The organism is Erwinia sp. V90_4 (assembly GCF_029967685.1).
In the GTDB taxonomy this organism is placed as follows: Bacteria; Pseudomonadota; Gammaproteobacteria; order Enterobacterales; family Enterobacteriaceae; genus Erwinia; species Erwinia aphidicola.
Genome location: NZ_JASCAQ010000054.1, coordinates 57672 through 166614, shown reverse-complemented (window position 1 = coordinate 166614; position 108943 = coordinate 57672). Strand labels below are relative to the sequence as shown.

At 56.2% G+C, this 108943-nt stretch carries 89 protein-coding genes and 7 pseudogenes (1 of these 96 running past the window's edge); 49 read left to right on the top strand and 47 right to left on the bottom strand.

Going from position 1 to position 108943, the window contains the following annotated elements; translation table 11 throughout:
• Nucleotides 1-201: 201 nt before the first annotated feature.
• On the bottom strand, nt 202-1125 hold the full coding sequence (locus QLG07_RS15775) for a LysR family transcriptional regulator (RefSeq protein WP_048916038.1): 924 nt from the start codon (nt 1123-1125) through the stop codon (nt 202-204).
• A gap of 159 nt (nt 1126-1284) precedes the next feature.
• On the opposite strand from QLG07_RS15775, the gene QLG07_RS15770 reads away from it, so the two are divergent.
• Together QLG07_RS15770 and QLG07_RS15765 are read left to right on the top strand one after the other, a co-directional pair.
• Nucleotides 1285-2709 carry a M20 family metallopeptidase gene (locus QLG07_RS15770; protein ID WP_282469626.1) on the top strand — a complete coding sequence of 475 codons (1425 nt, stop codon included), beginning with the start codon at nt 1285-1287 and terminating at the stop codon, nt 2707-2709.
• Entirely contained in the window at nt 2706-3977 is a 1272-nt protein-coding gene (locus QLG07_RS15765) for an MFS transporter (RefSeq protein WP_048916040.1), read from the top strand. Before QLG07_RS15770 ends, QLG07_RS15765 begins: the two co-directional genes overlap by 4 nt.
• Before the next feature lie 93 nt (nt 3978-4070).
• Here QLG07_RS15765 and QLG07_RS15760 read toward each other — a convergent pair whose 3' ends face one another.
• Nucleotides 4071-5111 (bottom strand): acyltransferase, encoded by a 1041-nt coding sequence (locus QLG07_RS15760; protein WP_187496991.1) that lies wholly within the window; start codon nt 5109-5111, stop codon nt 4071-4073.
• Nucleotides 5112-5567: 456 nt separating this feature from the next.
• Nucleotides 5568-7460 (bottom strand): aliphatic sulfonate ABC transporter substrate-binding protein, encoded by a 1893-nt coding sequence (locus QLG07_RS15755; protein ID WP_282469625.1) that lies wholly within the window; start codon nt 7458-7460, stop codon nt 5568-5570.
• Between the two features lie 271 nt (nt 7461-7731).
• Between QLG07_RS15755 and ssuD the strand changes: the two genes are divergently transcribed.
• The 9 genes from ssuD (at nt 7732) to QLG07_RS15710 (ending at nt 18301) form a co-directional block, all read left to right on the top strand.
• Nucleotides 7732-8910 carry an FMNH2-dependent alkanesulfonate monooxygenase gene (ssuD, locus tag QLG07_RS15750; protein ID WP_133623685.1) on the top strand — a complete coding sequence of 393 codons (1179 nt, stop codon included), beginning with the start codon at nt 7732-7734 and terminating at the stop codon, nt 8908-8910.
• Between the two features lie 13 nt (nt 8911-8923).
• The gene (gene sfnG / locus QLG07_RS15745; protein ID WP_133623684.1) at nt 8924-10018 is read left to right on the top strand and encodes a dimethylsulfone monooxygenase SfnG; all 1095 of its coding nucleotides are present in this window, start codon (nt 8924-8926) and stop codon (nt 10016-10018) included.
• The gene (locus tag QLG07_RS15740; RefSeq protein WP_282469624.1) at nt 10011-11393 is read left to right on the top strand and encodes an FAD-dependent oxidoreductase; all 1383 of its coding nucleotides are present in this window, start codon (nt 10011-10013) and stop codon (nt 11391-11393) included. The genes sfnG and QLG07_RS15740 overlap by 8 nt, the downstream gene beginning before the upstream one ends.
• Nucleotides 11394-11480: 87 nt before the next feature.
• Entirely contained in the window at nt 11481-12890 is a 1410-nt protein-coding gene (locus QLG07_RS15735) for an LLM class flavin-dependent oxidoreductase (protein ID WP_282469623.1), read from the top strand.
• Nucleotides 12887-13900, top strand: coding sequence for a methionine ABC transporter ATP-binding protein (locus tag QLG07_RS15730; protein WP_282469622.1), 1014 nt, complete (start codon nt 12887-12889; stop codon nt 13898-13900). The genes QLG07_RS15735 and QLG07_RS15730 overlap by 4 nt, the downstream gene beginning before the upstream one ends.
• Nucleotides 13897-14601 (top strand): methionine ABC transporter permease, encoded by a 705-nt coding sequence (locus tag QLG07_RS15725; protein ID WP_133623680.1) that lies wholly within the window; start codon nt 13897-13899, stop codon nt 14599-14601. Before QLG07_RS15730 ends, QLG07_RS15725 begins: the two co-directional genes overlap by 4 nt.
• Nucleotides 14598-15473, top strand: coding sequence for a MetQ/NlpA family ABC transporter substrate-binding protein (locus QLG07_RS15720; RefSeq protein WP_282469621.1), 876 nt, complete (start codon nt 14598-14600; stop codon nt 15471-15473). The genes QLG07_RS15725 and QLG07_RS15720 overlap by 4 nt, the downstream gene beginning before the upstream one ends.
• 166 nt (nt 15474-15639) lie before the next feature.
• A complete protein-coding gene (locus tag QLG07_RS15715) occupies nt 15640-17103 on the top strand; it encodes an MFS transporter (protein ID WP_191149404.1) in 1464 nt (487 codons plus the stop codon).
• On the top strand, nt 17096-18301 hold the full coding sequence (locus tag QLG07_RS15710; RefSeq protein WP_282469620.1) for an acyl-CoA dehydrogenase family protein: 1206 nt from the start codon (nt 17096-17098) through the stop codon (nt 18299-18301). The genes QLG07_RS15715 and QLG07_RS15710 overlap by 8 nt, the downstream gene beginning before the upstream one ends.
• Before the next feature lie 70 nt (nt 18302-18371).
• On the opposite strand, the gene QLG07_RS15705 is transcribed toward QLG07_RS15710, so the two are convergent.
• A complete protein-coding gene (locus tag QLG07_RS15705; RefSeq protein WP_282469632.1) occupies nt 18372-19283 on the bottom strand; it encodes a sulfonate ABC transporter substrate-binding protein in 912 nt (303 codons plus the stop codon).
• Nucleotides 19284-19519: 236 nt separating this feature from the next.
• Nucleotides 19520-20959 (bottom strand): aldehyde dehydrogenase, encoded by a 1440-nt coding sequence (aldA, locus tag QLG07_RS15700; protein WP_187498277.1) that lies wholly within the window; start codon nt 20957-20959, stop codon nt 19520-19522.
• Nucleotides 20960-21340: 381 nt separating this feature from the next.
• Here aldA and rhaT point away from each other — a divergent pair, with 381 nt between their 5' ends.
• On the top strand, nt 21341-22375 hold the full coding sequence (rhaT, locus tag QLG07_RS15695) for an L-rhamnose/proton symporter RhaT (RefSeq protein ID WP_099754576.1): 1035 nt from the start codon (nt 21341-21343) through the stop codon (nt 22373-22375).
• Between the two features lie 34 nt (nt 22376-22409).
• On the opposite strand, the gene rhaR is transcribed toward rhaT, so the two are convergent.
• A complete protein-coding gene (rhaR, locus tag QLG07_RS15690; protein WP_282469619.1) occupies nt 22410-23279 on the bottom strand; it encodes an HTH-type transcriptional activator RhaR in 870 nt (289 codons plus the stop codon).
• 11 nt (nt 23280-23290) lie between these two features.
• On the bottom strand, nt 23291-24115 hold the full coding sequence (rhaS, locus tag QLG07_RS15685; protein WP_099754574.1) for an HTH-type transcriptional activator RhaS: 825 nt from the start codon (nt 24113-24115) through the stop codon (nt 23291-23293).
• A 304-nt stretch (nt 24116-24419) separates the two neighbouring features.
• Here rhaS and rhaB point away from each other — a divergent pair, with 304 nt between their 5' ends.
• Genes rhaB through rhaM form a run of 4 tightly spaced genes read left to right on the top strand, consistent with a single transcriptional unit; the run spans nt 24420 to nt 28302 of the window.
• Complete coding sequence (gene rhaB / locus QLG07_RS15680) at nt 24420-25892, top strand: rhamnulokinase (RefSeq protein ID WP_282469618.1); 1473 nt, start codon at nt 24420-24422, stop codon at nt 25890-25892.
• Nucleotides 25889-27145 (top strand): L-rhamnose isomerase, encoded by a 1257-nt coding sequence (locus QLG07_RS15675; protein WP_282469617.1) that lies wholly within the window; start codon nt 25889-25891, stop codon nt 27143-27145. Before rhaB ends, QLG07_RS15675 begins: the two co-directional genes overlap by 4 nt.
• A gap of 10 nt (nt 27146-27155) precedes the next feature.
• Nucleotides 27156-27998, top strand: coding sequence for a rhamnulose-1-phosphate aldolase (rhaD, locus tag QLG07_RS15670; RefSeq protein WP_099754572.1), 843 nt, complete (start codon nt 27156-27158; stop codon nt 27996-27998).
• The gene (gene rhaM / locus QLG07_RS15665; RefSeq protein ID WP_048918449.1) at nt 27988-28302 is read left to right on the top strand and encodes an L-rhamnose mutarotase; all 315 of its coding nucleotides are present in this window, start codon (nt 27988-27990) and stop codon (nt 28300-28302) included. Before rhaD ends, rhaM begins: the two co-directional genes overlap by 11 nt.
• A 78-nt stretch (nt 28303-28380) precedes the next feature.
• Here rhaM and QLG07_RS15660 read toward each other — a convergent pair whose 3' ends face one another.
• Nucleotides 28381-29565, bottom strand: coding sequence for a sugar transporter (locus QLG07_RS15660; protein WP_048916043.1), 1185 nt, complete (start codon nt 29563-29565; stop codon nt 28381-28383).
• A 244-nt stretch (nt 29566-29809) separates the two neighbouring features.
• On the opposite strand from QLG07_RS15660, the gene glsB reads away from it, so the two are divergent.
• The 3 genes from glsB to QLG07_RS15645 all read left to right on the top strand — a co-directional run bounded on the left by glsB (nt 29810) and on the right by QLG07_RS15645 (nt 31204).
• Entirely contained in the window at nt 29810-30736 is a 927-nt protein-coding gene (glsB, locus tag QLG07_RS15655; RefSeq protein ID WP_048916044.1) for a glutaminase B, read from the top strand.
• Nucleotides 30737-30911: 175 nt separating this feature from the next.
• Nucleotides 30912-31088 (top strand): hypothetical protein, encoded by a 177-nt coding sequence (locus tag QLG07_RS15650; protein ID WP_166643179.1) that lies wholly within the window; start codon nt 30912-30914, stop codon nt 31086-31088.
• Nucleotides 31082-31204: a hypothetical protein gene (locus QLG07_RS15645; protein ID WP_263575952.1), complete on the top strand. Its 123-nt coding sequence runs from the start codon at nt 31082-31084 to the stop codon at nt 31202-31204. Before QLG07_RS15650 ends, QLG07_RS15645 begins: the two co-directional genes overlap by 7 nt.
• A 42-nt stretch (nt 31205-31246) precedes the next feature.
• Here QLG07_RS15645 and QLG07_RS15640 read toward each other — a convergent pair whose 3' ends face one another.
• Entirely contained in the window at nt 31247-32569 is a 1323-nt protein-coding gene (locus QLG07_RS15640; RefSeq protein WP_282469616.1) for an MFS transporter, read from the bottom strand.
• 126 nt (nt 32570-32695) lie between these two features.
• On the opposite strand from QLG07_RS15640, the pseudogene QLG07_RS15635 reads away from it, so the two are divergent.
• From QLG07_RS15635 to QLG07_RS15615, 4 genes and pseudogenes are all read left to right on the top strand, one after another.
• A pseudogene (locus tag QLG07_RS15635) lies at nt 32696-33155 on the top strand (hypothetical protein).
• A 61-nt stretch (nt 33156-33216) separates the two neighbouring features.
• Nucleotides 33217-34095: an NAD(P)-dependent oxidoreductase gene (locus QLG07_RS15625; protein WP_282469613.1), complete on the top strand. Its 879-nt coding sequence runs from the start codon at nt 33217-33219 to the stop codon at nt 34093-34095.
• A gap of 211 nt (nt 34096-34306) precedes the next feature.
• Nucleotides 34307-34768 (top strand): Rrf2 family transcriptional regulator, encoded by a 462-nt coding sequence (locus QLG07_RS15620; protein WP_048916048.1) that lies wholly within the window; start codon nt 34307-34309, stop codon nt 34766-34768.
• Nucleotides 34769-35019: 251 nt separating this feature from the next.
• Nucleotides 35020-35361 (top strand): helix-turn-helix domain-containing protein, encoded by a 342-nt coding sequence (locus QLG07_RS15615; protein WP_048916049.1) that lies wholly within the window; start codon nt 35020-35022, stop codon nt 35359-35361.
• Between the two features lie 39 nt (nt 35362-35400).
• Here the strand turns inward: QLG07_RS15615 and QLG07_RS15610 are convergent.
• Nucleotides 35401-35562: pseudogene (locus QLG07_RS15610) on the bottom strand (ABC transporter permease); the annotation flags it as partial.
• On the opposite strand from QLG07_RS15610, the pseudogene QLG07_RS15605 reads away from it, so the two are divergent.
• The 6 genes and pseudogenes from QLG07_RS15605 to QLG07_RS15580 all read left to right on the top strand — a co-directional run.
• Nucleotides 35558-36052: pseudogene (locus QLG07_RS15605) on the top strand (2OG-Fe(II) oxygenase family protein); the annotation flags it as partial. The pseudogenes QLG07_RS15610 and QLG07_RS15605 overlap by 5 nt on opposite strands.
• 87 nt (nt 36053-36139) lie before the next feature.
• Nucleotides 36140-37159 carry an AI-2E family transporter gene (locus tag QLG07_RS15600; protein WP_048916051.1) on the top strand — a complete coding sequence of 340 codons (1020 nt, stop codon included), beginning with the start codon at nt 36140-36142 and terminating at the stop codon, nt 37157-37159.
• Nucleotides 37160-37207: 48 nt separating this feature from the next.
• Nucleotides 37208-38173, top strand: coding sequence for an AEC family transporter (locus QLG07_RS15595; RefSeq protein WP_099754735.1), 966 nt, complete (start codon nt 37208-37210; stop codon nt 38171-38173).
• A gap of 121 nt (nt 38174-38294) precedes the next feature.
• Nucleotides 38295-39212 (top strand): sugar ABC transporter substrate-binding protein, encoded by a 918-nt coding sequence (locus QLG07_RS15590; RefSeq protein ID WP_282469612.1) that lies wholly within the window; start codon nt 38295-38297, stop codon nt 39210-39212.
• A gap of 96 nt (nt 39213-39308) precedes the next feature.
• On the top strand, nt 39309-39770 hold the full coding sequence (locus QLG07_RS15585) for a ribonuclease domain-containing protein (protein WP_282469611.1): 462 nt from the start codon (nt 39309-39311) through the stop codon (nt 39768-39770).
• Nucleotide 39771: 1 nt separating this feature from the next.
• A complete protein-coding gene (locus QLG07_RS15580; RefSeq protein WP_048916055.1) occupies nt 39772-40038 on the top strand; it encodes a barstar family protein in 267 nt (88 codons plus the stop codon).
• A 48-nt stretch (nt 40039-40086) separates the two neighbouring features.
• Here the strand turns inward: QLG07_RS15580 and QLG07_RS15575 are convergent, their stop codons facing one another.
• The 4 genes from QLG07_RS15575 to QLG07_RS15560 form a co-directional block, all read right to left on the bottom strand.
• Complete coding sequence (locus QLG07_RS15575) at nt 40087-42477, bottom strand: virulence factor SrfC family protein (RefSeq protein ID WP_282469610.1); 2391 nt, start codon at nt 42475-42477, stop codon at nt 40087-40089.
• Entirely contained in the window at nt 42474-45458 is a 2985-nt protein-coding gene (locus QLG07_RS15570) for a virulence factor SrfB (protein ID WP_099754739.1), read from the bottom strand. Before QLG07_RS15570 ends, QLG07_RS15575 begins: the two co-directional genes overlap by 4 nt.
• Before the next feature lie 2 nt (nt 45459-45460).
• Entirely contained in the window at nt 45461-46840 is a 1380-nt protein-coding gene (locus tag QLG07_RS15565; RefSeq protein ID WP_282469609.1) for an SrfA family protein, read from the bottom strand.
• 226 nt (nt 46841-47066) lie between these two features.
• Nucleotides 47067-47693: a Vat family streptogramin A O-acetyltransferase gene (locus QLG07_RS15560; RefSeq protein WP_282469608.1), complete on the bottom strand. Its 627-nt coding sequence runs from the start codon at nt 47691-47693 to the stop codon at nt 47067-47069.
• A 448-nt stretch (nt 47694-48141) separates the two neighbouring features.
• Between QLG07_RS15560 and QLG07_RS15555 the strand changes: the two are divergent.
• A pseudogene (locus QLG07_RS15555) lies at nt 48142-48495 on the top strand (hypothetical protein); the annotation flags it as partial.
• A 73-nt stretch (nt 48496-48568) separates the two neighbouring features.
• On the opposite strand, the gene mqo reads toward QLG07_RS15555, so the two are convergent.
• On the bottom strand, nt 48569-50221 hold the full coding sequence (gene mqo / locus QLG07_RS15550; RefSeq protein WP_187497255.1) for a malate dehydrogenase (quinone): 1653 nt from the start codon (nt 50219-50221) through the stop codon (nt 48569-48571).
• 590 nt (nt 50222-50811) lie between these two features.
• On the opposite strand from mqo, the gene QLG07_RS15545 reads away from it, so the two are divergent.
• The 3 genes from QLG07_RS15545 (at nt 50812) to QLG07_RS15535 (ending at nt 52122) form a co-directional block, all read left to right on the top strand.
• On the top strand, nt 50812-51009 hold the full coding sequence (locus tag QLG07_RS15545; RefSeq protein WP_282469607.1) for a hypothetical protein: 198 nt from the start codon (nt 50812-50814) through the stop codon (nt 51007-51009).
• Nucleotides 50993-51679, top strand: coding sequence for a hypothetical protein (locus tag QLG07_RS15540; RefSeq protein WP_282469606.1), 687 nt, complete (start codon nt 50993-50995; stop codon nt 51677-51679). Before QLG07_RS15545 ends, QLG07_RS15540 begins: the two co-directional genes overlap by 17 nt.
• 167 nt (nt 51680-51846) lie before the next feature.
• On the top strand, nt 51847-52122 hold the full coding sequence (locus QLG07_RS15535) for a YdgH/BhsA/McbA-like domain containing protein (RefSeq protein ID WP_191149414.1): 276 nt from the start codon (nt 51847-51849) through the stop codon (nt 52120-52122).
• 99 nt (nt 52123-52221) lie between these two features.
• Here the strand turns inward: QLG07_RS15535 and ampC are convergent, their stop codons facing one another.
• A complete protein-coding gene (gene ampC / locus QLG07_RS15530; RefSeq protein ID WP_282469605.1) occupies nt 52222-53370 on the bottom strand; it encodes a class C beta-lactamase in 1149 nt (382 codons plus the stop codon).
• A gap of 135 nt (nt 53371-53505) precedes the next feature.
• On the opposite strand from ampC, the gene ampR reads away from it, so the two are divergent.
• Nucleotides 53506-54429 (top strand): LysR family transcriptional regulator AmpR, encoded by a 924-nt coding sequence (gene ampR / locus QLG07_RS15525; RefSeq protein ID WP_048914693.1) that lies wholly within the window; start codon nt 53506-53508, stop codon nt 54427-54429.
• Nucleotides 54430-54588: 159 nt separating this feature from the next.
• Here the strand turns inward: ampR and QLG07_RS15520 are convergent, their stop codons facing one another.
• The gene (locus tag QLG07_RS15520) at nt 54589-55389 is read right to left on the bottom strand and encodes an SDR family oxidoreductase (RefSeq protein ID WP_048914692.1); all 801 of its coding nucleotides are present in this window, start codon (nt 55387-55389) and stop codon (nt 54589-54591) included.
• A 96-nt stretch (nt 55390-55485) separates the two neighbouring features.
• On the opposite strand from QLG07_RS15520, the gene QLG07_RS15515 reads away from it, so the two are divergent.
• A complete protein-coding gene (locus QLG07_RS15515; protein ID WP_282469604.1) occupies nt 55486-55911 on the top strand; it encodes a GFA family protein in 426 nt (141 codons plus the stop codon).
• Here QLG07_RS15515 and QLG07_RS15510 read toward each other — a convergent pair.
• The 3 genes from QLG07_RS15510 to QLG07_RS15500 all read right to left on the bottom strand — a co-directional run bounded on the left by QLG07_RS15510 (nt 55878) and on the right by QLG07_RS15500 (nt 65045).
• The gene (locus tag QLG07_RS15510) at nt 55878-64472 is read right to left on the bottom strand and encodes a glucoamylase family protein (RefSeq protein ID WP_282469603.1); all 8595 of its coding nucleotides are present in this window, start codon (nt 64470-64472) and stop codon (nt 55878-55880) included. The two genes, QLG07_RS15515 and QLG07_RS15510, sit on opposite strands and share 34 nt — an antisense overlap.
• A gap of 123 nt (nt 64473-64595) precedes the next feature.
• Nucleotides 64596-64760, bottom strand: a complete 165-nt coding sequence (locus tag QLG07_RS15505) for a YnfU family zinc-binding protein (RefSeq protein WP_222941354.1) — start codon at nt 64758-64760, stop codon at nt 64596-64598.
• 21 nt (nt 64761-64781) lie between these two features.
• A complete protein-coding gene (locus QLG07_RS15500) occupies nt 64782-65045 on the bottom strand; it encodes a hypothetical protein (RefSeq protein WP_282469602.1) in 264 nt (87 codons plus the stop codon).
• 265 nt (nt 65046-65310) lie between these two features.
• On the opposite strand from QLG07_RS15500, the gene QLG07_RS15495 reads away from it, so the two are divergent.
• Entirely contained in the window at nt 65311-66288 is a 978-nt protein-coding gene (locus QLG07_RS15495) for a UV damage endonuclease UvsE (RefSeq protein WP_282469601.1), read from the top strand.
• A gap of 48 nt (nt 66289-66336) precedes the next feature.
• Here QLG07_RS15495 and QLG07_RS15490 read toward each other — a convergent pair whose 3' ends face one another.
• From QLG07_RS15490 to QLG07_RS15465, 6 genes are read right to left on the bottom strand one after another with little or no spacing between them, the layout of a single operon-like run.
• Nucleotides 66337-66588: a flavin reductase gene (locus QLG07_RS15490; RefSeq protein ID WP_282469600.1), complete on the bottom strand. Its 252-nt coding sequence runs from the start codon at nt 66586-66588 to the stop codon at nt 66337-66339.
• 1 nt (nt 66589) lies between these two features.
• A complete protein-coding gene (locus tag QLG07_RS15485) occupies nt 66590-68014 on the bottom strand; it encodes a Xaa-Pro peptidase family protein (protein ID WP_282469599.1) in 1425 nt (474 codons plus the stop codon).
• A 29-nt stretch (nt 68015-68043) separates the two neighbouring features.
• Nucleotides 68044-68874: an ABC transporter permease gene (locus QLG07_RS15480; protein WP_282469598.1), complete on the bottom strand. Its 831-nt coding sequence runs from the start codon at nt 68872-68874 to the stop codon at nt 68044-68046.
• On the bottom strand, nt 68861-69688 hold the full coding sequence (locus QLG07_RS15475) for an ABC transporter permease (protein ID WP_282469597.1): 828 nt from the start codon (nt 69686-69688) through the stop codon (nt 68861-68863). Before QLG07_RS15475 ends, QLG07_RS15480 begins: the two co-directional genes overlap by 14 nt.
• Nucleotides 69689-69696: 8 nt before the next feature.
• A complete protein-coding gene (locus QLG07_RS15470; protein WP_282469596.1) occupies nt 69697-70746 on the bottom strand; it encodes an extracellular solute-binding protein in 1050 nt (349 codons plus the stop codon).
• 5 nt (nt 70747-70751) lie between these two features.
• Entirely contained in the window at nt 70752-71876 is a 1125-nt protein-coding gene (locus QLG07_RS15465) for an ABC transporter ATP-binding protein (RefSeq protein WP_282469595.1), read from the bottom strand.
• Nucleotides 71877-72443: 567 nt separating this feature from the next.
• Between QLG07_RS15465 and QLG07_RS15460 the strand changes: the two genes are divergently transcribed.
• Both QLG07_RS15460 and QLG07_RS15455 read left to right on the top strand, forming a co-directional pair.
• Nucleotides 72444-73547, top strand: coding sequence for a sugar phosphate isomerase/epimerase family protein (locus QLG07_RS15460; protein WP_191149424.1), 1104 nt, complete (start codon nt 72444-72446; stop codon nt 73545-73547).
• Nucleotides 73548-73662: 115 nt separating this feature from the next.
• Entirely contained in the window at nt 73663-74400 is a 738-nt protein-coding gene (locus QLG07_RS15455; protein WP_282469594.1) for a GntR family transcriptional regulator, read from the top strand.
• Here QLG07_RS15455 and QLG07_RS15450 read toward each other — a convergent pair.
• On the bottom strand, nt 74377-75597 hold the full coding sequence (locus tag QLG07_RS15450) for an MFS transporter (RefSeq protein ID WP_099753812.1): 1221 nt from the start codon (nt 75595-75597) through the stop codon (nt 74377-74379). The two genes, QLG07_RS15455 and QLG07_RS15450, sit on opposite strands and share 24 nt — an antisense overlap.
• 556 nt (nt 75598-76153) lie before the next feature.
• On the opposite strand from QLG07_RS15450, the gene QLG07_RS15445 reads away from it, so the two are divergent.
• Nucleotides 76154-77362: a diguanylate phosphodiesterase gene (locus tag QLG07_RS15445; protein ID WP_282469593.1), complete on the top strand. Its 1209-nt coding sequence runs from the start codon at nt 76154-76156 to the stop codon at nt 77360-77362.
• 441 nt (nt 77363-77803) lie between these two features.
• On the top strand, nt 77804-78277 hold the full coding sequence (locus tag QLG07_RS15440; protein WP_187498970.1) for a ferritin-like domain-containing protein: 474 nt from the start codon (nt 77804-77806) through the stop codon (nt 78275-78277).
• An 80-nt stretch (nt 78278-78357) separates the two neighbouring features.
• Here the strand turns inward: QLG07_RS15440 and QLG07_RS15435 are convergent, their stop codons facing one another.
• The 5 genes from QLG07_RS15435 to QLG07_RS15415 form a co-directional block, all read right to left on the bottom strand.
• Nucleotides 78358-78768 (bottom strand): ASCH domain-containing protein, encoded by a 411-nt coding sequence (locus QLG07_RS15435; RefSeq protein WP_282469592.1) that lies wholly within the window; start codon nt 78766-78768, stop codon nt 78358-78360.
• 26 nt (nt 78769-78794) lie between these two features.
• On the bottom strand, nt 78795-79910 hold the full coding sequence (locus QLG07_RS15430; RefSeq protein WP_048917964.1) for a metallophosphoesterase: 1116 nt from the start codon (nt 79908-79910) through the stop codon (nt 78795-78797).
• Between the two features lie 145 nt (nt 79911-80055).
• A complete protein-coding gene (arsC, locus tag QLG07_RS15425; RefSeq protein ID WP_282469591.1) occupies nt 80056-80481 on the bottom strand; it encodes a glutaredoxin-dependent arsenate reductase in 426 nt (141 codons plus the stop codon).
• Between the two features lie 59 nt (nt 80482-80540).
• A complete protein-coding gene (locus QLG07_RS15420; protein ID WP_282469590.1) occupies nt 80541-81827 on the bottom strand; it encodes an arsenic transporter in 1287 nt (428 codons plus the stop codon).
• A 45-nt stretch (nt 81828-81872) separates the two neighbouring features.
• Nucleotides 81873-82193: a metalloregulator ArsR/SmtB family transcription factor gene (locus tag QLG07_RS15415; RefSeq protein ID WP_191149428.1), complete on the bottom strand. Its 321-nt coding sequence runs from the start codon at nt 82191-82193 to the stop codon at nt 81873-81875.
• 378 nt (nt 82194-82571) lie between these two features.
• Between QLG07_RS15415 and QLG07_RS15410 the strand changes: the two genes are divergently transcribed.
• A complete protein-coding gene (locus QLG07_RS15410) occupies nt 82572-83081 on the top strand; it encodes a GNAT family N-acetyltransferase (protein ID WP_282469589.1) in 510 nt (169 codons plus the stop codon).
• A 155-nt stretch (nt 83082-83236) separates the two neighbouring features.
• On the opposite strand, the gene QLG07_RS15405 is transcribed toward QLG07_RS15410, so the two are convergent.
• On the bottom strand, nt 83237-84673 hold the full coding sequence (locus QLG07_RS15405; protein WP_099753808.1) for a glycoside hydrolase family 32 protein: 1437 nt from the start codon (nt 84671-84673) through the stop codon (nt 83237-83239).
• An 18-nt stretch (nt 84674-84691) separates the two neighbouring features.
• Entirely contained in the window at nt 84692-85930 is a 1239-nt protein-coding gene (locus QLG07_RS15400; RefSeq protein WP_282469588.1) for an MFS transporter, read from the bottom strand.
• Between the two features lie 265 nt (nt 85931-86195).
• On the opposite strand from QLG07_RS15400, the gene QLG07_RS15395 reads away from it, so the two are divergent.
• The gene (locus QLG07_RS15395) at nt 86196-87203 is read left to right on the top strand and encodes a LacI family DNA-binding transcriptional regulator (protein ID WP_282469587.1); all 1008 of its coding nucleotides are present in this window, start codon (nt 86196-86198) and stop codon (nt 87201-87203) included.
• On the opposite strand, the pseudogene QLG07_RS15390 reads toward QLG07_RS15395, so the two are convergent.
• Together QLG07_RS15390 and QLG07_RS15385 are read right to left on the bottom strand one after the other, a co-directional pair.
• Nucleotides 87161-87304: pseudogene (locus QLG07_RS15390) on the bottom strand (ISNCY family transposase); the annotation flags it as partial. The gene QLG07_RS15395 and the pseudogene QLG07_RS15390 overlap by 43 nt on opposite strands.
• Nucleotides 87305-87469: 165 nt before the next feature.
• Nucleotides 87470-88096, bottom strand: coding sequence for an ISNCY family transposase (locus QLG07_RS15385; protein WP_282469631.1), 627 nt, complete (start codon nt 88094-88096; stop codon nt 87470-87472).
• 125 nt (nt 88097-88221) lie between these two features.
• Between QLG07_RS15385 and QLG07_RS15380 the strand changes: the two genes are divergently transcribed.
• From QLG07_RS15380 to QLG07_RS15370, 3 genes and pseudogenes are all read left to right on the top strand, one after another.
• A complete protein-coding gene (locus QLG07_RS15380; RefSeq protein WP_282469586.1) occupies nt 88222-89754 on the top strand; it encodes an IS3 family transposase in 1533 nt (510 codons plus the stop codon).
• A 407-nt stretch (nt 89755-90161) separates the two neighbouring features.
• A pseudogene (locus QLG07_RS15375) lies at nt 90162-90404 on the top strand (hypothetical protein); the annotation flags it as partial.
• Nucleotides 90405-90409: 5 nt separating this feature from the next.
• Nucleotides 90410-90643, top strand: a pseudogene (locus tag QLG07_RS15370) (hypothetical protein); the annotation flags it as partial.
• A 177-nt stretch (nt 90644-90820) separates the two neighbouring features.
• On the opposite strand, the gene QLG07_RS15365 reads toward QLG07_RS15370, so the two are convergent.
• From QLG07_RS15365 to QLG07_RS15355, 3 genes are read right to left on the bottom strand one after another with little or no spacing between them, the layout of a single operon-like run.
• Nucleotides 90821-92011: a hypothetical protein gene (locus tag QLG07_RS15365; RefSeq protein ID WP_282469585.1), complete on the bottom strand. Its 1191-nt coding sequence runs from the start codon at nt 92009-92011 to the stop codon at nt 90821-90823.
• A complete protein-coding gene (locus QLG07_RS15360) occupies nt 92008-92469 on the bottom strand; it encodes a hypothetical protein (protein ID WP_282469584.1) in 462 nt (153 codons plus the stop codon). Before QLG07_RS15360 ends, QLG07_RS15365 begins: the two co-directional genes overlap by 4 nt.
• Nucleotides 92447-95824: a hypothetical protein gene (locus QLG07_RS15355; protein WP_282469583.1), complete on the bottom strand. Its 3378-nt coding sequence runs from the start codon at nt 95822-95824 to the stop codon at nt 92447-92449. Before QLG07_RS15355 ends, QLG07_RS15360 begins: the two co-directional genes overlap by 23 nt.
• A 631-nt stretch (nt 95825-96455) precedes the next feature.
• Here QLG07_RS15355 and QLG07_RS15350 point away from each other — a divergent pair.
• Entirely contained in the window at nt 96456-96902 is a 447-nt protein-coding gene (locus QLG07_RS15350) for a VOC family protein (protein WP_048917967.1), read from the top strand.
• Here the strand turns inward: QLG07_RS15350 and QLG07_RS15345 are convergent.
• From QLG07_RS15345 to QLG07_RS15315, 7 genes are all read right to left on the bottom strand, one after another.
• Nucleotides 96899-97393 (bottom strand): GNAT family N-acetyltransferase, encoded by a 495-nt coding sequence (locus QLG07_RS15345; protein WP_099753806.1) that lies wholly within the window; start codon nt 97391-97393, stop codon nt 96899-96901. The two genes, QLG07_RS15350 and QLG07_RS15345, sit on opposite strands and share 4 nt — an antisense overlap.
• A gap of 238 nt (nt 97394-97631) precedes the next feature.
• Entirely contained in the window at nt 97632-98282 is a 651-nt protein-coding gene (locus tag QLG07_RS15340) for a methionine ABC transporter permease (protein WP_048917969.1), read from the bottom strand.
• Complete coding sequence (locus QLG07_RS15335) at nt 98266-99336, bottom strand: ATP-binding cassette domain-containing protein (protein ID WP_282469630.1); 1071 nt, start codon at nt 99334-99336, stop codon at nt 98266-98268. The genes QLG07_RS15340 and QLG07_RS15335 overlap by 17 nt, the downstream gene beginning before the upstream one ends.
• Nucleotides 99337-99347: 11 nt before the next feature.
• Nucleotides 99348-100142, bottom strand: a complete 795-nt coding sequence (locus tag QLG07_RS15330) for a MetQ/NlpA family ABC transporter substrate-binding protein (RefSeq protein ID WP_062818536.1) — start codon at nt 100140-100142, stop codon at nt 99348-99350.
• A gap of 27 nt (nt 100143-100169) precedes the next feature.
• Nucleotides 100170-101516, bottom strand: coding sequence for an LLM class flavin-dependent oxidoreductase (locus QLG07_RS15325; protein ID WP_282469582.1), 1347 nt, complete (start codon nt 101514-101516; stop codon nt 100170-100172).
• Nucleotides 101513-102721: an SfnB family sulfur acquisition oxidoreductase gene (locus tag QLG07_RS15320; RefSeq protein WP_133623629.1), complete on the bottom strand. Its 1209-nt coding sequence runs from the start codon at nt 102719-102721 to the stop codon at nt 101513-101515. Before QLG07_RS15320 ends, QLG07_RS15325 begins: the two co-directional genes overlap by 4 nt.
• Before the next feature lie 10 nt (nt 102722-102731).
• A complete protein-coding gene (locus QLG07_RS15315; RefSeq protein ID WP_282469581.1) occupies nt 102732-103961 on the bottom strand; it encodes an SfnB family sulfur acquisition oxidoreductase in 1230 nt (409 codons plus the stop codon).
• Between the two features lie 411 nt (nt 103962-104372).
• On the opposite strand from QLG07_RS15315, the gene QLG07_RS15310 reads away from it, so the two are divergent.
• The 3 genes from QLG07_RS15310 (at nt 104373) to QLG07_RS15300 (ending at nt 107551) form a co-directional block, all read left to right on the top strand.
• Nucleotides 104373-105344 (top strand): helix-turn-helix domain-containing protein, encoded by a 972-nt coding sequence (locus QLG07_RS15310; RefSeq protein ID WP_187499092.1) that lies wholly within the window; start codon nt 104373-104375, stop codon nt 105342-105344.
• A gap of 77 nt (nt 105345-105421) precedes the next feature.
• Nucleotides 105422-106432, top strand: a complete 1011-nt coding sequence (gene gap / locus QLG07_RS15305) for a type I glyceraldehyde-3-phosphate dehydrogenase (RefSeq protein WP_191149434.1) — start codon at nt 105422-105424, stop codon at nt 106430-106432.
• A 102-nt stretch (nt 106433-106534) separates the two neighbouring features.
• Nucleotides 106535-107551: a lipoate--protein ligase A gene (locus QLG07_RS15300; RefSeq protein WP_282469580.1), complete on the top strand. Its 1017-nt coding sequence runs from the start codon at nt 106535-106537 to the stop codon at nt 107549-107551.
• 66 nt (nt 107552-107617) lie between these two features.
• Here QLG07_RS15300 and uca read toward each other — a convergent pair whose 3' ends face one another.
• Nucleotides 107618-108943 carry the 3' portion of an urea carboxylase gene (gene uca, locus QLG07_RS15295; protein ID WP_282469579.1) on the bottom strand. 2286 nt of this gene lie beyond the right edge of the window, so the window shows 1326 of its 3612 coding nt (coding positions 2287-3612); the start codon falls outside the window, past its right edge — the gene reads right to left on this strand; its stop codon occupies nt 107618-107620.

The following is a 108943-nucleotide window of genomic DNA, read 5'->3' as shown; positions in this document are numbered from 1 at the left end:
GGGCTGATTGCAGCAGGCCCACGGCCAGGGATGGCCGTGAGCCAGGCTACAGGGACGTATTCATGCCGGTGCGGAAAGCAGCCCTCCCTCCTGAAACCGTGCACCTCTCATCCCGCGATAAAATCTAGATCAATTTTTCTGGGGATCCCTCAGGAGGCGACCTTGTTTTTCGCTCGCCCCGCCAACGGCACTGCACCCATATCACAGACCAAACTGCGCTCTGATCTCCATATCCTGCTGCTTTAACTCCATTCGCACAAAATCCACAAACAGCGACAGCGCTGCCGACGGCTGGCGCCCAATTGCCGTCTGCATCTGCAGCGAACGCTGGCTCAACTGGTCCGGTCCCACCGATTTCAGCACCAGCCCGTGCTCCAGCGCCTGATACATCACGGTGAAGTGGCTACTGATGGTGATCGCCTGCGGTGTATGTAGCAGGAAGGTGTAAAGCGAGCTGAAGTTATTGCAGGTCAGTACCGGCTCGATAAAGGTGCCGCTCATACGGCAGGAGAGGTCGAACAGCTGGCGCACGGTGAAGTTGGCATTGGGCAGCGCCAGCGGGTACGCCAGCAGGTCACTCAGCTTCACCTCCTGCTGCGCCAGCGGGTGGCTGCTATGCAGCACCAGCAGAACCGGAGCAGGCCAGGATGCCGCCACCTCGACACCGCGCTCCGGGTGCAGGCTGAACTGGAACGCCACGTCACACTCGCCGCGCCGCAGGATCTCCGCCACTTCCAGCGAGCTGGCTACCGTGAGCTGGAAACTGACCCCGGGGTGCAGCAGGCGAAACTGGGTAAACAGCATTGGCAGCAGGCTGAAAGCCATTCCGTCGGTACAGGCTACCCGCAGCGCAGTGCGCCTGACGGCTTTTAGCCCTTTAATCTCTGCAATCGCGTGCTCCATATCCATCATGCTTTTTCGCACGTGGTTTTCGAAAATTTGCCCGGCATCGTTCAGCACCATGCCGCGCGCGTGGCGCTCAAACAGCGGGGCGCCAACGCGCTCTTCCAGCCGCTGGATCTGGCGGCTGATCGCCGATACCGCCACAAACAGCTGCTGGCTGGCGGCGCTGAGTGAGCCGCAGTTCACCACCGCCAGAAAATAGCGGATTTCACTGCTGTGCATGGTAGTGCCTCCTGCTGGTGCATGTGCTTTTAAGGTGCAGCGCAGCGTTGCTTTAAAAGCAAAGCCCGTTTGATATTTTGATGATTGTAGCAAAGCCCGATTGTCGCTTAAAACTAAATGGCAAACACAAAAAATAAACAGATAAAACGGACAACTATCATGACAGGTGAACAGGCAGTCGCGCAGGCTACGGCGTATTTTGACAGTGGGGAATTTAAAACGGTGCTGGCACGGCGCGTGGCGCTGCGCAGTGAAAGCCAGCGCGACGACCGTGATGCGCTGATCCAGAGCTATCTTGATGATGAGATGGTCCCCGCCATGCAGACGCTGGGCTTCAGCACGCAGCAGCTGGCGAACCCGCAGGCGCCGCAGCGCCCCTTCCTGCTGGCGACCCGCATTGAAGACCCGCAGCTGCCCACGCTGCTGTGCTACGGCCACGGCGATGTGGTGTTTGGTGACGATGAAAACTGGCGCAGTGGGCTGAATCCGTGGCAGCTGCTGGAAGAGGGCGACCGCTGGTACGGGCGCGGCAGCGCCGACAACAAAGGGCAACACTCGGTGAACATTGCCGCGCTGGAGCAGGTAGTAGCCGCGCGCGGCGGTCGTCTTGGCTTTAACTGCAAGTTTCTGTTTGAGATGGGGGAAGAGATCAGCTCTCCGGGCCTGAAGGAAGTGTGTCAGCGCCATGCCGACCTGATGAAAGCCGATATCTTTATCGCCTCCGATGGCCCGCGCCTCAGCGCGGAGCGGCCAACGCTATTCCTCGGTTCGCGCGGTGCGGTGAACTTCCGCCTCAGCATCCACGCGCGCGATCGTGATTATCACTCCGGCAACTGGGGCGGTCTGTTGAGCAACCCGGGTACCCAACTGGCCAACGCGCTGGCCTGCCTGGTTAATCAGCACGGCCAGCTGCAGGTTGCCGCCCTCAAGCCGCCAGCGATTAGCGCCGCAGTAAAAGCGATCCTCAGCGATATTGATGTCGGCGAAGGCGACGGCCCGGCCATCGATCCCCGCTGGGGCGAATCCGGCCTGACGCCAACCGAGCGCCTGTACGGCTGGAACACGCTTGAAGTGCTCTCTTTCCTCACCGGCAACCCGGCGCGGCCGATGAACGCCATTCCCGGCAGCGCGACGGCGGTCTGCCAGCTGCGTTTTGTCGTCGATACCGACTGGGAAAATATCGCCAGCCACCTGCGCACACATCTGGATGCGCACGGCTTCCAGCAGGTTGAGGTCGAGGTGCTGCGCGGCTCTCCGGCCACGCGCCTTGACCCGACCGATCCGCTGGTAGGCTGGGCGCTCGGAGTGATGGCGCAGACCAGCGGTAAAAAACCGGCGCTGCTGCCCAACCTCGGTGGTTCACTGCCGAATGATGTCTTTGCGCAGACGCTCGGCCTGCCGACGCTGTGGGTGCCGCACTCTTATCCCGCCTGCGGTCAGCACGCGGTGGATGAACATATGCTGAAATCGATCGCCCGCGAGGGGTTACAGATGATGACGCGCTTATTCTGGGATTTAGGCGAGCAGGGCAGCGATCTGCTGGCGCGCCATCGTGCGCACCGTGCACAGGGGGCAGGCCAGTGAGCAGCTTAGTTCAGCCTCAGGCGGCGGCGCAGCCGAACCTGTATAAAACGCTGTTCGCGACCTGCGTCGGCAATGCGCTGGAGTGGTTTGATATTGCGGTGTACGGCTTTTTCGCCAGCTATATCGCCCACGCGTTTTTCCCCACTGAAGATCCGTCAGTCTCCATGCTGCTGACTTTCGGCAGCTTTGGCGTATCGTTTCTGATCCGTCCGCTGGGGGCAATTGTTCTCGGTGCCTATGCAGACCGCGTCGGGCGTAAAAAAGCGCTGCTGATGTCGATCATGTTGATGATGGTCGGTGGGTTAATCATCACTGTGATGCCGTCTTATCAGAGCATTGGCCTGCTGGCACCGCTGATGATTTTGCTGGCGCGCCTGATTCAGGGCTTCTCGGCGGGCGGCGAATTCGGCAGTTCTACCGCCTTTCTGGTGGAGCACTTTCCCGAGCGTCGCGCCTTTATCGCCAGCTGGCAGTTTGCTACCCAGGGGGCAAGTACGCTGATGGCCTCGGCGTTTGGCTTAGGGCTGACCTCGTGGCTGACTGAAACGCAGATTCAGGACTGGGGGTGGCGCATTCCGTTTGCTTTCGGCCTGATTATCGGCCCGGTTGGCCTGTATATTCGCCGCCACGTGCATGAGCCGGCCAGCTTTGTCGCGCAGGAGAAGTCCCACGCGCCACTGAAAGACCTGATGAGCCGCCAGAAAACGCTGCTGCTGCTGGCAATGGGGCTGATGGTGATCTCCACCGGGGTCAACTATATGCTTAACTATGTGCCGACGTATGCCACCAAAACGCTGCATCTGCCGGGTTCTGCGGCCTTTACCGCAACGCTGGTTGCCGGAATTATTCTGACGGTGGTGACCCCGCTGATGGGGCTGTGGGCGGAGAAAGTCGGGCGCGTGCCGCTGATGTGGGGGTCATTAATCCTGCTGGCGCTGACCATCTATCCGGCTTTCCGCATGGTGGTGAATAACACCACGCCGACCACCTTGATCCTGCTGGTTGGCTGGATGGCGCTGCTGAAATCGGTCTACTTCTCTACCGTGCCGTCGATGATGGCCGATCTGTTCCCGATTACCACCCGCGCCAGCGGCATGGCAATCAGCTATAACGTGGCGGTCACGGTGTTCGGAGGTTTTGCGCCGCTGATCTGTACGCTGTTGATCAGCGCAACCGGCAGCAGCCTGGCGCCGAGCTACTATCTGATCCTGCTGGCGTTATTCAGCGCGGTAGCGTTGGTCAACAGCCAGCGCCGGGTAGGGCGCTAAAACAGCAGGGGCGACTAAAATGCTCGCCCCTGTCACAAACCCTAAACCTGTAGGGGTTGACCCTTTTTTTCGGTCAACCCACATTGCAGATACCTAGGAGGTTTTCACTCTGAACACCATGGTGGCGCGCTTCTCAATCAGCCAGTAGATCATATAACCTACCACCGCTGAGGCCACGCTGAGGATCACCATCGCCAGATACATCGTGGCGGTGCTGGCCGCGGGCATAAACACATGCAGTACCTTCTCCAGCGCCCCCATAAACAGACGGTGGCACAGATAGATAGAGTACGAAGCCAGACCCACGGCACTCACCACTTTGGTCATGGTGGTTTGGCGAACCGCATTAAACTCCAGTCCGGTCAGCAGGAAGAAGCTCAGCGTCAGCACCAGCAGCTGAAGCACGCCCTGCAGCCACAACGTAGAGAAAGTCAGCAGGGCGACAATCAGCACCAGCGACAGCGCGCTATGGGCATAACGCTCCGGCATGCGCTTTTGCAGCATAAAGCACACAATCCCGCTCAGGAAATAGAGCATGATATCGTTGGTATAAAACAGGAAGTAGCTCTGTTGAGAACTGCCCAAATATCCCATCAGCATCAATACAGCAATGGAGACAAAAATAAAGATCAGGCCGCTACTGCGACGGAATAATAGCCCGATGGCAAACACCAGATAAAACAGCATTTCGTAGCACAGCGTCCAGCCAACGGATAATACCGGCGTGAGCGTATCGAGTTCTTTAATGTAAACCGAAGGAATAAATAACAGAGAAAGAATATCATCCAGCGGCGTTAACACAGTTGATGGGAACCAGCCGGGATTAATTACCCATGCGATAATCGTCAGCAGAGTAAACAGATAATACATCGGCAGAATACGCACCAGCCTTTTCTTGACAAACATCGCCATCTTACCGCGGCCAAAGTCCTCCCAGTGCACGCACGCCATCAGGTAGCCGCTGATCATAAAGAACAGCAGTACGCCAAGCTTGCCTACCGCGCCGCCATAGCCAAACAGCCCGGAAAAATAGCCCGGACTTAATTTGGCCGCAAAGCTTTCTGCATGACAGACGACCACCAGCATACAAGCCACGGCCCGTAGATAAGTAATCGACAGGATATTAGTTTTCACAGCCATTCCCCCTTGGGATTTAATCCCCCCTGCATAAATGATGCAAGGGGGATTAAAGTAACGATAGAAAAAAATAAAGAAGAAAATCGAAAGGGTATTAATATTTTCAGGTCTTATAAGGAAATAATTTCCCTGGTGTTGTAATCGCTCGTACGACAGTTAGCGTGCTGTTGTGTAGTGTCTTGCGACGATGAAACATTACCCAATATTGAGGTAAACACCTAACATAAATTAATCAATTCTTCATCTTTAGGAATTTCCTTTTTTTGTAAAAATAATAACATTAGCGTAGCTGACGCGATGTTCAGTTAAACTTAATAAACGATAAAGCGCTAACCGGCGTTTACGCCAGGGAATCTGTGGTCTCTTCATTTAGCGGCATGAAAATTTGATTAGCGCGGCAGGAGTGGCAGTTCCAGAAATGTTAGCAAAGCGTCAGCAAACGTAAAGGTTATATTAATCCTGCCACACGGCATCACGCACATTGATAGCGCGCGGCAGTAATCCCAGCGCATAGAAGCGGTCGGCAATGGTTTGCTGCGCACGGATCACGCTCAGGTCCATGCGCTGCGTCTGGTGGCTGCGGCGCAGCAGAGCGTGCGACAGCGCCTCAGGTTCCAGCCCCAGTTCGGCGGCCAGCAGGGCGGTGGCCTCTGCGTGGTTAGCATCAATGAAGCGCCCGGTCTGCTCCAGCGCCCGTATCACGCTGTGCAGCAGGTCCGCCGAGTGTGCGGCAAAGTCACGATGCGCGAGGTAAAACTGATGATTACTCACCCGGCCGCACCCGTCAGCAATCACTCTTAAGCAACCGCTCTGCTCGGCGTCGCTCAGCAGCGGATCCCACATCATCCAGGCATCGACCGCGTGATAATCGCTGGGCGTCAGCGGATATTTTGGCGGTGCATAGAGTACCCGCACGTCGTTCAGCGTCATTCCGGCTTCATCCAGCATCTGCACCAGCAGATAGTGCACGTTAGATCCCTTATTCACTGCGATACGTTTGCCGCGCAGGTCGGCAAGCGTTTGAATCGGGCTGTCCTGCGCCACCAGCAGCGCCACGCTCTGAGGCGCGGCGGGTTCCCAGGCAACGTACAGCAGGGGATTGTTCTCGGCCTGGGCAAAGACCGGCGGCACTTCCCCGGTGGTGCCGAAATCAATCTCACGGCTGCTGAGTGCGTGCAGCAGCTGTGGTCCGGCGGGGAACTCGCTCCACAGCACGCTGATGCCCGTTCCGGCAAAGCTTGCCTCCAGGCTCTGCCGCGCTTTAAGAATGCCGAGGTTGCCAAATTTCTGGTAGCCGATGCGCAGTTCGCGATCGCCCGCAGGGCGCCGGGCACTCTGGCGCGCATCGCCGCTCGCCAGACTGCGGCGCGCCTTGATCAGCCCAAGATGGCCGAGATGAGTGCGCAGCGTATTGCGGCTGACGCCCAGCAGCGTGGCGGCCTGGAGCTGATTTTCGCCGCTCAGCTCAAAAGCATTGCGCACTAAAGCGTCGATCACCCGCTGGTAGATTGGCCCGCTCTCCTGCTGCAGCTGCTGGCGCAGAAACTGGTCCAGCGCCTGCTCACCCGCCGCGAAAGCTGGCCCTGGCGCGACCGGGTTGAGGCGCAGCTGCTGCGGAGCGATCAGCGGCTCGCGGCTCAGCAGCACCGCGTTGTGCAGGGTATTTTCCAGCTCACGCACGTTGCCCGGCCACGCATACTCCATCAGCGCCGCAAGGCTGTCATCGGTTAAACGCAGCTGCGGGCGCCCCAGGCGGCGGGCGTACAGCGTGAGAAAATGCTCGGCCAGCAGCGGGATATCTTCGCGGCGCTGGCGCAGCGGCGGCAGGGTGACCGCCGCCACATTGAGGCGATAAAACAGATCTTCGCGAAAGCGGCGTTCACGGATTGCCACCGCGAGATCCACGTGGGTGGCAGCGATCACTCGTACGTTGACCTTTACCGGGCGGCGCGACCCGACTCGCGTCACTTCGCGCTCCTGCAGCACGCGCAGCAGCTTAACCTGCAGCGGCAGGCTCAGCTCGCCGATCTCATCCAGCAGCAGCGTGCCGCCCTCCGCCGCTTCAAACCAGCCCTGATGGCGTTCACCCGCGCCGGTAAACGCGCCTTTCTCATGGCCGAACAGCTCGGATTCCGCCAGGCTTTCGGTCAGCGCGCCGCAGTTCACCGCAACAAAGGGCTGCGCCCGGCGCGGGCTGTGATGATGCAGATAGCGCGCCACCACCTCTTTGCCGGTGCCGGTCTCACCGACAATCAGCACGGTAGCATCGGTTGGCGCAAGGCGGTCCAGCACGCTCTGAAAAGCGAGTGAGGCAGGGTCAATCAGTAACGGGCCGGAATGCTGCATAGTGTGCTCCTTATACTCAGAGCAGGCAGATTACCCTGGCGTACGCCAGCTAACGACCCGCTGGCGAGCCGCTTTGCTGCAAATGAAGCAGCCTGTGGTCAGTGACTGCTGCAAATGCAGCAGAAAAAGCGGCTGGCATTACTTTTCAACGTCATGAAAAATAAGGTTTTTAACAGAATTACACTCTGGCACGTTTCCTGCTAACTGGTTTATAACCAAAGCGTAACTTTCTATCGAATAAATTCAGATATAGTTATATAGGAAACGAATAATGAGCGACTCAGCGCAGAAAAATATCAACGTATTCTGGTTTCTCCCGACCCACGGCGACGGGCGCTATCTTGGCACCACCGAGGGCGGGCGCGCCGTCGACCTGCCGTATCTACAGCAGGTCGCGCTGGCCGCTGATAACCTCGGCTATTACGGGGTGCTGATCCCGACGGGTAAAAGCTGCGAGGACTCCTGGCTGGTGGCTGCGGCGCTGGCACCGATTACCAAACGCCTGCGCTACCTGGTGGCGGTGCGCCCCGGACTGCAGCCGCCAAGCCTTGCGGCGCGCATGGCCGCCACGCTTGACCGTTTGTCAGAAGGGCGACTGCTGATCAATGTGGTGACCGGTGGCGACCCGGTGGAGAACAAAGGCGACGGTATTTTCCTCAGCCACGCCGAGCGCTATCAGGTGACCCGTGAGTTTCTCGAAGTCTATTCACGCCTGCTGGCGGGGGATAAGGTCGATTTTCACGGTGAACATATTCACGTTGAGGGTGCAGAAATTCTGTTCCCTCCGGTGCAGGAAAACGGCCCACCGCTCTATTTTGGCGGTTCATCCGATGAGGCGATAGACGTGGCCGCCAATCAGGTCGATACCTATCTCACCTGGGGTGAGCCGGTGGCTCAGGTCGCGGAAAAACTGGCGGTAGTGCGTGAACGTGCCGCGGCGCGCGGGCGCACGCTCGACTACGGTATTCGCCTGCATGTCATCGTGCGCGAAACCGAAGAGGAAGCCTGGGCCGCCGCCGACCGCCTGATCGCCCACGTTGACGATGACACTATCGCCGCCGCGCAGAAGATTTTTTCGCGCATGGATTCCGCAGGCCAGGCGCGGATGAGCGCGCTGCACAGCGGTTCCCGCGACGGGCTGCGCATCGGGCCAAACCTGTGGGCCGGTGTCGGGCTGGTGCGCGGAGGCGCGGGCACCGCGCTGGTTGGCAGCCCGCAGCAGGTGGCGGACCGCATTCGCGAATATCAGGAGCTGGGCATCCAGAACTTTATCCTGTCCGGCTACCCGCATCTGGAAGAGGCGCACCGCTTTGCCGAGCTGGTGATGCCGCTGCTACCGCTGGCGAGCAATGGCGATAAAAAACAGCGCACGGTAAACACCGGGCCGTTTGGCGAAACCATCGGTGGCGATCTGCGCCCGAAAGCGCAAAAGCAGACCAGCGCAAGCTAAAGGGGGGTTTACCATGAGTCAGTCAACGCCGATTAAATTTGCCTACTGGGTACCGAATGTTTCAGGTGGCCTGGTCATCAGTCATATCGCACAGCGCACCAGCTGGGATTTTGACTATAACCGCAAGCTCGCGCAGATTGCCGAGCAGGCTGGTTTCGAGTATGCGCTGACGCAGATCCGCTTTACCGCCGGATACGGCGCTGATAATCAGCATGAGTCGGTCAGTTTTTCCCAGGGCCTGTTGGGGGCCACCGAGAAGCTGAAGGTGATCGCCGCGCTGCTGCCAGGCCCCTGGAATCCAACGCTGGCGGCGAAACAGATCGCCACCATCAGCCACCTGTCGAATGCGCGCATCGCGGTGAATATCGTCAGTGGATGGTTTCGCGGCGAGTTCAAAGCGATTGGCGAGCCGTGGCTCGATCATGAAGAGCGCTATCTGCGATCCGAAGAGTTTATTCGCTGCCTGAAGGGCATCTGGCGCGAACCGACCTTCAACTTTGCCGGCGATTTCTACCGCTACCGCGACTACTCGCTGAAGCCAAAGCCACTGGACCCGCAGCCGGAGATTTTCCAGGGCGGCAGCTCACGTGCAGCGCGTGATATGGCCGCACGCGTCTCCGACTGGTACTTCACCAATGGCAATACCGTGGAAGGTATTCGCCAGCAGGTTGAAGATATCCGTCACAAAGCAGCAGCCAATCAGCATCAGGTAAAAATTGGCGTTAACGGTTTTGTTATCGCCCGTGACAGCGAGCAGGAAGCGCAACAGGTGCTACAGCAGATCCTCGACCACGCCAACCCTGATGCGGTAAAAGGCTTCCAGCATGAGGTTAAAAATGCCGGCAGCGCCTCGCCGGAAGGGGAAGGTAACTGGGCAAAATCCACGCTCGAGGATCTGGTGCAGTACAATGATGGTTTTAAAACTAACCTGATCGGCACTCCGCAGCAGATTGCCGAACGTATTATGGCGCTAAAACAGGCCGGAGTGAGCCTGATGCTGCTGGGCTTCCTGCATTTCCAGGAAGAGGTCGAATTCTTTGGCCGTGAAGTGATCCCGCGGGTGCGTGAGCTGGAGCGGCAACAACAGCTGGAGTTGAGTCATGGCTGAGCGTCATATCGTTATCGTCGGCGGCGGGTTTACCGGCACCGCCACGGCCATCCATCTGGCCGGGCTCGGTGACGCCGGGCTGGCGGTAACGGTGATTGAGCCACGGCCGCAGCTGGCCTGTGGAGTGGCTTACGGCACGCGCGACCCTGCACACCGCATCAACGTTCCGGCCGACCGCATGCAGCTCTCTGCGGCGCAACAGGGCGATTTTGACCGCTGGTTCCGCGCCTCGCAAGCGTTTGAGCAGGATGCCGATGCGCAGTGGCATGACGGTAAAGTTTACCCGCAGCGCGGGCAGTTTGCCGCCTGGGTTGCTGAGCAGTTCACCCAGGCACAGCAGAGCTCGGCGGTGACATTACGCCATATTTGCGGCCGGGCGGTGGCGCTGGAAGCGGGAAGCATCGTGACGGACTCGGGGCAGCGCGTGGCCGCCGATGACGTGGTGCTGGCGATCAGCCATCCACCGCCCGCGCTGCCGCGCCAGATTGCCGAAGCGCTGGAGGGGCACCCCGGCCTGATTGCTAACCCGTGGCGTGAGGGGGCGCTGAGCGCTATTGCGGCGGATGAGCGCATCGCGATTATCGGCAGCGGGCTGAGCATGTCGGATGTGGTGGCAACGTTACACCGTCACGGGCATCGCGGCCCGGTCAGCGCCTTTTCACGCCGTGGCCTGCTGCCACGGCCAAATCTCAGCGGTGCTTATCAACCCACGCCGCTGGATTACCAGCAGCCGCAGGCCAGCACGGTGTTGGCGTGGCTGCGGCGTATTCGCCGCGAGATTGCGGCCAGCGGGCTGCCGTGGCAGCTGGTGCTCGACGATATTCGCCTGAACGGCCAGCGCATCTGGCAGCAGCTGTCTCTTGACGAACAGCGCCGCTTCCTGCGCCATCTGCGCCCGTGGTGGGATGTGCACCGCTACCGCATCGCTCCTCAGGTCAGCCAGGTGCTGGAGCAGTGGCTGACTAGCGGGCAGCTGACGGTGAGTGCCGCCAGGCTGGGCGCGGTGCGGGCCGCCGGGCAGCAGATTGAGTTGACGCTGCAGCCGCGCAGAGCGCCGGCGCGGCAACTTACCGTTGACCGCGTAATTATTACCACCGGCCCGGCGCACGGCAGCCTGTTGAGCAGCGACGCGCTGCTGCATCAGTTAACTATCGCTGGCATCATCCAGCCCGATCCGCTGGCGCTGGGTATTGCGGTGAATGCCCTGTCGCAGACCCTTAACCGCAGCGGGCAAGCCAATCCGCATCTGTATGTCGCCGGGCCGGCTGCCCGTGGCCGCTTTGGCGAACTTATGGGGCTGCCGCAGGTGGCGGAGCATGCCGAAAGCGTGGCGCGCCAGCTGCTGGGCCTCGATGCGGAGCGATGTCCCGCCTGACGCCGTAACTCACCATTGATTCACCCTTAAAAACTATCACCTGCAGCGGGCGGGCTGGATCCGGCCGTGTAAAATTCGGAGTGTGCTATGTCTTCACAACGTGAAATTCGTCTTAACGCCTTTGATATGAACTGCGTGGGCCACCAGTCTCCGGGCCTGTGGGCGCATCCGCGCGACCGCTCCTGGCAATATAAGGATCTGAGCTACTGGACCGAGCTGGCGCGTCTGCTGGAGCGCGGCAAGTTCGACGGCCTGTTTATTGCCGATGTCCTTGGCGTCTACGACGTGCTGAACGGCGATAATGCCGCCGCCATCCGCAACGCCACCCAGGTGCCGGTTAACGATCCGCTGGCGCTGATCACCCCGATGGCGCTGGTGACCGAGCATCTCGGCTTTGGCCTTACCGCATCGCTGTCGTTTGAGCATCCTTACCCGTTTGCCCGCCGCATCTCCACCCTGGATCATCTGACCAAAGGGCGCATCGGCTGGAATATTGTCACCTCCTATCTGGAGAGCGGTGCGCGCAATATCGGCCACCAGGCGCAGACCGATCACGATGCACGCTACGACTACGCCGATGAATATTTGCAGGTGGTGTACAAACTGCTGGAAGGCAGCTGGGAGGAGGGAGCCATCCTGCGCGATCGCCAGCGCCGCATCTTCAGCGACCCAACGAAAATCCATCCGATCAATCACCAGGGCACCTTCTTCCAGGTGCCGGGCATTCACCTGTGTGAACCGTCGCCGCAGCGCACGCCGGTGCTGTATCAGGCTGGAGCATCCAGCCGCGGCAAGCAGTTCGCCGCCGAGCACGCCGAGTGCGTATTTGTGGCCGCGCCGTCGAAAGTGCTGCTGAAGAAGACCGTCGCCGATATCCGCCGCCGCGCCGCAGAGGCCGGGCGCGATCCGCGCAGCATTCTGATCTTCAACCTGCAAACGGTAATCGTTGACGAAACCGATAAAGCGGCGCAGGCGAAATGGCAGGAGTACAAAAGCTACGTCAGCTACGAAGGCGCGCTGGCGCTGATCTCCGGCTGGACCGGCATCGACTTCGGCCAGTATCAGCCGGACCAGGTGCTGAAACATCTGCACACCAACGCTATCCAGTCAGCGGTGGAAACTTTCTCCACCGCCGATCCAAACCGTCAGTGGACGGTGCAGGGGCTGGCGGACTGGGTGGGAATTGGCGGCTTTGGACCGCTGCTGGTCGGCAGTGCGCAGACCGTGGCAGACGAGCTGCAAAGCTGGGTCGAAGAGACGGATGTTGACGGCTTCAACCTCGCCTACGCGGTAACCCACGAAACCTTTAGCGACGTGGTGGAGCACCTGATCCCGGAGCTGCAAAAGCGCGGGGTCTACAAACAGGATTATCAGGCGGGTACGCTGCGCGAGAAGCTGTTTAAGCAGGGGCCGCGCCTGCAGTACCCGCATCCGGGGGCCGGATACCGCCGCGCGGCCACCGCGGGGGTGCCCCATGCCGATGAGGTCACGCCATGATTGAAATTGACAGCCTGCGTAAACACTACCCGACGGCGGGCGGAAAGACGGTGGAGGTGCTGAAAGGCCTCTCTCTCAGCGTGCCCGCAGGGTCGATTACCGCCGTAGTGGGGCCAAGCGGTGCCGGGAAATCGACGCTGGCGAAATGCATCAGCCTGCTGGAACGCCCCAGCTCCGGCAGCATCCGCGTTAACGGGGAAGATCTGTCGCGCCTGTCGGGAGAGGCACTGCGCCGTGAGCGACGCGCAATCGGCACGGTCTTTCAGTCTTCGGCGCTGCTGGCGCGTAAAACCGCCTGGGAAAATATCGCGCTACCGCTGCAGTGGCTGGGCGTGGTGCCGGGGCAGGTTAAGCAGCACGTTGACCAGCTGCTCGACAGCGTTGGCCTGAGCGATAAAGCGGGCTATTACCCGGCGCAGCTCTCCGGCGGCCAGCGCCAGCGCGTCGGGATTGCCCGGGCGCTGGCGCTGAAGCCCTCGGTGCTGCTGGCGGACGAAGCCACCTCCGGGCTGGACCCGCAGGCGACGGCCTCCATCCTGCAGCTGTTGCAACAGCTACGGCAGCAGTTTGGCCTGGCGATTGTCCTGATCACCCATGAGATGGACGTAGTGCGCAGCACGGCGGATGCGGTGGCAGAGATCCGCGACGGTCAGCTGGTACAGCAGGGCACGCTGCGCGACTTGCTCAGCACGCCAGGCTCGGCGCTGGGAGAGCAGCTGTTTCCACTGCGCCCACTTTCAGCGTCAGCCGACCTGCTGCTGCAGCTGACCTACGCCACGCCGCTGGCCACTGACTGGATCGGGCGGATTGGCCAGCAGTGTCACTGCCAGATTGATCTGCTGGCGGCGCATGTGGAAGAGGTTGGCGGGCAGCTGGCCGGGCGTATGCAGATTGGCGTGCGTTTCAATCAGCGCCCGCTGGAAGCCAGGGCGCTGATCGCGCAAATGGCCGAGCTGGGAATTATTGCCCAGCTGATTGAGGCGCGTCCGCGCCTGCAGGAGGCCGGATGAAAGCGCAGGATGTGATAAGCCAGGACACGCCATGGAGCCAGATACACCGGCTGATGCTGCCTGCTTACGGTGAAACCTGGCTGATGGTCGGTATTGTGATGCTGTTTGTGGTGTCGCTCGGCGGGCTGCTCGGCGTGGTGCTGTTTAATACCTCAGCGCGCGGGCTGTTTTCCCACCCGGCGGCCCATCGCAGCCTGAGCTGGCTGGTGAACATTGGGCGCTCGCTGCCGTTTCTGGTGCTGATGGCGGCGATTATCCCCTTCACCTTCTGGCTTACCGGTACCACCATTGGTATTCCGGCGGCGGTGATCCCGATGATCGTCGCCGGAACGCCATTTTTTGCCCGGCTGGTGGAGAACGCGCTGCGCGAGCTGCCGGCGGAAGTGACGGCCGTCGGGCTGGTGTCCGGCGGTTCGCGCTGGCAAATCATCTGCGGCGCGCAGCTCAGTGAGGCACTGCCGGCGATTGTAGCCGCCATCACGCTGAACCTGATTTCAATGATCGAATATTCGGCTATCGCCGGCACCATCGGCGCGGGCGGCATTGGTTATCTGGCGGTGGTTTATGGCTATCAGCGTTTTGATAATCACATCATGATCGCCACCATTGTCGTGCTGATCGCCACTATTCAACTGATTCAACTGATTGGCGACCGCGTGGTTGCCAGACTTCAACACTCTCAGGGAACGCACACATCATGACGCAGCAAACTTTTGAACTGAAAAAGAAGAAAACCTGGCCGTGGCTGGTGGCCGTGGTGCTGATTGCGCTGATTGCGCTACTCGGCTGGCACTTCAGCCGCCAGCAGCAAAATAGCGTGACCTTTGGCACCACCCTGAAGGTGCACTTCGAGCCGGCCATGGCGGGTGAACAGAAGCTGATCGAGTACGTGGCGCAGCATATTGCCCCGGATTACGGTATTCAGCTGGAAGCGGTAGGGTTGCAGGATCCGGTGCAGGCAGACCGCGCCGTGGCGGCAGGGCAATATGCTGCCACGGTGTATCAACACCAGTGGTGGCTGAAGCAGGTAGTGGATGCCAATAAATTCGAACTCAGTTCAACGCTGCCGCTGTTCCAGTGGGCGTTTGGTATCTACTCGGACCGCTATAAGGCGATTGCCGATCTGCCCAACGGCGCGGAAATCGTGGTGCCAAACGACGGGGCTAACCAGGGACAGGCGCTGTGGCTGCTGCAGCGCATTGGTTTGATTGGCCTGGATCCCAACGTTGAGCCGCGCACCGCCAAAATTAAAGATATTGTGAAAAACTCGCATAACTTTAATTTTAAAGAGCTGGATTTATTAACCATGCCGCGTGCCTTAAATTCTGTCGACGCCGCAATCGGTTATGTTTCACAGTTTGATGCCGGTAAAGTCGGGCGTGATAAAGGCATATTATTCCCACCCGCGCCGCGTACCTTCGCCTCACAGTTAGTCATTGGTACTCCCTATTTAAATGATGAGAATATTATCAAGTTGAAAAAAGCCTTTGCCGATCCACGCGTGCAGCAGTGGCTTAAAGAGACTCAGGATCCGCAGGTGCAGGGCGTATTAGTGCCGGTATCGGCAGATTAAATTAACACGCATCAACAGGCCGGGCACATTGCCCGGCTTTTGGCGTTGGAAAAATACATCCAATTGATTTTAAAGCATAATAAAATCATTTTTCCTTGTTTGTTATTACAGCGCTTCCTCTTTATAAATGCAGTGTTACCTGCTAATAAAATAATATGAGGATACTATGAGTACATTAAATATTGACGATGGTGTTATTTCCCCCCCCTCGTCCTCAACACCGGTGCGCTCCGTCAGTGATGTGGCGCAGTTAATTAACACCAGTACCAGTAAAAACAGTTACGCCCGCTGGATTGTCTTTCTGGCGCTCGGCGGGGTGTTTTTAGATGCCTACGATCTCACCACGCTCTCATACGGTATTGATGATGTGGTTAAAGAGTTCGGCTTAACCCCGGCAATCACCGGACTGGTCACCTCATCGATTATGATCGGCACCATCGTTGGCAACCTGCTGGGCGGCTGGCTGACCGATAAATATGGCCGCTACTCGGTATTTATGGCCGATATGCTGTTCTTTGTGGTCTCGGCGATCGCCGCCGGGCTGGCGCCAAACGTCTGGGTGCTGATCGGTGCGCGTTTCCTGATGGGGATCGGCGTGGGGATCGACCTGCCAGTGGCGATGGCTTATCTGGCTGAGTTCTCCAAATTTACCGGCAAGGGCAATAAAGCCGCACGTTTAGCCGCGTGGTGCCCGATGTGGTACGCGGCGTCGTCGGCCTGCTTCTTTATTATCTTCGCGCTGTATTTCCTGCTGCCGAAAGAGCACGCCGACTGGCTGTGGCGTGCCTCGCTGCTATTTGGCGCGGTGCCAGCCCTGCTGATTATTGCGGTGCGCAGCAAATTTATGAATGAGTCCCCGCTGTGGGCGGCGAACCAGGGCGATCTGGAAGGGGCGGCACGTATCCTGCGCGACTCTTACGGCATCAGCGCCCACGCGGCGGAAGCCCACGAACGCGAGCCGGTGAAAAAAGCGCCGCCGAAAGTCAGCTTCCGCGTGCTTTTTCACCAGCCGTATCGTGAACGTACTATTGTCACGGCGGTGATGAATATCTGTATCTCCTTCGAATACACGGCGATCGCCTTCTTCCTGCCGTCGATCCTCGCGCAGTTCCTCGGCGCTGGCGTATTTGAAACTATCTCCGCTTCGCTGGGGCTTAATGCGCTGTTCGCCTTTACCGGTGGACTGCTGGGGATGCGCCTGGCATGGAAATTCCCGTCGCGCCACGTGGCGATTGCCGGGTTCGCGCTGCAGTTTATTGCGCTGATCTCGCTGGCGCTGATAGGCCACCCAACCGCCACGCCTGGCGTGGTGTTTGCCATTCTGATGCTCGGTCTGTGGCTGTTTGCCGAAGGCTTCGGTCCCGGCGCGCAGATGATGATCTACCCGGCGCTCTCTTATCCCACTCATATTCGTGCAACCGGCGTCGGTTTTGGCCGCTCGCTGTCGGGGGTTGGCAGCGCGCTGGCGCTGTTTATCCTGCCAATTTTGCAGGCTGCCTACGGCACCAATATGTTCTGGATCGTCTCGCTGGCCGCGATTATCCCGATTATTTTCCTGCTGATTATCCGCTTTGAACCGACCCGGCAGGATATTGACGACCAATCTGAAACCGGAGGATCCCATGTCTGATATTCACCCTGACTATGCCGCGCTGGCGGCAGCCTTTCGCCCCATTTTCGCGCGTATTGCCGAGGGCGCCGTAGAGCGTGAAACCACGCGCACGCTGCCCACGGAACCGATCCGCTGGCTGAAAGAGGCCGGATTTGGCACCCTGCGCATTCCGCAACAGCAGGGCGGATTCGGCGCCACGCTGCCGCAGCTGTTCCAGCTGCTGACGGAGCTGGCCGAAGCCGACTCAAATCTACCGCAGGCGCTGCGCGCGCATTTTGCCTTTGTCGAAGACCGCCTGAATCAGCCAGATAGCGCGCAGCGGCAGAGCTGGTTCCGCCGTTTTGCCGATGGCGAACTGGTGGGCAGCGGCTGGACTGAAATCGGCACTGTTAAGCTGGGCGAGGTGATCACCAAAGTCAGCCCGGTGGAACACGGCTGGCAGCTCGACGGGGAGAAGTTCTACAGCACTGGCTCACTGTATGCCGACTGGATTGATGTCTACGCTCAGCGCAGCGATAACGGCCGTGATGTGATTGCGCTGGTGAATACCCATCAGGCGGGAGTGGAGCGTGATGATGACTGGGATGGCTTCGGCCAGCGTCTGACCGGCAGCGGCAGCACGCGCTTCCGTCAGGCGCGGGTGGAGCAGGCGCACGTTTTTGATTTCAGCGAGCGCTTCCGCTATCAGACCGCGTTCTACCAGCACGTGTTACTGGCAACGCTGGCCGGTATCGGCAGGGCGGTGAAGCGTGATGCCGCGGCGGGAGTGGCAAACCGCACGCGCACCTACAGCCACGGCAATGCCGGACGGGTCAAAAATGATGCGCAGGTGTTGCAGGTGGTGGGCCAGATATCCAGCTGGGCGTGGGCGGTGGAAGCCACGGTCCAGCGCGCCGCCCACTCGCTGCAGCTGGCTTATGAGCTGCACAACAGCGGGGATGAAGCGCGCATTCAGCAGGCGAACGTTCTGGCCGAGCTGGAATCGGCGCAGGCGCAGGTGGTGGCGAGCGAGCTGGTGCCGCGTGCCGCCAGCGAGTTGTTTAATGCGCTCGGCGCATCGGATACCCGCGTCAGCAAGGCGCTGGATCGCCACTGGCGCAATGCCCGCACGGTAGCCTCACATAATCCGGTGATTTATAAGATCCGCAATGTCGGGGACTGGGAAGTCAACGGCAAAGAGCCGACGTTTATCTGGCAGATTGGTAACGGGGAATAACAAGGTATGGATTAAGGGTCGATCGAAGAAGATGATCGACCCCTACCGTTTAGGTCGGCCCAGATTTACACTATTTATCCAGCGACCAGGTCGCGGAGCTGACGTTCACTTTGACCGGCAGCAGGCCGATTTGGCTGAATTTATCCGCCAGTGCCTGCTGCTCTTTAAACACCGCCGGGGTCATTCGCTCGGCGCCATAAGGCATTCTCGCCAGCGCCCGCTGCCAGATAGGCTGCGGCAGGCCGGTCGAAGTAGCGAGAATTTTCGCCGCATCCTCAGGATGTTTATTCGCCCAGTCGCTCAACGTTCCCAGCTCATCCACGACCTGCTTCGCCGTCTGCGGATAGGTATCAGCAAACTTGCGGCTGGCGAGATAGAAGGTGTAGTGCGGCACCAGCCCTTCGGCATTTTTCACCAGCCGCGCTTTGGCGTTGGTTTCCACTTCCGCGTAGTACGGGTCCCATATCACCCATGCATCGACCGCACCGCGCTGGAAGGCGGCACGCGCATCGGCGGGCGGCAGGTAAACCGGCGTAATGTCCTTGTAGCTCAGCCCGGCATTCTCCAGCGCGCTGACCAGCAGATAGTTCACGTCAGAGCCTTTGTTCAGCGCGACGCGCTTGCCTTTCAGATCGGCGACGGTTTTGATGGTGGAATTTTCAGGCACCACAATGGCTTCGGTTTTTGGGTTAGCCGGAGAGTGGGCCAGGTAGACCAGATCGGCCTGCGCCGCCTGGGCGAAAGTCGGTGGCGCATCGCCCGTTGCCGCCAGGTCGATACTGCCGACGTTCAGCCCTTCCAGCATTTGTGGCCCGGCGGGAAACTCGACCCAGCGCACGGCGATACCCTGCTTTTTAAACTGCTCATCCAGCGTGCCGCGATACTTCAGCAGCGCAAAAATATTGGCTTTCTGATAGCCGATATTGACGGTTTTCGGTGTGTTTTCGGCGGCATTGGCAGCAAAAGTGCTGCCGATGGTCATTGCGCCCAGCAGTGCGCTGAATAGCGTTTTTTTCATGTTATATCCCCTGGTAATAAATCCGCTGGGAAAAACATAACAAAATGGCAGAAGGGGGCTTAACGAGTTGATCTGATAACGATATGCACAGAATGGATAACGCCTCATCGGTCAGCCATTTGTTCAGTTCGGCCCCCGTAGTGGCTGACCCTCTTTTCCGGTCAGCCAGTTATTTCAGTCAGCCATTTATCTATATCCGCCTACTGATATTGCAGATAGGCAACGTGCGTTTGCAGATACTCTTCCAGCCCGTGACGACCGTCCGCGCCGCCGATGCCGGATTTACGCCAGCCCGCATGGAAGCCCTGCATCGCTTCAAAGTTCTCGCGGTTAATATAGGTTTCGCCGAACTTCAGCTTCTTCAGCGCCAGCATCGCGGTGTTGATATTCTGCGTGAAGATCGACGAGGTCAGGCCATATTCGCTGTCGTTGGCCAGCGCGATCGCCTCATCCAGCGTGCTGAACTTCATCACCGGCAGCACCGGGCCAAAGGTCTCCTCCTGCATGATGTTCATTTTCTGCTCAACGTTAGTCAGCAGAGTCGGTTCGAAGAAGAAGCCAGTGCTACCCGCGCGCTTGCCGCCGGTAACCACTTTCGCCCCGGCGGCAACCGCATCCGCCACCTTCTGCTCAACGCGCTGCAGCGCCGCAGCGGTGATCAGCGGCCCCATATCCAACCCTTTCTGCGTAGCCGGGTCGCCGAAGGTAACCTGCTTAAATGCAGCGCTCAGGCGCTCCACCACCTGGTCGTAAACCCCTGCCTGCACGTAGAGGCGCTCCGCGCAGTTACACACCTGCCCGCTGTTGATCATGCGCGAGGCGACAATCGCTTTCACCGCTAAATCGAGGTCGGCATCATTCATCACGATAGCCGGGGCTTTGCCACCCAGCTCCAGTGACACTTTGGTGACGTTTTTCGCCGCTGCCTGCATCGTGGCAATCCCGGCGCCGACGCTGCCGGTCAGGCTCACCATGCCCACTTTCGGGTTGGCGGCCAGCTCCTGGCCAATCACCGGGCCATAGCCGGTGACCAGATTAAATACGCCCGCAGGCAGGCCGATCTGATGCACGATTTGGGCAAAGATAATCGCATTGTTTGGCGTCAGCTCGCTCGGTTTGACCACAATGGTGTTGCCGGTCAGCAGTGCCGGGGCGGCTTTCCGCGCAATCAGAAAGAACGGGAAGTTCCACGGCAGGATCCCGGTGGTCACGCCAATGGCTTTCTTGAACACCAGAATGTTCTCCTGCGCGCGGTCGCTCTGCACAATTTCGCCCTCATAGCGGCGCGCCCACTCGGCCATATAGTCGAGGTAGTCTGCGGTGAACAGCACCTCGGTTTCTGCCAGCTCCTGAGTTTTGCCGCCCTCGGCCACTATCGTCGCGGTTAACTCTGCCGCCCGGCTGCGCACACCGGCCGCTATCTTATGCAGCCAGGCCCCACGCTCCACCGCGGGTAAGGCTTCCCAGCCCGGCTGCGCGGCCTCTGCCGCATCAATCGCGCGCTGCGCGTCTTCCACGCTGCCTTCAGGAATACGCGACAGCAGCGCCTCAGTTGCCGGATTGATCACATCGATCCAGCGGTCAGCGCGATTCTCGACAAACTCACCGTTGATATACATTTGTTGCTGTTCAGGCTTCATGGACGCTTCTCCGTGACACATTTGATAGGGGATTGTTAACCGACAGCGTGTTTGCTGTTACAGGCCTTTGACGGTGCATCAGCGCGCGTTGAATCACCTTGATCTGATTGCCACCCATGAGAGCAGGCTGGCAAAAATCGCAAGAAGCCGCTGCTGGCGCTGGCATTTTCGCGATTTAGTGAAGAATATGAGTGGCTTAGTAAAGACCAGGCTTTTCACCCTGTGGGATCGTCGAGATGTATGATTTGTGATCCTGCAAAGGCAAAGGCGCTGAATTTTGCCAGATTGCTGCCAGGCCCGGCAGCCAGCGTAAGGTTGAACCGGATGGCTTGTCCGTAGACTCAAACCACACAGGGCAAACAACAACCAAGGTAAATAACAATGAGTGAAGCCATCCTCTCAGGCATTCTCTGGCATCTGGTCGGTGCCGCCAGCGCCGCCTGCTTCTATGCTCCGTTTAAAAAAGTGCGTAACTGGTCATGGGAAACCATGTGGTCGGTCGGCGGCATAATGTCGTGGATTGTGCTGCCGTGGGCGGTAAGCGCGGTGCTGCTGCCGCATTTCTGGGCTTACTACAGTTCATTTTCGCTCTCCCAGCTGCTGCCGGTGTTCCTGTTCGGCGCGATGTGGGGCGTGGGCAACATTAACTATGGCCTGACAATGCGCTACCTCGGGATGTCGATGGGTATCGGCATCGCAATCGGCATTACGCTGGTGGTCGGTACGCTGATGACGCCGCTGATCCAGGGGCGTTTTGTTGAGCTGTTCAGCTCCGCCGGTGGCCGGATGACGCTGTTGGGCGTGCTGGTAGCCTTGATTGGCGTGGCTATCGTTTCACGTGCGGGTCTGTTAAAAGAGCGCGCAATGGGCATTACCGCCGAAGAGTTCAACCTGAAGAAAGGGCTGGTGCTGGCGGTGATGTGCGGCATCTTCTCCGCCGGCATGTCGTTTGCGATGGACGCCGCCAAACCGATGCATGAAGCCGCCGCTGCGCTGGGCATCGACCCGCTATACGTGGCGCTGCCCAGCTATGTGGTGATAATGGGGGGCGGGGCGCTGGTTAACCTTGGCTTCTGCTTCTTCCGCCTGGCGACAAAGTCGAACCTGTCGGTGAAAGCGGACTTCTCGGTGGTCAAACCGATGCTGATTGCCAATATTGGTCTCTCGCTGCTGGGCGGCACCATGTGGTATCTGCAGTTCTTCTTCTATGCCTGGGGCCACGCGCGCATTCCGGCACAGTACGACTTTATCAGCTGGATGCTGCACATGAGCTTCTACGTGCTGTGCGGCGGCCTGGTCGGCCTGATATTGAAAGAGTGGAATAACGTAGGGCGCACGCCGGTGCGCGTACTCAGCGTCGGTTGCTTTGTGATTATCCTCGCGGCAAATATCGTGGGGATGGGGATGGTGTCCTAGCACCTCTGCGCAGGGTAAAAGGGCTGACCCGTGGTCAGCCCTTTATGCTTTCCGTCGGGGCAGCAATCGGGCCGCGAGGAATAAAGCGCTGGCGCCACGCGCTGGGCGTCAGCCCGGTATCGCGGGTAAACACCACGGAAAAATAGTTGCTGTCATCAAAACCGCAGCGGGCGGCCACTTCACCGATCAGGCACTCGCTGGTACGCAGCAGATACTTGGCACGGCACAGCTGGAGCTGGCGCACGTAGTGGCTAATGGTCATGCCGGTCTGCTGGCGAAACAGCTGCTTCAGCGCCCGTTCAGACAGCTGGTGTTGATGGCAGAACAGCGCCAGATCGAAGGAGGTGGCAATCTGCCCCTGAATAGCGGCCATCAGCAGGTCGAGCTGCTCCCCTTCAGGCTGCTGATAAGCGCGATCCGAGGCGTAGCGGTGGCGTTGCAGGATCAGCGCCAGCTGCAGGAACAGCGCTTCGCTTAGCTGGCGTGACAGCAGGTCGCTTTTGCGGCTCTCCTGCTCCAGCTGCTGGATCACCCCACGCGCCAGCGCCATGCCGCGCGTGGTTAAGCGCCACGATCCCGCATCCTGCGAGGGCAGCAGCTGTTGCCAGTCCAGCGCCAGCTGAAAACGTTCCGGGCAGTAGATAATGTTGTCGAGCGCCAGATCGTGTACCGACTCATAGCTGTGACAGTCGTCGGCGCTGACGTAAAAGATATCACCGCAGGTCACCAGCCACGGCCGGTCATTCATCACGTGCAGGCCGTTGCCGCGCCACACCAGCACGATCTCATTGAACTCGTGCACGTGCGGCGGGAAGGAGGGTTGCGAGCTGCGCTCGGCCACCGCCACGGGCATCTGTTCAGACGGAAAATAGTCAGCTTTTGCCAGGCGCAGGGGAGCGGTCACGGTTCACCTCATCAGTTATTTTGTCGCAGTGTACGCGGCGAGCAGCCAAATTCCCGCTTGAACAGGGTAGAAAAGTGATTGCTGTCACCAAATCCGCACTGAAAAGCGATATCCGTCACGCGCATTTCGCTGTGGCGCAGCAGATGACGCGCCTCCAGCAGGCGCAGGCGGTTGAGATAGCGCTGCGGCGTGCTGCCGGTTTGCTGTTTCAGCTGGCGGTGCAGAGTGCGCAGCGATAAGGAGAAGCGGTCGGCTAAACCTTCCCAGTCCACATCTTCACTATAGTGGTCGGCCAGCCAGTCGAGCAGGGCGCGCAGGCGGCTATCCTGATCGTCACTCTGCGCCGCGCTGCACCCCTGGCGCAGCAGCACCAGCAGCTGCATAAAGTGCATCTCCTGCTCCGCCTGGCTTGCCAGAGAATCGTTGGCGGGGCGCTGCTCCAGCTGGCCGATAAGCTGCCGCGCCTGCGCCAGCACTTTATTACCGATGCGCCAGTGCGACGGATAGTGGCCATCCTGCTCCTGCGGCAGCAGATGCTGTAAGCCGGAGAGAAAACGGAATGACTCCGGCCCGCGGTACAGCACGTTGGTCAGGCAGAGATTATCGGTCTGCTCATACATATGGCGGTCGTGATCGCGGACGAAGCAGACACAGCCACTGCACAGCGGCTGCGACTGGCCGTTAAATACGTGGATACCGGAACCCTGTTCAACAATCACGATCTCATGAAAATCGTCATGATAATGCTCGGGGAAGGCGCCCTGCGGCGCACGCGGTTCGATTGCTACCGGGCAATGCCCGCCTGAGAAGAAATCAACGCTGTGTAACACGGTCATGATAACCCCACTCTTCATTTACATATTGGTAACAGAGTCTACTCAGCGCCGCGCTGTGCCACCTTGAATTTTCGACAGCGGAATATCACTACCCCGGTGATTTTTTTAAGAAATGGGCGACTAACGGTGAGATTTGCGGGCAGGGTCACATCGCTTGAATAAACCCGCAAGCTACCGAACTGTGAGCTGCTTCACGTTCATCTTTGCCTTGCTGCCAGCGCGCTAATTTCGCTGGCAGTGGCGAGAAGGTAGCGGAATCCGGCTCTTTTACACTGGTGACATTGAATCATCAGGAAGCTATTTCATGAGCCAACGTCATTATGTCGCCGTCGATCTCGGTGCCTCCAGCGGCCGCGTGATGCTGGCCAGCCATCATCCGCACACCGGGGCGATAACGCTGGAAGAAGTCAGCCGCTGCGTGAATCAACTGGTGACGATTAACCATCGTCAGTGCTGGGATCTCGACGCGCTGGAAGCCTTTATTATTGCCGCCTTAGAGAAGATCGATCGGCGCGGCATCGTGCCGCAGAGCATCGGTATCGACACCTGGGGCGTGGACTACGTGCTGCTGAATGCGCAGGGCGAGCGCGTCGGGTTGCCGGTGGCCTATCGTGACCATCGCACCGACGGCGTGATGGCTGCCGCCTGCCGTGAGCTGGGGCGCGAGGGGATTTATCAGCGTACCGGCATCCAGTTTTTACCCTTTAACACCCTCTACCAGCTGCGCGCTCTGTGCCGCGACAATCAGCCCGAACTGGACCAGGTGGCCCATGCGCTGCTGATCCCGGACTATCTGCACTATCGGCTGACCGGGGGGCTGAACTGGGAGTACACCAACGCCACCACCACCCAGCTGCTCAATATTGCCAGCGGTGAGTGGGATAGCGAACTGCTGCGCTGGAGCGGTGCAGATCCCGCCTGGTTTGGCGCTCCGTCGCAGCCGGGTAAGCAGGTCGGCTACTGGACAGCGCCTTCGGGGCAGTCGATTGCGGTGGTGGCCGTCGCCACCCACGATACCGCCAGCGCGGTGCTGGCCACGCCACTTCACGGCGATAACGCCGCCTACCTCAGCTCCGGCACCTGGTCGCTGATGGGCTTTGAGAGCCGCCAGCCGTTTACCAGCAGTGCGGCGCAGCAGGCCAACATCACCAATGAAGGTGGGGCCGAAGGGCGTTTTCGCGTGCTGAAAAACATCATGGGCTTATGGCTGCTGCAGCGCGTGTGCGATGAGCTGGCGATTCAGGATCTCTGTCAGCTGATTGCCGACGCGCAGCAGCAGAAGGCGGCGGCGTGGCTGATCAATCCCAACGACGAGCGCTTTATTAATCCCGCCAGCATGGTGCGCGAAATTCAGGACGCCTGCGCTGAACAGAATGCCCCGGTGCCCAGCAGCCCGGCCGAGCTGGCGCGCTGCATCTTTGACAGCCTGGCGCTTTACTACCGCCAGGTGCTGCAGGAGCTGGAGCAGCTGCGCGGTAAGCCCTTCAGCCAGCTGCATATTGTTGGCGGCGGCTGCCAGAACCAGTTTTTAAACCAGCTGTGCGCCGATGCCTGCGGTATTCCGTTGTATGCCGGACCGGTGGAAGCCTCCACGCTCGGCAATATCGGCTGCCAGCTGATCGCCGCTGGCGCGGTAAATGATGTGACCCAGTTCCGCCAGCAGATCGCCCAGCACTTCCCACTTATCCGTTTTGACTCTCACGGCAGTGACGCGTTTCGCCGCAGTCTGGCGCGCTTTCAGTCACTGACCCAAACAGCGAAGGAGCTTTGTATATGACTCAGGCTATCGAACAGGCATATGCCCTGGCAAAACAGCGTTTTGCCGATATCGGCGTCGATGTGGAAGCCGCACTGAAGCAGCTGGATCAGCTGCCGGTTTCCATGCACTGCTGGCAGGGGGATGACGTGCGCGGCTTCGAAAACCCGCAGGGCGCGTTGACCGGCGGTATCCAGGCAACCGGTAACTATCCGGGACGTGCGCGCAATGTCGAAGAGCTGCGTTCGGACCTCGATCGGGCGATGGCGCTGATCCCTGGCCCGAAACGCCTCAACCTGCATGCTATTTATCTGGAAAGTGAGCAGCCGGTGGCACGCAATGAAATTAAGCCGCAGCACTTTGCCGGCTGGGTCGACTGGGCGAAGCAGCGCGGTTTAGGGCTGGATTTTAACCCGAGCTGCTTCTCGCACGAGCTGAGCGCCGAGGGGTTTACCCTGGCCCACGGTAACGAGGAGATCCGCCAGTTCTGGATCGAACACTGCCAGGCCAGCCGCAAAGTCTCGGCCTATTTCGGTGCGCAGCTGGGCACGCCGTCGGTGATGAACATCTGGGTGCCGGACGGCATGAAAGATCTCACCGTGGACCGCCTGGCACCGCGCCAGCGCCTGATGAATTCGCTGGATGCCATCATCAGCGAGAAGCTCGACCCGGCGCACCATATTGACGCCGTGGAAAGCAAGCTGTTCGGCATCGGGGCGGAGAGCTACACCGTCGGTTCCAACGAATTCTGCCTCGGCTATGCCGCCAGCCGCCAGACCGCGCTGACGCTCGACGCCGGGCACTTCCATCCGACCGAAGTGATCTCCGACAAAATTTCTACCGCCATGCTGTACGTGCCGCGCCTGCTGCTGCACGTCAGCCGCCCGGTGCGCTGGGACAGCGACCATGTGGTACTGCTGGATGATGAAACTCAGGCAATCGCCAGCGAAATCGTGCGTCAGCAGCTGTTCGATAAGGTGCATATCGGCCTCGACTTCTTTGATGCTTCCATCAACCGTATTGCCGCCTGGGTCATCGGCACGCGTAATGCGAAAAAAGCGCTGCTGCGTGCGCTACTGGAGCCGGTAGAAACGCTGAAAAAGCTGGAAAACAGCGGGGACTACACGGCACGACTGGCGCTGCTGGAGGAGCAGAAATCCCTGCCGTGGCAGGCGGTATGGGAAGCGTGGTGCCTGCGTCACGATGTGCCCGCCGGGGCCAGCTGGTTAGGCGATGTGCGCCATTACGAACAACAGATTCTCAGCCAACGTTAAGGGTAAACAGATGCAACAGATTCTCAACTCCTGGTTTGTCCAGGGCATGGTGAAAGCCACCACCGATATGTGGCTGAAGGGCTGGGATGAACGCAACGGCGGCAACGTGTCGCTGCGCCTGCTGGATGAAGAAGTGCAGCCCTTTGCCGCTGATTTTTACCGCGAGCCACGCACCCTGGAACTGAGCCAGCCCGCGCCTCAGCTGGCGAATGACTGGTTCCTCGTCACCGGCTCCGGCAAGTTTTTCCGCAATGTGCAGCTCGACCCGGCAGACTGCCTGGTGCTGCTGCGCGTCAGCGCCGACGGCCGGGCCTTTACCATTCACTGGGGCCTGAGCAACGGTGGCGTGCCGACCTCTGAGCTGGCTTCCCACTTCCAGTCGCACAGCGTGCGCAAAACCGTCACTCACGGCGCCGACCGCGTGATAATGCACTGTCACGCTACTCATTTTATGGCGCTGAGCTACGTCGTCGATCTCGACTCCGCCAGCTTTACCCGCCTGCTGTGGGAAGGCAGTACCGAATGTCTGGTGGTGTTCCCGGACGGCGTCGGCATTGTGCCGTGGATGGTGCCGGGCACCGACGGTATCGGTACGGCTACCGCCAAAAAGATGGAGTCACATACGCTGGTGATGTGGCCTTTCCACGGCATTTTCGGCGCGGGGCCAACCCTTGATGAGACCTTTGGCCTGATCGATACCGCCGAGAAGTCATCCGAAGTGGTGGTTAAAGTGCTGTCGATGGGCGGGATGAAGCAGAGTATTACCACTGAAGAACTGGTGGCACTGGGCGAACGCTTTGGTGTGAAACCCTGGCGCGCAGCGCTGGAAGCGAAGCATAACCATGTTGCGTAAAGCCTTTGTCATGCAGGTACACCCGGATAAGCACCGGGAGTATCAGCAGCGGCATAACCCCATCTGGCCAGAGCTGGCGCAGACGCTGAAGGCGCACGGTGCGCATCACTACAGTATTTTTCTGGATGCACCGCGCAACCTGCTGTTTGCCACGGTGGAGATAGAGTCGGAGGAGCGCTGGAACGCGGTGGCACAAACCGAGGTGTGCCAGCGCTGGTGGCAGTCGATGAGTGAACTGATGCCGTCCAATGCCGACCACAGCCCCGTCAGCGCAGAGTTGCTATCCGTGTTTTATCTGGCGTAAAAAAAAGGGTCAGGCATGCCTGACCCCTACGATTTATTGGCAGGCCGTGCCTGCACCCAACAATACATTGACGAGTTGCTACCCATTCAACCGCAGCTGCGGATAACGCTTCATACTCCATGCACACCACAGCAGTGATACCAGGCCAATCGCGCCACCCACATAGCCTACGCTGGCCATATTCAGATGCAGACTCACCTGGTTACCCAGCAGCGCACCGCCGCCGATACCGATATTGTAAATCCCTGACAGCAGCGACATCGCCACGTCGGTGGCATCCGGTGCCAGCGCCAGTACGCGTACCTGCACCGCCAGCCCGATAATCATCATCGCCATGCCCCAGATAATACACAGGGTGGAGATCGCCAGCATATGCGTCGCCGCAAGATAGAGCGACAGCATGCACAGCGTAATTAACGCGATGGCACCCAGCAGGAAAGTCGCCGGATATTTATTGCCAAACATGCTGAACAGCACGCTGCCGACAATGCCCGCCGCGCCAAAAATCAGCAGCAGGAAGGTGGTAAACCCGGCGCTCAGCGCGGCGACGCCCTGAATAAACGGTTCGATATAGCTGTAAGCGGTGTAGTGCGCCGTCACCGTGACCGCAATCAGGATATACAGCGAAACCAGCGCCGGGCGGCGGAACAGCATCGGCACGCTTTTCAGCGACCCGGTATGTTCACTTGGCAGCTTAGGCAGCAGCTTCATCAGTAGCAGCATGGTGACCAGCGCTACCGCACCAATCACCGCAAAGGTAATGCGCCAGCCCAGCAGCTGACCAATCATGCGGCCAATGGGCAGGCCGAGCACCATCGCCAGCGCGGTGCCGGTTGCCAGCATGCTCAGCGCCTGAGTTTTCTTGCCCGGCGGCGCCACGCGGATCGCCAGCGACGCGGTGATCGACCAGAAAATGGCGTGCGAGAAGGCGATGCCGATACGTGAGATCACCAGCGTATTGAAATCCCAGGCAATGGCAGAGAGCCCGTGACTGGCAACAAATAGCACAAAAATCACAATCAACAGCAGGCGGCGCTCGACATTACGCGTCAGCAGCATCATTGGCAGCGACATCAGGGCAACTACCCAGGCGTAGATGGTCAGCATCAGCCCGACCTGCGCCGTTTGCATAGAAAAACTGGCGCCAATGTCCGACAGCAGCCCCACCGGCACAAATTCAGTAGTGTTAAAAATAAACGCAGCAATGGCGAGCATCACCACGCGCAGCCATGCGGTCTTGCGGGAAACAGTAGTTGATTGCATTGAGATTAACGCTGTGGTTGAGGAAAGATTACCCGTAACGCCGGGCCACAGAACAAGTCGGGATATTGTCTTTTATTTAGTCGTCAGATGAAATAGAAAATTCAAAATAATTGTAAAGCAAATTGTTCGAACAATGTGATCCAGAAGCAATTTTTTTTCGCCTGCGGATATTTGACCTGCGTGCCGTCAGGCGGCAAAATCGCGCGATAATTCCGCCCGTAAAGGCGACAGCAGGGGAAGGGCAGTGGAAAGCGTTCTGAATAATGAGTTACTGGCAGACATTGTGCAGCAGGTGCGGCCGTTAATTGGCCAGGGCAAGGTCGCCAGCTATATTCCGGCACTGGCAGAGGTGCCTGCCGATCGGCTTGGCATTGCCGTCTGCATGCTGGACGGCACGGTTTATCAGGCCGGTGACGCGCAGGAGCGTTTCTCCATCCAGTCGATCTCTAAAGTTCTGTCGCTGACGCTGGCCCTGACGCGCTATCAGGACAGCGAAATCTGGCAGCGCGTGGGCAAAGAACCCTCCGGCCAGCCGTTTAATTCGCTGCTGCAGCTGGAGCTGGAGCAGGGCAAACCGCGCAACCCGTTTATCAATGCCGGGGCGTTGGTGGTGTGCGATATGCTGGAAACGCGCCTGACCGCCCCGCGTCAGCGCATGCTGGAAGTGGTGCGCAGCCTGACGCAGGAAGCGGAAATCAGCTATGACCGCCATGTGGCACGCTCTGAATATGAGCATTCGGCGCGCAACGCGGCCATTGCCTGGCTGATGAAGTCGTTTAATAATTTTGCCAACGACGTACCCACCGTGCTGCAAACCTATTTCCACTACTGCTCCATGACCCTGAGCTGCGTTGAGCTGGCGCGCTGCTTCCTCTATCTGGCCAATCACGGGCGCGGATTGGGGCAGGGGGAGGCGCTGCTCACGCCGAAACAGACCCGCCAGATAAATGCGCTGATGGTGACCAGCGGGATGTATGACGGAGCGGGGGAGTTTGCCTGGCGCGTCGGAATGCCGGGGAAATCGGGCGTCGGCGGTGGGATTATCGCGATAGTGCCGGGCGAAATGAGCATCGCCGTCTGGTCGCCAGAGCTGGACAGCCAGGGCAACTCGCTGGCCGGAACGGCGATGCTGGAATTACTCTCCGAGCGCATCGGTCGCTCAATTTTCTGACTTTCAGTCACACGGCAGGTCAGTTTACTGGCCTGCCAGAACGCCCCATCAATCAATCACCGCAACTAATTATTGATCCACGTCATTCCCCGTCAGCGGACTGCCTGGTAATATTTCGCGTAGAAAATTAAATTTACATTTCACGCAGTGATACCTAACCCACCGAGGGTAAATCATGACTATTCAGGCAAAACAGTTAACCCTTAACCATCAGCTGCGTCAGTTTGGCGGGTTGGTCAAACTGGCGATGATCCGCACATCTCCACAACTTATTGAAGTCTGGACCATGAGCGGCAACCGCCTGCGCTTTACACCCACTCAGCGCGTCGAGGCCCAGGTCATCCTATGCTAAACGTTCGCCTGCTGTTGATCGCCACGCTGGTGATGCTGTTAGTGACGGTGTTTTGCGTGCTTAGCCAGCCGTCGGTGACGGTGCATCTTCGCCAGGATATTCGGAAACTGTTGTAAAGATGATGGGTCAGGCGCGCCTGACCCTTTAGCGCGGGCAAATTACCCCGCCTGAACCGCCATCCTGCGCCGGGACATCAGCGCCCGCACCACCAGAGCCAGCATAATCAGCCACTCGGCACCCAGTGCAGCCAGTACCGCATGCAGGTAGTTGCCGTGAGGTTGCAGCATCTGGCTGAACACCGTTCCCAGTACCATCGGACCCAGGCCAAATGCCGCCTGCTGTACCGTGGAGAGCATCGCACTGCCTGAGCCAGCGTGGTCTTTCGGCACTTCCGCCAGACCAATACGGAAAAAGCAGCTGACGATAAACGACTGCCCAAAGCCAATCAGCGCCGTTGCCGGCGCCAGGCTCAGTATGCCCATCTGCTGCCAGCTGCTGTTGAAGGTGATCATCAGCCCGATCAGCCCGGCCATCTGGATCGCGCAGCCGGTCAGCAGCGTCGGCAGTTTACCTATGCGTTCCACCACGCGGGCGGACAGCAGCGAGCCGATAAAGTAGGCCACGCCCAGCGCAATAAAAGCATTGCCCGACTGGAAGGCGCTCATGCCGAGGCCCGACTGCAGCGTCAGCGCCACGACAAACATAAAGCCACTCCAGCAGGAGAAGAACAGCACGGCGATCGACAGACCGAAGCGCACGCCGTGCAGCTGCATCAGCGAGGGCGGTAACAGAGGGGCACCGCCCTGTTGCTCGATGCGTTTTTCCACCTGCCACAGGCGCTTAAGCAGCAGTGGAAAGGCGGCGAGCAGGGCGATGCACGGCCACGACCAGTGGAACAGCGGCCCTAACGCCAGTGCAACCAGCAGGCAGCCAATGGCTCCGGCGAGATAAAAGGTTCCTGCCCAGTCGATGGGGACGCGCTGCTGCTTTTTCGTTTCCGGAATGGTGCGCGGCGCCAGCAGCAGGACCAGCAGGCAGAGCGGGATATTAATCAGGAACACGCTGCGCCAGCCGTAGCCGCCGGGATTAGCATTAATCAGGAAACCGCCCAGTACCTGGCCGATAATAAACGCCATTCCACCGATACCACCGTACAGGCCCAGCGCCCGCGAATGTTCACGACCGTGTAGCGAGACATGCAGCGTGGCGAGGATCTGTGGCACCACCAGCGCCGCGCCAACGCCCTGTAAGGCACGCGCCAGCAGCAGCGTCCAGACGCCGGGGGTGATACCGCACAGCAGGGAGGCGATGCCAAACAGCAGCACGCCGATGCTGAAAATGCGGCGGCGGCCGAAGTTATCCCCCAGGCGGCTGCCCATCGCCAGGCTGACGGCGAAGGCGATACCGTAAATGGCGACAATCAGCTCCAGCTGGATCGGGGTTGCATGTAAGGTGGCGGATGTTGGCGTGACCTGGTACACCTGGCTGGACCAGGGCGCAAGATTAAAGCATCGCCAAAAACGCTGGCTTCGATTGCGACAGCGTTACAGTGTAACGAAGCGGAAACGCAACACCTGTTTCGGCTGGCGGGCCATCCCACCCCGGTGATGGCAGCGGCCAAAGCCTGTGCCAAAGTGTCGGCGCACGGGCAGATCCTGCTCGACAGCCTTAATCCGCTGCCGGCCAATATCCAGACGCCGCGCTTCGATATTCTCGGATACAACCCGGCGTGGTGCCGCCTGATGAATGTCGACCTGGAGACTATTCCCCCGGAGGATCGCAACTGTATTCTGCTGGCATTCACCCATCCGCAGTGGCGGCAGGCGGTGGCCGATCAGGAACAGCTGATGCCGCATATGGTGGCGCTGTTTCGCACCCAGATGGGAGAGCATCTTGACGATCCGCGCCATCGACAACCACGTTAAACGCTTCTATCACCCTGAAGTCGGCATCATCACCCTGCGCCAGAATAACTGGTGGTCCGCACCGCGCAACGGGGATCGCCTGCTGGTGTATATCCCTGATGATGAACAGAGCGCTGCGGCCCTAAAACGCATTACCGATTGAACTTGTCGGGCTAAGGCGTGCCTGAATCTATCTGAATCGTTAAAAAACAAGGGATCACGCTATGAATCAACTGCCAACGGTTGCGGTACTCGGTCTGGGTGCCATGGGCCATGCCTTCGCTGCCAACCTGTTAAAAAATTCTTTCAGCGTCAGTGCCTGGAACCGCACGCGCTCGCGCGGAGAAGATCTCGAGTCCGCCGGGCTAACACTGTGCGACAGCCCGCAGGAAGCGGTGGCCAATGCGGACGTGGTGCTGGTGATGCTGTCCGACGGCGCCACTACGCTGGCGGCCTGCGAACTTATCCTGCCGGCGCTGAAAAATGGCGCGGTGCTGTGTCAGATGGGCACTATCGGCATTGAGGCAACGGAACAACTGCTGCAAAACATCCAGGCGCAGCGTCCGGATGTGGTCCCGGTCGATGCCCCGGTTTCCGGGACTAAAGCTCCGGCAGAGCAGGGACAAATTCTGGTGCTCGCCAGCGGCGATCGTGGGCGCGCTGCCGCAGTTGAACCGGTGTTTGCTGCAATTTCGAAAGGGGCGAAATGGCTGGGTGAAGCAGGAGCCGGTTCCAGAATGAAGCTGGTGGCTAACGCCTGGCTGGTGTCTATGGTGCAGGGGCTGGCAGAAAGTACGCGTCTGGCCGAGCAGTTAGGTTTCTCGCCGGACGATTTCTGGCAGGTGCTGGATGGCGGCCCGCTGGCTGCGCCCTACGTTAAGGGCAAGCTGGCGATGATTGCAGAAGGGGAGTACCCGGCGCAAATGCAGCTGACGTGGGCGTTAAAGGATGCTCGCCTGGCGCTTGATGCTGCTGGAAACCAGCCGCTGCCGGGCCTCAAGGCGATTGCCACCCAGTGGCAGGGCGCGGTGGATGCCGGTTACGGGGATAAAGACCTGTCGGTGGTGTATCGCTATTTGCAGGACGGCGCTAAAAAAGCCTGAGCAGACTTAAGGCACTTGCGGGTGCCTGGTAATAAAGCCCCCGTAAATCATCATGATATCGCCAATAGCCCATATCGCTTAGTGGGTGGCTTCAAAAATGCAACAATGTTTGTTATATTATCGAAATAGTGTTTTTATATTTGACTGATTTTTAATGCTTTTATTACCGTTATTCATCCGCAGATGAACAGCAAAAAGCAAGGATCACATCATGCTTGATATTCGTTTTCCTACCGCCCTGCAGATGGTGTTATGCATTGCTAAGGCGGATCGCGAAGGGCTTCGCTGCACCAGCAAAATTCTGGCTGATGGTCTTAAGGCCAACCCGAGTTTTGTGCGCAAAATGATGGTGCCGCTGACCCGCGACGGTATTATTGTCTCTACGCTGGGGCGCTGTGGCACCACGCGCCTGGGCCGCCCGGCAGAAGAGATCACCCTGTGTGATATCTACACTTCGGTGATTGAAGATAAGCCGCTGATGGCGGGGCGCCCGGAAGTGGAGCCATGCTGTGTCGTAAGCGCCAATGCCTGCTGGTACTTTAAACAGCTGGCGAAAGAGGCTGAACAGGCCTCGCTGGACGTGCTGGCTAAACGCACCGTAGCCGATGCTCTGCATGACATTCTGCAACGCAGCGAAGTGAGCGAACCAGAACCGCAGCGCTGCGCCTCCTGATTTAACTCCCTGACTCATCCTTCCCGAATCCCGTTGGGGTGACCCGTTTGCTGGTCGCCCCTGACTTCTGCCAGATCGCACTTATTCCTAAATTTAATGCAACAATAAAACTTGCATTATAGCCGTTCCTGTCTTAACTTTATTAAGTGCATTCGTCAAAGTTACCTTTTACACCTGGCAGTGAGACAGGTCAAGGCAACGCAAAGGTCGATAAAAAAACCGCGTCAAAAAACAGAATCAGGGGAACACCGATGAGCCATGATGATTTTATTAGCGATCTGGTTAAGTGGATCGACACTCACATTGAAGGGAAGATGGATTTAGACACCGTGGCCACGCGCGCCGGCTACTCGAAATGGCACCTGCAGCGCATGTTCAAACAGCATACAGGCTATGCCCTTGGTGAATATATCCGTGAACGCCGTCTGAAAAAATCCGCTGAACGCCTCGCACGGGGCGGTGAGCCGATTCTGGATGTGGCGATCAGTTTTGGTTTTGACTCCCAGCAGTCCTTTAACCGCAGCTTCAAGCGCCAGTTCGGCCAGTCGCCGGGTGCATGGCGCCGCCAGGTGCAGATTGCTGCACATGCCTGACAGATTGGGCCGATGGTAAGAAGGTCGGCCCTGTTATCTCTACCATTTCACCGCGCCACGCTGCCATGCCAGCGCACGGTCACGGACGGCAAACAGTAGGGCAATCAGCGAAGAAAAAAGCAGCGCCATCACCATCAGCGCGGTGTACATATTGCCGTAAGCTGCCCAGCTCTGCGCCCACTGTGAATACCAGTAGCCCAACGAACATATCAAGCTTATCCGCTATCCCGGACGGACAGAGAACACCTCGGATCAAGGGGTGGGTGCACACAAAGATTCCGGCTTCCTCAGCTTTCTGTTGCAGGACCGTCAGCGCGGGCTTCAGGTGGAAGTTGCCCCCGGGCAGTGGATCGACGCAATTCCGCTGGAAAGGGCGTTTGTGGTCAACATTGGAGAGCTGTTGGAGCTGGCCAGCAACGGCTATCTGCGCGCTACGGTTCACCGTGTGGTGGCGCCGCCAGCCAATCAAGACCAGCTGTCGATCGCCTTCTTTCTCGGTGCTCAGCTGGATGCCGTAGTGCCGGTATTCACGCTGCCCGAAAATATTGCCAGCCTGGCTCAGGGCCCGGCCAGCGATCCCGACAACCCGCTATTGCGCGACGTTGGCTGGAACTATCTGAAAGGGCGACTTCGCTCCCATCCCGACGTCGCCGCGCGCTGGTATCAGGATCTGCTGCAACATCAGTCCTAAACCCGCGCTTAGTTCAGCCAAATCCTGGTATGGCATAGTATACTGTCTGAATTCGCTTCATTTTTTTCCTTTAAGACAGGACTTGTCATGGAAATACGGAATGTTAATCGGTCGCAGCTCTGTCAGGCCGCCAGTTATGGCCTGATTTTTATCGCGCTGTTCGCCATCTTCCCCCTGCGTTTACTGCCCTGTTTTCTCGCCGGGTTTATCGTCTATGAAACTATCCTGGCCCTGACTCCGCTGGTTGAGCGGCTGGTGAAAGGGCAGATAGCCCGCTGGATCAGCATCCTGTTCCTCAGCGTGGTGGTTATCCTCGCGCTGGTGACCGGCATCACCAAACTGATTGGCTTCCTGCTGCACGATTTCCAGAACCCCGCCGCTTTCCACGCTACCGCCACCAAACTGCTTGAAGATGCCCAGCGCACGCTGTCCCCAGTGATCGTGCGCTATCTGCCCTCGGACATCGACGAGCTGCAAAATCAGGTCGTCACCTGGCTGCGTGAGCATCTGGTGGTGGTGCAGACCTTTGGCCGCACGGCGGCGCATACCTTTGCCACCATGCTGATCGGCATGCTGCTGGGGGCGATTATCTCGCTGCGTAACAGTAGCGGCCAGCGCCCGGAAGCGCCGCTGAAGCAGGCGATGCTTGACCGCCTGACTACGCTGGCTGCCGCCTTCCACAACGTGGTGTTTGCGCAGATCAAAGTCTCGCTGGTGAATACCGTGCTGACCTGCGGTTTCCTGTTTGGCATCCTGCCGCTGTTCGGGCTGCATTTCCCGTTTGCCAAAACCGTGGTAGTGCTGACCTTTATTGCCGGGCTGCTGCCGATTATTGGTAACCTGATTTCCAACACGGTGATTGTGCTGATCGGTCTCTCGATTTCGCTGGAAGCGGCGCTGATCGCTCTGATTTACCTGATCCTGATCCACAAGCTGGAATACTTCATTAATGCGCGCATCTTTGGCAGCCGCATCAGCGCCAAGACCTGGGAGATCCTGCTGGCGATGCTGGTGTTTGAATCCGCTTTTGGGCTGGCTGGCGTGGTGGCTGCGCCGGTTTATTACGCCTATCTGAAAGCTGAACTGCGTATCGCTCATCTGATCTAATCCTGAACCACTTCGGCCGGATGCTTCCGGCCGCGAGACGGAGTTTTCATGCCGCTGATAGCCACGCTGCTACACCAGATGCTGATTGCCATGCCGCTGTTTGTCCTGATTGCACTGGGCTGGCTGCTGGTGCGCTGGCGTCACTGGCCGGAAAGCATTACCGAAGCAATTAACCGCCTGGTGTTTCGCGTCGCGCTTCCGGCGATGCTGTTCCGCCTGATGTGCGACTTCAGTAAGGGCCCGCCGGTTGATGGCCGCCTGCTGATTGCCTTTTTCGGCGGCTGCCTGCTGGTGTTCGCACTGGGTAGGGTAGTTGCTTCACGCCTGTTTAAGCTTGATGGTATTGCCGGTTCAGTATTCGCGCTGGGCGGAATTTTTTCCAATAATGTGCTGCTCGGCTTGCCCATTGCCCGCGTCATGCTGGGGGATGCGGCTATCCCATCGGTTGCGCTGGTGCTGGTGTTCAACGGCCTGATCCTGTGGACGCTGGCAACGGTTTCGGTAGAGTGGTTTAAACACGGCGCGCTGAATCTCAAAGGCTTTGGTAATACCGCGAAAAGCGTGCTTAAAAATCCGCTGATTATCGGCATCCTTTCCGGCACCGCGTTTAGCCTGAGCGGGCTGCCGCTGCCGCAAATGGTTGACCAGCCTGTCACTATGCTCGGCCAGATCGCCGTGCCGCTGGCGCTGGTCGCGCTGGGGATGAGCCTGGCCGGCTACCGCATCAAAGAAGGGCTGGCCATCAGCTACGCGCTAAGCACCATCAAGCTGATTGTCCAGCCGCTGGTAGTCTGGGGGCTGGCATGGGCGATCGGGCTGCCGCCGCTGGAGAGCAAAGTGGTGGTGCTGCTGGCTTCGATGTCGGTCGGGGTCAATGTCTACCTGATGTCGCAGCAGTTCAACGCGCTGACCGGCCCGGCGGCAACCAGCATGCTGCTCACCACGCTGTTTTCCGCGCTGACCACGCCGCTGTTTATGCTGTTGATGGAGCTGGCCTATCACGGCAAAGCGTGATGGATGTTACGGAATCGTTAAAATCAGATTGCATTCAAACCGTTCATTTCATTAACCTCCAAATGCGGTTGTGATGTTTCATTTTATCCACCGCAGTCACCCTTGCCTCTGGAGAATAATAATGAAACATTTTAAAAAAATGCTGCTGGTGGCCGCGTTAAGCTGCTCCGCTTCCTCACTGGCCGAAACCATTGGCGTGTCGATGGCCTATTTCGACCAGAACTTCCTTACCATTATCCGCCAGGCGATTGATAAAGAGGCCAAAGAGCGCGGCATCAAGGTGCAGTTTGAGGACGCGCGTGGCGATGTCGGGCGCCAGACCGACCAGGTGCAGAGTTTTATCAGCGCCGGGGTGGATGCGATCATTGTTGATCCGGTCAATTCAGCCGGAACTCCCATTATGACCCGGCTGGTTACCCAGGCTAAAATCCCGCTGGTCTATGTTAACCGTACGCCGGGCGACCCGAAACTGCCACCGGGCGTGGTGTTTGTCGGCTCCGATGAGAAGCAGTCGGGTACTTTGCAGATGGAACAGCTGGCAAAACTCGCCAACTATCAGGGCAAAGTTGGCATTATGATCGGTAACCTGACCGATGCCGGGGCACTGCAGCGCACCAAAGACGTTGAGCAGGTGGTCGCGAAGTACCCGAAAATGAAAGTTGTGCAGAAGCAGACGGCGAACTATTCGCGTAGCGAGGGCATGGACCTGATGCTCAGCTGGCTGAGCAACGGCGAAGAGATTGATATCGTCGCCGCCAACAATGATGAAATGGCGATTGGCGCTGCGATGGCGCTGCAGCAGTCAGGCATTAAACAGAATAAAGTGCTGGTTGGCGGCATTGATGCCACGCCGGATGGTCTGAAAGCGCTGGCCAGCGGCAAGATGCAGGTCACCGTATTTCAGGACGCTGTTGGCCAGGGTAAAGCCTCGGTAGATGTCGCCCAGCGTATGATCAAAGGCGAAAAGCTGGATTCTTACCACTGGATCCCATTCGAGCTGGTGACGCCGGAAAACATGAAGCAGTACGAGAATAAATAGCCATAACGGCAAAATCTGGCGGGAATAGCGCAGCTGCCGGCTTTCCCGCCACGCTTTTCTCTACGCCCCACATCCTGGCTTTGCTAAACTGCGCCCATGAACAAAAAACTTCTTATTGCCGCGATCTTCGCGATTGCCGCCGCTGCGGCCGGGCTGCATCATCCGGCGAAACAGCCGACTTCATCAACACAGTCCACTCCGACTGCGCGTCAGGGTGCCAACGATATCAGTACGCTCACCGCTCAGCAGCGAGTGGCGGACTATCTGCAACAGCATCAGCGGCTGCCGGACTACTACCTGCGCAAAGGTGAGGCGCGTAAACTGGGCTGGGACCCGTCAAAAGGTAACCTGTGCAACGTGCTGCCGGGGCGGGCCATCGGCGGCGATCGCTTCAGCAACCGCGAAGGGGGGCTGCCAGATAAAGCAGGGCGCCGCTGGTTCGAAGCCGACGTCAATTATCAGTGCGGGCGGCGCGGCAGCGATCGCATGCTCTACTCGAGCGATGGCCTGATCTACGTGACGAGCGACCATTACCGCCATTTTCAGCAGGTAAATTAATATGCAACTGGTGAGTTTTGACTTACAGCAGGTGGAAGATCGCGCCGACTTTTATCGCCAGTTCGCCGCCCGATTTGCGTTGAGCGAGTTCGGCAGTAATCTCGATGCCTTATGGGATGTGCTGACCGCTGGCGTGGCGCTGCCGTTGAGGATCACCCTGCGGCATCTGCACAGGCATCCTCAGCAGGCGGAACTGCAGGGCATCATTGAGGTGATGCAGGAAGCCGAACAGGAAACGGGCGGGGCATTTAGCGTACGGGTTTATTGAGCTTCCCCGGGTCGACCGAGAAAAAAGGTCGACCCCTACGCGAAATCATTAACGGCGGATCACGCTCAAAATCTTCGCCAGCCTTTCACGCTCTTCGCCGCTGATTTCGCGCGATGCCGCATACCCGGCATTCTGCACTATCATCTCATTCAGCCCCACCAGCCAGTCGTAGATATAAAACGCGGCGTGGTTATTTGGCTTCAGCGCCAGACGCGTCAGGCGCTGACCGGGCCCCAGATTAACCGTCTGTGCTTCCGGCTTGGCGAAAATCTTCTGCCCGCGATTGATGCGGCTGTCCGGGCGCTGCGCTTCCGGCAACTGCTGGAACCCCAGCCAGGCGACGAAATCACCCAGCACGCTCAGCGCACGCGACACCTGACGATCGGCGATCTGCTCAGCGGGCAGGCCCGCCGCATCGCTGTCGGCCAGAATGCGCAGCAGCGCCGCTTCAATCTCCTGGCGCACGCTGGCGGTGATCAGTTCTTCGGTCAGCATCTCCAGCGTCGGTTTGGTCACGCCAAGCAGCTCCAGCAGCGGGCCGTTATCCGGCAGCAGGCGTAGCTGATTAATCCAGTGGCGATAGACGTTCTGGGCAAATTCGGCTTCCTGATCCACCACCGGCGCGCTGTGATAGCTGGTCTGTACCGCCGTCAGCGGCTCATCGCTCAGCAGATCGATAGTCATACCAATGCCAAACGGATCGTCCTCGGAGATGCTGTACTCGTCAGCGGCAGTTCGCTCACTGCGCTGATACTGGCGCTGCAGGAACAGGTGACGCAGGGTATCGCGCACCGGCACCAGGCGCTCCAGCAGCTCGCCGTGCACGCCGGTGCGGGTCTGAAGCGCTTTCAGCAGCGTTTCGGCGGTGCGCAGGCGCTCGGCCGGATCTTCACCTTCCGCCGCCTGATACCAGCGCCCGAGCAGGTTTTCACTCAGCTCGCGCTGGATCTCGGCGCGGCAGGCGGTAATGCGCTCCAGCTTGCTGTCACGACGCACTTCATTGACCAGGTACCCGGCCATACGCTGCACGCCTTTTTCATCCATCGCCAGCATGGCACCCCAGGCATCGCCCGGATTGCCCACGTAGCGCTGCACCGCCGCATCGTGGTTGTGGCCGTGGGTAATGCGCTGATCAAACGGCGTCATCGCCCAGATCAGCCCAGGCTTGCGGCCGCTGCGCTGCACGCTGGTTTCGCCCTGAGTTTGCTTCACCCAGAAGTCGAGCAGGCGGCCAACGTGGCGCGTTTCATTACGGTGTGCCGACGCGCTGCACACCAGCAGATGAGTGACATCCTGCTGTACCGCCGCACGCTGCAGCAGGAATGGGCGCCGCGCCTGCAGGAAGCTCAGCGCCAGCGCATGCTGATCGTCGTCCGGCAGCACCGGCAGGCTGACAAAACCAGGATAATCGAGCAGGTCGACTTCGCTAAACAGCTCCTCGCGCGGCGCGCTGTAGAGCGGTAGCAGTACTTCGCGGCTTAGCAGCGTCAGTTCTGCCAGCGCCACGCTGACCGGGGCCAGAGAACGGCCACCGTGGCGCGGTACCACCTGCAGCGTCAAATCGACGGTGGCATTAAACTGGCTGACGCCGGAGCTGTTAAGCAGGCTGTAAGAGGGTTCGTCCAGCACGCTGAGCGGTGCCAGAACGTCGCCCACGCAGGAGAGGTGGTGCAGCACGTGCGCCAGCTGGCGATACAGTGCCGTCAGCTGGCGATCCTCGCCCCACAACAGGGAGAACAGGCGGGCGCGGTCGTCCACGCCGAGGAACGGAGCCAGCTCCACCGCCTGCGGCCAGAAATGGCTCTCCAGCGCGCTGTTGCGCGCCAGGCTGAAATGCAGGGCATCCCACAGTGCCACCATCTGATGACGGTTGATGCCGTCAACCGCTTCCGGCTGGCGGTACATCGCCACGTTCTGCATTTTCTCGCCAAGCTGCGATTCATCAAAGGTGACAGTGTCACTAACGCGCTGCGCATACTGGAGCGCCAGCACCGCAACCAGCTCGCTTTCACTGAGCAGAGTGAGCTGCACCGGCCAGCTGCTGTCGCTGCTCTGCTGCTGACCGCTGAAGCGTAATACCAGATTACTGGTGTGCTGCTGCGGGTTAAGCTGGCCGGCATAATCCAGCACGCTATTGCCGAATGCGCACTCCAGGCGGCCCTTGTCGCTGGCGGCCAGGGCGCCAATCAGATAAGACTTGCCCGCCTGCGCCAGACCGAACAGGCCAATTGCCGGGTTGATCGGCGTGTTGCGGGCCAGTACGCTGGCCTTGTTGTGCTGGCGCAGCAGTTTGACCGCCAGGCGATCTGCTTCCATATTCAGGCGCGGCGCCTGCTGGCGGTTATCCTCCAGCCACTCCAGCGCCTGCTCAATACCCTGCGTCAGAGCATCACGTTTTTTGTTCGCCTGGGCGGTGAGGATCTTATTTAACGATTTCATTTCTTGTAGACGCTCCCGCTGTCAATCCAGTAATGCGCCATGCCCGATCCGCTGCTGGCAAGGGTGTTGAGGCGCAGACGCAGATGTTCAAGCGGCACCTGGCTGCCGTCATCAAGCGTCGCATCGGCAATATCAAAACGCTCCGGCCCGAACTCGCCAAACGGGCGGCTGACCGCCAGCTTAATGCGCAGCACTTTATCCCCGGCCACGCTGCGCGCCAGCTGCGAATCGACAATCGTCAGGGTATACAGCGGTGACGCAGGCCAGCGGTCATTGTCCAGCTGGCGGAACCCTAAGGTTAACGCGCCGCGCACCTGGAATCGGCTACGCACTTCCAGATTAAAGTTCTGCTGGTCGAGGTCAATATCGCTGTACCAGACGTTATCCGCCGTCAGCGCGCCGGTGCCGTCGAGCATCCCGAGATAGCGAATGGTCGAGTACGGCTGGAAGTCCCCGGCCTTGAACCAGAAGTTCGCCAGGCGCAGGTCCAGCGACAGCAGGCACAGCATCGCGCCGACCGCGGCGGTAGATTTCGGGTTCTCGATTTTTCCCTGCTTGTTGAACGGATACCAGTCATTGGTGTGATAGCCGTCCAGTGAAACAATGCGGCTCACCGGCAGCGGTTGCAGGTGGCGGAACAGCGCCTGCACGCCGGGGAAGCGTGAAGGGCGGCCGGTCAGCAGCAGCACATCGCAGTCGTATACCGCCACCACTTCCGACATTGAACGCAGGCTGTGGGTAATGTTCATGCGCGGCGAGAGGAACTCAGCGTGCAGCTTGCTGAGGCGCACAATCAGCGCCACATCGAGAATATCGAAGGCAGCCGCATCGCCCGGCAGCTCGCGCTGGATCTCGCGGTTAATATAGTCCAGCAGTTTGCTGGTCGGCGCCTGCGCCAGCAGCTCACCAAAGCGGGCGTCAATCTCTGCCGTCAGGTCAAGCGGGTCGAAGGTTTCATAGGCTTCCAGCACCGCCTGGCCCAGCGGGATAAACAGCTGCAGCGTCACCTGCTGGCGCAGGGTTGAGTGCCCGTCAAGGCGGCCTTCATGACCGAACAGGCGCGTCATGACCGCTTCAGGGTTGACCATGCCAGCCTGCTTAAAGGCCGCCTGCAGCGCGGGCAGTACGTACAGCTGAATGACGTCGAGCAGGATATCGTCGCCCGCCAGCTTAAAGCCCTCGCGGAACAGCAGGCGCGGCATAATTTTTACGTTATTACCTACGCCGTCATCGAGGCGATATTGAGTAATTGCCAGGTCGGTGGTGCCGCCGCCAATGTCGATGGAGGCGATGCGCAGCGTCTTGCCCGCCGGTTCATCGGCAGCACGGGCGCGGTCGGGGCGTACCATGCTGGCGAAGAAGGCTTCAGCACGGCCACCAAAGTTGACCTGGGTTTCGTTATAGAGATAAACCATCTGGCCGCAGGTGGCTTCATCCCACTCCATCTGCACCTCCGGCACCGGCACGCTGCTTTTGGCTTTATCCTCGGCGCGGGTGAAATCATCATCCGCCGGGTGCCAGCCCATGGCTTTCCACACCAGCGCAATGGCCTCCAGCATGCGGCGGCGGAAGATCTCACGCTCCGGCTTCGGCATGGCGGAAGGCAGGGTGAGAATGATATTACGCAGCTGGCGCGGGGCGCTGCTGTGCAGCATTTTCTGGCGCTGCATCGGGCTGTTCATCTGCAACAGCGCCTGCGCCAGCAGCTCGGACAGCATCAGGCTCATCACCGAGCTGCGGCTGTAGTGCGGGGAGAACACCGGCAGGCGCTCATCCAGCGGTATGCTGTACAGCGGCTGGCCTTCATCATTAATCAGGTAGGTCAGCGGCAGCGCGGTCGCCAGCGGTTCCTGCTGCTGATTGCCCGGGGTACGGCTGAAGCGCCAGCCCGGCGTGTAGCTCTCTTCATCCCACAGGTAGCGGCGCGGGCTGGAGAGCCCGGTAGCACCCTCGGTGCCGAGGCGCTGCAGCGCCAGATTGCCGGCTTCGCGCCCGACGCGGACGATCGAAGGCCAGGTAAACGCCTCATCGCGGCCGCTTTCCAGCGAGAAATTCTGCTTGCCGAAGCTGGCCTGGGCGAACTCGACGCGGCTTTCAAACAGTTCGTTATACAGCGCATGGGGATGGCTGAGATTACGCATCTGTAGTTCGTAGGTGTGCTTCAGGCCCTGGTGATCGTCAACGTGATCTTCCACCATAATGCCGCAGGTGTGGGAGTTACCGACGTCGAGGATCAGATCCACGGCAATAGCCGGCTCCTGCAGCGTCGCCGCGCTGATTTTCAGCTCCGGCACTGACAGCTGCTCGCCGAGCATATGCAGGATGTTGAGATAGTGCGCCTGGTACTCAAACTCGCGCAGGGCGGCTTTAATATTGACCTGCGGGCGCTGTTCAAGGGTGGAGGCGCTGTCGCTAAATACTTCGCGCAGCCAGCCGTCAATCCAGGTGTGGTCAAGGAACTCGCCCAGCTCGTCGCTGCGGTGGGCCAGCGCGAAATTGACACCGTTCTTCACATCATTTTCATTCAGCGCCAGCGACTCATCTTCGCCATCGGCCCAGACTTTGGTGTCAAACGCCAGCACGATGCGGTGGGTATGGCCGCTGGCATCCGGTTTATCCAGCGCCACAACCTGGACGCGCGCCCAGTTATCCGGGCCGCCGATAAAGGTGCGCGGCGGGTTGAAGCGGAAGAACGGCAGCGGCAGCCACTGGCCGCACAGCAGGCTGAGCGACTGCGCCAGCGGGAAACTGAACTCCGGCTTGACCACTTCGGCAGGGGTGCCCGCCGCCTGCGGCAGCAGGTACTTGGCGCTGGGCGCGTGATAGTTCAGGCGCAGCAGCGGGCCATTTGCGGTCTGGCGGACAAATTTACCCGGCCAGTCGTTGTTCAGGTCCGGCGTCAGCGCAAAGTCGAGGAACTGGATACCACTGTTCTGGACCAGCGTCATATTGGGTTTAAAATCAGCAATCGTCGCCAGCATCATTATTTACTCTCACGCTTCATGGTCATCGGCAGCACCGTGTCGGCATTGTAGCTGCCGCTGCACTCGGCAGGCCCGCTCAGGCCCTGTTTACACACCAGTTCCGGCATCTGATAGCGCGAACCATCGCTGCATCGCGCTTTCGTGCGGCTGTTAATCACCAGGTTGCCGGAGGACATCAGCCCGGCGAACACCTCCACCTTACAGCTAACGCCGTCGCCCTGGGTGATACGCGCCGTCCCTTTGCCATTTTTCAGCTGATATTTCAGCATCGGCGGGGTGCCGGTCGGCAGATTTTTCTGCACCAGTACGCGCCAGTTACCGTTAAGGAATTTGGTCGAGCCAATTTTGACCGCATCGGCAGGCAGCACCAGATCGTCTTTCGCCACCGGGCGCGCGTCTGCGACAGCTTCCACCGCCGGTTCAGCCGCGGGCGCTGCTGCCGGGGCCGCAGCGGGTGTAACGGCAGCCGGGGCGATAATCGCCGGTGCCAGTGGCAGAGTGGGTGCAGCAGCCGGAGCGACCGGTGCGGCAGGCTCGGGCTGTGCGGCGGGTTCAGGCGCTTTCACCTCTTCAGGCGCTTTATCACTACAGCTTTTCAGCTGCACGCCAAAGGCAATCAGCAGCACCACGGCCGGAACAACCCAGCTGTAGCGCAGCCAGGCTTTCATCGGTGGTTTTGCCGCAGGCGTAGCGGGGACCGCCGGGGCCGGCTCAGGTGCGATTGCCTCCGGCTCGTCAATAATTTCCAACGGCGGAATAGTGGGCATCACTCGCGGCGTGGCGGCGGGTTCAGGGGTAATCAGCGGAGCAATAACCGGCGATACCGCAGCCGCAGCGGGTGCAGGGGCTGCCGCGACGGGTGCAAGGCGCGACAGGCCGAGCTGCGGCTCATCATCTTCCACTGCGCGCAGGCAGTCGAAAGCGTCCTGGCGGGATTTTTTATCCAGGCTGACAAAGCCCCAGAAGGTGATCACCGGCTTGCCGCCCACCAGGTAGACATAGTTCTGGTCGGGGAACTGTAACGCTTTGCTCAGCAGGGCGCCGAACAGCTTCTGGCTCGGCTTATCGGACTGCTGGGCGCGGTCGCTAATCTCTGCCAGCGTGCTCTGGCAGGCGAGCAGGTCATTCAGCGCTGCCTTGCGTGCGCTGTTGCTGGCGGCGGCCCACGAACTGACTTTGCCATTCACCGGCGAGTACCAGTCCAGGCGGTCGCCCGCGTCGTTAGGCTGCGGGATCGCCAGGCAGTCGGCCAGCGCAGACTGTTTTCTCAGGCGCAGGGTTTCGCGCAGTTGCAGAGCGGAGAGATAGACCGGTTGCCCGTTCTCCCCCAGAGCGAGCACAGCATCAAGATTGCCACTGCGTAAGAAGATTTTTGCCACGCAAAAGACCTTATAGTCAGAGTTCGGAAGAAAAAAGCGTGTGTAATCAGAATATTTTAACGCTTTGCGACTTAAATCAAATGCGCAAATAAGCGGTGAAACGCAACAGTACTCAGGCTATAGCCAGGCAGGCGCTTGATATCCGGGAGAATGAAATGGCGAAATGTGACACGGATAGTGACAGTGTCACATCAGATAATTGTTAATGGGTCAGGCAGGCCTGAGCCTACCCTTTAAGCGCTGCAATATCACCCGCCGTAATTCCAGCAAGATGGGCAGTAATCTTCTCCACTGGCCAGTCCCACCAGGCTAGCGCTTCCAGTTCGGCAATCACCTCATCACTAAAGCGTTTGCGGATCGCTTGCGCCGGGTTACCGCCCACTATGCTGTACGCCGGGACATCGGAAACCACTACGGAGCATGAAGAGACGATCGCGCCGTTGCCGATGCTCACGCCCGGCATAATCAGGCAGTCATAGCCAATCCAGACATCGTTGCCGATGCAGGTATCGCCTTTATAAGGCAGGTCGCCGGGTTGCGGAGCTGCGCTTTCCCAGCCGTTGCCGAAAATAAAAAAGGGAAAGGTCGATATACCAGAGGTCTTATGGTTAGCGCCGTTCATAATGAACTTCACGCCGCGAGCCAGCGCACAGAATTTGCCAATAACCAGCTTATCGCCGATAAACGGATAGTGATAAAGGACGTTGCGCTCGAAGTTCTCCGCGTCATCAGGATCGTCGTAGTAGGTATAGTCGCCGATGATGATATTGGGGTTGGTCACGCAATTTTTGATAAAGCAGACCTGGGGAAAGCCAGGGAGTGGATGTTTCTCGCTGGGGTCGGGTCCGTGCATATATCCTCCTGAAGCAGTAGCGTAAAGAGAGTGTAATTCAGAGGAAACCGAAGCGCCTCACGCTGTATTCAAACGGGCAGTGACGCTATGATAGCAGCGCGCCAAATTCGGCAGAGGAGAATTCGCCATAATGTTTTATCGTTTTACGCTGGCAGCGGTTGTTGCCGCCACCACATTGACAGGTTGCGCTGCCTTTAAATCTAATACTGCCGTGGCGCCCGTTAGCCAGGCGACGCAGACCGCTGATGCCCCCGCTGCAGCAGCCCAGCCCGAACAGCCGGTGCAGACTACGCCTGTTACTGCGCCCGGTGCCGTCACCGAAAGCAGCCCTGAGGCGACGACAGCTGAGGCAGCGACCGCACCTGAGGCGCCAGTAGAAACGGCCAGCGCTCCGACCCCGGCCGAAACGGCCACGCCAACTGCACCTGCCGAACCGGCTAAAGAAGAAAAGGTCACGGCGGCGCAGGGGACAGCAGCAGTAGCACCGTTCAGCAGCGGCCCAACGCAGATTGATGTTTCGCATATCGTCACCCGCGCGGATGATGGCTCCTCCATCACGCTGACCATCGATGGTACTGAAGCGGGCATTCTTAAGCGCGGCGAAAAGCGTGCGCTGTTTGTCGAGCCGGGCAAACACAAGGTGGGCGGCTACGTCCAGACGTTGTTCGGCTTAGGGCGCGTAACCATTCCGGCGGTGGAGATCACCACGGTACCGGGCAAAGTGAAACATGTGGCCTACTCGGTTACCCGAACCAAGCCTGCATTTGCTGAAGCGCCAGACACCACCAAAACCCCAGGCTGATATTACTCTCAGCGGAGTGAACAGCAAAAAAAAGGCCGATCCTCAGGATCGGCCTTTTTAGTTGGCGGGGAACTTACAGCGCCATATCGTGCTGCGGGTTCTCTGCGCGTTTCTCAGCGGGAGCAGCAGGGGCGTTCTGCTCGCCGTTCATGTTGATCACCGGCGGCTTCACCAGCTGCAGGGTGGCTGCGGTGTCATCCCACACTTGCTGGGTCAGCGGCGTGTTGCCGTTCAGCTGCTGGCCGTAGCTCGGCACGATAGTGCGGATTTTGCTCTGCCACTCAGGGGAGTTGAACTGCTCCGGGAACAGCTTTTTGATCACGTTGAGCGCGATAGGGGCCGCAGTAGACGCGCCCGGTGAAGCGCCCAGCAGGGCCGCGACGGTTTTCTGCTGATCGGTCACAATTTCCGTACCCAGCTTCAGCACGCCACCTTTATCGGCATCCTTCTTGATGATCTGCACGCGCTGACCTGCCTGGATCAGTTTCCAGTCCTCTTTACGCGCGTCCGGGTAGTACTCTTTCAGCGCGGCGAAGCGGTCGTCGTCATTCAGCATCACCTGACCAATCAGGTATTTCACCAGGTCAAAGTTATCCAGGCCGACGTGCGTCATTGGCATGAAGTTGCTGGTGGTGGTGGTGCCCAGCAGATCGAAGATCGAACCATTTTTCAGGAACTTGGTAGAGAAGGTGGCAAACGGCCCGAACAGCACCACGCGCTTACCGTCAAGGTAGCGGGCATCCAGGTGTGGAACGGACATCGGTGGTGCGCCCACTGAAGCCTGACCGTATACTTTTTCCTGATGCTGTTTAGTAATTTCCGGGTTTTCAGTGACCAGGAAGGAGCCGCCCACCGGGAAGCCTGCATAGTTATCCGCTTCCGGAATACCGGTTTTCTGCAGCAGCTTCAGCGCGCCGCCGCCGGCACCGATAAACACATATTTCGCATCGATGCTGTGCTCTTCACCGCTGTTAACGTCTTTAACCGTTACATGCCAGGAGTTGTCGGCATTGCGCTTAAATTCGGTAGCCTCGGTCGAGGTTTCAAGGGTGAAGTTTTTATCTTTCTTCAGGCTGCCGATCAGCTGACGGGTGATCTCGCCGTAGTTGACATCGGTACCCACCGGAGTCCAGGTGGCGGCCACTTTCTGCTGTGGGTCGCGACCGGCAATCACCAGCGGTGCCCACTGCTTGATCTGGTTCTGGTCGGTAGAGAACTTCATGCCCTGGAACAGGGTTGTCTGCTGCAGTGCCTGGTAGCGCTTGGTCAGATACTCCACGTTCTTATCACCCCAGACGAAGCTCATATGCGGCGTCGAGTTGATGAAAGAGTGCGGGTCGTTGAGCACGCCGCGTTTCACCTGAGCGGTCCAGAACTGGCGCGAGATCATAAACTGTTCGTTGATATCCAGCGCTTTGCTGACATCAATTGAACCATCAGCACGTTCCGGCGTGTAGTTCAGCTCCATGTTCGCAGAGTGGCCGGTCCCGGCGTTGTTCCAGCCGTTCGATGATTCGAGTGCGACACCATCCAGCTTCTCTACCATCAGCTGTTTCCAGCCTGGCTGAAGTTCCTGTAACCAGGTTCCTAAGGAAGCGCTCATGATACCGCCGCCAATCAACAGCACGTCGGTTTTCTGCGGAGCAGGGGTTTCAGCATGCAGTGCAGTAGATACCAGCAGAGCAGACAGAGAAAGCAGGGGAATTGTTTTTCTAAATTTAGACATAGCAGTGAGAGATATCTATATAGGTTTCAAAATTGAGGCGATATTTTAACGAACTTAGATGAAAAGTTAAGAATTATTTGCAGCTTTTAGTTTAAACACGATTAATAGGGTTAAATTTAACAATTCAATTATTCAGCTCAATTTTAAAAAGCGTTAATTATCAATGCTATGTCTCGATTTTAAATAGGCATGCTATCGTGATTGCTATCTGCAGGCTTTAGCTGAACGGATGGTTACTCTAATTACATAACGCTGACTATAATTAATAAACCATGCCACTTTTATAATTAAGTCATTAATTGGTCGACTCATTATCCGGTTGAGAAAATCGCTTCAGTCAGCATAATTATCATTAAGTGCCATATCCCGGCATTTAATTTCCTCCGGCCAGACCCGGTGTCGCGATTTTCCCGCCGCCGTTTGATGCCGAAGGTGTTTATAATTTGAGTTAACTCAGTAGGGTTACTCACGATAAATTTCACTGGGTCAGGGTTAAGCGTAGAAACAGCGAAATTTTTTTTAAAAATTTCCGAATAAAAAGTCGCGATGGCGCGTTAACCGATCAACATCCACAAACGGAAACCTACTGTATGTCTGCCATTGCCACTTCCCGCGCGCGTCAGCGCTATGATGCTTTCACCCTGACGCTGCACTGGCTGACCGCTGCCAGCGTGATCTTCCTGTTAGTTTCTTCGGCCTGTTTGATATTCCGGGGTGGATTACCGTCGATCCCGCGCTGCGCCGTATGCTGCCTCAAGCTGCCCGGAGGGCGTGAAAATTACCCATAGTGAAGTCCGGCAACAGCTGGCCGCCCATCTGTCGCGCCTGTGGCGTTACGGTATGGTGCTGTCGCGCAATCGCGACGTCGCCGAGGAGCTGGTGCAGTCCACCTGCGTGCGGGCGCCGCCCGCGCCTGCGCAGCACAGGGGACAGGTCAGCCGCCGCGCGCTGATCGCCGCCTCACTCAGCTTTCTGTTTATCGGTTCCGGTATCGGTTATTTCGCCCGTCCGGAGAGCGCCTCGCGCCGCGAAAGCGGCAGGATCCGCGACCTCGAAGCGCAATATATGTCGTTGTACAGCACTCAGACGCTGGCGGATGTCGATAATTCGCCGCCGGTGATTGCGCGCTCGCTGGAGAGAACCGCCCGCGAGATGGGCCTACGGCTCAGCGCACAGCAGCTGGCGTTACCCGATGCTGAGCTAAAAAGCATACGCCTGCTGCGCTATGACGACGCTTCAATCGCGCAGATCGTCTGGGATCGCGCCAGCGAGGGTCCGATGGCGCTGTGTATTTCCCGCGAGCAGCATCAAAATCTCACCCCGGTGCAGGATGAAAAGCGCCACGGTATGAGTCTCGCCTGGTGGCATGCCCGGGGTTACCAGTATGTCCTGATAGGCCGCAGCCCGACGCAGCAGATGCAGCAGCGGGCAGGGCAGCAGCGGCAGAGTCTCTCGTAGCGGTCAGGCATGCCTGACCCGACGTGTAGAGTGGGTAGCAATCCCTGGATAATGCCAACCTTATTGCTTTCCGCCTGCCGTGAACTACGCTTTTCAGGTAGGACACGGCTGCGCTTGTTAGCCGACTAATTAAAAACATAATATTCGATAACTCTGAGGATTTAACCATGATGCTTAAGACTAAGCTGGCTACTGCTGCGGTACTGTTATTCTCACTTAATGCTTATTCAGCGGAGCTGATGACGAAAGTCGACTTCGACAAAGTTTCTCTTCAGTATGAAAAAGTGGGGGATATCTCTGTTGCGGATGAATCTTCCACAATTGATGCAAGAGAGGCACTCAAGGCAGAAGCGGAAAAACTGGGGGCGGATATTTACGTCATTACCTCTGCCAATGAGAAAAAGAAAGTGCGTGCTACTGCAGTCGCTTACAAGAAAAAATAATCGGTCATGTCGGGGTCGACCTTTTTTTTCGGTCGACCCTCCACCTTTTTTCCGGTCGACCCGCTATTGACGATGATGCTCAAGGCATATAAAACTCTGTTAATGCTGCGTCAGAGTCTGGATTATCTTATTCGCCGCTTCCACTCTTGCCGGGTTCGGATAACTTTTATTTGCCAGCATCACAATCCCGACTTTCTGCTGCGGAATAAAGGCAATATAGCTGCCGAAGCCGTTGGTGCTGCCGGTTTTATGCACCCAGGATTGCGCTTCAGCCTTTCCGGCTGGCGTTAACACCTCAACGGCGTGCGGCTTGAGCGCCACCCCATTGTCGCTGGCAGCAATCACTTCTTTGGCATCCACCGGCCAGTGATAGATTTCCCACCCTAAGCCCTGATACCCGTCGCCCACGCGCAGATAGCGCGCCTGGCTGGTGAGGATTGCCTGCTTCACGGCGGGCGTGCTGTCCGGGTCGATATTCGCCTGCAGATATTTCGCCATATCCTGCACGCTGGTTTTCACTCCGTAGGCTTCCGCATCCAGCATGCCCGCTGAAACGCGCACCGGCTTACCGTCGCGATATCCCCACGCGTAATTTTTCTGCTGCGCCGCAGGCACATCAATATAGGTGTGCGTCATCTTTAGCGGTTGCAGCACGTTGCTGTGCAGATAGTCGGTAAAGCTCAGCCCGCTGTTTTTCACCGCCAGTAAACCAAACAGCCCGATGCTGGCGTTGGAGTAGCTGCGCATCGTGCCGGGCTGCCATTCAGGCTGCCACTGCTGATAGTAGTGCCACAGCGCCTGCTGGTCGCTCACCGCATCCGGCACCTGCAGCGGCAGCCCGCCTGCGGTGTAGGTGGCGAGGTTTAGCATAGTGATGTGCTGCCACTGCGGCGTGTTGAGCTGCGGCGCGTACTTCACCGCCGGGTCGGTGAGCTTCACCAGACCGCTGTTAATCGCTGCGCCTGCGGCGATACCGGTAAAGGTCTTGCTGACGGAACCCAGCTCGAACAGGGTATCCGCGGTGACCGGGCGCTTGGCCTCGATGTCGGCTTCGCCGTAGCTGTAGAGATGGCTTTTGCCCTGATACACCACGGCGACGGCCATGCCGGGGATCGCCTGCTGGGCCATTAAGGGTTTGATGGTGTCATTGACGATCTGGTCGAGCTGCGCGTTATTCAGCGGGGCCGCTAACAGCGAAAAGCTGGAAAGGGTGCCAGCAATCAAGATCGGGAGAAGGTTTTTTTTCATGCTTAATAGTTCCATAGGCTGATTGATGCAAACAGTGTTGCTCCTTGTGACCTGGAATAGTCTGAAGAGATTGCACGGATCTGACAAACGATTATATTTAGCATCTGACAATAGAAAATCTTACACGAGAGCACCATGAGCCGCAGTTATCTGCCGTTAAATTCGCTGCGTGCCTTTGAAGCCGCGGCCAGACAGTTAAGTTTTACTAAGGCGGCTATCGAACTCAATGTGACCCATGCCGCCATCAGCCAGCAGGTTAAAGCGCTGGAGCAGCATCTGAACTGCCAGCTATTTATCCGCATCTCGCGCGGGCTGGTGCTAACGCCAGAAGGGGAGATCCTGCTGCCCACGCTGAGTGACGCCTTCGATCGCATCGCCGATTCGCTGGACCGTTTTTCTGCCGGCCGCGTCAGGGAGAAGGTGAAAGTTGGCGTGGTCGGAACCTTTGCCACCGGCTATCTGTTGCCGCGGCTGGCGGCATTTCGCCTGCGCTATCCGCATATCGATCTGCTGCTCTCCACCCACAACAATCGCGTCGACAGCGTGGCTGAGGGGCTGGATTACGCCATCCGCTACGGCAACGGCGCCTGGCACGGTACGGAGTCACAGTTTCTGTGCGATGCCCCGCTGGCGCCGCTGTGCACGCCGGAGCTGGCGCAGCAGATCCAGCAGCCTGCCGATTTGAACACCTTTACGCTGCTGCGATCCTTCCGCCGCGATGAGTGGACAACGTGGTTTGCGGCAGTGGGGGAGCCGGCGCCTTCGCCCGCGCAGCATATTATGGTGTTTGATTCGTCGGTGAATATGCTGGAGGCGGCACAGGCCGGGGCGGGCATTGCGCTGGCGCCGCCGGTGATGTTCAGCCATCTGCTGCAAAGTGGTAAAATCGTGCAGCCATTTGCCACCACTATCAGCTTAGGGGGTTACTGGCTGACGCGGCTGCAGTCGCGCCCGGAAAGCGCGGGGATGCGTGATTTTGCTGACTGGCTGCTGGGGGAAGCGGGTGCGCCCGGTCATCCCGGGCCGACCAGAAAAGCGGTCGGCCCCTACAACAGATGATGCGCCATTCATTCGTGATGATGCCCCGGTTCTTCCTGTAGGGGCCGACCCTTTTTTTCGGTCGGCCCGAAGTCCCTTGATGATGCGCCATTCATTCCTAATGGTGCCCCGGTACTTCCTGTAGGGGCCGACCCTTTTTTTCGGTCGGCCCGGAACCCATCACCCGTTATCCTGAAAACCCGGATAAAGCGTCATGCCGCCATCGACAAACAGCGTGGTGCCGTGCACGTAATCGGACAGATCGCTGGCCAGCCAGACGACCGCGTTGCCAATATCCCGCGCTTCGCCAATGCGGCCATAGGGGATCAGCTCCAGCAGCTTGCGCCCCGCGTCACCCTCGGTGCTCTCTTTGTTGATCGCGGTGGCGATGGCGCCGGGCGCGATGGAATTGACGCGTATACGCTCGGCGCCAATCTCCTGGGCAAGCGAGCGCATCAGCAGGTCGACACCGCCTTTGGAGGCCGCATAGTTCACATGCCCGGCCCACGGGATCACCTGGTGTACCGAGCTCATATGGATAATTTTCCCCAGCGCGCGGCTGACCTCCGGCCGCGCACCCTGCTGGCGAAACTGGCGCAGCGCCGCACGGGCGCAGAGGAACTGCCCGGTCAGGTTGACATCCAGCACTTTGTTCCAGTCGGCCAGCGACATCTCGCCAATCGGCGCGTCTTTTTGCAGCCCGGAGTTCGCCACCAGAATATCCAGCGCGCCAAAAGCGTCGATGGTGCGGGCAAACAGATTGTCGACGTCGTCCTCTTTTGACACATCGCCGCCGACGGCAATGGCTTTGCCGCCTTGCTGACAAATTTTTGCCGCCAGCTCTTCAGCGGGCTGCGCCTGGCTGTTGTAATTGATCACCACGCTGGCCCCGGCTTCCGCCAGCGCCTCTGCGCAGGCATAGCCAATTCCTGAACTGGCGCCCGTCACCAGCGCAACCTGATTTTTTAATGAAATCATCATAACTTTGACCTTCTTGTCGTGAACACGGGTGTCCTATAGTCTTGTTGAGGATCATGAACTCAGCAAATCATGCGGCAATTTTATCAGGAGAGAGCTATGCCAGAGATTAAGTCTGCCCAGTGCCACTGCGGGGCGGTCACCTTTAACGTCACGCTGCTGGACGGCTTCAACACCGTGCGCCGCTGCAACTGTTCTTTTTGCCGCATGCGCGGCGCGGTGGTGGCGTTTGCCAGTGAAATTAACATCACCCAGGGCGAGGATAAGCTGACCGAGTACCGCTTCAACAGCAAATCGGTGGCACACTATTTCTGCTCCGTCTGTGGGATTTACACCTTTCATCAGCCCCGCTCTAATCCGCAGCAGCGTGCCGTCAACGTGGCCTGCATCGACGGCATCTCGCCGTTTGATTTCTCGCCGCTGAACGTTACGGATGGTATCCATCATCCGAAAGATGGCGGCAAAGGCGGCGTGGCGGGAACGCTGAGCTATCAGCCTTCTGCCGATGAGTGCGCGCCTGACTGAATATCCACGCGGTGTTCGCGCCCGTCATCGATCAGCTCAATATCGCCGTACGGCTGCGGCGTGCCGTCCAGGCTCAGTGAAGACTCCCCGTCGCAGCGCCGCACGGTGATGCGGTAGTGGCTGCTGCCGTGCTGATAGGCGATCATCACTTCAGGCCAGGCGGCGGGCAGCAGCGGCCTGATGCTCAACTTATCGCCCTCACGGGTTATCCCCAGCAGCGATTCGGTCAGCAGGCGGTACGCCCAGCCCGCCGAACCGGTGTACCAGCTCCAGCCGCCGCGCCCGTTGTGCGGCGCCACGCTGTAGACGTCGGCGGCCATCACGTAAGGCTCGACCTTATAGCGCGCGACTGCGTCAGCATTCAGGCTGTGATTTACCGGGTTAATCATCGACCACAGCTGCCAGGCGCGCTCGCTGTTGCCCATCTGCGCAAAGGCCATCACCGCCCAGATAGCGCCGTGCGTATACTGCCCACCATTTTCCCGCACCCCCGGGACGTAGCCCTGAATATAGCCGGGGTTAGGGCCGAGACCGTCGAACGGCGGAGTGAGCAGTTTGATTAAGCCGTTATCGCCATCGACCAGCAGCTCATCCAGGGAGCGCATCGCCTGAGCACAGCGATCCGCGCTGCCTGCGCCCGACAGCACCGCCCAGCTCTGGGCTATAGCATCAATCTGGCAGGCGGGAGAGAGCTGGGAGCCGAGGGGCGCACCGTTATCAAAATAGCCGCGGCGATACCACTTGCCATCCCAGCCCGACGCGTGGAGATTTTTTTGCAGCAGGTCGGCCTGCTCGCGGCACAGCAGCGCCACGTCGGGCTGCTGTATCCGATCCGCCAGCGCGGCGAAGCGCTGTAGCACCGTGAACAGGAAGAAGCCGAGCCAGACGCTTTCGCCTTTGCCCTCAATACCGACCAGATTCATGCCGTCATTCCAGTCGCCCGCGCCCATCAGCGGCAGGCCGTGCGGACCGAAGCGCAGCCCGTGGCGAATTGCCTTCACGCCGTGCTGCCACAGCGTCTCCTCCAGCGGGGTGATGGTCGGCTGCTGGTAAACTGACTCCTCTTCCGGCCGCAGCGGGCGCGATTCGATATAGCTGACGGGCTGTTGCAGCAGCGCGCTGTCGCCCGTCACGCTCACGTAGTGGCACATGGCCAGCGGCAGCCAGAGATAATCATCAGAGCAGCGGGTACGCACCCCGTTGCCCAGCGGCGGGTGCCACCAGTGCTGCACATCGCCCGCCAGATACTGGCGTGAGGCGCACAGCACGATCTGCTGGCGCAGCCGCTCCGGCGCCGCATGCGCCAGCGCCAGCGTGTCCTGCAGCTGGTCGCGGAAGCCGTAAGCGCCGCCCGACTGGTAGTAGCCGCTGCGCGCCATGATGCGGCTGGAGAGGGTTTGGTACAGCAGCCAGCCGTTGACCAGCAGATCCACCGACGGGTCGGGGGTGGTCACGGTGATTTTGTCGAGCAGGCGGTGCCAGTGCTGATGGACGATTTCCAGCTCGTGCCGTGCCGCGCCTTCACTGATAAAGCGCGCAATCAGCCCTTCGGCCTCTGCCGGGGTTTGCCCGGTGCCGAGAACAAAAATAAAGGTGCGCTGGTCGCCATCAATCAGCGTGGTCGCTGACTGCACGGCCGCGCAGGGATCTAACCCCACGCCGGTGGTGCCCGACAGCATGTGCTGGGTCAGCGCCGCCGGGGCACGCTGCGTGCCATTACGGCCAAGAAAGGCACGCCGGTCGCCGGTCAGGGAGCAGTGGACGCCGCTGACGGCAAAGAAGGACGTGCGCTCCGAGCCGTTACTGCCGTAGAAGTTGGTGGCCAGCACGCCGCACCCGGCGGCAACGCCAGCGGGCTGCGTCATGATATGCATCGCCGATTTGCTGCGCGTCTCGCCCAGCGTCCATTCTACGTAGCCGGTGGCGGAAATTTTGCGGATCCGCCCTGAGTTATTGCTCACCGTGAGGATAGCCAGCTTGACCGGCGCATCAACGGCGACCAGTACGGTCAGCTCGCTGTCCAGCCCGGTTTCGCGGTGGTGAAATACGCTGTAGCCGAAACCATGGCGGCTCAGGTACAGCCCCTGGCCCCTGGCGGGTAGCGCCGTGGGTGACCAGAAGTGGCCGCTCTCTTCATCACGCAGATAGAAGGCTTCACCTGAACGGTCGCTGACCGGGTCATTTTCCCACGGCGTCAGGCGATATTCGTGTGCGTTCTCGAACCAGCTGTAGGCCTGCCCGGCCTCTGAAATTACCGAGCCGAAAGTGTCATTGGCGATCACGTTGGACCATGGCGCAGGGGTCGGGTCCTGCTCATCAAGCAATATCTGGTATTCACGGCCATCAGGGGAGAAGCCTCCGCGCCCGTTGAAGAACAGCAAGTCATCCGTTTCAGGTTGCCACTGCAGGTGCTGATTAGCAGGCAGATCCATCTGGATAACCAGCGGCTGCGCGGCCGCCGTCACGGGCTGCATGCGCAATTTAAGCTGTTCTTTCAGCCCACCGGCGCGATCGTCGATGACGACCCGCGCCACGCTGAGCAGCAGCAGGCGGTCCTCAGGGGAGAGATGCTGGCCGTCGCGCACAAAAATGCCCCCTGACTTATCAATCAGGCTGGCTTCGGCGCCCGCGGCAACCAGGCTCATTATCTGGTTTTGCAACAGCTGCTGATAGCCGCCGGGGCCGTCATTGAGGATCACCAAATCCATCGACAGACCTTTCATGCGCAGATATTGATGCGCCTGCACAAAGGTAGTGATCAGCGGCGTGTTTTCCGCGCGGGTGACGCTCAGGATCACAATCGGCAGATCGCCCGAAATTGCCCAGCCCCACAGACCGCTTTGCCCACGACGGTTGCGGCTGAGGATCTCCGCCCCGGCGCGTAGCTCGGGGCTGGGGAACAGCACGGCACTGGCGAGGCGGTTAAACAGTTTGGCGTCATCTTCGTTGGCGTTGATCTGCCGCAGCGCAATCTGGCTGTGCGACCAGGCCAGTTCAAAGACCCGATCGGCAATCGGCTGGTCGCGGTACTTTTCCAGCAGTTGAATACTGAGGGCGCGGCTTTCCGTCACCCCATAAACAATGTCTACCGTTACCGACTGGCCCGGCAGCAGGGTAACAGGCTGGCGCACCGCCATGATCGGGTCGAGCACCGCGCCCGCCGAGTTGCTGAGCGGCCCGCTATAATGGGACATTGCCGCATTGCCGGTATCGTTGCCGCGGCCAAGGAAGATGGCGCGGTCAGTTTCGAAGGAGGCGGTTTGCTGTGTTCTGCCATGCACCACCATCATATGAAACAGACAGGGGGTGACTTCATCCGGGGATCTGGGCCGGCGCTGGCAGAGAATGGCTTCATCCTCCGTGAGCAGTTCCGTCTGCACAAAAAGGTTACTGAAGGCCGGATGTGCCCGATCGCTGGCGGCCGGGGCCAGCACCACTTCTGCATAGGTGGTCAGCTCCACGCTGCGCGCCTTGCGGCCGCGATTGAGCAGCGTGACGCGGCGCAGTTCGATATCGTCTTCCGGCGAAACCACGATCTGGGTTTTGATCTCCAGCGTGCCCTGAGTACGGGTGAAGACCACACCCGCGTCGGTAAACGATGCCCGGTAGCGATCGGCTGGCGCGCCCAGCGGCTGCCAGGTGGTGTTCCACAGCTCACCGCTCTCCACATCGCGAATATAGCAGCACGGCCCCGAGTTATCGCAGGTGCTGTCGCTGTGCCAGCGGGTCAGCGCCAGATCGCGCCAGCGGCTGTAGCCACCGCCGGCCTGCGTCAGCATCAGGTGATAGTGAGCATTCGACAGCAGCTGGACCTCCGGCAGCGGGCTGTTAACATCATTGAATTCTCGCGGCAGATAGTGAACCGGCAGTAATGCTCCTGCCTGGGCCTCAAAATGACGGCGCGGGCTGTACAGCTCAACGGCATCCGGCACCCGTTCCTGCAGCAGCAGGCGGCCGGACTGGAATGCGGCAACCGACATAAAGCGATCGGTCATGGGCGCGTTGTGCAGCAGGTGGGAGATCGCCTGAAAAGCCATCCCCTGGTGATGCGCCATCCATGAACGCACCACGGCAAAGCGCTGGCCGCTGGCCTGGCGCGAAGGGGTGAAATCCAGCGCCTCATAGAAACCGTATTCGCCGCGCGCGCCGCTTTTAGCCAGCAGCGCCAGATTCTCACAGGCTTTTTGCGGTGACACCATCAGCGCCAGGAAGGTGGCATACGGGGCGATAACCATATCCTCCGCCAGCCCGCGCTTCAGCCCCAAACCGGGCACGCCAAAAGCGTGATACTGATAGTTTTGCGCCACGTCAAAGGCATAATATCCCGACTCAGAGATCCCCCAGGGCACCCCGCGCTTTTTCCCCCAGTCTATCTGTCCGTTCACCGCCGACAGGCTCATGGCGGCCAGCAGGCTGCCGGGGTAGATTGGCATCACCAGATTGGGCATCAGATATTCAAACATCGACCCGCTCCAGGACATCAGCGCGGTATTGTTATCGATAGTGGTGAACAGGCGGCCCAGCGCATACCAGCTTTTCAACGGCAGCTGGTTAGTGGCAATCGTCAGGAAGGTAGTCAGGCGGATCTCAGAGGGAAACAGGTCGTAATGGCTGTGGTCCAGCGTGCTGTTATCGCAGTGATAGCCCACGCTCAGCTGATGGTTAACGTCACTGTACAGGAAGACAAAGTCCATTCTGGCGTGCGCGTTCAGCCGCAGTTCCAGCTCGCTGATGATGGCGAGCTGCATGCGGGCCTGGACAATGGCCGAAAGGGGGGGAGAATCGGGCTGCAATGTATCAGCCTGGGAAAGCCACGCCAGCGAAGGCAGCCTGGCCGCACGCCAGTCGGGCGGCAGCCAGCCGAGCAGCGATGACCAGACCTGGCAGAATCGCGTCAGCTGCGCGTGCAGCAGCCGCGTCCAGCGGCTGACCTCACTGTTCTCCTGCTGGCTCATTCCCTCAAGGCGAGCGCTCAGTTTGCGCATCTTCTTCAGCTCATCCTGTAACAGCGCCGGGGAGAGCTGCGCGGCGTCAACAAGATGCTTTTGCAGCAGCCGCAGCGTGGTGGGGGCATGAGCCCCCCAGCAGGTTTCCAGAATAGCCAGGGTATCTTTAAGCCCCGCCAGCATCTGGCCGATATCGATGATCGGCTGATGGCGCAGCTGACCTAAGCCCGCGCTGAGCGTTAACAGGTGACCGGCCATATTGCCGCTGTCGACGCTGGAGACATAGCGCGGGTTAAGCGGCAGCAGCGTCAGGGTGTCGTACCAGTTGAACAGGTGACCGCGGTAGTGCTCCATTTTATCCAGGGTGTCCAGCGTCAGGGTGACGCGCCGCAGCACTTCGGTGCCGGGGATATAGCCGAAATCCATTGCGGTCAGATTAGCCATCAGCGACAGGCCGATATTGGTCGGCGAGGTGCGGTGGGCAATCATGGCGTGGGGCTGCTCCTGATAATTGTCCGGCGGCAGCCAGTTGTCGTCTGCGCAGGTAAATGTTTCGAAAAAGGCCCAAATTTCGCGGCTGCTCTGGCGCAGCAGCATTTGATGGTCGCTGCTCAGCGCGGGGGCAGAAAGTTCCGCAGGTCGGCTTAGCCAGCAGAGCAGCAGCGGGGCCAGGCACCACAGTAATCCGACGGGCAGGGCGAGGCTCAGCAGGGCGGGCGCCTGCAATGCGCTTAACGGAATCAATAGCAGGCCAGCCACCACGTTCAGCCACATGCTGCGGTAAAACGCCAGTGGGGAAGCCGGGTTGCCGACAGCCGAATGGTCGGCGCTGACCCACTGATTGAGGTTGCGCCGGGTAATTGCCAGCCGCCAGAGGGTGAGCGCAATGGCATGCAGGGAGTAGCCTGCCTCATGCGGCAGCGTGGTGAAGTTCAGCCCGATGCGCAGCAGCCGTAGCCAGGTCCCCTTCAGGACAGCCGACACGCGGCTCAACAGAGGGCGGTTGCTCATCACCAGGTCCAGCACCACGGCCAGCACAGTGGGCAACAGCAGCACGATAGCCAGCACCGCAAGCCAGTACAGGGGGTTAGGTACCAGCAGGAAAGCGCAAAACAGCAGCGTAAGAAATGCCGGAGCTGCCAGGCTGCGGCGGAGATTATCGAATAACTTCCAGCGTGACAGGGTGGTGAGAGGGTTAGGCTCGCGCGAGCCATCGGCCCGGGTCACGCGCAGCTTCAACCAGTTGAGGAGCTGCCAGTCGCCGCGGATCCAGCGCGTGCGCCTGGCGACATCCGTCAGGTAGTTGACCGGGTACTGCTCATACAGCAGCACCTCGCTCAGCAAGCCGGAGCGGGCGTAGCACCCCTCCAGCAGGTCATGGCTCAGCACCAGATTTTCCGGGCCAATGTTGCAGGTTGCCTGCGCGAAAACATCCACATCATAGATCCCTTTACCGACAAACGTCCCTTCGCCAAACAGATCCTGATAAATATCCGAGGACATCATCGAGTAGGGATCGTTGCCCGGTACGCTGCTGCAGATCGCCGCGTAGCGCCCCTGACCGTGGCGCGGCATCTCTTCCGCCAGCCCCGGCTGTAAAATGCCATAGCCTTTCACCACCCGGCGTTGCTGCGCATCGTAAACCGGATGGTTGAGCGGGTGGGCCATGGTCGCGACCAGCTTGTGTGCGGTGTCGCGCGGCAGCACCGTATCGCTGTCCAGCGTGATGACATATTTGATCGGCGCGGGTAGCGCTTTTTCATTGCCGGTAATAGAGGCGAACTGCGTGCCGGGCTGCCGCAGCCAGCTGTTAAGCATCGCCAGCTTGCCGCGTTTGCGTTCATAGCCCATCCAGACGCCCTGCTGGGGGTTCCACGTGGGGGAGCGGTGCAGCAGGTAGAAAAGGGGCGTTTCACGCGCGTAGCGGCGGTTAAGATTTTGTAGCTGTGCGCTAGCCCACTGCAGCAAAGCGTCATTCTCCGGCGTACTTTCAGACGGGGAATCGTGAAAATCGCTGAGCAGCGCAAAATAGAGGTTGGCGCTGGGATTACCGAGATAGCAGACCTCAAGGCTGCTGAGCAGCGCGTCAATCGATTTACGGCTGCTCAGCAGGCAGGGAATGGCTATCAGCGTACTGGCGGCAGGCGGGATGCCGCTGGCGTAGTCCATACGCGGCAGTGGCATCGGGGTGCGAAAACGCGTGGTCATTTCGCCCAGCAGCTGCAGCACCAGCTGGCTGATTACCAGCGCCAGCGGCAGAGCCAGCAGCCATAGCGTCCAGCTCATTCCGTGCTGGGCAGTGCGCTGCAGCACCGCGGCGCTAACGGCCATGGTCAGCAGGCTGAGGCTACCGAGCCAGGAGAGCAGCGGCACCTGATTGAACCGATGGCGCAGCTGGGTGACTCCGCTGGTGTTGGCCGTCAGCACTTTTTCCAGCATCTGGCGTTCTTCGCCTATCAGATAGTGACCAATATGCTGCGGTGGCGAAGCGCCGCTGGCCGCCTGCGACAGCGCCAGCACCTGACGCGTGACGTCCAGCTCGCTGAAACGGCTGTTGCGCGCCAGCCGCTCAATCACATGGCGGTAATGGTCGCGGGTATCAAAATGCATCTGGGGATAAATCGCGGCGGGATCCTGCCTGAGCAGCTGCTCCACCAGGCTGGCAGACTCGCAAAAATCTGCCCAGTCGGTTTCGCTCAGCAGGCGCAAACCGGCAATGCTGTTGCTGACCGAAAGCTGGCTGGTGGCCAGCTGCTGGTTGAAGCGGTTGATCATGACATCGGTTGTCATGCCACTTTCGGCCAGGCTCTGCTCGGCCCAGGTCAGCGGCAGCGCCAGTAAACTGCCGCGCCCCTGCAGCCTGCGCACCAGCTCGGCGACGAAAGCACTGCTCAACGGCGGGCGCGAGCGGGCCATATCGGCGATCACCAGCACCAGGTCAGCGGGGGTGGCCTCGGCGCAGGCAATCAGTTTATTCACCCACGAGTCTGCCAGGTTGCGCTCTTTTTGTGCCTGAGCGACCTCGCTGCTGATGCGGCGCAGGTTCTCAATCAGCGCCAGGCGCAGCATACCGGGTAGCGCCCACAGCTCGCCCAGCGTCAGCGGCGTAACCCGCTGATAGGCCATAATATAGCCGGTTAAGCTGCCGACATCCCAGCGCCCGTCACCGTGAGCAATCGCTTCGGCGGCGATATCATAGATCCTGGGGCAGGAGTGCGGAGCTGAGAGCACGGGCAACCCTTTACCAAAATTCTTGGGTAAATGGTGGCGCACCATGCGGATCTGCTCCTCAATCAGATAGTAGTTATCCAGCAGCCATTCGCCCGCCGGGGCCATGCTGGCCTTCTCTGCGTCATTGAGTAAAAAGCAGTTGTGGGTAATCACCGCCTCGTTATTGCCCAGTCGTTTGAGCAAATAGTACGGCTGAGTTTTTGGTGACAATCGGTGTGAGCGGGCGAGCTTTTGCCCGTAAAGCTCCATTTGCAGCGCAGAAAAAATTTCCGCCTTCAGGGGAGGGTCATTGGCAGGGGAGACGTCTGCCTGCAAGGGTTTATTTGATCTGCTGGCTAGGTTCGCAAACACGTTTGTCAGCCACGATTTAAAATTTATTTTCATAATTTTGCTCTTCAGGCGAAACAGACGCAGGGGAGCAGTGGTGAAAGAGGTAGAGAAACGTTTTTTGAAATGGGACGACGTTATAGTTTCAGCAGCTGCCGCAGCGAGAGGAGTCGTTAAGAATTAATGGGGTACGACAAAAAGCGATTTACAGGAGGGGCAGAGTAAGGTTTGATTCTGCCTGATTTTACTCGCCGCATGGGACGACTTATGCCCGCAAATGGGACAAATCGCTGTGGTGGTCGTGGCTTTATTTATGCGTTTCAACGCATCATCTAAAAAAGACATGGAATTGTTCCTCCGTCGCGTTTATTTTCTGATGTTCAGAATGCTCTTTAATGACTTTCTATACTCTTTAGTCCAGACGTTATAAATGTCAGTTAGCGATTCCAGATCGGTTCCTGCCGCCACATGGCGAATAAACAGTCTTGCCTCGCTCTCATTGCGATCGTAGACATAAAGGTTGGCCCATGAATCCACCATCCCTTTTTTACCATCGACGACAATCTTAGCGTGGTCGAAATTAATCAATGGCCATTGTGCTAACTGCGAGAAAAAATGTTTCTTTTCCATAAGCCACCGTTAATTATGTAGATATTAAGAAAGGAACAGGAAAGGTTATTTATTGTGCATAGCGACTATATACCTAACCATTGACACTGTCCTGCGTGGGGTCACCAGTTTACTAATAACCTCTGCAGACGAGGTAGATTCTGTCATTACCTCGTTTTAACCATGCTAAAGCTGCGGATTCAGCACAACTGCGAGGCCATAACCTGGCTGCCGTGCAAAATTCCAATCGGTTGATACACTTACAGGAAACGAACCGGGAGGAATAATGAAATTAGGCTTTGCCTGCAAATACCTTAATGCTGACTTACAGCAGCCGTACCCTTTTAAATCACCCACGCGCAAGCGTTTTCTTAGCCTGGATCAGGACAAGCGCCGTGAGCTGCTGCTGTCGTGTGCCAGCCATAACCTGTCGCAGCTGGCGCACATATTTAGCGAGCTGGCGCAGCTGCCGCATCAGTTAAGAATGATGCGTATCGGCAGCGATCTGCTGCCGCTGTTTACCGTTCCCGAAGCGCAGGAGCCGTACCAAAGCCTGCTGTCTGACTTATTGCCTCTGTTCGCGCATGCCGGTGCGCTGGCAAAAGAAGCGGATATCAGGCTGTCGTTTCATCCGGGCCAGTATACGGTTCTGGCTTCGGAAACGCCGGAGGTGGTGGACAGGGCGCTGGTGGACATTGAGTATCATGCGCTGTGCGCCAGATTGCTGGGTTATGGCCGTGAGTTTCAGGATTTCAAGATCAATATCCATATGAACGGGCGCGCCGGTTTTGCCGGGTTCAAAGCCGCCTTTGAGCGGCTCAGCCCGGAAGCCAGGCTGATGCTGACGGTGGAAAATGATGAGGTTTCCTGCTCGCTGGATGATGTTTTGCAGGCCAGAGATCTCTGCCCGATCGTGTTAGATATCCACCATCACTGGGTGAAGGAGAATCAGTTTATACAGCCCGACGATGCGCGCATCGCACGGGTCAAAGAGTCCTGGCGCGGGGTACGGCCGGTGCTGCACTACTCGATTTCTCAGGAGGGATTGATACCCGAGCAGGGGTTCCCCGATCAGGAGTCGCTGGGGCTGTCAAAAATGAAGCTGCGGGCGCATTCAGACTACTACTTTAACGACACCCTGAACGACTGGGCATTGTCGTTTAGCGATTTCGATATAATGTGCGAAGTGAAAATGAAAAATATCGCCAGCGCAAAGCTGTTGCGGGTCGGGCATGCCCGACCCATACGGGTAAATAGCGTTTAATCGTGACGTTCGCGCGCTTCCCACTCGGCAGGCGTGAGAGTTTTAATATCAAACTGATCGCGGCGCGGTATCCTTAAAGCGCATATCCGCGTAGTTTTCCACACCAATCGCCACAATCGCCGGATCGTGGGTCAGCACGTTAAAAAAGCTGAATGGGCCGGCGTTGGGCTGGCCTTCCTTGCTCAGCGTCGTGACCAGCGCGATAGGGCGCGGGATCACAGTGCCGATCAGTAGCTTGTAGCGGTCGCGCTCCCCCAGCTCGGCAAAGTCAAAATAGGTATGCCCTGGCATCGTTTTCATCTCAGGCTCCGGCGGCAATGCGGTGAGTTTCCAGCGGGGTGTGGCGGCTCAGGTTTTCAAAGCCCTCTTTGGTCACCACATACATATCGCCAATATTACAGCCTGCTGACAGCGGCTCCAGCCACTGGGTATGCATCACAAATACCATCCCTTCTTCCAGACGATCGTAGTTGTGCGAGGAGATATTAAAGCTGTTCTGCCCCCCCGCCATCCCCACGGAGTGACCGAGGTTCGGGTTATGCGGCCCGTGCGTTGCCGGGTAAACATGCATCAGTCTGCGGCCCTGAGCTTCATAATCCGCATCCGGCACATACTGCTGCGGGATGCGCCTGGCGGACCCGTCCGGCATTGGCGACCAGTTGTACGGCATGGTGCGCGCCTCCGGGGAGGCCAGCAACCCGGCTTCAATCATTGGCGCAAAAGCGGCGTTATTGATATCGCGCATCAGCGCACCGGGCTTAATCAGCTTCTCGGCATTTTTCACCCCTGCAGTACAGGCATCCAGCACCAACTGCTGGCGCCCGGTGATCTCGCCGACGGCGATCATGCGTGCGGTCTGCGCAGTATAACCCCGCCAGGTGACGTTGGAGATATACAGGTTGATCAGGTCGCCCGGGCGCACCACATGGCCGTAAGGTTTGCCGCAGTGAGTGCCATACTGGTTAATGCCAATCTGGTAGCCGTCGCCGGTTTCGCCGCCAAACGCCATCTGCGCCGCGGTGAAAGCCGCAAAGATTTCGTAATCGGTAACGCCCGGTTTGGCCACGTGCCAGGCGGCCTGTGTGCCGATGCCGATCAGCTGCGCGGCGGCGCGGAACATCTCAATTTCGCGCGGGGAGCGCACCTTCTGCAGGCGATCGAGGATGGCGTTATCGGCAATAAATTTGCTGCCCGGCAGCATCGACTCCACGGCAGCCCAGAAGGTCAAAGAAGTGCGGTCGCCGATTTTTCCGATCTGCGCTTTTGCCAGACCAAGATCGCTCAGCAGCTGCGCGCACTTCTCGGCAGTTTTCATCACCGAGTCACCCGGGCGGTCGGCGTATTCACGTCCGATCGGACCAATCTGCCAAATCTCGTCAACCAGCAGCGGCTCGCCGCCCGGAGGCAGCAGCACCGACTGAGTGAAGAAGGAGAGCAGCACCAGCGCTTTGTCAGCATCGGTCGGGATAATCAGCACGCCTTCGCGCATCCAGTCACAGATATAGCGCAGATAGTGATTCGAGGCGTGGAACCAGCCCACGCTGCCGGCATGAACGATAATCGCATCATGCCCGGCTTCCACCGCCTGGCGGCGGATTTTGCGCAGCCGCTCTTCAAACTCTTCAAGCGGCAGCGGCAGCGGAGCCGAGAAGTCGAAATCCGGTTTAAAGTCCGCCAGCAGGGCGCCGATACGATAGCCTGGCGTCTGAGTCGCATGAGTCTTCATAGTCATTCCTTGTGTTTCTTTTGATAAAGTTAAGATGCCTGCGGGCGCGGGGCCAGAACACGCCGGGCGACCAGCATGCCGAGCAGGGTTATCGCAATCAAAATGCCGGAGATAGCCGCGACGCGTACGTCAAGGGACTCCTCGATCATCGCGAACATGCGTAGCGGCAGAACCGTGGTGCTGGCATCAGCGAGGAACAGAGAAACGGTGACGTTATCCAGTGACTGGATAAACACCAGGAACGCCCCCGCCATAATGCCGGGCATCAGCAGCGGCAGCGTGACGCGGCGCAGGGTCATAAACCAGCTGGCTCCCATCGTGGTTGAGGCTTCTGCCAGCGACGGATTAATGCCCTGCGCCACCACCGATGCGGCGCGGTACATCAGCGGGCCAAATACCACTACGTGGCCAACCACGTTCAGCCACAGCGAAGGCTGGAAGCCGATAAAGTTGGCGACAATCAGCGCCGCCAGGCCATAAACCAGGCTCGGCAGCACCAGCGGGGCGAGCAGCAGTGGCTCGATGGTGCTGACGCTGCGTCGCTTCATGCGCGTCATACCGATGGTGGCAGGCACCGCAAACAATATGGCGCCGAATACCGCCAGCGCGGCGATTTTGAACGAGTTCCAGGCGGCAATTTGCTCGGTGGCCGAGCGCACCGGGTCAAGCAGCGCCTCATACCAGCGCAGCGAGAAGCCCTGCGGGGGATATTTCAGCGTCTGCCCGGAGGTAAACGACATCATCACCGCGATGACGATCGGCGCCACCAAATAGATCACACACAGCGTACCGAAGCCATAAACAAACAGCTTGTACAGCAGGGCCGGAAGCGGGTTTTCGCGACGTTCAGACATGGCCATTCAGCCTCCGGTGGCGTGAGATCATGGTAAGGGCAACCAGCAGGCAGCCTGTGGAGACCAGCAGGACCACGGCGATAGCAGAGGCCATTGGCCAGTCGAACAGGGTGCCGACTTCGCGATAAATCAGCTGCGGAACATAGACATTGCGCGCGCCGCCAATCACCGCCTGGGTAACAAATGAGCTGCTGGTACTGGCGAAGACCAAGATCCAGCCCGCCAGCAAGCCAGGCAGCATCAGCGGCAGCAGCACCGTCACCAGCACGCGCCACGGCCCGGCACCGGACACCTGCGCCGCCTCGGTCAGCTGATACGGCGTGCGAGACAGGATGGCGATCAGCGGCAGAATAATCAGCGGCAGATCAATCTGGCACATTGCCAGCAGCAGACCGGTTTCAGTAAACATCAGGCTGGTCGGCATGTTGGACACCCCAAGGAACATCAGCGCCTCGCTGATCGGCCCCTGACGCCCGAGGATGACGATCCAGGCAAAAGTGCGCACCACGTTGCTGGTGAGCATTGGAATAAGGGTCAGAAAAATTAAAATCTGGCGCAGCGTGCGCCCGCCGTGCCAGTAAAGCAGGGCGATAGGCACCCCCAGCAGGGTGGTGCCTATCACGGTTTCAATCCCCAGTCGGGCGGTATTAACCAGTACCCGGAAGTTAAAAGCGTCGCCGAAGAAGTGGGCGTAGTGCTGTAACGTCACTCCGCCATCCCGGGTGAAACTGAAAACGATCAAAACAGCGAGCGGCGTCGCGAAGAACACCACGGAAAGTAACAACATGGGGATAACGTACGGAAAACCGCTCTGTTTCATGATTTACCTCAACTTGCGACCAGCGCATCAAACTGGCGGATCCAGCCGTCACGATTTTTATTGATAATGTTCCAGTCCGGGTAGACCAGCGATTTAACCTGCTCGCGGGTGATGTACGCCGCAATTGCCGGGGTCAACTCAACATTTTTGTTAGTCGGGAACATTTCGGTCGGCGGCTGCTCCAGTTTGGTTTGCACAAACTGTGAAATCGCGGCGTCCATATAGGCGTAAGCGGCGTCGAGATTTTTACTGCCTTTGGTCAGATGGATATTCACCGGGGCAGCAGGAGAGCCGGTTTCCGGATGGACAAACTCGGCCTTCATACCCAGGCTTTTCAGGCGCGCCACGTTGTTGGTGCTACACATAAATACGGCGATGTTGCCCTGCTGGAACTGGGTCATCTGGCTGTTGGTGCTGTCAACAATGCTGGCCATCTGCTCAGGGTGCTTTTTAAACAGGTCAAACACTGCCTGCATATCGTCCGGACCTTTGCCGTAGATTTTTGCCAGTTCGGTGTAGGCCATCACCGCAGTGTTAGAGCCAAATCCGGTCCATGACACCAGGCCTTTATAGGCCGGGTTGTCAAACAGATCGCGATAGCCTTTCGGGCGCGGCACCAGCTCCGGGTTGTAGGCAATGCCGTTCACTTCTACCGTTACGGTCGGGCCATATTCGCCCTGAAATGCCGGGTCAAGCAGGTTCCAGTTTTTCAGGCGGGAAGGGTCGATCTTCTGAATCAGCCCCTTTTCTACTGCCACCGTCATCTGGCCAGGCGACATTAACAGCGTGTCGTACGGCGGGTTACCCGGGCTGGCCATCACTTTTGCCAGCTGATCCTGCGCCATTGCCGGGGAAATGGTCAGACTAAAACCCTGCTCTTTAAGGATCGGAGCTAGCGTATTGCGGTAAGCATCTTCCCAGTTACCGGGGAAGGTGGCCGCAACTGCCGTCCCGCCGCCGGCAGCGAACGCGCGCAGCGAGATGGGCAGCATGGCGGAAGCCGCAACGCCTGCCATGATTTGACCAAACCGACGACGACTGATTTCAAAATCTTTCATGGTGCTTACCTCTGTTTTTCATTCATGGGTTGCGGTTCAGCTGGGAAGGCGTGACAGCGTGCAGTATCAATCTCAGCGTAAAGTTGCGATCCGGGTTGCGGGATAAAGGTTGACGGTCCGCGCACTTCGGAGGCGCGTAGCGTGGTGCCATCATCCATCGCCAGATCATGGACCAGCGTAGGACCAAGCGGCAGTGAAACGGTCATCCGCACCGGCTGGGTGTTATCACCCGACTGCTTTGCCAGCCGCACCTCTTCAGGGCGGAAGGTGATCGTGACCTTCGAGCCAGTAGTAAAGTTGAGACGGCGCGGCAGGCGCAGCGTGTGCTGACCCGCTAAACCAATCAGCGTGGTGTCGTTATCAAAACGCAGCACGGTGCCATGCAGTTGGTTGGTCTGGCCGATAAAGGTGTTAACGAACAGCGTTTTTGGTCGGTCATATACCGCCATCGGCGTGTCGATCTGCTCAACATTGCCTTTATTCATCAGCACCAGACGGTTCGCCAGGCTTTGCGCCTCTTCCTGATCGTGGGTGACGATCAGCGTGGTGATACCCAGCGTTTTTTGCAGGTGTAGAAGTTCCACCTGCAGGTCGAAACGCAGCGCCCGATCGAGTGCGCCAAATGGCTCATCCAGCAGCAGCAAAGAAGGGCGACCGGCAATGGCGCGCGCCACGGCAACGCGCTGCTGCTGACCGCCGGAAAGTTCACGCGGCAGGCGGTTACCGTATTCATCCAGCTGCACCAGATTCAGCATCTCGGCGACGCGCTGTTTCCGCTCAGCGCGGGAAACCTGCTGGCACGCCAGCGGATAAGCGATATTTTCGGCAACGGTCAGGTGCGGGAATAACGCATAGTTCTGGAACACCATGCCAATACCGCGCCCTCTGGCCGACACCGCGGCGAGATCCTGATTTCCCAGCACGATTTTTCCCGCTTTTGGCTGAATCAACCCCGCAATGGCACGCAGCACGGTCGATTTGCCGCATCCGCTCGGGCCGAGCAGTGCGACGATTTCGCCCGGATCAATGTTAAAGGAGACATCGCTGATAGCGTTGCTGCTGCCGTAGCTATGGGTCAGGCCCTGAACGCTGAGCCGCTTACTTTCAGCGGTGTTGTGCATATCTGGCATAAGGTGCTTCCCTGGTTTTGAGTAGCGGTCACAAGACGTTTAGAAACTTGTGAAGCATTCTGCAAGCCGCATGCCAGGTTAGTTATTGCTGGTTCGGATCCACTTCAATACATTGAAATTTATGCCATAAATATGAATTTACTATATTCGCAAATTTGTGCGAAATAACTTAATCCTTGTTATTCGAAAGAAATTCCCACATTCAGACTCGCTACTTTGGTGCAGCAATATCGTCATTTTGGTGCATAAAAGCGACTAAAAACCCTGTCAACGTGAATGTTCTTATGCCGCCAAACGTTCATTTTGTGACTAACAATCGACGCCAGCGCCCGTGAGGGCGGACTCTTTTGGGAATATTTACTACTTGAGCTATTTGCCATGACAGAAAGAGTAAAGTCGATTAGCATCGTTATTCGCAAATATATTCGACAATATATTATTTTAATATTATTCATAAAAATCATATTGATAGGGCGGTTTTTCACGCTAAATTTTGCAACTGGCATGCGCCTTGCAACAGCGGCTGGTGCTCAAACAGCAAATCAGAAAGCAATTAAGGAACAGGTTATGAAATTAGGCATTGATGGGTTGAAGCTGCCCGAAGTGAAGAGACAGGGTCCGCTGGCCAGTCTTGATCGTGTAGGGGCGCTGGGATTGCAGGGGATCTTCTTCAGCACTGTGCTGGATATGAGCCCGACGCTCGACAGCGGCGAGCTGCGCGATATTCGCGCCAAAGCTGACGACCTGGGGCTTTACCTGGAAAGTGGCCTTGGCAAAATTAATCCTTACTGCAGTGCCGAAGCGCCGGAGCTGCGCGCCATCGGCAACGGCGACATTGTTGCCGGGCTGACCCGCATGATTGAGGCCAGCGCTGCTATCGACTGCCGCGAGATGTGGGTTTCGCCGGGCAACTTCAAGGCACAGTATCCGGGCCGACTGGCGGTGGACCGTTTTCGCACTGACGTCAGCTGGCAAGAGCAGCTGCTGGCGATGGAAAAGGTGCTGCACAAAATGGCCCCGGTGGCGCGTGCTCACGGAGTGCATATGAATATCGAAACCCATGATGAGATCACCTCGTTTGAGATCCTGCGATTGATTGAAGCGGTAGGTGAAGATTGCGTTGGCGTGGTACTGGATACCGCCAACATGGTGCAGCGCGGCGAACATCCGGTACTGGCCGCGCAGCGCCTGGCCCCGTGGGTGCGCCAGACGCATATCAAAGATGCCTATATCGGGCGGGCGCCCGGCGGCATTGATTTCCAGCCGCGTCCGTGCGGAACCGGCGTGGTCGACTTTGCCGCGATTCTGACGATGCTGGCGAAGGTTAACCCCGAGATGACGCTGTCGCTGGAGATTGCACAATCTACTGATGATAATCGCCGCCGCGCCAACCCGCGCCAGTGCATCGAGATTGATGATCCGATCTGGCGCGCGGGGCATCCCGACCTCAACGCAGGGGAACTGGAAGCCTACTTTACGCTGGTGGACAGCTATGCGCAGCGCGTGGCAGCAGGAGAGGTTGAGGACTGGGAAAGCTATGAGAGCTCACGCTATGGCTACCCAACATATCAGAAGCAGAATTATGGCTATAAAGAAGCGATCGACTTTATCCAGCAGTCGGCCAGCCACATTCGCGCCGTTTGCGCGCAGCAGGGCATCACTTTATCCTGACCGTTACGCAGCAAGATACGCACAAAGATAAATCACCTGTAAGAGTGCTGTTGCGGTAAATTATCCGGCAAGCGTCAACATTCACCAAAATGATACTGAGGACAGGGAGAGAGCCATGAAAAAAACGCGCGTCAGAGCGACGCCTGTAGCCAAAACCGAGGGCAACAGTGCCGATCACAGTGAGGATGTCTCTGAGCGGATTCGCACCACGCTGGCTGCTGCTATTGGTGAAGGGGCGCTAAAACCCGGTAGTAAAATACTTGAAGAAGCCATCGCCGAGCATTTCGGCGTCAGTCGTACCGTGGTACGTGGCGCACTGGGCGTGCTGGAAAGCGACCATCTGCTGGAGAGAAAGCGAAATCGTGGCACTTTCGTGGCAGAGCCGAGCATTGAGCAGGCAAAGCACCTGTTTGAAGCGCGACGCCAGCTGGAAGGGGTTCTGCTGGAGTTCGTGGTGGCGCGAGCCAGCACCGAACAGCTGGATGCGCTGGCCCGTCTTGCCGACGAGGAGGAGCAGATCCATCATCACGGCGACGAGAAATCTAAAACGGTGCTTTCCGGTAAGTTTCATATTGTGCTGGCCGAGCTGGCGGGTAATCCCGTTCTGACCGAGATGCTGGCTAAAATTGTTGCTCGCCTGTCACTGGTAATGTCGCTTTACGAAGAGGAGCGCAAAGACGACTGCGGCGCCGATCACCACCGCCAGATTGTCAGCGCCCTGAAAGCGAAAGATCTGGCCACCGCCCGCCAGCTGATGGAGCACCATCTGGCCGATATTGAAGGGCGGGTTCGCCTGACGGAAGGCCACGGCGATCGGCATTCGTTTATTTCAATGCTGGAGAACTTCTCCTGAGGTCCTTTTCATCGCCATCCGATGCCCCATGCGGAAGAACAGCAGGCCAGCAGCAGAGAAGGCGATTAAGGCAAAAAACATTACCGGCGGTGCCGTGTAGCTGAGCAGGTAGCCGCACAGCACAGGGTTAATGGCACCGCCGATGTTGCTCAGGTTCTGCATGCCGTAGTAGCTGCCTTTCATATGGTCCGGCGCAATAAAGTCGATAAACATATACTCCACCGGGATCACAATCAGCTCGCCAAAGCTGAAGATGGTCATCGCGATTATCCACAGCAGTACCGAAGTGCCGGCCAGCATAAAGCCGGCTAGCCCGAGGATGAAAAACAGCGTGCCGAAAAACAGCCACTTCAGCAGGTTATTCTGTTTCATGCCGCTGCTCATGACGTACTGAAAAGCGATAACAATTATTGCGTTGGTGATCATGATGGCGCCGATGATCTTATAAGCCTGTGCGGCGTCTGAGATAATAATCAGATACTGCGACAGATAGCCGGTGAACTGGCCAAACACAATCGCGCCAAAAGTGCTACCGAGAGTGAAATAGACCAGGCAACGGTCGCGCATCAGGATAGCTAACGTCTGGCGCAGGTCAGGTTTTTCCAGCGGCTTTAGCTCAATATCGTTGCGTGCCGGGCTGTTGGGGATATGGCGTAAGCCCACCGTCAGAGCAATGACCGTGCCCAGCGCCAGGCTACCGGATATCATAAACGGTAGCTTAGGATCAAAGCCCGCCAGCCACACTCCCAGCGATGAACCAATGGCCCAGCCGACATTAATTAGCGTGTAGTTTATCGAAAATGCTTTTACCCGCTTCTCCACCGGCAGCCAGGCGGCAATGCAGGCTTTAATGGTAATACTCAAAAGTGCATAGGAAGCGTTAAGCAGGGCAATCACCATCACCACGCTACTGACCTGCGGCAGGACAGGCAGCAGAAAAAAGCTCAGCGCGAAGAGGCTGATAGAGAGGGTGATTAAGGTTCGGTGGTTAAATTTGTCGACCAGATAGCCGCCATACAGGCTGCTGAAAATACCGATAGCCAGGCTGGCGCCCATAATAATGCCGACGCTTTTCGGCAACAGCTGGTAATGCTCAGTCAGGTAGATAGTGAGGAACGGCAGGGTGACGCCACGCCCAATCGTCAGAACCAGTGAGCCAGCAAGCAGGGCGAGGATAATTGGCGGCATCCCTTTCATTTACGCTACATCCATCGATCAAGAAGTTAACAATCAGACCGTTTACTCTACCCGCTTATTGGGGATTTTTTGTGTCGTAGAATCATCATGTTTCAAGGTGTTGTGATGAGAAAACGCTACAGAAAACTCTTATTATGGCAGGGAATACTGCTACAGCGGACTGTGACGCAAAGCGCGCTCAGATTAACCCTCGGGCAGCGTGGTGAAAATTTGTTTTTACCTTGTCTATATGAAAATTCTGTTTTTTGTCAAAAACAGTCAATAAAGGACGCAGACTACAGCTTAACCGGAGATGTCAGACTGAACACGTCCGATTCGTTAACGTCTGGGGTAGCCTTGGCCAGCAGGCTGGCAGTAGCCAGTACCGCGACAGCAGTGCGGCGGTGGGCGTTAAAATCAGTTTCTGATAACAGGCGCAGCCTGCTGTAGTGCAATATAAGTCATAAAAAACGGGCAGAGAATTCTGCCCGTTTTTATTTGCGCAAATAGCGCTGGACAACACCGCAAGGGATTCTGTTAATGTAAGCCTTTAAAAGACCAGTATTGCGGAATTTTTATGTTATCTACCCTCATCTATCGCAGCCATCTTTCCGATAATGTTCCGCTAAGCTCGCTGGACAAGATTGTACAAAAGGCAAATAAAAACAACCAGTTAATTGGCGTTACCGGCATTTTGCTGTTTAACGGCACGCATTTCTTCCAAGTGTTGGAAGGGCCTGAAAAAGCAGTCAGTACGCTTTATGAACATATCTGTCGCGATCCCCGTCATCATAATGTCGTGGAACTGATGCGCGACTACGCGCCGTTCCGGCGATTTGGTAATGTCGGCATGGAGCTGTTTTCGCTTCATGAGTTTGATAAAGCATCGGTGCTGCAGGCAGTACTGGATAAAGGCACATCCGAATTTCTGCTGACCTGGGATGACCGCGCGCTTCAGTTTCTGCGCACCTTTGTCGAATCCTGGGAGAAAGAAAACTATTTCGAAATCCCACCTGCCGGTCAGTGGGAATTTATCGCCACGGACGATCTACCCTTAGCCGATGCTGACTTTGCACCAGGCGAGGAGATTAGCTTTGCCTTCCAGCCGATTATCGACCCGCTGGCCGGAACCATCGTCTCCCTTGAAGCCCTGTTGCGCAGCGCACAGGGGGGTTCACCGCTGGATTATTTTGCCAGTTTGCCGCGTGAGGAGCTTTACCGCCGCGACCTGGAATCCAAGAGCCGGGCCCTGGCTCTGGCAAAAGAGCTGCAAATTGATGACATCACCTTCTCGATTAACCTGCTGCCGATGACGCTGGTTGAGATCCCGAATGCCGTGGATTACTTACTCGGTGAAATTGCCCGACACGGACTGGTGCCTCAGCAGATCGTGGTAGAGGTGACTGAAACTGAGGTGATTTCGAATATCGAAGCATTTTCCAGCGCGTTGAAACATCTGAAAGCGGCGGGTATTAGTCTGGCAATAGATGACTTTGGTGCCGGCTCCGCCGGTCTGCTGCTGCTTTCACGCGTGCAGCCGGAGAAAATCAAGATCGATCGTAATATTATCAGTGATGTGCATAAAAGCGGCCCTAAACAGGCAATCGTCCAGGCCATTATTAAATGCTGTTCTTCGCTGGAAATAGCCGTTATTGCCGAAGGCGTGGAAAAACCAGAAGAGTGGATGTGGCTGGAAGCAGCAGGCATCTGTCAGTTCCAGGGGTTCCTGTTTGCCAAACCGCTGCTGAAAGGCATCCCACCTGTTGCATGGCCTGAATTGAAATAACCGGGTTTTGCTACGAGGCGGTGAAGCTGGTGTTTAATAACCAGGGGGAATATGCCCCCTGAGATTTATACGTCTTGCGGGGCAGGGTGCTGCTATCAATAAGCTGCAATATTTATACCTCTAAATCCCTCTTTAAGCGGAGCATTGCTCCATCAAACCCTCTCTTTACAGACCAATAACCACCTATAAGAGCCGAAAATAATATTTTAAGACTTGCTATATTCGAAATGCGCATGCGAATTTTATTTAAAGTGATAAAGGTGAATACGCGCCGAAAATAACTCAATGTTCACGAACACTATAATGTGAGTTAGCAACATATCTTTTAGCAAAAAAAACGAACAATCCAGTTAACCCAATTAAAAATAATGATCTTTCGCTGTGTGCCAGGCTTATCGGGTTGCATACGTTTTTCGAAATAATTCTTATATGAGGTTAATTATGACAATTAAAACGCTGGAAGATCTCTTTATCCATGAATTATCAGATGTCTATAGTGCAGAAAAGCAAATCTCGAAAGCCCTGCCTAAAATGGCCAGAGCTGCAACTGATGAAAAGCTGGTGGCGGCCTTTCAGCAACATCTGGAAGAGACGCGTGGTCAAATTGAACGAATTGACCAGCTGGTTGAAAGCACTGACGGCGTGAAAATTAAACGGATGAAATGCCACGCGCTGGAAGGCCTGGCGGAAGAAGCGCAGGAGATTATCGACTCCGTTGAAGCCGGGCCGGTGCGCGATGCTGGATTAATTGGCGCGGCTCAGAAAGTGGAGCATTACGAGATTGCCACTTACGGCACGCTGCATGCCCTGGCACAGAAACTGGGCTATAAGGCAGCCGCTAAACTGCTGGCCGAAACGCTGGATGAAGAGAAGGCCACGGACGAAAAACTGACGGCGATTGCCGGGCAGCAGTAAAGACCTCTTCTTGAAGATGCGCCCGGTCGCAAGCTTTAGTCCTCTCTAAGTACTGCTATAGCCTCCCGCAGGAGGCTATGTTACAGCAACTCAATCAGTTGAAACTCTTCTGCCACCAGTTCCATTTCTGCAGAGTAACAACCTTCATTCTCGAAGAATGCTTTGTGAACTTCCTGCCAATATTTGAGGCTAAGATCGCCTTCACCCTCTTTTTTCGCAAACTCTTCAGTGACATCGCAGAAGCGCAAGATGCGCATAGCGACCGTCCTGATGACGCACACTGGCTCACCCTTGCCGTTAAGGATGATGTTGTAGCCGCCAATCGTGGGTGAGTCATCTTCATTGATAAAAGATGAGAGTGAGCCACACGACGCGGTTTTGACTCCTTGCACAACCAGGGCTGCCAGTTCATCCGCCATCTCGCCCGAGTTGCCAAATGCCCAGGCAATCGCGCCGGGATATTTTTCCTTAAGGCTTGCCACAAGATCCATTTCACTTCCTTATTTATCGGGGGGGATTATTTTTTCCGCGTCAGCGTGATGCGCGTCAGTTCTGACGGGCGTCCCACGCGTACCGCCATTCCCGGCCACAGCGCCGTGCCGTTATTCACATACAGCTGCATGCCATCAACATCATAAAGCCCGGATACAAAGCCGCCATTCGGTTTGGCAAACAGGCGGTCTAAGCCGACGATTAAGCCGCCGTGAGTATGGCCGGACAGCTGAATATCGACCCCGTGTTTCGCATTTTCACGAGCGTTCTTTGGCTGGTGGTCGAGTAACACCACCGGCGCGTTGTCAGGGGCATCACCCAGCGCTTTAGCCAGATCGGGACCGTTACCGCCCCGGCCCGGTGCAGAAGTATCGGGCAGCCCGGCAATCACCAGGCTGGCGTTGCCGCGGGAAATGACCGAATGACTGTTTAGCAGGGGCTTCAAACCTAAAGATGCCAGATGCTCGGTCCAGGCCTGCTGCTCGAAGAAATATTCGTGATTGCCGGTAATCGCCAACACGCCATCGGGCGCATGCAGATTGCGCAGCGGCTCCACGTCCTTAATGCGATTTTTAAGCGTACCGTCAATAACATCCCCGGTAACGACAATCAGGTCTACGTTCAGCTCCAGCGCGCGCTTGACTAACGCGGCACTCCAGCTGGCGTTAAAAAGCGGGGTAATGTGCATATCGGTTAACTGGAGCATTTGGTAACCCTCAAACTCCTGCGGCAAATCAGCAACCTGAATCGTCACATCTTTAAGAGGGGGAACGCGGATTGCCTGCTGCACGCCCCAGCTGGCCAGGCCGAATGCCAGCAGGGCAGCCAGGTAGCGCACGCCGGGAGCAATCTCCAACGGATGGCGCATCAGCATCGCAACAAGCGCAACCACATCAATCAGGATCTGGGTGAGGGCGAGGAACAGTACCGCGCTATATACCCAATTGAACAGGATAATCACCATTCTTGGCATCTCCGGTGAGAAGATGCTGCCAGAAGTAAAGCGGCTCACCAGCAGGTACTGTGAGGCAAGCAGCGCCAGCAGAGAGAGAATGATTTTCAACGCCAGTGGCATGGAGAGCGGAATGATAAAACGGGCAATAACATACCAACTCGGTATGCTGAAAATGAGGTGAAACATGGCGATTTTCCCTGTTAAACGTGCTGATAATTAGCGCAGAAGTAGGATTAAATGGATAATGCGACGCTTCTATTTTAATACAGCAGATTATCATACGGAGAAAATGTGCTGCATAACACCCCAGATACTGGCCTGAATGTGCCTTTCAGCTCAGCCTGCGCCCGTTTTTATCGACAACTTTTTCCCCGTCTTCTTTGCTGAATTCGCCGCGCTGAGCCGCTGGCAAAATATCTAAAACTTTCTCTGAAGGGCGGCACAGCCGGGTTCCGAGCGCAGTGACAACGACAGGGCGGTTCATCAGGATTGGATGTGCCAGTATCGCGCTGATGAGCTCATCATCAGTGAAAGCAGGGTTATCTAGCTTCAGGTGCTGATAAGGATCACTGTTTTTCCGCAGCAGTTCGCGCACGGTAATTCCCATATCAGCAATCAGCTTAACCAGCTCGGAACGGGTTGGCGGCGTTTCCAGGTAGAGGATTACCGTTGGCTCCATGCCGCTGTTGCGGATCATTTCAAGTGTATTGCGCGACGTCCCGCAGTCGGGATTATGATAAATCGTCACCTGGCTCATTTTGTTACTCTCTTTTCTCTATTATCCGGCCCCCGGCATGGCTATGCAGGGGTAAGAAGTTAAATGATGGACAGTCGCAGCGCCAGTGCGCACAGCGTAATAAATAGCACCGGAATCGTCATGACGATGCCGACACGGAAGTAATAGCCCCAGCTGACTGTGATGTTTTTCTGCGCTAATACATGTAGCCACAACAGCGTGGCAAGGCTGCCAATCGGAGTGATTTTTGGCCCCAAATCACTGCCGATTACATTGGCATAAATCATTGCTTGTTTAATCACTCCCATGGCCTGGCTGCTTTCTATCGACAGCGCGCCAACCAGCACGGTCGGCATATTGTTCATCAAAGAGGAGAGGAACGCCGTCAGGAAGCCGGTGCCCAGAGTTGCGGCCCACAGTCCGTGTTCAGCAAGCTGATTCAGCAACGAGGAGATGTACAGGGTCAGCCCGGCGTTGCGCAGGCCATAAACCACCAGGTACATGCCAAGGGAGAAGATAACAATCTGCCAGGGCGCACCGCGCAGTACCTTAGCGGTATTGATCGCATGGCCTTTTTTTGCCACGGCAAGCAGGAACACTGCTCCCACAGCGGCCACCAGACTTACCGGGACGCCAAGGGGCTCAAGTGCGAAGAAGCCGACTAGCAGCAGAACCAGAACCAGCCAGCCGGCTTTAAACGTGCTGCTATCACGAATGGCCTCTTTTGGCGCCTTTAGCAGCGAAATATCGTAAACAGCCGGGATCTCTTTACGGAAAAAAAGGTGCAGCATGAGCAGTGTAGTCGCGATAGCAGCCAGGTTGACTGGCACCATCACGGCGGCATACTGGGTAAATCCAAGCTTGAAAAAGTCAGCTGAGACAATGTTAACCAGGTTCGAGACAATCAACGGCAGGCTGGCGGTATCGGCAATAAAACCTGCGGCCATCACAAAAGCCAGGGTTGCAGCCGGGCTGAAACCCAGCGCCAGCAGCATGGCAATGACGATGGGCGTCAGGATCAGTGCAGCACCATCATTGGCGAACAGCGCAGCCACCATCGCACCCAGCAGAATAATCCAGCTAAACAACAGGCGGCCACGGCCTTTGCCCCAGCGGGCAACGTGCAAGGCAGCCCATTCAAAGAAACCAGACTCCTCCAGCAGCAGGCTGATGATGATCACTGCAATAAAGGTGGCTGTCGCATTCCAGACAATGTGCCAGACCACCGCAATATCAGAGATATGAACAACGCCCGTCATCAGCGCCAGGCCTGCACCCAGCATGGCGCTCCAGCCAATACCCAGCCCTCGGGGTTGCCAAATAACCAGGATCAGCGTCAGTAAAAATATCGCACTTGCCAGCAACATTACACACCCCATTTATATTCATTTAAGCGTATGTATTACGCATGCTCAACAGACAACTGACGGCGCATTTCTAAGTTTTTTTTGTATATGCTCGCGCTCGCAGTTCCACGCAGAATCGATAATAGCTACAGCCCAGGCGGGCATGTGCGGCGACAAACGGTAGTGTACCCATTTGCCTTCACGGCGATCGATCACCAGCTCCGCCTCACGTAATAGCGCCATGTGGCGGGATATTTTCGGCTGAGACTCTGCGGTAATGGCACAGATATCACAGACACAAAGCTCGCCGGACTCGCGTAGCAGAATCACCACCTTCGAGCGTGTTTCATCGGCAAGCAGTTTAAAAAGTTGTACGGGTCGCAGCATTGTTAACCTCGATAGTATTTGATAATACATATGCTAATTCATATATGATTAATTGCAAAGCACCGTTTCTAACAAGCAGTTCTTGTGCAGCACTTACCTGCATTTTTAAGTCGCATACCCATTATCTTGCCGACCGCTACAGCGAAAGGAAAGAGAGCTAACAGGAGTTATCCAGCCGGATAAATCAGAACAAAATTTGATAAAAAGCCGCGACGTACTGACCTTAGGGCCAATATTGTGCACCTCAGGTATGGCGCCGCGACGGATTTTAATTCTGTCGGGCTGAAAGTGCGTGATATTGTTATCTATTCACGTTGGCGCGGGGCGGTGGTACAGCTCGCGCTGTCGTCATGATAAATCACGTTGTCTGGAGGAAAGATGGAATTGGAAACTGCAAGGCTGCGTCTGGAGCCATACCAACACGCTCATTTTGATGGCCTGCGCGAGATGGAAAAAGATCCGGAAATGATGCGCTATATTAGTCCAGGCGAGGTGAGGACGGAGGAAGAAACGCGTGAAAGCATCGAACGGGTGATGCTGCGCTGGCAACAGCGTGGCTTCTCTTGGTGGGCACTTATGGAGAAGCAGTCAGGTGCGCTGGTCGGTGCCGCCTGTCTCCAGCATTTAGCCAATGACGACGGCGCACCGCTGGAGCTCGGCTGGCGCCTGAACGCCAGTTATCATGGCCAAGGGTACGCGACGGAAGCGGCGCAGGCGATTGTGAAATTCGCGGTTGAACAGGTCGGCGCGCGCTATCTGGTTGCGGTGGCGCATCCGGATAACAGTGCCTCACATCGGGTGATGCAGCGCCTGGGCATGACATACAAAGGCATTGAACAGCACTACGATACGCAGTGCGTGGTGTATGAGATGCACGTTGGCGAATAACATCAGGCAAATCGCCTCAGCCAGGCTGTCTTATCGCTACCTTACGTCGGCAGACTGGCCATTTTTTCTTGCTTATTTCAGACGATATAATGCCAGCCTGAGACTGGCAAAAATAAAGTTAGAAAAAATAAGCAGCGCGATAATATCTGACAGAATTATCTATCCAGCGACCAGTATCCGGCTTCTTTTAACGCAGCGCTGCCACTATTTGCAAACAGCATGATGGCGCGCTCTCCCGGCTGCGGATATATTCGGCTGCTTAAACAGGCTTCGCCTTCATTGACAAAGACTTCCACGGATGAACGGTCAATGAAAATTCGCAGTGAAAGGATATCGTCCTCTGGCAGGGGAATGCTGCGCGTTCCCACAAGCGAAAAATCAGGATAGCTTCGCTCTAATATTAAGCGCTGGGCCTGATTATCAACGTAAATACGCAGCCCATCTCCCAGCATCATGCCATACTGTTCTGCCTGCGACCTGGCTCGCTCCCATTCCAGTGATAATTCCATGGCTTCAGCATCTGCTGCGACAAGCATTTGTTGACTACTCAGACAACGTGCAGTGACAGGAATATAGCTGCCTCGCAAAGCGGTCACTTCGGCGATGGGTTTCATCATCAGGCGATTATTATCACCTAAGCTCAGTTCGCGCGGCAGGGAGAGCATACCAGCCCAACCATCCTGTTGCTCCGGCATCGGTGATTCCCACATATCCAGCCAGCCAATAACGATTCTGCGCCCATCCGGACTGAGAAACGTTTGCGGGGCATAAAAATCGTGACCGTTGTCCATTTCAATAAATTGCCCGTCATGGCTGAACGCCTGACCTGGCTGCCACTCTCCCAGTAAATATCCACTCTGGAAGAGGTTACGGTTTTGATAGCCTTGCGCCACCATTCCTTGTGGAGAGAACATCAGCACACGCTGGCCGTTCAGGGTAAAGAAATCAGGGCATTCCCACATATAGCCCATTCCATCTTCAGATTCAGCCAGAATACCTTCGTCATGCCATTTGTGAAGGTCCGTGGAACGGTACAGGCGGACCTGGCCGGTTTCCGCCACGCGTGAACCGACAACCATGTACCAGTATTCACCCTCACGCCATACTTTCGGGTCGCGGAAATGATGCAGTCCTGGAGGGGTATCAATCACCATTCCTTGACGCTCGAAATGAACTCCGTCACGACTGGTTGCCAGACATTGCACCTGATACAGATTGTCATCACTTTCTGGCGAACCGTGAAATTTATGACCGGTGTAAATCAGTGCCAGCGTATCTCCGTCCACCACTGCGGAACCGGAAAAACAGCCGTCTTTATCTGCCGGCCCTTCCGGTGCCAGTGCCACAGGCAGATGTTCCCAGTGAACCAAATCTTTACTGCGGGCATGCCCCCAGTGCATGGGTCCCCATTTCGTTGAATAGGGGTGATGTTGATAAAAGGCATGATACCAGCCGTCGAACCAGACCAGCCCGTTAGGATCGTTCATCCAGCCGGCTCGTGCGGCAAGGTGATAGCGTGGATACCAGCGGCGGTTAATTCCGGCTTGTGCTTCTTCAAGCGTCTCTTCAGCCTGTTTTAATAAAGATGTCATTATGATTTCTCCCGAAAATTACACAGCATCTTGCTGTAAAAAGGGGTGTTCAGTTGTGGGTTTATTTGGGCGCAAAAGGAAGATGGAAATAAACGTGGTGCAGAACACCATAATGCCCATTATCAGATAGGATTGAGCGAAACCAAATTTTTCGTAGCTGAAACCCGCCAGCGGCGATAACACGGTGCCAATAACTGAACTGGTACAGGCAAAACCCACCAGATAAATTGTGGAAGACAAACGCTTGTCGAAGTTCAGGCTGTTATATTTGAAAATGGCAACCAACAGTATCGGCAATTCCAGGGCATGTAGCAGTTTTGTAATAGAAATGAGCAGGGGCCCTTCAACCAGCCCGGAAGCGATCATACGCAGAGCCATTACCATTCCGGCGAATATCAGGCCATTTTTGGCGCCAATTTTGTTAACCAGCCAGGGTGCGCAGAACATGCCTGCCGCTTCCAGAAGAACCTGGAAGGAGTTTAAATAACCAAACATGGCGTTCCCTTCGCGCAAGGTAGGAAACTGTGAGGAAAAATAGACCGGAAATTGCTGGTCGTATACACCGTAAATACAGGTTCCAATCACGAAGAAAATAAGTGCCCAGAAACGCGGTAGCGTTAGCAGCCGGATAGCATCTTCCAGAGAAACCTTTTTAGCCCCAATCTCCAGTTTTTCCATGCTCGCCGGTGCCGCAATTTTTAATCGGGCCAGCATGAAAAAGAAAACCAGGCCAGAGCATGACGCCACCAGGAAATTAAGATTGGGGTTAATGTTAAACAGCAGTCCGGCGAAAAACGTGGCAACGGCCCAACCGAGAGAACCCCACATGCGGGCCCGTCCAAATTCAAAGGTACTCTGACGCGCAACGCGCTCGGTATAGGATTCCAGCACGCCTATACCGCCATTAAACGTCAGACCAATAAACAGGCCACCAAAAACACTTCCCAGCAGAATATTGAGGTTGAGCAAATAGCTGAAGAAGAGATACGCAGGCCCGGAGAGGACCAGCAGGGCGGCCATAAACCACAGCAGGTTTTTGCGCAGACCAAGACGATCCTGAATGAAGCCGTAAAAGACCTGAGCGAAAAGGGCTGATACTGATAAGACGGAAAAGATAATACCCGTCTCGGAGGCTTTTAAACCCACTTCCTGGTGGAGCCAGATAGAAAGAAGGGAGCTGGACGAAGACCATGTGACAAAGAAAAAGAACAGCAGGGCGCTGAGCAGCATATAGCTGCGGGAAGGCTTTTTTTTCATCTGAGCAATCTCATAGCGATTTATATGCGCACATGGTAACGTTAACATTCTACACGGACACCGAGTTTTATGGCAATATCCGATGTTAATCACAAAAGTTAACGTTAACATTGGTATTGTGAGATCTGTGTCAAATTTCTTTGCCAAATTCCCAAAATAACAGGCTCAAAGCTTAGAATAGTGGGTTCAACTCTATGGATAACTTGATTACGGCTGTTCGCTTGCGGCGCAATGAAGTATCCGGGTTTTCGCAAAATGGAAGATTATGGCGTCTTTGAAAGATGTGGCCAAAATGGCCAATGTATCGTTAATGACAGTTTCGCGGGCGCTTAATTACCCTGAACGCGTGAAGCCCGAGACCCTTGCACGCGTGCAGGAAGCGATTCTGCATTTGAACTACGTACCTGATTTGTCGGCAAAACAGATCCGCAGTGTGGGGACTAAAAACAAGACGATCGGCGTACTGGCGTTGGATACGGTAACCACACCTTTTTCCGTCGAAATCACGCTGTCAATCGAGGAGACCGCGCGCGCACACGGCTGGAAAAGCTTCGTGGTTAACATGTTCTCTGATGATAATCCGAACGAAATTGTCGATCTGCTGCTTGCTCATCGGCCCGGTGGCATCATTTTCACTACCATGGGACTGCGTGAAGTACGCATACCGCCCAAGCTGCTGACACATCCCTGTGTTCTGGCAAATTGCGAGAATAAAGACGAGCCCGTTGCCTGTTACATACCCGATGACGAGAAGGGCCAGTACACTGCAGTTAGAGCCTTGTTGGCGGCAGGATATCGTCGGCCTATCTGTCTGCATTTACCCGCCAACCACCTGGCGACTTCCCGTCGCCAAAAGGGAATGGCGCGCGCCTGTCTTGAGGCAGGCATCGATCCCGGTACGCTGGATCATTACTATATGCAGCTTGGCGATGAGCACTACCGTGACATTCCCGACGTTCTCATGGCTCATATTCGTCAGGGGATACCCCAGTTTGATTCAGTGATTTGCGGGAATGACCGCATCGCATTTATGGTGTATCAGACGCTTTTGGCTAAAGGAATTCGTATCCCGCAGGATATCGGGGTTATTGGTTACGATAATCATGTAGGCATTGGCAACCTGTTTTTGCCGCCGTTATCTACGGTACAGTTACCGCATTACGAAATTGGTCGACTAAGTACTTTGCATATCATTAACGGTGATGACAGCAAGGCGAGGGTACTGGTGGATAGCCCCTGGCTGTCTCGTGAGTCATTTAGTCGCTGCACCTGACATTCAGTCAGCCCGAGTGGTGAAGCAGCATCACGACGTCGCAGGCATTTTTCAACAACGGCCTGGATCACCGCAAGGCGGTTAGGTTCTTTTTCTGGCAATGTCACCAGGCATCTCAATATCTCCCTAAAGCAGCGGCAGGATCGCCGTTGCAGGGTGATATTGAAAACTGGTCAGATCTGGATATCTCAGCTTAGCTACTACCTTAAATATCGAAGATAATTCTCAACTTACCAGTGGGTGAGTAGGATGAAATAAAAGTACGATTACCCAGAGAAGTGAAGAGTACTATATGTGCGGGCGTTTTGCGGTTGCTTATCAAGGTATTCCCGCGTGGCCAGCATGTAATCGAATGCAGATTCTGTTTCACAGAACCGCAGGTGCATCAGCCGACCGGTAGCATCGTCAATATAAACCAACAAGCAGCATTTTGATGCACGACCTTCAAACCAGTCATGGTGAGAGCCGTCGATTTGAATGAGTTCGCCAAGACAGTCGCGGCGATAGCGTGGTTGATAGACCCGAGGCTTGCGTCGAGCATGAGGAACCCAGAGACCGTCGGCAATCATCCAATGACGTACGGTTTCTACAGAGATCGATATTTGGTGGCGTTCGCTGAGCTTTTCTGTGGCTAATGTGGGCCCGAAGTCGCTGTAATTTTCACGTAGCAACGCCAGAACATTCATTCTTAGTTGCTCCGGAAGATTATGATTTCCCGGTTTACCGCGTTTTAAGCTGGCAAGCCCGGGAGTTCCTGACAGGCGAAACTTATCCATCAGGCGCTGAACCTGACGTTCGCTGAGATCCAGCTGACTTGCAGCATCACGACGGCGTAGTCGTTTTTCACAAACAGACTGGATAATCTGGGCGCGAACTAACTCTTTATCAGACATAGTCACCAACATTTTTCGGATCCCTGAAGTCACAAAAGCGTAGGGCCTTTATGCCAAAAAAAGGGACATTTCTAAATGGCTAAAAGGGGGTGCGGACGATTTCTTGGACTCTCGGGAGAGAGTTAATGCATTCATATGAGGACAGGGTTCGGGCTGTTGAACTCTATTATCGATATGGCAAAAAAGCCTCTGTGGTCATCAGAGAATTGGGATATCCATCCATAAAACAGCTCGGTCGCTGGGTGCGAATTTATGAAGAAACCGGCGAATTACCGAGAGAATTAAAATCGAGACAGCGATACTCACAGGCGCAAAAAATCGCTGCTGTAGAACATTACCTGACGCATGGTGGTTGTCTGGCGTTTACCCGGCGATCCATCGGCTATCCCAGCGACGTATTACTTAAACGCTGGATTGAAGAAATATATCCAAACCGGCGCCCTCTGATTGTGCGCTCAAATACAAATAAATGCTTCAGTCAGGAAGAAAGATCTCAAGCCGTCCGTGAGCTCTGCAACCGAAGCGGAACCGCCCTTAAAGTTGCTCAAAAAGTTGGTGTGAGCGTCCCAGTGCTGTACAAATGGAAGAAAGACTTGCTCGACGATGAGGCTTATCGATCCATGCGAAGACGTAAAACAGCACCTCAGAATAAAAACCAGGATACATTGCTTGATGAAATCACGCGACTTAAACAGCAGGTTCATCAGTTGCAGCTTGAACGCGATATCCTGACAAAAGCGAATGAACTGATAAAAAAAGACATGGGCATCAGCGTCCTGACTCTGAAGAACAGGGAGAAAACCCAGGTCGTTGATGCCCTTAAGGAAATCTATTCCGTTGCTGAACTGCTCTGTGTACTGAAGCTTGCCCGGAGTTGCTATTTTTATCACAAAGCGAGCCAGCGTCTGAATGATAAGTACGCGGAAATACGGATAGCCATGGCAAAGATCTTCGAAGGAAATTACCGCTGCTATGGCTACCGGCGTCTGCACGCGATGCTCCGAGAGAACAAGCTCTGCATCTCTGAAAAGGTTGTCCGCAGGCTGATGACTGAGGAGCAACTCGTCGTTAAGCGAGCCAGGCAGCGGCGATACAGCTCTTACTGCGGAGAAATAGGGCCGGCACCTGAAAATCTCCTTGCCAGAAATTTTCGATCCAGCAGGCCAAATGAGAAGTGGCTGACTGATATTACTGAGTTCCAGCTTCCGGCGGGCAAGGTCTATCTGTCACCAGTAATCGACTGTTTTGATGGCAAAGTGGTGAGCTGGTCGATAGGAACACGTCCGGACGCAAAACTGGTGAATGGCATGCTCGATGACGCTCTCTATACGCTCAGAGAAAATGAAAGACCGGTGATACATAGTGACAGAGGTGGCCATTATCGATGGCCGGGTTGGTTGGATCGTATCAGTGCATCGGGTCTTATAAGGTCCATGTCGCGCAAAGGTTGTTCGTCGGATAATGCGGCATGTGAAGGCTTCTTCGGGCGGGTCAAAAATGAAATGTACTATGGCAGAAACTGGGCGGGCACGACGCAGGAAGAATTTATCTACTTCCTGGACAGGTACATACGCTGGTATAACGAGAAGCGAATTAAAGTATCTTTGGGTGCAATGAGTCCGGTGAAGTATCGGCAGCATCTGGGGATCACAACATAACCAGTCCAACAAAACATCCGCATCTCCAAAAGTGACATTACTAAATTGCTCTAACATTATCGGTGCGCATAATGTATATTATGTTAAATACTGTTCGTCATTCAGACCACGATCAATCACACACTTACCCACACTTCATCTTCACATTGCTACGCGTTATGTTTGCCGGTTATTCTCGCCGAGATATATAGATGGCTCGCCCAAAGAACTTACACGACTTGCCATGCAGTTAACGGGACGGTTATCGATACATAAAGAAGAATTTCGCACTCTTACCCATTCCCGGCAGATGAACAATGGCATGGTCCATGATTGCGTGTCAGTGAATTACTGCTTTTGGAGTGCCATTCGATTAAACCCAATCTTCGAGGGGATCAGTTCAGCTTGATTGTGACCATAGTAGATGAATGACGCTGGACAACATCATCAAAGCAAACCTGCATAATTTTGACGATCGGGTTGATGTCTCCCAGTTTATCGAGGCGTCATTTGCTGGCGGTTTGTTTGAGGATATTGCTGTTGCTTTTGAGGAAATCCTCGACGCTGAAGGGTCTGCACTGGCATCTGCAATGGTGGAAAGACACGCTGTGCTGTATCCGCTGAAATTTGGTTCCTGTATGCGGGAAGTTAACCTTTGGGGATGCCCTTATTGACTGATCAGCAACTCAATCCCCTGAACTTAAGGCCTAAAGAAAAGCAACAATATGTCAACCGCAAGAACCGCTTGGCGTTATTGGCCCAAAATCAGCAGTTGCAAACTGAAATCAGTGAGTTGCGTAATCAGCTGGCACAAGACACGATTGACTTGATTGAAATTGTAAAAACGATAAAAATCAATACAACAATTACTGTGGAAAGATTACTCGGTCCATATGTAATCAGAGCATAGTTCCTGATTATGCTCGCAGCTCAAATTGGTTTTCGTAAATCAAAAGGATTAATCAAAGAGAATTATCTGCCAATTACCTCTGTACTTTTCGGTGCGGAGGGAGGTTAATGCCCTCCCCTCTTCATTTGCATATAATGTCCTAGTAAAACGGGAAAATGCAAATTACACGAACATTTATTAAATTAAATCATCGTATTTATCAATAATAAATTTTATAGCCACAGACGCACTGGTATAGGCACAATAATTTTGAATCTCATCTGCTTTATGCTTATTGCCTAAATCACAAACTGATTTAATGACGGCACAAGGAATATCATATGAAAAGGCTGCAGCCATTACTGCATAAGACTCCATTTCAATAGCAGTCACTTTACGATGTTTATCTGCGATATCATCTACAGTAGCTTGAGTTGCAATGACCGATGATCCACAAGCCATTGGAGCTATTAATATTTGCGGTACTGATGTTAAAACATTTTGTGGCCAAGATATAGCTAATGACTTCAAAAAAACAGTGTCTTGCGATAAATCTCTTAGCCGTTCCTTCACTTTTCTGTTGAGGGCAAACTGATGCGGCTCTGGCAAGAAAATTGTATTACCTTCGTGATCTTCAGAGATCTTACCAGCTCCCCAGTCCCAAACAGGATCGCCAACAATAATATCTCCTAACGAAGTTTTTCCTGATACACCGGCACAAATTCCTGTCATCAACATTATTTTTGGTTTGAATTTTTCAATTATTCTTGTTGCTAGTTGTGACGACCATGTAACGCCCATTCTCTCTGCCGAAGATGAAACAAATTTTAGTTTAGTTCCATTGGCTGTAGTTACTTCATAGAAGTAATACCTATAGCCATCAATATTTGAAGCAGTGTATGATGGTGCTAGCTTTAATAATTCTTCTAATTCTGTATCTTCTAAAGCCGTTATGATAGCAACATCAGCACTCATGTAGTTTATATTTTTTTCAATTGCGCGAGCTTTAGTGACAAGCAAGTCTTTCCAACAATCAGCATCGTTTTTCAAATCAAACAAAGGCCAACCAAATTGTTTGAAAGTATTAAAGTGTGAGGTTACATCTGAGGAGTTTGATGTTAATCCAAAAATATATCGTGGTATTTTTGAATGAGTCAGACGCTCAACACTATTCAACAACTCCACGCCTCCTTGAGGATTTATATCGCCTCCGTCTATATCAGGAATCTGAATATCGACAATCATGATATCAAAGAGCGTCTTGCTAAGCTCATCCAATGCATCATAAACGGAAGCTACTTTGGTAAAGTTTATATTATCAAAAATACCTAGTGCTTTACTAATGATTGGGTATTTGTCGTAATTATCTTCAACTAAAAGAATATTCAATTTAATACCTCGTATAATTTTTCTTTAAGCAAAATTTTCCACTCATTAGAAATTGAGCGAAAGAAAATAGATCCTTTATAAATTTCGGGATGTTTTTTTGAAAGTTTATTATCTAATATTTTTAATGGAAAGGAATCATCTCCTGCACCGAATGTATCATATTGAGTAACAACTAGAATTGGAATTTTATAACCTAATAAATCCATTTGAGCCAAAAAATCCTCACCAGCAAAACTCTCAGGTATACCTCCAACGGGATCTTTGTCAGAAATATCATAAGTTGACATGCTCATATCTAATAAAATTAGATCATAGTTAGGATTGTCAAGCACTTCAAATACACCACTTGATAAAGATTCTCTGCATGTAATATTATTTATATTTAATTCATCACGAAGATATTCAGAAATTGCATTTGATTTATACAAATCATCTTCAATTATTAAAAGTTTGATCATAGCTTAACCCTTTTGCATTTCTGAAGGAGGTTGTAGCTGAGAAATTGTTTTCTGACAAATAACGCAACGTTACTTCCTCGCGAGCATTTAATTCATAACGTATAGCACTTTTAACTCTAGCAATTCCAGTATTCCCCCCCTCTCGTTGCATTAAACTTCTTAGATCCTCAGAGGAAACAGGAGCACTATACTTTGTTAACTCTTGGTTTTTTTCTTCGTAATTGTGCACCGCTAAACAGTCATTTCTGACTTCGATTGAAACTTTGTTGGTTGTTATGTCAGCAATGCATTCAATCTCAATATTTACATTAGATGGATGCAAAAGGGAGTATTTGATGGCATTATTAACTAAGTTATAAACTATATCAACGATTGCAGATAATATGTCATATTTTATTTTAATTTTGTTGTTGTCTATTACTTTAATATTTTCAATTTGAACCATGTTTTTTATAATGCCAGTTATTATTTCCATATCATAACTTTCTTCATGGAAGTCCTGCTTAAGTTTGAACCAATTTATAATAACATCTAGTTGGTTAAGAACATGTTGTTTTGAAATTGTTACTAGCCTATTGAATTCATATGAAACACTACAGCCACTTTCACGCTGTATTTCATAAAGATAATCTTCATAATCATCAAATAACGTTAATATATCAGCTCTACTTTTATTATCTAAAGCTGATATTACTTGCAAGCAGGAAAAGGCAAGTTTATCTTCAATAAATTCATCTAAATAACCACAGCACTCATTGAAACTCTGTGAGAGCTCTATTTTCTTTGTGATTCTAATTAAATCATATTCATCAAAATAAAAATTGAATTTTTGCTTCGTAGGGTTGGGGGAATCTATAGATATTTGCAACCAGTCATTAATAATCTCATTTATAATGAAGTAAAGTTTTTTCTTGAATTCAACCCTTTTTATTTTTAATTGTGCTATCAGGTCTTCTGGTGTATCTTTTAATAGATTGTAGAATTGCTTATCTTCATCATTATCATCGGCAGGCATAAACCCATTACTTACGAGACTACTTGTAATTGTTGATTCTAACGTGCCATGTCGAATTCTTGTGCTAAGATATGTATTAAGGCCTTTCAGTCCAAAACAATACTCCTCGATGTACGTTTTGATCATTTGAAATATTGCTTTTAATTTATAATTTTGTCCAAGGGCTGCATATTGGAGGATGTGAGCAGGTAAAATATTTAACCCCATGTTTGTCACGGTACTTATATCAACCTTTTCTAGATCCAAGTTTTTTAAAACTCGCTCAATTTCGCTATCTAGAATATCTCCAAACTCACTTCGCTTTTCTATTATGTCTTTATAAAGAAAGTTCAATTGCTCCCAAATATTATTCAGTATATAATCTTTATCCGCATAGATCTTAGTGCTATTAACTTGTTTTTCTGCAACTTCTAGAACCTTTCTTTTAGACAATATCTTCGACTCATTTACTAATTTATCTTGATTGCCCATTTTGTTGCTAACTAGTATGTTGCAAATTCTAATTCTTTCATCGTACGCTTCGCTTTGAGTTCTATACAACCATGATTTAGTTAGTATATCCTTTTCGCAGACGTCAGATAAGAAGAAACCTAGTATCCCATTAGTTTTATCAATTGGCAATTCTGAAGGGTGCTTAAATCCCATATATCTAATAGATTTACCTATAGCGATACCTGTAGCGTTGAGATTCATTTTTTTATCGACAAAACTATCCTTGCATAAATATAAGCAAATGGCCGTGTCAATGTTAGTTGCATTTTTAGCATTTGACTCAAGTGCAGAGTAAAACTCTTCAGTAATAAAGTAGTTAATTGCTGAAGGCGACAAATTGTGCATATCTAAAAAACATCTGCATGCATCTTCTATTCTTCCTGTCATCGATTTGACTTTTATGTATAGCTGAGATAATTCCTTGTCTTTATAAGTTACTTTATCGACGAGATAATTTGATGCCTCACTGACTTTATTTTCATTCATTAACTGAATAATAAAGTACTTGAGCCTCCTTTCATTATTATTAATATCATGCAGCTTTTCTCTTTTCATGAAAATGTCTGCAGTTACTCCTTCAGGCTTGTAACTATCACTTCCATGCGCCCTATTAGATAAAATGATAGATTTCAAAGGCGTATTATCTTTTGAAAATAAAAGTTCAGCCTTGATAATATATGCCTCTTCCTCGTTATAATATCCTTTTGACTCTATATTAATTCTGTGCTTTATCAAATTAAAAACTAAGACTCCTCTAAATGCCAAATTTAAATTGGATAATCTTGTTGATGAATGTTGAAATTTTTCATTTTTTGAATAGACATCAGACATCAGATTTGATTGCAAGAAATAAAAACATTCCTCAGGTAATTTTGTATCAGTTAATGATAGAGATTTTGTAAAAATCTTGAATCTTGAAGAATCGAATTCCTTTGCTTTAGATAATATACGGATAGTTATATCATAATCATTCAACGTATAGCTATCATAAATCAGCTGTGCTTCTTCTGATAAATCTTCATTTGAGTTTAAGTTTCTAAAAAGATAATGATCTATAGATGAAGTATATTTTATTATGCTGTCGTAATATGATTCATAACCACTGTATATGCCGGTAATGGTTATGTAACAGAGCATTTCAAATGCCTTATATAAATCTACTAATGTTGAGCTTAACTCATACTTAATTACTTGAAAAATATCAAATGTAATACTATTGCTATTTAAACCGAAAATCCTATAGTTGATGAAGCTATAAATTCCGTTCTTCAATGCTTCTGGGTCTATTATTTCCGGTGTGATTAAAATACCCTCGTCTATCTCATTTAGGTTGTTTTGATGAATTTTAATTAGAATGTCATCAAAGGTATTATAATTTTTTGTTTCATCACCAATTTTGACCTCTTTGTACATAAGGTATTCTAAGTTATTTCTTTGTGTAATACTCCAAAAGCTTAAACCAAAATTCGAGTCAATTTCGTCTAAAACTTGAAGTGAATCTTTAGGTTTATCGAAAAGCAAACTATCAATATACTTTTTCTCTAAATATATGAATTTGGATATTGAATTTTGGTTTCGGTTCAGAACTCCAATTACATAATGGAATAGTACATTATTATCAGCAGATTTCACAGGCTCAGATATAAAAGCTTTGAATTCATATATTGTTCTGTTTTCTATTGCTTCGTCGATACTAGTCATATTATTGAAAGGGAATTTTTCATACATAATCTTAGAAAAAGTTTGAAGGGCTTTAGGTTCAAGTTCTTTAAATGCCTTTTTCAAGATAACAGTTTTATTTCTGCTGCTTTTGAATATTCTGTCTAAGGTGCTTATTTTTCTTGCCATTTTTGGCTCCACTTAAGGTGGCATATTTATTCATTATCTGGAATAACTCTTCAGACTTGGCATGGTCTTACCTGTTCAAGTCAGGGAGTAAGCTTTCGCCTAACTCGTAGGAAAACCTTTTTATTTGTTAAAATTCCGTTACCTTAGCGCTCCATGTGCCACGTTGATTACACAATGCTACCGCCCTCAGAGGCAAGAGCCCTGATAAACTCTATGCTAGCGCAACCTACACTTTATTCAATAGATCAATCAGATAACCAGTCAAGACCATGAGACGATTGTTTTGAAAATGTGATGAAAAATGATCAATGAATTTGAGTTAGGCGTATCGGCTAAAAAAAGCCAACACTGGCCGAGCAGGGTTAGTTCATGAAGCTAGTTGAAAAAATACGATATTTTTTAACGGAAATCAATAATAAAAACAACGTATTAAACGACACGATATCTGTGAACTAGCTTTGCAATCAACATAAGTTAAATTTCATATCTGATTACGCACTACGCGGGCCTTATCACTCATCCAGACTCTCCTTCCCTTCTATATGCCTTATTAAGCGTTGAGCACTCACGATCAACTGCCACCTTTTGCCTGTGTCATGATGCATTCACTCATTACCCACAGGAACGGCTCATGTCAGACAATGATGTTGGATTTAGTCATCTGGCTTTACAGGTGAAAGACCTGTCGAAAAGCGTCGAATTTTATCAGCGTTACGCAGGCATGCAGATTATTCATCAGCGTGAACCCGGGATTGCTGAAGCACAAAAAGTGGCGTGGCTGTCTGACCTGACGCGGCCGTTCGCGCTGGTGCTGGTGCAGTCAGAAATCAGTAATGACACACCGCTGGGACCCTTCGGTCATATTGGCGTGGCCTGCGGTAGCCGCGAGGAGATCGATGCCAAGGTCAAACTGGCTGAGCAGGAAGGCGTTTTGCGCCGTGCAGCGCAGCAATCTGCTGCACCGGTTGGCTACTGGGCTTTCTTTGCGGATCCTGATGGCAATACGCTGGAGCTGTCATATGGTCAGCAGATCGGCATGGAAGTTATCACCGCGCGCCTGTCGTCATCGACCGGCTAAAGCAGTGATTTACTCATGCGGTAGTTGATAAAGTTCTGGCCGCGCACCTGCACCTGTTGTGCTGCGAGCAGTTGGTACCCTCGCCTGCTGAAAAACGGCTTAGCCGTGACGCTGGCCTCAGTAAATATCTCCGGCAACGCCATGGTAATAACGGCGTACTCCAGTTTTTCCAACAGCGCACTGGCCACCCCGGTGCGCAGATACTCCGGATGGGTGAACATCAGATCGAGATGACCATCAAACTCTACGTTGCCAAAACCCACTATCTTATCCTCGATGCTGGCAACCCAGCAGTGACTGTCGAGCAGCCGCTTTTGCCAGGACTCCCGATCAACCTGTGCCCAGGCTGCAATCTGTGCAGGATTATAATCGTGTGAGGCTGTCTCGCGCACAGCGCGTTCAAACACCGTAATCACCCCTTCGAGGTCAGAATTTTGGTACGACCTCAGCTTAAATGTCTGACTATGCACTATTCCCCACTCCTTATCCATTTGAAGCAAAAGAGGGTCATCGACACTCCGTAACTTCCTATCCTATTGAATATAAAGTAAAATATAAAACAGATCGCGCTACGTGAATTCTGATGTTTTTGCTGTACTGTGATACAGGAAGATTGACGTAGCACCGTTAAAAATGTCCCCCTGCCAAGCCTGCAGCTTTAATGATAGCGCGGTAGTTACATATGACATACTCATAGTTATATCTGTACGTTGTAACTAAAGTACCACATTATCGATGATTTAAATGCCGCGACAGCCGATCGCCGCACAGCTGTAATACCGTGACCAGCGCCACCAGCACGATTATCACCGTGAGCATCACCTGCGAGTCAAAACGCTGATAGCCGTAGCGGTAAGCAATATCCCCCAGCCCGCCCGCACCAATCGCGCCCGCCATTGCCGAAGCATTAATCATGGTGACCAGCGTAATGGTAAATCCGCTGACAATCCCCGGGCGCGCCTCTGCCAGCAGCACATGCCAGATGATATGCCGCCGATGGAAGCCCATCGCCTGCGCCGCCTCCACCAACCCTTTATCCACCTCGCGCAGGCTCACCTCGGCAATACGCGCAAAGAACGGGGTTGCAGCCAGCGTCAGTGGGACAACGGCGGCCCACACGCCATAGGAGGTACCCACCACCAGTCGGGTAAAGGGGATCAGCGCAACCATCAGGATCAGAAATGGCACCGAGCGGAACAGGTTGACGACCCAGCCCAACAGGCGATTAAGCAGCGGATTGGCGAAGAGATTATTGCGATCGGTAATCACTAATATCACCGCCAGCGGCAACCCCAACAGCAGCGCGGCCAACGAGGAGGCTCCGACCATCATCAGCGTATCGAGCAGCCCCTGCCATAAACGTTCAAGCTGGAGTGACATAGCCCAGCACCTCCACGCGGTCAGCCAGCGTCTGCGGAATGCTGGCAGGATTAAACGGCAGCGGCTGTCTGGCCGCCTGCAATACGATATGGCCAATCTGTCGGCCCTGCACCCACTCCAGCGCACTCTGGATCAGAATAACCTCCTCACCCAGTAGCCCGGGCTGCGGCACCGCCCCCTGACCGGTATAGCTCAGGCGCAGCAGCGGCTGGTCACTCTGCGTCTGGGGAGCGCGATGCAGGTGCGCCAGCAGCGCTTCCGGCAGACCGCTATGCTGAGGATTGAGCAGGATGCGGGTGGTCGGCTGCTGCGGATCGCCATACACCGCCCACACCGGGCCCTGCTCTATCACCTTGCCCTGCTCCAGTACCGCCACCTGGTGGCACAGATCGTGGATCACATTCATCTCATGGGTAATAAGCACGATGGTGATGCCCTGCCGCTGATTAATCTCGCGCAGCAACGCCAGAATCGAGGCGGTAGTCTCCGGGTCAAGTGCCGAGGTGGCTTCATCGCACAGCAGCAGCTGCGGCTGATGCACCAGCGCCCGGGCAATCCCTACCCGCTGCTTCTGCCCGCCGGAAAGCTGCGCTGGCCAGGCGTGCTGGCGTTCTTCCAGCCCGACCAGCGCCAGCAGCTCATCAACCCGCTTTTTGCGCAGCGGTGGAGAAACGCCCGCCACCTTCAGCGGTAGCTCGATGTTCTCACGCACGCTTTTCGCCGACAGCAGGTTGAAGTGCTGGAATATCATGCCGGTGCCGCGCCGCCATTCAACCAGCTCACGCTGAGTCAGGCGGTTAATATCGACACCATCCACCACCACGCGCCCCGCCGTGGGCGTTTCCAGCCGGTTAAGACAGCGGATCAGCGAGGACTTGCCCGCGCCGCTGCGCCCGATAATACCGTAGATAGCCCCGCGCGGGATCGTCAGGTTGATATCGTGCAGCGCATCCAGCGGCTGGCCGGAATAGCGTTTCACCAACCCCTGAATCGCCACATGCGTCGAGCCATCCGGGCTTACGGCATCAGTTTCTGTTAGCTCATCCCACGTCATCGTCGCCATGCTTACTGCTGCCAGCCAGGCTGATAGAGCTTGCCGTAAAACTTATCGAGGCTGGCGCGCACCACCGGGGAGTGCTGATAGATATCAACAAACTTCTTCAGGCGCGGATCGTCCTGGTGCCCGTCGCGGATAACAAACTGAATCACATATTCCGGGTGCTCCAGCCCGTCAAACAATAGCGCGTTATTCGGGTCAATCACGCCGGAGGCGCGCAGATAGTGCGGATAGCCCTGTGCGAGATCAACCTCCTCCAGCGAGCGCGACAGCTGCACCGCTTCCACTTCAATAATCTTCAGGTGCTTCGGGTTAGCCACAATATCGTCAACGGTAGACTTCAGCCCCGCGCCGGGCTTTAGGGTTATCAGCTTCGCCTTTTGCAGCAGCAGCAGGCCGCGCCCGCCGTTAATGGGGTCATTGGCAATCGCCACCGTGCCGCCGTCGGGGATCTGATCGAGGCTGCTGTGCTTTTTCGAGTACAGGCCGACATTATTAATAATCGCCGGGGCGTACTTCACCAGATGAAATCCGCCCTGCTGATTGGCGTTATCAAGAAACGGCTGATGCTGGAACAGGTTAACGTCGATATCGCCGTTTTCGACGCTGACGTTAGGCGCCGTCCAGTCGCTGAACTCAATCAGTTCCACCGCCAGCCCCTGTTTCTTTGCCTCTGCCACGGCGGTTTCCAGTGGCGGTGCGAAGGCCGAGGTGGTGCCGACTTTGAGCGGCCCGCTGTAATCGGCCGCCAGCGCATTTCCGCTGAGCAGCGCGGTCAGTAACAGTGTTTTAATTATTTTCATGATGACCCCTTTTTATGTCCCAGATGTTCAAAGATCGTGACGCCAGCGGGCGGCCGGATGGCGCAGCGGCAGGCGGTCGTGGTGGAAGAGTTTGTGGCGCAGCGTGCCGGGCTGATAGGCGGTTTTATAACGCCCGCGCTGCTGAAGTTCCGGTATAACCAGCTCGATGAAATCGATATAGCTCTGCGGATTGACGATGCGCGTCAGGTTAAAGCCGTCGATATCCGCCTCATCCAGCCAGTGAATAAGCTGGTCGGCCACCTGCGACGGGCTGCCAACAATCAGCGGATAGCGGCCACCGAGGGCGTGCTGCTCCAGCAGCCGCCGCCGTGTCCAGCCGCTGAAGGTTTTGCTGACCGACTCGATGGCGCGCCCGGAGCCGCTGTCGATCGGTTCATCCAGCCCGAAGCGGGCGAGATCGATGCCGATAGAGCTGGAGAAGTGGGCAATCCCCGCTTCCGGGCTGGCATAGCGTAGGTATTCCTGATGCTTCTCCTGCGCCTCCTTTTCCGTGGGCGCGACAATCACCGACACGCCCATAAACACCTTCACATCACCCGGTTCACGCCCGGCATCGCGCGCCGCGCGGCGCAGCGTGTCCACCTGGGTGCGCATCGCCTGCGGGGTGCTGCCGTTAACAAAGCTACACTCCGCGTGGCGGGCGGCAAACTGCACGCCGCGTGCCGAACTTCCGGCCTGAAACAGCAGTGGCGTGCGCTGCGGTGACGGGGAGCTGAGATGGTAACCCTCTAGCTGGTAATACTTACCGTGATGGCGCACCGGATGAATTTTTGCCGCATCGGCGTAGCGGCGCTGCTGGCGGTCGGCGAGCACTGCACCCTCTTGCCAGCTGCCCTCCCACAGCTGGTAGCTGACGTCGAGAAACTCGTCCGCCTGGTCGTAGCGCTCGTCATGGCCAAGCAGCTGCGGCTGCCCCATCGCCCGCGCGGCGCTGTCGAGATAACCGGTAACAATGTTCCAGCCCACGCGGCCATTGGTGAGATGGTCGAGGGTGGAAAAACGGCGGGCAAACGGGTATGGCGCCTCGTAGCTCAGGTTGGCGGTCAGCCCGAAGCCGAGGTGCTCGGTGACGCTGGCCATCGCCGACACCAGCATCAGCGGATCGTTAACCGGCAGCTGCACCGACTCGCTGGCGGTCAGCGCAATTCCCTGCTGATAGACGTCATACACGCCGAGGATATCGGCAATAAACAGCCCGTCAAACAGGCCGCGCTCCAGGGTACGCGCCAGGTCCAGCCAGTAGCGTAAGTCGTTAAACTCGGTGGAGCGGTCAAGCGGATGGGTCCACATGCCGTGATGGATATGCCCGACGCAGTTCATATTGAAGGCGTTAAGCAGGATTTTTTTGCTCACAGCGTCCCCCTGCGTGCGGGTAACGCACCGTTTAACAGATAGTTGCCGATCGCCGGATACTTCCAGCGCACCGGGTCGTGCAGCGTATGGGTGCGCGCATTACGCCAGTGGCGGTCAAGGTTATGCTCGCGTAGCGCGGAGCGGGTACCGGAAAGCTCAAACAGCAGGTTGGATGCCTCCAGCGCCAGCTCGGTGGTCCAGGCGCGCACGATGGCAACGGCAATCGAGGCCGCCGCCACGCTGTCGGCATCCGGGTTACGCTGCGCGGCGTCTACCGCTTCACCCGCCTCCTGCAGGAGGGCGTCACCGGCCTGCAGGCGTGGCGCAATCTGGCCCACGCGATCGATGGTCAGCGTATCCTGCGCGGCGTGATCCACCCCGGCATCGGGCCACGGGCGCGCACGGCTGTTGATAAAGTTCAGCATGTCGTTAAATGCGGCGCGGGCGATGCCCTGTTCGATGGCGGCATGCATGATCTGCGCGAATGGCCCCACGGTGGTCGGGCGCTCAAAGGCGCTCTGAAACGGCACGATATCCTGCGGGTCGACCCTGACGTGATCAAAGGTGACCGTGCCGCTGCCGGTGGTACGCTGCCCGAATCCGGACCAGTCGTCGATCACGCTGACGCCAGGCTGAAAGCGCGGGACAAATACCAGCTGTTCCCTGCCGCTGGCATCACGCGCCGCAGTGGGAATGCGGTCAGCATACAGCGCGCCGGTGGCGTAAAACTTCTGGCCGTTAAGCAGCAAATCCGCACCGTGCGGCAACACCGCCGTACTGCGCTGATGGGCCGCCGCCGAGCTGAACTCCGCCAGCGCGTTGCCGAGATGCACGCCGTCCAGCACCTCCTGATAAAAACGCTGCTGCTGCGCCGGGCTGCCGTTGACGCGCAGTACCTCCAGCGCATAAAAGTGGTTCTGCGGCACCTGACCAATCGCGGCATCGGCCTCACTCAGAATGGCGATCGCCTGCGCCAAAACCGCCGAAGAGAGCGCCGCGCCGCCGAATTCGGCCGGTACGGTAATCGCGCCCAGCCCGGAGGCAAACAGCGCCTGCAACTGCGCGTGCGGCAATTCGCGCTCGCGGTCCCTGCGTGAAGATCCGCTGCGAAACTCCTGCGCCAGCTGCTGAGCAACCTCGATAGCCTGCTCAGCACTGTGAATGCGGCTGGCGGGATTTTTGGCCTGAACCTGACTGGTTGGCATGACGTGCTCCTTATATCCAGGCATGGCGCACCGGAAAGACACCGTTGAGGTAGTAGTTGCCGATGGCGTGAAACTTCCAGCGGATCGGGTCGTGCAGCGTATGGGTGCGCGCATTGCGCCAGTGGCGGTCAAGGTTATGCTCAGCTAGCGTGGCGCGGCTGCCGCCCCACTCCAGCAGCTTCTCACTGGCCTTCAGCGCCGCCTGGGTCGTCAGCACTTTGGCCTCCGCCACCACGATGGAGGCGCGCGCCGCCGTGGCCGCATCCAGGCTGGCAGGGTCGACCTCATCGAGAAAGCGTGCCGCCCGGCGCAGCAGCGCATCCGCCGCGGCAATCTCGACCCACACGCGCCCGACGTCGGCCTGCAGGTGCGGGTCGTCGCTGTTGCGCTCCACTCCGGCATCCACCCACGGCCGGGAATGCTGGCGCACAAAGGCGCAGGCCTCATCAAAGGCGCCGCGGGCAATTCCGCCGTCGATAGCCGCCTGTATCAGCTGCGATACCGGGCCGCGCAGCGACGGTTTATCGCTGGCGGGCGTGGGGATCACCAGCGCAGCCTCCACCGCCACCTCATCCAGATGGATAGTGCCGCTGGCGGTGGTGCGCTGCCCGATGCCGGACCAGTCATCAACGATCTCCAGCCCGGCGGAATCGCGGGGCATAAACGCCATCACCGGCTGGCCGCTGTCGTCGATAGCGGTGGTTACAATGATGTCGGCGAACAGTGCACCGGTGGAGTAGAACTTACTGCCGGAGAGCCGCAGCCCGCCTTCACGCTGCCGCAGCCGCGCCTGCACGTCCCGGGTGTGCCGGGTGTTCTTCTCCGGGCCGCCATTGCCTAAACGCTGCCCCTGCACTACGGCAGAAAACAGGCGCTGCTGCTGTGAGAAGGTACCCTCATCGCGCAGGAACTGTATCAGTCCGAAGTGGTTCTGCGGGATCTGCCCGAGGGACGGGTCGGCGGCCGAGATAATGCGGAATACTTCCGCCACGGTACGGTAAGAGAGCCCGCCGCCGCCGAATTCGCGCGGCACGGAGATACTGCCGAGGCCGGAGCGGCTGAACAGCTCCAGCGCCTCCAGCGGGTAGATGCTTTCGCGGTCACGAGTGGCGGCATCGCGCAGCGCCAGATCGGCCACCGCACGCGCGGCGCAGAGCGCCAGCTCATCGCTGAGGATCACCCTGGCCGGAGGATTTTCTGGGCGTGTAAGTGCCGCAGTTTGTTGCGCTGACTGGCTCATGATTTCCCTTAATTAACAGGCAAAGCGATGCCGGATGGCACAGGCCATCAGCAACAGGATTTGTCGAATTTAATTAATATAATCAGAGCGATAATAATTAGTAAAGCGCCACAATTATGACAAATATGGCGTTTGATTGCTGATATTCAGCTAAGGGAACTCACTGTATCGGGCTGACCGAAAAAGAAGGTCAACCCCTACGGAAATAATCGTCCGGCACATCAATCGTAGGGGCCGACCGCTGTTCTGGTCGGCCCTTATATAAACGGGCTGAGCGAAAAAGAGGGTCAGCCCCTACGGGTAATAATCATCGGGCACATCAACCGTAGGGGCAGACCGCTGTTCTGGTCGGCCCTTAATTTCCCCTACCGCCCCATTGACTTAATCTGTATACATCGTACATTTAACGCCATGCACACTTTCCTGATTATCGTCCCCGATGGGGGCATGCTGTTTGAATCCGCAGGCGTCGCCGACATTCTGATGCAGGCTAACCGCCTGCGCGCGCACGCCGACGCTTTTTATCACATCACCGTGGCCACCACGCAGCCACACCGGGTGATCCACGGCCAGTCCGGGCTGAACCTGCTGGCCGACCAGCGCCTGCTCGATCTCGACCCGGGTGAGCAGCGCGATACCATAATGGTGACCGGGCGCGGATTAACCGAGGAGGAAAATGCCGGGGTAGCTGACTGGCTGCGCCTGGCGGCACCGCACGCCGGGCGCGTGACATCCGTGTGCGGCGGCGCGATGCTGCTGGCGCAGGCGGGCCTGCTGGAAGGACGGCGTGCCACCACCCACTGGCGGCTGATGGAGGCCCTGCAAACCCGCTTCCCGAACGTCAGCGTGCAAAATGGCCCGCTGTACGTGCAGGATGGCACGGTCTGGACCTCCGGCGGGGTCAGCTCTGGTTTTGACCTTACGCTGGCGCTGGTGGAAGACGACCTCGGATTTGACCTGGCGCGCTGCGTAGCGCAGGACCTGGTGATGTATCTGCGCCGCCCCGGCGGCCAGGCCCAGTTCAGCCGCTACCTGCTGAACCAGGCCGCCGATGGCCCGATTGCCGGGCTGCAAAGCTGGATGGCGGCTAACCTGAGTGCAGATCTGTCGGTGCAGAGCCTGGCAGAACGGGTGGCAATGAGCCCGCGCAACTTCACCCGGGTATTTACCCGTGAAACCGCCATCAGCCCGGCAAAGTATGTTGAGGAGCTGCGTTTAAGCGCGGCACGGCAGCGGCTGGAGCAGACCCGCGACGGCGTTGAACAGATTGCCTGCCTGTGTGGCTTTGGCAGCGCGCTCAATTTGCGCCGGGTGATGGAGCGCAATCTGCACGTCACGCCGGGTGAATACCGTCAGCGCTTCGCCATGCGCACAATGGCGTAAATTGATCTAAATTTGTCATTTACGCCATTCAGAAGCCAGTCCAGACTGAACTCATTACTCATAATAAGGAGTTCACCATGGTAAACATCGGTATTAACGGCTTCGGCAGAATCGGACGTAACGTGCTGCGCGCCGCCCTTGGGCGCAGTGATTTTCAGGTAGTGGCGATCAACGATCTCACCGACAGTAAAACCCTTGCCCACCTGCTGAAATATGACTCGCTCTCCGGCACGCTGCCCGTCCCTGTGGAAGCGGGCGACGGCGAACTGTGGGTTGACGGCCAACGTATTCAGGTCTTTTCCCAGCGCGACCCGGCGACCATTCCGTGGAGCAGCGCCGCAGTGGATATCGTGATCGAGGCCACCGGTTTCTTTACCGATAAAGCGCAGGCCGAAGTACATATCACCCACGGCGGCGCCAAACGGGTGATCATCTCTGCCCCGGCAAAAGGCGACGACCTCACTATCGTAATGGGCGTTAACCACCAGCAGTACGATCCGGCGCTGCATAAAGTGGTCAGTAACGGCAGCTGTACCACCAATGGGCTGGCCCCGGCGGCGCAGGTACTGCATCAGCACTTCGGCATTAAGCACGGACTGATGAACACCACGCACGCCTACACGAATAGCCAGGCCCTGCACGACCAGCCAGAGAAAGATCTGCGCGGCGCGCGTGCCGCCGCCGAGTCCATCGTCCCCTATTCCAGCGGCGCGGCGAAGGCGATTGGCAAGGTGATCCCGGAACTTGATGGCCGCATGACCGGCTACTCGCTGCGCGTCCCGGTGCCGGTGGTGTCGATCGTTGACCTGACGGTGAATCTGGATCGTGACGTGACGGTGGAGGAAGTCAATGCCGCATTCCGCCAGGCGGCGGAGTCCGGCCCGCTCAAAGATATTCTCGGCTACAGCGAGGAGCCGCTGGTCTCCAGCGACTATCGCGGCGACGCGCGTTCCTCGGTAATTGATGCCCTCTCAACGCTGGTGATTGGTGGCAACATGGTGAAAATCCTCGCCTGGTACGACAACGAATGGGGCTTCTCTAATCGCCTTGTTGACCTCGCGCTGCTCATGGAACAGCGCGGCCTGTAACCCCATCTGAATCACTAAGAGCATCATAATGATGCTCTTTTTTTTTCTTAAGCTTCATGATGGTATGATGCCTGCGCCGCTGAACACTCCATGGAGTCATTAATGTCCACACTGCGTTTGCTGTTATCCGATTCTTACGATCCCTGGTTTAACCTGGCCGTTGAGGAGTGCATTTTTCGCCAGATGCCCGCCACCCAGCGCGTACTGTTCCTGTGGCGCAATGCCGAAACGGTGGTGATTGGCCGCTCGCAAAATCCGTGGAAGGAGTGCAACACGCGCAGAATGGAAGAGGACAATATTCGCCTGGCGCGGCGCAGCAGCGGCGGTGGCGCGGTGTTTCATGACCTCGGCAACTGCTGCTTTACCTTTATGGCCGGCAAGCCGGAGTACGATAAAAGCGTATCAACGGCGATTATTCTCAAGGCGCTTAACGCGCTGGGGATTCCGGCGGAAGCATCAGGGCGTAATGACCTGGTGGTGAATACCGCCGACGGGCTGCGTAAAATTTCTGGCTCTGCTTATCATGAGACCCACGATCGCGGCTTCCACCACGGCACCATTCTGCTTAATGCTGACCTGTCCCGGCTGGCAGACTACCTCAACCCGGATGTGAAAAAACTGCAGGCCAAGGGCATTACCTCGGTGCGCTCGCGCGTGGCGAACCTGGAAGAGCTGGTGCCCGGGATTAGCTTTGAGCAGATCTGTGGCGCGGTAACGCAGGCATTCTTTAGCCACTTTGCCGGGCAGTGCCAGCCGGAGATTATTTCACCGAGCGCACTGCCCGACCTGCCGGGCTTTAAAGAGCAGTTTGCTAAGCAGAGCAGCTGGCAGTGGAATTTTGGTCAGGCTCCGCACTTCCAGCACCTGCTGGATACGCGTTTTAGCTGGGGCGGCGTGGAGATCCACTTTGACGTTGAGCGCGGCAAGATTAGCCGCTGCCAGATATTTAGCGACAGCCTGAACCCGGCGCCGTTAGAGCAGCTGGCACAGAATTTACACGGCGTGGAGTATCGACCGCAGGCGCTCGGCCAGCAGGTGGCGTTGCTGACAGCGGCGTTTCCCAACCAGCAGACAGAGTTGACACAGCTGCAGGCGTGGCTGGTCAGCAGCGTGCGGTAAATAATGGGGCAGGCATGCCTGCCCCCTACGTAGATCGGTGTAGGGGCGCGGCATGCCGCGCCCGGCTCATCCTATAGCCTCTAACCCTGCCAGCACCACCACGCACTGGCCAGCGCGCACCGCGCAACCGGGCTGGACGCGCACCTCGCTGACAATACCGTCGCAAGGCGCCAGCAGCGGGATCTCCATCTTCATTGCCTCGATAATCACCAGCACGTCGCCCTGCTTCACCGCGTCGCCCGGCTGGAACTTCACCTGCCACAGATTGCCGGCAATCGCGCTCTCTACCGCCTGCTGCCCGGCCTGCAGCGGCTCGTCATCCGGCGCCGCGCTTGCCTCCTCCTGGCTGTCGAAGTGCGCCTGACCGCTGGCGATCCAGCGCTCGCGCTCGGCGTTAAAGGCCGACTGCTGGTGCGTACGAAATGCCTCAATGCCCGCACTTTCGCGCTGTAAAAACTGCTGATAGTCGGCCAGCGCCAGCTCGGTGTGCTCAATGCGCAGCGGATAGCGCCCCAGCGGGAAATCACGACGGATAACCTGCAGCTCGTCGGCGGAGACCGGATAGAACTTTATCTGGTCGAAGAAGCGCAGCAGCCAGGGTTTGCCGTTGAAATCGGCGACCTCACGATAGCGGTTCCACATCTGCAGCGTGCGCCCCACAAACTGATAGCCACCCGGCCCCTCCATGCCATAAACGCACAGATACGCCCCGCCGATCCCCACCGAGTTCTCCGCAGTCCAGGTGCGCGCCGGATTATACTTGGTGGTGACCAGCCGGTGGCGCGGATCGAGCGGCGTAGCGACCGGAGCGCCAAGGTAGACATCGCCCAGCCCCATGACCAGATAGCTGGCGGCAAACACCGTTTTGTAGACCTCATCAATATCCGCCAGGTCGTTGATGCGGCGAATAAACTCAAGGTTACTCGGGCACCAGGGCGCATCGCGGCGCACGGTGGTCATATATTTATCAATCGCCAGCTGGCAGGCGGGGTCATCCCACGACAGCGGCAGGTAAACCACGCGCGACGGCACGCGCAGATCCTGCTGCGCGCATACCGTTTGCCACAGCCGACCGACCGTTGCCAGCAGCTCGCTCAGCGGCAGCGCTTCAGGGCGATAGTGAACCTGCAGCGAGCGGATGCCGGGCGTCAGGTCGATCACTGCCGGATGGTTAATGGCCTCCAGCGCCTGCATTAGCGCATGAGCGCGAAAACGCAGCACCAGGTTCAGCTCCGGCGCGCCAATCTCCAGCAGCAGATGGGTATCACCGCACAGCCGCGCGACCAGCTGCGTATCACCCGTGCCGCACTCCAGCACCACCGGGGAATTCAGCGGCACAGGCTGCCAGACGCAATCCACCGGCGCCAGCGCCTGCAGCTCCGCCTCACGCTC

Coding starts and splice junctions, on each gene's coding strand:
- QLG07_RS15775 (WP_048916038.1), bottom strand. CDS start 1,125: ATGCACAGCAGTGAAATCCGCTATTTTCTGGCGGTGGTGAACTGCGGC.
- QLG07_RS15770 (WP_282469626.1), top strand. CDS start 1,285: ATGACAGGTGAACAGGCAGTCGCGCAGGCTACGGCGTATTTTGACAGT.
- QLG07_RS15755 (WP_282469625.1), bottom strand. CDS start 7,460: ATGCAGCATTCCGGCCCGTTACTGATTGACCCTGCCTCACTCGCTTTT.
- ssuD (WP_133623685.1), top strand. CDS start 7,732: ATGAGCGACTCAGCGCAGAAAAATATCAACGTATTCTGGTTTCTCCCG.
- sfnG (WP_133623684.1), top strand. CDS start 8,924: ATGAGTCAGTCAACGCCGATTAAATTTGCCTACTGGGTACCGAATGTT.
- QLG07_RS15740 (WP_282469624.1), top strand. CDS start 10,011: ATGGCTGAGCGTCATATCGTTATCGTCGGCGGCGGGTTTACCGGCACC.
- QLG07_RS15735 (WP_282469623.1), top strand. CDS start 11,481: ATGTCTTCACAACGTGAAATTCGTCTTAACGCCTTTGATATGAACTGC.
- QLG07_RS15730 (WP_282469622.1), top strand. CDS start 12,887: ATGATTGAAATTGACAGCCTGCGTAAACACTACCCGACGGCGGGCGGA.
- QLG07_RS15725 (WP_133623680.1), top strand. CDS start 13,897: ATGAAAGCGCAGGATGTGATAAGCCAGGACACGCCATGGAGCCAGATA.
- QLG07_RS15720 (WP_282469621.1), top strand. CDS start 14,598: ATGACGCAGCAAACTTTTGAACTGAAAAAGAAGAAAACCTGGCCGTGG.
- QLG07_RS15715 (WP_191149404.1), top strand. CDS start 15,640: ATGAGTACATTAAATATTGACGATGGTGTTATTTCCCCCCCCTCGTCC.
- QLG07_RS15710 (WP_282469620.1), top strand. CDS start 17,096: ATGTCTGATATTCACCCTGACTATGCCGCGCTGGCGGCAGCCTTTCGC.
- QLG07_RS15705 (WP_282469632.1), bottom strand. CDS start 19,283: ATGACCATCGGCAGCACTTTTGCTGCCAATGCCGCCGAAAACACACCG.
- aldA (WP_187498277.1), bottom strand. CDS start 20,959: ATGAAGCCTGAACAGCAACAAATGTATATCAACGGTGAGTTTGTCGAG.
- rhaT (WP_099754576.1), top strand. CDS start 21,341: ATGAGTGAAGCCATCCTCTCAGGCATTCTCTGGCATCTGGTCGGTGCC.
- rhaS (WP_099754574.1), bottom strand. CDS start 24,115: ATGACCGTGTTACACAGCGTTGATTTCTTCTCAGGCGGGCATTGCCCG.
- rhaB (WP_282469618.1), top strand. CDS start 24,420: ATGAGCCAACGTCATTATGTCGCCGTCGATCTCGGTGCCTCCAGCGGC.
- QLG07_RS15675 (WP_282469617.1), top strand. CDS start 25,889: ATGACTCAGGCTATCGAACAGGCATATGCCCTGGCAAAACAGCGTTTT.
- rhaD (WP_099754572.1), top strand. CDS start 27,156: ATGCAACAGATTCTCAACTCCTGGTTTGTCCAGGGCATGGTGAAAGCC.
- rhaM (WP_048918449.1), top strand. CDS start 27,988: ATGTTGCGTAAAGCCTTTGTCATGCAGGTACACCCGGATAAGCACCGG.
- QLG07_RS15660 (WP_048916043.1), bottom strand. CDS start 29,565: ATGCAATCAACTACTGTTTCCCGCAAGACCGCATGGCTGCGCGTGGTG.
- QLG07_RS15650 (WP_166643179.1), top strand. CDS start 30,912: ATGACTATTCAGGCAAAACAGTTAACCCTTAACCATCAGCTGCGTCAG.
- QLG07_RS15645 (WP_263575952.1), top strand. CDS start 31,082: ATGCTAAACGTTCGCCTGCTGTTGATCGCCACGCTGGTGATGCTGTTA.
- QLG07_RS15625 (WP_282469613.1), top strand. CDS start 33,217: ATGAATCAACTGCCAACGGTTGCGGTACTCGGTCTGGGTGCCATGGGC.
- QLG07_RS15620 (WP_048916048.1), top strand. CDS start 34,307: ATGCTTGATATTCGTTTTCCTACCGCCCTGCAGATGGTGTTATGCATT.
- QLG07_RS15615 (WP_048916049.1), top strand. CDS start 35,020: ATGAGCCATGATGATTTTATTAGCGATCTGGTTAAGTGGATCGACACT.
- QLG07_RS15600 (WP_048916051.1), top strand. CDS start 36,140: ATGGAAATACGGAATGTTAATCGGTCGCAGCTCTGTCAGGCCGCCAGT.
- QLG07_RS15595 (WP_099754735.1), top strand. CDS start 37,208: ATGCCGCTGATAGCCACGCTGCTACACCAGATGCTGATTGCCATGCCG.
- QLG07_RS15590 (WP_282469612.1), top strand. CDS start 38,295: ATGAAACATTTTAAAAAAATGCTGCTGGTGGCCGCGTTAAGCTGCTCC.
- QLG07_RS15585 (WP_282469611.1), top strand. CDS start 39,309: ATGAACAAAAAACTTCTTATTGCCGCGATCTTCGCGATTGCCGCCGCT.
- QLG07_RS15580 (WP_048916055.1), top strand. CDS start 39,772: ATGCAACTGGTGAGTTTTGACTTACAGCAGGTGGAAGATCGCGCCGAC.
- QLG07_RS15575 (WP_282469610.1), bottom strand. CDS start 42,477: ATGAAATCGTTAAATAAGATCCTCACCGCCCAGGCGAACAAAAAACGT.
- QLG07_RS15570 (WP_099754739.1), bottom strand. CDS start 45,458: ATGCTGGCGACGATTGCTGATTTTAAACCCAATATGACGCTGGTCCAG.
- QLG07_RS15560 (WP_282469608.1), bottom strand. CDS start 47,693: ATGCACGGACCCGACCCCAGCGAGAAACATCCACTCCCTGGCTTTCCC.
- mqo (WP_187497255.1), bottom strand. CDS start 50,221: ATGTCTAAATTTAGAAAAACAATTCCCCTGCTTTCTCTGTCTGCTCTG.
- QLG07_RS15545 (WP_282469607.1), top strand. CDS start 50,812: ATGTCTGCCATTGCCACTTCCCGCGCGCGTCAGCGCTATGATGCTTTC.
- QLG07_RS15535 (WP_191149414.1), top strand. CDS start 51,847: ATGATGCTTAAGACTAAGCTGGCTACTGCTGCGGTACTGTTATTCTCA.
- ampC (WP_282469605.1), bottom strand. CDS start 53,370: ATGAAAAAAAACCTTCTCCCGATCTTGATTGCTGGCACCCTTTCCAGC.
- ampR (WP_048914693.1), top strand. CDS start 53,506: ATGAGCCGCAGTTATCTGCCGTTAAATTCGCTGCGTGCCTTTGAAGCC.
- QLG07_RS15520 (WP_048914692.1), bottom strand. CDS start 55,389: ATGATGATTTCATTAAAAAATCAGGTTGCGCTGGTGACGGGCGCCAGT.
- QLG07_RS15515 (WP_282469604.1), top strand. CDS start 55,486: ATGCCAGAGATTAAGTCTGCCCAGTGCCACTGCGGGGCGGTCACCTTT.
- QLG07_RS15510 (WP_282469603.1), bottom strand. CDS start 64,472: ATGAAAATAAATTTTAAATCGTGGCTGACAAACGTGTTTGCGAACCTA.
- QLG07_RS15505 (WP_222941354.1), bottom strand. CDS start 64,760: ATGTCTTTTTTAGATGATGCGTTGAAACGCATAAATAAAGCCACGACC.
- QLG07_RS15500 (WP_282469602.1), bottom strand. CDS start 65,045: ATGGAAAAGAAACATTTTTTCTCGCAGTTAGCACAATGGCCATTGATT.
- QLG07_RS15495 (WP_282469601.1), top strand. CDS start 65,311: ATGAAATTAGGCTTTGCCTGCAAATACCTTAATGCTGACTTACAGCAG.
- QLG07_RS15490 (WP_282469600.1), bottom strand. CDS start 66,588: ATGAAAACGATGCCAGGGCATACCTATTTTGACTTTGCCGAGCTGGGG.
- QLG07_RS15485 (WP_282469599.1), bottom strand. CDS start 68,014: ATGAAGACTCATGCGACTCAGACGCCAGGCTATCGTATCGGCGCCCTG.
- QLG07_RS15480 (WP_282469598.1), bottom strand. CDS start 68,874: ATGGCCATGTCTGAACGTCGCGAAAACCCGCTTCCGGCCCTGCTGTAC.
- QLG07_RS15475 (WP_282469597.1), bottom strand. CDS start 69,688: ATGAAACAGAGCGGTTTTCCGTACGTTATCCCCATGTTGTTACTTTCC.
- QLG07_RS15470 (WP_282469596.1), bottom strand. CDS start 70,746: ATGAAAGATTTTGAAATCAGTCGTCGTCGGTTTGGTCAAATCATGGCA.
- QLG07_RS15465 (WP_282469595.1), bottom strand. CDS start 71,876: ATGCCAGATATGCACAACACCGCTGAAAGTAAGCGGCTCAGCGTTCAG.
- QLG07_RS15460 (WP_191149424.1), top strand. CDS start 72,444: ATGAAATTAGGCATTGATGGGTTGAAGCTGCCCGAAGTGAAGAGACAG.
- QLG07_RS15455 (WP_282469594.1), top strand. CDS start 73,663: ATGAAAAAAACGCGCGTCAGAGCGACGCCTGTAGCCAAAACCGAGGGC.
- QLG07_RS15450 (WP_099753812.1), bottom strand. CDS start 75,597: ATGAAAGGGATGCCGCCAATTATCCTCGCCCTGCTTGCTGGCTCACTG.
- QLG07_RS15445 (WP_282469593.1), top strand. CDS start 76,154: ATGTTATCTACCCTCATCTATCGCAGCCATCTTTCCGATAATGTTCCG.
- QLG07_RS15440 (WP_187498970.1), top strand. CDS start 77,804: ATGACAATTAAAACGCTGGAAGATCTCTTTATCCATGAATTATCAGAT.
- QLG07_RS15435 (WP_282469592.1), bottom strand. CDS start 78,768: ATGGATCTTGTGGCAAGCCTTAAGGAAAAATATCCCGGCGCGATTGCC.
- QLG07_RS15430 (WP_048917964.1), bottom strand. CDS start 79,910: ATGTTTCACCTCATTTTCAGCATACCGAGTTGGTATGTTATTGCCCGT.
- arsC (WP_282469591.1), bottom strand. CDS start 80,481: ATGAGCCAGGTGACGATTTATCATAATCCCGACTGCGGGACGTCGCGC.
- QLG07_RS15420 (WP_282469590.1), bottom strand. CDS start 81,827: ATGTTGCTGGCAAGTGCGATATTTTTACTGACGCTGATCCTGGTTATT.
- QLG07_RS15415 (WP_191149428.1), bottom strand. CDS start 82,193: ATGCTGCGACCCGTACAACTTTTTAAACTGCTTGCCGATGAAACACGC.
- QLG07_RS15410 (WP_282469589.1), top strand. CDS start 82,572: ATGGAATTGGAAACTGCAAGGCTGCGTCTGGAGCCATACCAACACGCT.
- QLG07_RS15405 (WP_099753808.1), bottom strand. CDS start 84,673: ATGACATCTTTATTAAAACAGGCTGAAGAGACGCTTGAAGAAGCACAA.
- QLG07_RS15400 (WP_282469588.1), bottom strand. CDS start 85,930: ATGAAAAAAAAGCCTTCCCGCAGCTATATGCTGCTCAGCGCCCTGCTG.
- QLG07_RS15395 (WP_282469587.1), top strand. CDS start 86,196: ATGGCGTCTTTGAAAGATGTGGCCAAAATGGCCAATGTATCGTTAATG.
- QLG07_RS15385 (WP_282469631.1), bottom strand. CDS start 88,096: ATGTCTGATAAAGAGTTAGTTCGCGCCCAGATTATCCAGTCTGTTTGT.
- QLG07_RS15380 (WP_282469586.1), top strand. CDS start 88,222: ATGCATTCATATGAGGACAGGGTTCGGGCTGTTGAACTCTATTATCGA.
- QLG07_RS15360 (WP_282469584.1), bottom strand. CDS start 92,469: ATGATCAAACTTTTAATAATTGAAGATGATTTGTATAAATCAAATGCA.
- QLG07_RS15355 (WP_282469583.1), bottom strand. CDS start 95,824: ATGGCAAGAAAAATAAGCACCTTAGACAGAATATTCAAAAGCAGCAGA.
- QLG07_RS15350 (WP_048917967.1), top strand. CDS start 96,456: ATGTCAGACAATGATGTTGGATTTAGTCATCTGGCTTTACAGGTGAAA.
- QLG07_RS15345 (WP_099753806.1), bottom strand. CDS start 97,393: ATGGATAAGGAGTGGGGAATAGTGCATAGTCAGACATTTAAGCTGAGG.
- QLG07_RS15340 (WP_048917969.1), bottom strand. CDS start 98,282: ATGTCACTCCAGCTTGAACGTTTATGGCAGGGGCTGCTCGATACGCTG.
- QLG07_RS15335 (WP_282469630.1), bottom strand. CDS start 99,336: ATGACGTGGGATGAGCTAACAGAAACTGATGCCGTAAGCCCGGATGGC.
- QLG07_RS15330 (WP_062818536.1), bottom strand. CDS start 100,142: ATGAAAATAATTAAAACACTGTTACTGACCGCGCTGCTCAGCGGAAAT.
- QLG07_RS15320 (WP_133623629.1), bottom strand. CDS start 102,721: ATGCCAACCAGTCAGGTTCAGGCCAAAAATCCCGCCAGCCGCATTCAC.
- QLG07_RS15315 (WP_282469581.1), bottom strand. CDS start 103,961: ATGAGCCAGTCAGCGCAACAAACTGCGGCACTTACACGCCCAGAAAAT.
- QLG07_RS15310 (WP_187499092.1), top strand. CDS start 104,373: ATGCACACTTTCCTGATTATCGTCCCCGATGGGGGCATGCTGTTTGAA.
- gap (WP_191149434.1), top strand. CDS start 105,422: ATGGTAAACATCGGTATTAACGGCTTCGGCAGAATCGGACGTAACGTG.
- QLG07_RS15300 (WP_282469580.1), top strand. CDS start 106,535: ATGTCCACACTGCGTTTGCTGTTATCCGATTCTTACGATCCCTGGTTT.